Origin of the sequence: [Clostridium] fimetarium, assembly GCF_900111235.1 — a bacterium.
Taxonomy (GTDB): Bacteria; Bacillota; Clostridia; order Lachnospirales; family Lachnospiraceae; genus Clostridium_N; species Clostridium_N fimetarium.
This window is the reverse complement of the sequence record NZ_FOJI01000011.1, coordinates 1-115,343: the sequence shown is the minus strand read 5'-3', so window position 1 is coordinate 115,343 and position 115,343 is coordinate 1. Positions and strand designations below refer to the sequence as shown.

Sequence of the window (115,343 nt, the reverse complement as noted above, 5' to 3'; positions counted from 1 at the left end):
CATTTTCACTCTCAAATTCAATATATATAATGTCATGTCGGTTGACTTCTTTTAATGCATTTATATTTCCTGAAATTGCAAGTTTTCCATCATTAATCATACCGATATTTTCGCAAACCCGCTCAACATCTGAAAGAATGTGTGTTGAAAATATTACGGTTGTCTTATCTTTTATAGAAAGGAGAATATCAAGGATATCTTTTCTTCCAACAGGATCAAGTGCGGAGGTTGGCTCGTCACAGATTAAAATTCTAGGCTCATTTAATAATGCCTGCGCAATTCCAAGTCGTTGCTTCATCCCTCTCGAAAATCCACCAATTTTTCGTTTCACATCAATAAGTCCAACTAATGTCAAGAGTTCTTCACTCTTTTCTTTGATTGCTTGCTTTGATAATCCAGTTATCTCTCCGCAAAGTTTAAGATATTCCATGGGTCTCATATAGCCATAAAACTCTGGTACATCAGGCAAAAATCCAATATATTTGTTGGTTTTTGTCTCCCCATAGGTTACCTTTTCGCCACATATTGTTATCGTTCCACTATCTAATTTTAACAAACCTAGTATCATCTTCATTGTGGTTGTCTTACCCGATCCGTTTTGGCCTAGAAATCCATAGATTGTATGCTCATCCACACTAAAGCTCAAACCATCAATTACCTTATGAGTTCCAAAGCTTTTGCACAAATTCTCTACTTTAAGTATTTCCACTATTCATCACCTCTGCCTAATGTAAAGTAAATGACTGGTCCAATAAACTGTACAATCAATACGATCACTACCCACATTATTTTATTTCCAAACTTGTAGTTCGGATGTCTCAAAACATGCACCAAAGCTATTATAGCCAAGGATAACTCTACTACAACTAATGGTATTAAAAATGGTAAAAGTTCTATTATCTGTGCTGTATTCATAATCCCTCACCTCTGCACTGCTTTCTTTGCATATCAAGTTTGTGAAACGCAATGCAGACACAAACTTGGGTATGAATCATAGAATCATTCATACTTTTTGACTTAGAGTTCCATAACATTTATAATTGCTGATACACTTTTAAATATACCAAATTATAATTCTTTGATAATTTCTTTATCTTTTAATCTCAAACATCAGTACTTTATATACTCTCTAGCATTTTAACTACACTTTTAAATCTTACATCATTGCTATATTGCTGAAATACTGGAGTTAGTGTTACTCCTTGTAGCATGCTTTGTTTTACAGTCTCTTCACTTCTTACCATCTCAGTTCCCAAATCAAGATTTGCCAATGCTCCATCAACCATATCAAAGAATTCATCTCCATGTAGCTTAAATGGAAATATGCCGCTAGCTGAAACTTTTGCATATTCTTCTAGTAATTCGAGCGTTTTTTCTTTGTTATTGATTGTTGCATAAGTTCCTGCTGCCGATAACAGCATTGTAATTACTATAGCTGGATGAAATCGCTTTACAGCAAATATTTTTTCTAATGCCAAAGCTCTTTCAACACATTCATCTAGCTTAACTGGATCATCTGTATTTAAGGTAAATAGCATTGGAAACGCACCAAACATCTCTACTATATTTTCATAAATCTGCATTTGTATCTTTTCTTTTGCCTTTGGTATATTTCCCATCATATAAAATGCTTGTGCAAATAATCCTCGGTTAGACATCGAAAGCGTATCCGTTCCTTCTAATAAAACAAGCACTTCAGCTGGATTATTCTGCATCAGACAACAGTATGCTTCCAAATACAACGCCTGTTTTGCTACATGTACATCATCTGTCTCTGATTTTACCCGTTCAAATAACTGCTTATCTTGTTCAATCACTTTTTGCGTCTTTTCCGTTGATCCAGCTAACATCGAATGATTTAATAGTAAAATTCCAATCTGTAGCAGTAGTGGAAAACACGAATAATATTTTTTTATGATTACATTGCACCTTTCATGTACAATATCAAAGGGTTCTTTTGCAAACTGATGACTGAGCTTATGATATAATTTCTTAATTTCTGTACTTTCCATCTGAGGCTCATATCCAATCAGTTCATCAATCGTTATGTCAAAATAAGTTGCTATATGAGGTAACATCGTAATATCTGGGTAGCTCTGTGCTGTCTCCCACTTTGAAATAGCCGCTTTTGACACTCCCAGATAATTAGCAAGCCCATCTTGCGTTATCTTCTTTTCTTTCCGTTTTACTGAAACTACTGAAGCAAGATTAATCTCTTTCATTTACAAAACTCCTATCTTGCCGCTTTAGCGGCACTTATATCAGGATGTGAATGTGGTTTTCATTCTCAATAGCTCCTATCTTGCCGCTTTAGCGGCACTTTAAATCAGGATGTGAATATGGTTTTCATTCACAATGGGCTCCTATCTTATCTATGAATTTATTATATTTCATGTGGTATTATTTTACAATCGAATCGAGGTTGATTTTGGTTGATTTTTTCAACTTGCAGTTGATTTGTACCAAAAAAGCTCCCAATCGTTTCTTCAACGATTGAGAGCTTCTTTAATAACTTTTTTATAATTATTTTTTTATTTTTAGAAATGAAGAATATGAGGTATTTTTAGATCGTATTTTTTCTGGAAAGCTAAAAAAATCATTTGTTAATTTTACAATGCTCGAACTTAACGCAATCAAAGCAAGTAAATTGGGAATCGCCATTAATCCATTAAATAAATCTGCAAGTTCCCATACAATCTCAATGGTTGCGGTGCATCCTACAAAAACTAATATGACATACACGATGCGATAGACAATAATTGCCTTCTGTCCAGCGATATACTCAATTGCTTTTTCGGCATAATAGTACCATGCAATGATTGTAGCAAATGCAAATAGTACTAATCCCAGCGATACTATGTATTGCCCGCCATGAAAGGCATTTTCAAAAGCTGCTAGAGACATATGTGCACCATCCATATTTCCAGATGTCCATAATCCACTTGTCAGAATTACTAGTGCTGTAATTGTACACATTACGATTGTATCAAAAAACACTTCAAATGCACCCCAACAGCCTTGTCGGCAAGGATGGTCCGTATTTGCACTTGCATGTGCAATCGGGGCACTTCCTAAACCTGCTTCATTTGTAAAAACGCCTCTTGAAACTCCGATTCGGGCAGCGTAAAGCATCGTTGAACCGGCAAACCCACCAACTGCCGCCGAACTACTAAATGCTGCTGAAATTATCATTTCAAATGCTGCAGGAATTCTTTCTATATTGATGAACAAAACAATTATCGCTGACAATATATACATGACAGCCATAAATGGCACAAGTTTTTCTGCGATTAATGAGATCCGCTTAATCCCTCCAAGAATAACCAATGCCACCGTAATCGCCAAGATAATTCCTGTAATATAGGTGGGGATATCAAGTGCAGCTTTCAATCCGCCCGATAAGGAATTTGCCTGCACCATATTTCCAACGCCAAATGATGCCAGTACTGCAAACATACAAAATAAGTAAGCTGTTTTTTTCCAACCAAGCCCCTTGCTGATATAATACATCGGGCCTCCGACGTAATCTCCGTTTTTATTTTTCTCACGATATGCCACTGCAAGCGTTGTCTCGCAGTACTTCGTAACCATTCCTAAAATCGCAGCTACCCACATCCAAAATATAGCTCCAGGCCCTCCCACGCTAATTGCGACTGCAATTCCGACGATATTTCCTGTTCCAACCGTTGCCGCTAACGCTGTACATACCGCTTGAAATGGTGTAATTGTACCCGCTTGTGTATTTTGTTGCTTCTCAAATATTGTTTTTAGTGTATTTGTCATTACCGTACCAAATCGTGTAAATATAACCCCTTTGATTCGAATCGTTAGGAATATCCCCGTTCCTAGCATCAGCACTAGCATCGGCAATCCCCATACAATATTATTATTTAGCCAAATCACAAAATCCATCGTTAATAACACCCCTTCGAAATATTTATTTACATATCTTCATTTTTAGCCTTCCCTTTTCGAATAATAATATTATTATTTGTATATTACATTATCTTGGTATTCAATAATTTTTGTCGAAGTATCTCTAAGCTGTCTATCTCAAATGTTACATCTGCCTCTGCGTTTTGTGGAAGTTTCTGTGGATTATACCAGCAAGTATCGACCCCAGCGTTATTTCCGCCTTTGATGTCGGAAGTAAGGGAGTCCCCAATTATGATTGCTCTTGTCTTTTCAAAATTACGGATTCTACTAAAAACAATATCAAAATATTCCTTTGATGGCTTTTGATATCCAATTTCATCCGATATGAATATGTTTTTTACATATTTGGCTATTCCCGTTGACACTAATCTTTTCATTTGCGTATCCTTGACGCCATTCGTCACTATATATACACTATATTTTATAGAAAGATTTTTGATTAGTTCTAGTGCACCCTCTATTAGATACGCTTGCTCCGATAGTAAAAACTGATATCTGTCCTCAAATTCAACCGAATCAATCTTTATTTTTTCCTGCACAAATAAATCATCAAACCTTTTATAAATCAACTTCTCTCTGCTAATTAGTCCTAATTCATGCTGATCCCACAAATAATGATTGATTTTGGTATATGTACAATGCAGTTTCTCATTAAATTCTATTCCGTACTCTTCAAATACCTGCTGCAATGCAACTAGTTCACTTTTATCGAAATCTAACAGTGTTCTATCCGCATCGAACAACAAGAAATCATAATCCCAACTTTTATCTGTTTTATTCTTACTTGAATTTTGGTTATTCATAAACGTTGCTCCCATCAATTTGTCACCTCGTACACAAAACTATTCCCATTTTTCCCCACTCTTTTTACTACGCCGACATAGTACAAAATATTTAGTACCAATCTTGCTGTATCAACGCTTATTTTTGCTGCCTTTGCAAATTCTTTTGATGTAAACTGTTCTTCTATGTCATATGGAATAAACTGCATATAATCTTCTGGCTGTTCAATCATAACTTCTTGCTTGATTTCCAAAGGAATTCGATCAAACCTTGTGGAGCCTCTTTTTTTTGTAACATTCCAACCATTGAGCAGACGATATTCTTCCATATCCATAAGTACTAAATGCATTCTAAGATTTGGATTCTTTAAGAATTCCTTTATCTTATACAACTCAAAAAAAGCATCATAGGCACTCCATTTCTTCGGTGCTTTTCTTTTTTTTGTAGTCTCGCCTGTTTCATTGTCTATCCACAGTACCCATTTGTTATATGGCATTGGATACACAATTGTCACTGGATACAGATTTAGAAATGTAGAAAGTTTTGCACGCATTTTATTAAATTGGCGTGTCTGTATTTCAATAATCCCCTGCTCATTATATATATCTGCAACATATCCTTCAATTCTGACCTCATGATTATCTTCATTCGGTTCATAATAATTCTTCATGATCGCATGAACCGTTTTTTCAGATAATGTCCCAATTCCCTTATTATTGTGAAGTTTTCCAACAATCTTTTCCTTCGCAGTTTCAAATGCTTCTTTATCTATATATTCGTGAATGTACGGTGAATATTCACTATTTAATTTATCTGGTTTATTTTTCATTGTATTTGCCACCTGGTCCAAGTCAACTTTGTTAAATCGGGTATTTACAATCCGCTTAACTACTTGCTCATAATTTTATCATAATTCTATGCTTGTGGCTACAATTGGTATTATAATTGTATTTCGATTTTCGTTGTGTTAAAATAATCATAAATATATTCTAAAATTCCGAATGAGAACGAGGTACCTATGATATCTATTAGTTTGTGCATGATTATTAAAAATGAAGGAAAAGTTTTATCTCGATGTCTTGATTCGATAAAGGACCTTATGGATGAGATTATCATTATTGATACAGGTTCTACCGATAACACCAAGGCAATTGCTTCAAACTATACTGATAAGATATATGATTTTGAATGGATTGATGATTTTTCTGCTGCAAGAAATTATTCATTTTCAAAAGCCACAAAAGATTATATTTATGTAGCTGATGCAGATGAAGTAATAGATGCTATTAACCATAGACGTTTTCAACAACTAAAAGAACTAATACTTCCCGAAATAGACATTGTTCAAATGAAATATGTCACAAGTGCTGATTTCAACACTGTTTATAACTTCCAAAAAGAATATCGTCCAAAACTATTTAAAAGAGTTCGCTCATTTAAATGGATATCTCCTATCCACGAAACGGTTCAAATTGATCCAATTGTATATGATAGCGATATTGAAATACTCCATCTTCCACAAACGACGAACACAAAGCGAGATTTTTCCACATTTATAAAAGCCCTTAATAATGGTTATAAGCTTGAGAAATACGTATTAATCATGTTTTGCAAAGAATTATTCATTTCTGGTGAAAATGAAGATTTTATTGCAGTAAAGGATTTCTTTACTACTATTCTTCTAAATGAAAATCGTACAGAAGATGAGCGAAAAAATATTGCTTGTGTACTTGCTCGAGTATATAGACTCTATGGAAATTATAATGAATTTTTCAAGCTATGTTTAAAGGATATGGCAAATAACCCTTGCGCTGAAATATGCATGGAACTTGGAGAATATTTCTATTCACTTGGCGATTTTGAAGAAGCTGTTATTTGGTATATTAATGCTGCTAATGAAACTCCTAGCATTATAGATATTCATAGTTCTGGCGACCTGCCTCTCAGGCGTTTATCTGACTGTTTCAAAGAACTTGCAAAATTGGTATCAACACATAAAGATAATGAACTTTACGATATTTATACAAGCAATGGAAAAAAATACGAGAAAGCTGCTCGTGAATGGGAATTGCCAGTTGAATAAATAGACGCATTATAATAGATAAATAAAATAGAACAAGAAATAGGTGAGGATATATTATCCTCACCTATTTCTTATTTTAAAGCCAACTCAATTATAGATATTCAAACCATGCAAGATATTATCTACAGGAACAATTTTCCAACCTGATAGATTAATGTAGAAACAAAGTAAGCTACACCTAACTGAAAGCATACTGCAAATATTGTCCATTTCCATGAGTGGGTTTCTCTCTTAATTGTGGCAATTGTTGCTGCACATGGAACATACAATAAACAAAATACCATAAGTGAATATGCATTTAGCGCTCCAAATCCAGTTGCTGCAAGCCCTGCAGACATACCCGCCATTCCTGCTACTGAATTGATATTACCGATTCCATATAGGATTCCCATACTAGATACTACAATTTCCTTAGCTGCAATACCAGCAATTAATGCAACTACGATCTTCCATTGATTTAAGCCTGTTGGAGCAAATATCGGTGACAATGCTTTACCAATGGAAGCACCAAAACTCTGCGACATATCTGTAACCATTCCATGCGTTCCAAAATTCAAGATTACCCAAATTATGATGGAAGCAAAAAATATCGTTGTTCCTGCTTTCGATAAATAATCCTTCACTTTTCCCCATACATAAATTGCAATACTTCTAGCATTCGGCGCCTTATATTCAGGTAATTCGATTAATAATGAATGCAAGCTTTTTTTCTTATCAAATGTATTTAATATCAGAGCTACCATAACCGCTACCATAAGGCCAATCAAATACATTGAATAGGTTACAAGTAACGCATGTTTTGGGAAGAACATTTGTGAAAATATTACGTAAATTGGTAATTTCGCACTACAAGACATAAACGGAGTCACAAGTATCGTTTTCATTCTGTCTTTTGGATCTTCTAACGACCTAGATGCCATTATTGCAGGAACCGAGCATCCAAATCCAAGCATCATTGGAATAAATGCTCTTCCAGAGAGGCCTAATTTCCCCATAATCGAATCCATTACATATGCAACTCTCGACATATATCCACTGTCTTCTAGAAATGCAAGTGCCAAAAACAATATAAAAATATTCGGTAAAAATGTAAGTATTCCGCCTACTCCGGCAATAATTCCATCAACTACTAGTGAAATCAATACTTCGTTTGTACCAACGCTACCTAAAAAACCTCTCGTAGAACCACTAAACCATTTAAGAAAAATTTCGAAAACACCTTTTAAGCTATCTCCAATTGTAAATGTCAAGAAAAACACGAGTGCCATTATTGCTAGAAATATTGGTAATCCTAATATTCTGTTTGTAAATATAGCATCAATTATATCTGTCACATGCGCCTTTTTATCCTTGTTGACAAGGCACTCCTGTATCACTTCTTCAATAAAATCATATTTCTGATTAATTATATCAAGTTCATAGCTTCTTGATACAATGTCAGCTAATCCAATTGGGTATCTTTCTGTTATTTCATCATCCATTTCAAGCATCTTAATTGCATGCCAACGGAAATTTATCATATCTGGATACTTTACCTGCAGTCTTTCTGTAACAACATCAATCATATCTTCAATATCATCACTATATACCATAACACACTCATAGTGGTGATTATGCTTATGCTTGGTACTACTGCTTTCATCATGATGATGTTCAAGTTTTTCTAGTGAACTCTTATTTTTATGATGAGCAACTGCATGCATTAATACTTCCAGCCCAGTTTTCTTCCTCGCTGATACCGGAATCACTGGAATTCCAAGCATCTCTGGAAGTCTGTGAATGTCTATTTCCATTCCACGCTCTTCAACAATATCCATCATATTAAGTGCCAAAACCACTGGCTTTCCAAGTTCAATAAGCTGTAATGTAAGATAGAGATTACGTTCCAATGAAGAGGCATCAGCGACATCAATAATAACATCTACCTCATCTTCCAATATGTACTGTCTTGATAGTTTTTCCTCCATTGTATACGAAGTCAGACTATATATTCCTGGCAAATCCACTAGTTTGTATTCTTTATCTCTAAACTTATATGATCCTTCTTTTTTTTCTACGGTAACGCCTGGCCAGTTAGCAACCTTTAACTTAGCGCCTGTATAATCATTAAACAATGATGTTTTACCACAATTCGGATTACCAATAAATGCTACATTTATTATCTCATTACTACTGCTCATCTGTGCCACCTCCAATCAAAATTCCTTCGGCAACATTCTTCCCAATTGCAAAACGAGTACCTCTTACCTTAAATATCAAAGCACCATTTCGCTTTTTATTAAGTAATTCTACGGATGTACCCTGTGTAAGTCCAAGCATCTGTAGACGCCTCATAATACTAGATTCAAGCTGTATATCTTCAACAATATATGTATGCCCAATCAGTCCATTTGATAAATTCATTCGTACCTCCACAAGCTACAACGTGTTAGCCATTGCTAACTCTCTTCTTTTGATTATACTCGAATTTTGATGATTGTCAACTACTATTAGTATTTTAATCCTATAACTACTATTAATAATTTAATCCTATAACAATGTTAACAGCAGATTTGCCTTTTATTATTTCAATACTTGCTAAGACATTTTAAATATAGGATTGTCTTAGCAAAACAAAAATGCTCTATATCAGTACATTAATTTGTACTGACATAGGGCATCCTCTTTTAACTATTTGTCTTTTAACTATTTGTCTTCTAACTATTTGTCTTCTAAATCTTCAATATCAAGGAATTCAAAATCATCGTCATCATCATTCTTGGTAATGTCAATATCATCATCATCCTCCAATATATCCTTCATATCCGAAATATCATTATTTTGATCATTATCATCAAATAATTCTTCTGTATCAACCCTAAAGTCATCGTTTTCAAATACATTTTCCGTATCAAGGTCATCATCTTCAAATTCAATATTCATCGTAGCTGCAGCCTCCGCATCAGCGCCTATCTCCGAAGCAATCTCCGAATTATGATCCTCTTTATTTTCAGATTTATTAGCATTCGATTCATTAGAATTTGATTTATTTACATCTAAATCCTCGTCACTTGAATTATCGTTAATTGAGTCATCATGATGATCATCATCATCATCATCATTATTATGTAACTCGTTATATGTAATTGCGCTAAATATATCTTGACCATCTTCATCAGCGTCGTCATAATCATGATCTGAACGGTTTGATCTTAACTTAAATACTAGTACAATCATTATTATCAAAAATAGAATTGCTGCCAATGCTGATGAAGCTGCTATTATCTTCCAGAGATTTACATTGCCACCTTGTGCAGCGACATTTGAAGATGCTACAACAGCAGATGATAAATCCTCCCCATAATATTTTTGAACTGTTTGCTCTGTATAATCAAAGCGATACCATCCTGATGTTCCGGCTGAATCTACACCATAGAACAAACAATATTTAACATCTGAGCCATTAGGGATTAATATATCAACACTATTTCCATTAATTGTGAGTGTTGATTTCGTATAATTATTCGGTATTTCCATACTTGAAGTAATTGGAAGAATTGTATATGTTAGTGCTGGTTGTGTAATCGTGCTTAACAACGAAAATGTCTTAGATGCTGTGTCATACACATAGAAATTACCAGTACCACTTCCATCCGCTTTTTCAAGATACATGATTGTAAGGTTGTTAGCACCTTTTCCAGCTGTAACTGACTGACCATTAAAATCAAAGGCTGTTGCAGTGTATCCTGTTGGCAACGGATGATTTGTAAAATCACTGATAACGTTATAGCTTGCTCCATTTATTGTGGTAGTTATTGCTGCCACTACTGCTGGGGTTGTCTGTGCTTGGGTAGCTACTACGGCATTATCAACTGCTTGGGTTGGTGTCGCTCCAGCTACTTTATTTGTAGTAATTACATATGTTTTAGTTGAACCATTTTGCGCCTTAACAATAATTTTAGTTGTATTTGTACCAGGGTCCATTGTTTTTCCTGTGACGCTTACTTTTGCAGTTGAGTCTTCTGTTGGTGCACTGACAGTAAGTGCTGTGCAATCAGATCCTACAGTCGCTGTATAGGACGTTACATTAGGTGAAAACGCAGGTGATATAGTACCTGGACTGATCTGAAGTGAAGACAGGTTATTGTTAGATGAATAAGTGGTTCCTCCTGGTGCAGGTGCAGGTGTATCTGCTGAAGGGACGTTCACTGTTACTTTGCCTGTACTTGCGTTTATTGTCACGCGATCCTCCATCATAGATGTAATAATACTACTTGAAGTAATCGATATATTTGATGAACCTTTAGTCAACGCTTTAAATTTTAATGTAAACGAAGCAGTCTTTGCGTTCATATCTTCAAGTATTCGAATATTTCCATCTGCGTTAGAAGTATAGCCTGGTAATGCTTCCAAAATTTTAGAATCATATGAAATCCATAGATCACACATTATAATATTACTACCACCGCCTGATACATTTATTGTAACTGATACTTCCTCTCCAACCAGTGCTGTCCCAGAACCAACAATAACACTTGCAGATTCTGCCGCTTTTACGGGTATCGATATCATTCCAGTTGTTATAATCATTACCATTAATATAACGTAACTTGTTTTAAGTAATTTTTTCATCATATAGTCCTCTTTCTTATGTTACTGTACAATGCTTCTTCCACCCAATACAGCTCTTTTTATGTATGCTAAATCCATTGATGTTATAGAATCTCCCGCCCTATTCGCATCTCCTGCCAAAGCATAGGCACCTTCAAGCGCTCTACCACCTAATATGTGTCTCTTAACATATGCAAGATCCATACTCGTGACTTCACCATCTCCATTTACATCTCCATAGATTACAAATGTATAGTCATTAACCGTATTACCGCTTCCATTCGTAACAACCAGACGGTCACCCGTACAGATTTTTCCATTGTTATCACTGCCATCTGTTTTTACAATTTTACCAACATACGAGCCTGTGAAGCTGATTCCACTTAATATATCTGCCGCACTACTTCCAACTGTAACACCTGATATTGCATTCCCAGATTCATTTACTACATAGGAATTGGTATCTATTGATCCACTATCACCACCCGTATTTTGTGCGGCATCTCTTGCTACATTAATTGTATATGTTCTGATTTCGCCATTTTCTGCAGTTACAGTAACATTAATTGTATTTGTTCCAACATTCAAGGTATATGACTGAGCCCCACTAACCGAAGCCGATGGATCCTGTTGTTGTGCCGATAAAACAATTGAAGATACACCATTGCCCACACTAACATCATAACTAGTTCTGCTTGAATCAAACCCTGGTGTAAGCGTTCCATTATTTACACTTAATGAACTGAGGTAATTATTAGAATTCCCCCGCCTTACTACAGTAATTGTATATGTTTTGGTTGCTCCATTCTCAGCCGTAACGATAACATTAATCGTATTCGTTCCAACATCCAATGAATATGACTGAATTCCACTCACTGAAGCTGATGAAACTTTTGGCTCGGCTGACACGCTTATTTCTGATACACTATTATCAACGATAACATCATACTTTGTCGTTGTATAATCAAATGTTGGTGTAAGACTTGTATTACTTACACTAAGTGAATCCAGATCATTATTAGAACTTTTCGTACCTGTTGGTATCTCGCATATACCAATTGGCATATTCTGATATACCGGGATTGCAAATACAATCGGCGTAGAAGACTTCATGCTATCACTATAAGCTTTAGCCTCTATACTTGATTCACTTTTTGGAGCAAGTATATTTGTCATATACTGATGGGAGAATGATGTTACTAAGTCAAACTTCTGATAATACAAAGAATTCTGTCCTTTATTAATATATCCTGTACCAAGTTTAATCGCTCCACCAATAATAGATCTCATTCTTGAATTCCAAGGTCTTAAAGTTGCTTCATAATCTTCCCCGGTCGCATATCTTAAACCATTAATAATTGCTTCTAAATCACCAGATGCATAGGCATTCCAATTATAATAATTGTAGTATCCAGGATACTCAATTGTTTTACCAGATATACTATTACTTTGTCCATTACTTCCAATCTCTTGGATAATCCTTGTTGCAAGATGATATGGGCTAACGCCAGACATTTGGGCAGCCTTCATTAATCCAGTCGCATATGAATAATAATTAACTCCATTGAACTCTAACCCTGTGCCATCCCCAATACTTCCAACAGATTGCATAAACGTACCCGAAACAATTGAATTAATACCTGCTTCTGTCTGTAGAGAAGAATTATATCCGAGATTTTCAAACATGAATACATTCGTACTGTTTAGAAAATTCCTTGGATCTAGTGCATAGGAAACTAAAGCTTGAGACGCAGTAACCCAATAACCACTGTCAAATGAAATCCATGTCCCTGAATCATAATCATACGCTCCAGGAGCCATTGATTTCCAAGAATCAATTGATCCGCCAGATATTAGACTTTTACCTATTTTGCACTCTGCCGTAAGAACTGTATTCCAATCATAACTTACATGATCAGCCGTAAATACCCATTTAGGGTACTGCGCATGCATCTGTCGCAATCCAGCCTTATACGATTCAGGAAATCCTTGCCCATTCATATATGTTTCAAAATCAGTATCTTCCGTGTAAGTAACATTTATAGTTACAAATTCTGCTGCTATATAACCCTCTGTATATACTCCATTATTATCAAAGCCAATTCTATACCATGCATAAGTATCAGTTGGATTAACTGTATCGAGAATTGTAACCTGTTTCGGACTATTCAGTTGAGTTATTTTATTTGTCGAAGTACTAGTATCTGGAGCAGATCTAACGTTAACACCTGTTCCATTCACAGTCCCCGTCGTTGCCGCGTATGCCGTCATTGGCTTTATGTATGAAATATATGTGAATAAATATGTAATGCAGAAAATTGTCACGAGCAATACTGCTTTCGTTCTTCTATTATTAATGTACCTCATCTTCAATCACCTTTCATTAAATTTTGATATTCACCGTCTCTATCGTTCTGTTTATTATAGCCAAGAATTCGAGCTTCGTCAACAAAATATGCCCCTTTTTTTATCTATGGGAAAACTTAACAATACATAAAACCCTAAATTATCCCTTTTCCATTTAACCTATCACAAAGCAAAAGGAGGACCTCACCACATCCTCCTTTTGCTTATTATATTATATAATTTTTATCCCTTTACGCCACACACATAAGTTTTCTAATTTCAAAACTGAAAGTGCTTACAAGAATCAGCCCTCACAACCTACCCAGAACCTAAGATGATTCATTTGCTTTTGCCGCAAATCTTGACGAATATGATAAGTTACTTATGGATTCATTTTATGCGTTAAAGATACAAAGTTCTACTGTCTGACGAACGAAGTGAGGAGTTTAGAACTTTGTATCTTTGCTTTTAGCATAAAATGAATCCATTAGTAACTTACATATTCATCAATTGTAGGCAAAATCAAATGAATCCTCTTAGGTTCTTCATACCGTATATCTGATTTCACAAAGGTCTTTTAGTTTTTCCCAAACTCCGATAACTTCAATCCCTTATTACGATCAAGTACCATTCCAACGCTCCAACTATTAGAGAATATAAGGAGTGGATTTCCTTTTAGATCTTTTACTTTTTTCATATCTGAAGTTCCAACAATTTTACTAACATCGATTTCTTCTTTGTTATCAATCCAGCGAATGTGCTCATATGGCAATGTATCGAGACGGACATCAACGTTGTATTCATTTTCAAGTCTGTATTTTAATACTTCAAATTGTAGGACGCCAACTACACCAACAATGATTTCTTCCATTCCCGTATTAAATTCCTGGAATATCTGAATTGCACCTTCTTGGGCAATCTGACTGATTCCCTTCATAAACTGTTTCCGTTTCATTGTATCTAACTGCGTAACTCTTGCAAAATGCTCAGGTGCAAATGTAGGAATACCGTCAAATTCAAATTTATCACTAGAGGTACAGATTGTATCACCAATCGAGAAAATACCTGGATCAAATACACCAATAATATCGCCCGCATATGCTTCCTCTACTATGTGACGTTCCTCTGCCATCATCTGCTGTGGCTGAGAAAGTTTAAGTTTTCTACCGCCCTGAACATGATACACTTCCATTCCAGCTTCAAACTTACCTGAGCAGATACGCATAAATGCGATTCTATCTCGGTGCATTTTATTCATGTTGGCTTGGATTTTAAATACAAATGCAGTAAAATCCTCAGAAAATGGATCAATGACTCCCTTGCTTGAGTTTCTTGACAACGGTGATGATGTCATTTTGAGGAAATGCTTTAAAAAGGTTTCAATACCAAAGTTCGTAAGTGCCGATCCAAAAAATACTGGTGAAAGATTGCCCGCCTGTACTTCATTAATATCAAACTTATCACTTGCGCCATCTAATAGTTCAAGATCTTCCTTTAATTTATTATAGAAAGACTGTCCGATTTCAGTCTTAAGGCCTTCATTATCAATTGAAGTATTCTTAGTTGCAACTTCTTTCTGACCATTCATTGCTGCCGTAAATGAAAGCACACATTTGTCATTTCTATCATATACACCCTTAAATTCTCTTCCAGAGCCTATTGGCCAGTTAACTGGACATGTTCTAATTCCAAGTACTGTTTCAATTTCATCTAGAAGTTCGAATGGATCATTTGCCTCGCGGTCCATTTTATTTATAAATGTAAATATAGGAATATGTCTCATTACACATACTTTAAATAGCTTGATTGTCTGCTTTTCAACACCTTTGGATGCATCAATAACCATTACTGCTGAATCTGCTGCCATAAGCGTACGGTATGTATCTTCAGAGAAATCCTGATGTCCAGGTGTATCCAAGATATTGATGCAATATCCATCATAGTTAAATTGCAACACTGATGAAGTTACAGAAATACCTCTTTCTTTTTCAATTTCCATCCAGTCAGAAACTGCATGCTTAGCAGTCCTCTTACCCTTTACAGAACCTGCAAGATTAATTGCACCTCCATAGAGCAAAAACTTCTCAGTCAATGTTGTTTTACCAGCATCGGGATGAGATATGATTGCAAATGTTCTTCTTTTCTTAATTTCATTTATGTTATCAGACATATATTTCCTCCACTTTGTTGTATCTATATTTATTTTTAATATTTGTTTTTGCCTTCAAAGCTAATATGAACATACATAATTTCACTTGGACTTCCTATTCTAATTGGTACTGCCCAAGCTCCAACACCCGAACTTACGAGAGTCTGCAAATCTCCCGTCTTATATTTTCCATACCAAGGCACAGTCTCAAAGAAATCAAAAAGATACATTGGGAATATCTGACCAGCATGCGTGTGACCGGACAATTGCAAATCTGCACCCTCTGCCGCAACTCTTTTCATATCCTTATAAATTGGCTCATGATCAAGTAAAATCACTGGAAGCGTTTCCGTTTCTACGCCCTGCATTAACTTGGTTATGTCCACTCTTCCATTTGTTCTATCTTTTCTTCCTACAAGAATAAATTTATTATCAATCATAACGACTTTATCATCTATTACTTGAATGCCAGCATTTGCAAAATAACTTTCCTGCTTTGCATCATCATCCAAATAACATTCGTGATTACCAAGTACAAAATATACTCCATATTTTGCTGTAAGGCCTTTTAATATTTCACTAGCCTGTTCTTTTAATTGTTCTGTAGTACCATCATCAAAGAAATCACCGCCTAAGAATACCACATCTGGATTCACTGCATTAATTTTATCAACAATTATCTGTAGCTCTGCTGCTCCAACAGCACAACCCATATGGGCATCTGAAACAAACACAGCATTAAGACCATCTATTGTTGATTCCTTCTTATCAAGCGTTACATTATAATCAATGACTTTATAATTTTTTGCATTCACAAATCCGTAAACTGTAATGATTGAAGCTGTAATTACTGCAATCATACCACACCGGTACACAAAATTACCAATCAATCTTGAAGCATTGTGAAACGGAATTACTTTGGCTAATTGTCTAAAGATATCTCTTATTATAAACATAATGATTGAATATAAGCTAAAGCTTGCCGTAAATCCTGCAATATACTCAATTATGATTGAAGCTCTTCCATTGTGCCTACCCGTAAAAAATAATAGGAAATTCAAAATTAGTACAAATGTAAAAAAGCACTGAAATACCCAGAAAACTATAATTAATAGTTTGCTATTTTCTTCCTTAATAAGCTTGTTGTAATTAAGTCCAACATAAAAATTAGCAAGCATTAGTGACGTTACAATTAATATTATTACAAATGCTGACATATGCATACGTTATATTTTCTTCCTTTCGTAAAACTATCGCTTGTGGACAGTTAATCAATATAATTACTCTCAATGAGAATAACCTATTTATTATACTTATTTTTGGCAGAAAATGCAATAATAAAGGAGCAGAATTTTCTGCCCCCCTAATGAATTACCTAATATACTTTACTTATTTATAGTTATTACTCTTTTACTGCGCTTATTTGTGTGTTTTCACTCGCTTGTCCGTCTGCATTTGTTTGTTCATTTTCGCCTGTTTGTTCGTTTACGATAGTTTGTTCTGCTGCCTTTTTTGTTCTGTCTGCTAATTCTGTATTCATTTCTGCTTGCGTAATCGTTCCAGCCGTTACCATCTTTGTTAATTCAGCTGCCGTGTATTGGGAAAGATTTTGTGTTTCACTCGAATCACCCGATACCACTGAAGCAGCAGCTTGTTGTACAGCTGATTTTGATTGTGTAACTCCTTTTTTGCTTAACTCCAAAATATCACCTTGTGATGACTCTGATACTGTCTGATCTATCGTACTTGTTCCACCTATTGTAGGTGGCGCTACCACTGCTTGGGCATTTTTTTGTTGTGCACTTTTTTGAACTGCATTTGCTGTAGATGTCGATACATTTAATGTTGAACTATTATTCATACTTATTGATTCAATCATAATGTTCCTTCTTCCTCTTTGCGTAAAATTTGTTTTAATATAAATATATCTTAACACTTTTACCTCAAAAAAGAATACAGTTCACCTTATATACACATAAAGTTCATGATTTACATTTATTTTGTTTTTCTCTTTTTCGCCTTGAAATCAAACCACCTATTTTTCCGGTTTCCTTAGCTGACAACGTCTTCCATCCATTTTCCAAAGCTTTGTCCAATACACCTAATTCTTCTGCGACTTCATATTTAAGAATGTCTTTTTCCTCAATTTCAACTTCTATTCCATTATGATTATATAACACCTTTGGAACACTATTTTTCTTAGTCATAAAAATATCACCTCTAAAATCTTCTGCAATTTCGCATATTTATTTAGTAAGTATTTCCATACTAGGAAGTTTTATTCCAAATTCATTAAAGTATCCAAATCTCTTCATTTCTTTCAAAAGAATATATGATTTTTTGACTAACCATCTTTCCAGTAAGCTGTTCTAGTGCATCGCTGTAATAGTCTAATTGCACTTTATATCTATCAATAAGCATCTGTTTACCTGTTTCACCACTTGGAACATGATCCGTCTTATAATCTAATATTACTATTTTTCCATCTTCCTCGAAATACAAATCAATCACTCCTTGAATGAGGATTAATTCATCTTTTTCAGGTTCAATTCCATATACAAACTGTTGCTCGCGTCTAAGTGTATTTCCATATTCAGATTGAATTCTTTTTCCTATGGCACTATTACAAAATGCAAATATTTTAAGAGGATCTATTACATCAAACTGCTCTTGCGTAATCTTTTGTGAGTCCTTTAATAATTTTAGACACTGAGTTACTTTTTCAGCAGAATCACTATAATCATAATCGAAACACTCCATCACTCTATGATATGCCGTACCTCTTTGCGCCCCTTGCAGTTTTTGTTCACCCGCAATGAACTTCGGTATAATTGCTGCTTCCTCATTTAATTCATTAAAATCAGACTCCTGCGCAATCTCTTCCGTCTCCTCCGTTTGATACTGCATTTTCTTTAATTCCGAGACTGTCATCTTACCTTTCATATTCGTTGCATTTTTATAAGGGTAAATGTATTCTTTTTTCAAGTCTGGATGTTCAAGGTCTTCACTAGAGGCTGGTTTTTTATTGTCTATAATGGAATTGTCTAAGTTCGTGCTATCTGAGTGTTCGTAATTAGGTTCATCAGTATTATACTCCTTCTCCTGTCGTAAAACTTCTTCCGCACTTATCAATTTTACATCAAACTCCCCTAGATTTCCGACTTTTTTCATTGCAGTTGGCACTACTAATTCAAAGTAGTTATTGCTCTTCTCCAAATCAGAAAATGAATATGTCATATTATCTTCATCTAGTGCTGCTGCTTTATTCGCCCATACATCATATGTTTTTTCGGGATTTTTGACTGTACCAATCATAATTAGTTTTTCTTTTGCACGTGTTAAAGCTACGTATAGGACTCTTAATTCTTCATACATATTATCGAGTCTAACCTTAAGTCCTATGGCATTTTTAATTACGGTTGGAGACTTTGTTCTCTTTTCGAGATTAACCGCAGATGCGCCAACGCCCAATTCTGAGTCAATCACAACACTTGCAGATGCATCTCTATTATTAAAAGATTTACTCATTCCTGCAAGAATAACGATTGGAAATTCAAGACCTTTGCTCTTATGAATACTCAGTATTCTCACAAGGTTTTCATTTTCGCCAAGCAATGTCGCCTCACCATAATCCACATCATATTTTTTTAGCTTATCAATATATCTTAAGAAATTGAATAACCCACGATAACTAGTACTTTCATATGATTTTGCCTTCTGTATAAGCATATCAAGATTAGCCTGCCTCTTAATTCCTGCCGGCATTGTTCCAATATAATCGTAATACCCTGTATCGTATACAAGCTGCCATATTAGGTCATGAATATCAGTATAAATGCATATTGTGCGGTATTTATCAAGGTTATTTAAAAATTGTTCAATTTTTCCTATGATTATCAAATCCGCACCTTGATATCCAATAACGGATTGATATAATTTTACATCTTTACTTTCTTTTCTGATTTCAGCCAATTCCTGTGATGTGAAATTGCCAAAATATGAGGTCAACACGGCTGCTAAAGGTATATCTTGAATCGGATTGTCGATTACTGCTAGAAAACAGAGTAATAACTTGATTTCCCTCGTGTTAAAGTAACCACTTGCGGTATCCGAATATGCTGGAATTCCGCTGTTCATCAACACATTAACAAATGTATCTGCCCATCCCCTAACGGTTCTTGTTAAAATTATAATATCCTTGTACTGCGCTTGTCTGTAAGCGTTTATCTTGGAATCATATACTTTTTGCCCACTATCGGGATTGATAAGTTGTTTGATTCTAACTGCAATCTCTTTTGCTTCAAGTTCACGATCAATTATTTCCTGCTCATCTTCGTCTGTATCGTTTAATTTTTGTACCTTGTCTTCTGTCTGAACTTGATTTTCACTAGGTTTTGTATTCACGATAATCACTTCTGTAGCACCACCAATACGCTCTATATCTGCATTATCTGGCGCTCGATATTCCATTCCCGTATTGAGCATTACATTTTCGTCGTACTCAATACCTCCAAAATATTCTTTCATGACATGAAAAAACACATCATTTATACTCATCAATACATTATTACGGCTTCTGAAATTTTTCCTTAGCTCGATTTTTTGATTGAGGCTGTCCTCTTCTGAGTACTTGTTATACTTTTCAATGAAAAGTTCTGGCCTTGCAAGCCTGAATTTGTATATGCTTTGTTTCACATCTCCAACCATGAACATATTATTATTTTTTGCATCTGTTCTACCTTTGGAAATGCTATATAAAATCTGCTCTTGCAGTAAGTTGCTATCTTGGTATTCATCAATTAAAATTTCTTCATAAAATGCACTGAGGCGGTTCGCTACATCTGAATATATAAGTTTATCATTTTCACTTTTCACTAGTATATCAAGTGCAAGATGTTCCATATCGTTAAAATCGATGATATTCTTATCCTTTTTTGCAGCTTTCATATCTTCATAGAATCTAATTGCAAGTTCAATAAGGACATTAATTGAAGATATATTTATCTGTACATCCTCGAAATTCTGCTCCATTGACTGCTTAAAAATCTTCTTTTGCAAATCTCCAATAATCTTTTTGTATTGGTCTCTGTAAAACTTCACATATTCTTTCTTCTCGGGATCGACTTCGGTACCTTTTTTGCCAGACATCCTTTCAAATGTTACATTTTTAATCAATGTGCCTAGTTCTTCAAATGTCTGTGCTTCTAGTATGTTTTTAATATTTGCTTGATCTGAGGCAATCATCGGTTCATACATGTCCGGGCCGCCGGCTTCTTTGCAAATAACTGCTAATTTTGAATATTTTTTATCATAATCCACAATTATTTTCTTCACATAGTCAGTCATATATGCAACTGCTATATTGTCATTGAGCATTGTTTCATTACTGATTTCATATGATTTTCTACAGTTTTCAAGCCACATAAGTGGCCATGGATAACTTCTAGAAAAGTTATATACTTTATAGATTAGCTCTTCTATCGCCACATCACTTTTTCCTACACCGTATGAATCCACAAAGTCAAAGAAATCTCTTCTGTCACTTACATAGTATTCTTCGATTATTTTTTCCATCACATCTGCTTCTAGGAGTTTCAGTTCCCCTTCGTCTGCCGTTCGAAATCCTGGATCTATATCTGCGCTCGAAAAATTATTTCTAACGATATTAAGGCAAAAGCTGTCTATCGTAGTTATCTGAGCATTATGTATTAACGTCAATTGTTTTTGAAGCTTTTCATTCTCAGGATTTAATTCCAGCCGTTCCTCAATTGCTTCGCTAATACGTTGGCGCATTTCACCCGCGGCTGCCTTAGTAAATGTAACAACTACCAGCTTATCAATGTCTATATTCTTATCTGGATCAGTCACCATTTTAATAATACGCTCCACTAAAACTGCGGTTTTACCAGAACCGGCGGCTGCTGAGACCAGAATGTTTCTATTATGTAATTCTATTACTTTCTTCTGCTCGTCTGTCCAATTTCTAGCCATTCTAGTCTTTTCCTTTCAGCGTATTGCTATTTTTTCCATTGCCATTTATATCATTGCTATTAACATCATTACTATTTACACCATTACTATTTACACCATTACTATTAACACCATTACTATTAACACCATTACTATTTTTATCTTTATCATATATCCTTGTCCACAATGTCTCATCATCAAATTGCTTCAATTTTCTATACTCCATACCTGGCAGATCTTCATAAAAGCCACATACGGCATTATACCCACAATAGGTACATGAACAAGACTTCTTATCCTTGTATGGATTAATTGAAATATCTCCTTTTACAATATCTGTAGACATCTCTTTCATCTTCTCATAAACAAATCCATCAAGCACCCTAAACTGCTGGCTTGAAATAGTATTTCTAGTACTTGCAATTTCTCCGTCTTTGCTGTATTTTACAGGAATAACCTTGGACTTTCCTGTCTCGAGTATATTATCAAACTTCTTTACCACATTTTTATCACTATTAATCAGACCTTTTGTACATAATTGTTCAAGAATTCTTGTTTGAGTTGATTCCTGATCTTCATTTTCTTTTTCTACAATTGGATCATCAATATTATAGTATAAAACACCTGCTGGAATAATGTTCTTGCCTATATGACTTTTTGCTTCAAGTTCAACTGCTGCCTTCATATATGCCATAAGCTGAAGTTTCAAGCCATGATATGTCTTTAATAGTTCAAAATCGGAATGTCCTGATTTGTAATCCACAACTTTCACATAGACATTATCTTCATCTTCACAGATATCAATCCGATCAATTTTTCCATGAAGAATCATTCTTGCATTGTTTGGAAGATCTTCGGCCTCGAGTTCAAAGGGCACTTCAAAAGCCTCAGGTTCAAATTCCCCGTGCTCTAGCTGTTTTCCCAATGCCCATACTGTCCTGTCTGCAATATCAGTAAGTCTATTCACTATATATTCATTTCGCTTACTGTCTTGCATAATTGTGTTTCCATAATCATTTGTGACCTCAGCCACACAATCTGTAACCAACTTCTTACGTTCATTTTCAGTTAACTTAGCAAAGTTGCTATGATTTACCTTTAATGTTGTAGATATTTTTTCAAGCACACTATGCAAAATTGTTCCCACGTCGCGTACAGCCAATTGATATTCTTCACGCTCCACTAGCGACAAACCATAATTCAGGAAATGTGCATACTGGCAAGCCGCAAAATTTTCTATTCTCGTGACACTTCCATATATATCTTTTCCATAAAGTGAAAGGGCGGTTGCCTCACTCAACGATTGGATGCAATTTTCCTCACTCCATACCAGCTCTGACTTTGGTATCGAAACATATCTAAAAGATGCATTCGCACCTTTAGAATCAATCATCCTCACAAATGGGAACATTTTTTTAATGGTATGAACCAAATAGGATGGTCTAATCCCCTTTCCATTCATATCATTCTTTGAATATGAAATATATAATTTTTGGCTCGGCTTCGTCATATTAAGATACAGATAGAACTTCTGAATAAAAGCTTTTTCTCTGGCAGAAGGTGCTAGTTTAACCTTTTGCTCTTCTAAACTCTCTCTGTCAAATTCTGATAATATTCCGTGGTTTTCACTTTTTTTTGGAACAACCCCGTCATTTACACCTACAAAAAACAGGACTTTTATATTCTCAAGTCTTGTTCTTTCAATATCTCCAACTACAACGCTGTCAGCTGATGGTGGAATAAGTCCAATTTTAATATCTTCAAAGCCTGCATCTAATATCTGAGCAAATTCCTTAATAGGCATATTTTCTTCACCAAGAAGTTCAACCATCTTATCTAATAGATCCATAACTTTCTTGTATATCTGCTTAAACTCACCACTTCTACTCTTATCTCCAGATTTTTCAAATATATCACAATACACGTTCAACTTACTTTGTATATTCATTGATACCACGAATTCATAAAGCGCCAAAACATATGCACTTACATGGGCTTCTTTATCCTTGAGCTTTTCATTTAATGCTTGAAGTGAAGCTACTACTCTTTTTCTGATTAAATTAATCTTTTCTAAATCAGCTTTCTCACCTCTTGAATTTCTGAAATTTCGAACCCACTTTTCTCTCCATTTTTTGGCACCTCGAATTCCCATTGCAAGGCAATAATTTTCAAGCTCATCTATTTCTTCTGTGTCAATATCGGTAAATCCTGTTTTAAGATATCTAAATACACCATCATAAGAATAACCTTTTTCTATTGTTTCAAGTGCACTCCTTAGGAATTCAACAAATGGGTTTCCCATGATTGAACGCTTATTATCTATAAAACTTGAAATATTATTTTGGCTGAAAATATTTGCTGCTATATCACCATAAGTTTCCATATCCGCTGTAACTACCGCTATATCTCTATATCGATAGCCATTTTCAGCTGTAATACGCATGATTTCTCCTGCTATAAAACTGATTTCCTCTTTCGGATTAGTCCCCTCAAAAATCAGTAAGGATTCAGGAACTTTATCATATCTTTTACTATTAAATCGAAATAGGTTCTTTTCAAGGAAGGATAGATCAGGTGAATTTTTTAATCGATAGCAGTCACTATCGTTTAATATGATATGATTTTCTATTTTAACTTGTTGGTTTTCGGATATTTCTATCAACTTTGCAATGGTTTCTTTGCTTAGGAAGAAAATATTTTGCATACCGTTATGAACATTTATTTTTTCATTTCCATCGATAGTGACCGTAATACATACTTTCTTGGCATTCTTAAGTAATATTCCAAGTAACTTATATTGGATTGGCGTAAAGCCGGTAAAACCATCAATTGCAATCACACTATTCTTTATCATTTGAGAATCTTCAATAACACCACAAAGTAAATCCAGAATTTCCTCAGCTGTTATGTATTTTTCATCAATATACTTTTTAAATGCTGAGTATATCAACTGAACATCAGATAATTTACCATTCAAGAGCGGATTATCTGATATTCCTTTTGTTAGCTCTTTTACTTGCTCTGGTGTTATTGCATATTGCAATAGTTCCGAAATGATTGACTTCATCTCGGAAACGAACCCTATTTTATTTATGTTATTTGCAAATATTTTCAAATCCTTTTTATTTGACTCCAACACCTTTCGAACGATAAGGTTTTTGCCAGTATCATCAAGAACTTTCGCATCCCCACCACCTATTTCTGAAAATACCCGAAAAGCAAGTCTTTGGAAACTTACAATATCAATATTCATAATTCCACGGCGTGGGTGCATGGAAACTAATTTTTTTTGTGTCTCCATCGTATATTGTTCTGGCACAATAACCAAAAAATTATCCTGTGGATTTTCTATTGAATCTTGAATCATTCGACTATATAAATTATACGACTTCCCTGAACCGGAGCCCCCTAAAATCAGCTGTAATGACATAAATTTAACTCCTATCTGTCTAATTAAAATTATTATATCATTTTTTCTTTTATATACCTATCATATTTTGGGATTTTTATAATATTATATAATAATCGAATTAAGAGGTTTTGCTTATGAATTCACAGACGCGAATCATTGTAATAAAGCTAAAAGATCTAGTATATAAGGTGCTTCTCGTAATACTTGCCATCGTACTCATACTATTTCTAATAATTTCCTTTTCAAACAAATCCACCGAGACGAGCGCACCCGTTTCTAACTCAAAATACACTGCTGGAGTCTATTCTTCTCACGTGACACTTAACGGGAATCCAATAGACATTCAAATTACTGTTGATAAAGATAATATTAATAATATCAAAATGGTCAATGTATCTGAATCCGTATCAACCATGTACCCACTCATTCAATCATCCTTTGATGAAATTGCTGCGAAAGTTTGCGAAACTGGCTCAACTAAAAACATTACATATTCTGCTGAAAACAAATATACATCGACTATATTGTTAAAAGCAATTGAATCAGCATTAGCGAAATGCACAATTAATTAATTAAAAATCCCATTCATATAACATTTAGGAATTGTTATATGAATGGGGTTTTTAAATTTGAAGGAATATTGAAAAATTTTATCATATAATCCTTTTTTATTTTTATACAGTGATATACGTGTTATATCTGAATTTTCGAAGTCTATCTTCCATCTTGATTGCATTTGCAAGGAATCTAAATGCTCCTACTTGAACTTTATAGATTCCATCGTCATAGACTATAAATGCAGGAAATCCTTCAATTAATAACGCATTTAACATTCTATCAGCTGATTCTTTATTTCTATATGCACCAACTTGAACACGATATAATTTTTCCCCAAGGTCACCATCATTACGATCATCGAATTTCCAAGGCTTATTCTCGCGGTCATTCATGTCGCGGCTATCCATATCACGGTCATTCATATCTCGACCATTCATATCTCGATCATTCATATCTCGATCATTCATATCATCTTGTCTATCTTGATTACCGTTTTCGCCATAACTAATCGTTGTTTGGCTCTTAGGATTAATTGTCTTCAAAACTCCATCTGCAATTGCCTTTGCAATTGCATCAAAGTTATTGTCGAAAAGTTCATTGTCGTTTTTATTATTAATAAATCCAACTTCTGCAAGAACTGATGGCATCTTTGTACGCTTGAGGACAACCAAATTAGGTCGCTCATCAACACCAAGGTCCTTGAATCCAACTTTTTCAAGCTCTGAATTAATGTTTCTTGCCATCTTTGCTTTTATTCCACTATCATCATAGACTAATGATTGAGCACCAGTATATTGATCTGGTATATCTGAAGAATTTCTATGAATTGATAGAAAATAATCTGCTCCTGAGTTGTTTGCATCTGTGGCTTTTTTAAATGGTGTTTCATATTCATCGGTTGTTCTAATATAGTATACATCTACCCCACTTTTCTCAAGTTCTTTACCAACAGCATTTGCTAACTTTAGTGTATCATCTTTTTCTTTTCTACCGCCGAATACAGCACCACTATCACTTCCACCGTGCCCCGCGTCAATCGCTACTTTATATTGTGCCAATTTAACTCCTATCTATCTGACTTTGCAGATTTATTTCCGTATTCATACATTAATTTATGCACAAAATTTCTATCTGATACTTTAAAAGTAAGCACTTTTTGAAATTTGCAAAATATATTAGTATAGATTAATCAAATGAGGTTATCTATGAATGTTAACTATATCCATACATTAGAAACACCCCCAAATTCTGTAGATAAAGGAAATCTTCAGGTAAATGTAATTTCAAAAACAACGAATGAGCCCATTAAGGATGCTGTAGTAACAATCTCATACACAGGTGATCCAAATGGCGTTATCGAAAAGCTGATTTCGGATTCACAAGGACAAACGGAAATCATTGTACTTCCTGCTCCACCTCTTGAATATAGTATGGCTCCCGGTAATAACCAACCATATTCTGAGTATAACATTACAGTAAATGCACCTGGATTTGAGCCATGCACCGTTTCCGGTTCAAATTTACTTCCAACAGAGACTTCCTTACAAGATGTCAACTTAGTTCCATTAGCACCTGTTGCAAGTCCCGTCGCCATAGTAATTCCAGCACATACCTTATATGGATATTACCCACCAAAAATTGCTGAAAGTGAAATAAAACCAGTTGGCCAACCTGGGGAAATTGTTCTTAGTCGTGTTGTTATCCCGGAATTTGTAGTAGTTCATGACGGTGTACCTACTGATTCGACCGCTGAAAATCATTATGTACGTTATCGAGATTATATTAAAAATGTGGCCAGTAGTGAAATCTACTCCACTTGGCCAGAATCAACTCTAAGAGCCAATATTCTTGCCATCATGTCATTTACTCTCAATCGAGTATATACAGAATGGTATAGAAACAGCGGATATAACTTTACGATCACTTCTTCAACCGCATTTGATCACAAATGGATGAACGGCAGAAATATATTTCAAAATATATCGATTGCTGTTGATGAAATATTTGCAAGCTATCTGTCAAGGCCTAACGTGAAACAACCTATTTTAACTCAGTATTGCGATGGAAAGAGAGTATCTTGTCCAAACTGGTTAAGTCAATGGGGCAGTAAATACTTAGGTGATCAAAATTATAAACCTATTGAAATTATTCATTACTATTATGGAGATACCATGTATATTAATACTGCTGAAGAAATTGCAGGAGTTCCTTCCTCATGGCCTGGTGCAAACCTAGATATTGGTACCTCCGGTCCAAAGGTACAGCAAATGCAGGAACAATTGAATCGTATCAGTCAAAATTACAATGCAATTCCGCTTCTATCAGCGGATGGCAAATTTGGTGAAAAAACAGCTGAGGCTGTGAAAGCTTTTCAGAAAATATTCAAATTACCAGAAACAGGTGTTGTCGATTATCCTACTTGGTATAAAATCTCAGATATGTTTGTCAAACTCAGCCGTATTGCAGAGCTTGAATAAACGATATCTATTAACGTAAAAAGGTTCGAAAAATGAGTAATATCATTTTTCGAACCTTTTTAATAGCTTTTATATATGTTTGTATCTTTTGTCTTAATTAACTTCTACTGTCCAACCAAATTCATCTTTTATTTTACCTAATTGAATTCCAGTAATTGTGTCATATAACTTTTGACTTATTTCTCCAATTCCACCATCACTAATCTTCATGATATCATCTTCAAATCTCAATTCACCTACTGGTGAAATAACCGCTGCTGTTCCTGTTCCAAAAACTTCTTCAAGTGCTCCGGTTTTCGCAGCATCAATCAATTCTTCCACTGAAACCTGTCTTTCTTCTACTGGCAGTCCCCAGTGTTTGCAAAGTTGGATAGCTGAATTTCTAGTGACACCTGGTAAGATGCTTCCATTTAACATAGGAGTTATAATTGTTCCGTTGATTTTAAAGAATATATTCATTGCTCCAACTTCTTCAATATATTTTCTATGAACGCCATCTAACCATAATACTTGTGAATATCCTTCTTTATGCGCTTTTACCTGTGATGCTAAGCTCGCAACGTAATTAGCGCCTGTTTTTGCTTCTCCTAAACCGCCTTTTACAGCACGAACATATTCGTCTTCGATCCATATTTTAACTGGATCAAGGCCTTCTTTGTAATAAGCGCCTACTGGTGAAAGAATAATAATAAGCTGATATGTATCAGATGGTCTAACACCAAGGTATGGATCTGTTGCAATAATAAATGGTCTAATATATAAAGATGTACCTGGTTTTGTTGGAATCCAAGCTTCCTCTTCTTTTACAATCGCTTTTATTGCATCTAAGAAATCTGATTCTGAAATTTCGGGAATACAAATTCTCTTATTTGTGTTATTTGCTCTCTCAATATTCTTGTCAGGGCGGAATAACAAAGTTTTTCCATCTTCCGTCTTATATGCTTTCAAACCTTCGAACATTTCCTGTCCGTAATGGAATACCATAGCTGATGGATCTAATGAAATTGGTGCATAAGGTACAATACGTGCATCATGCCAACCCTTTCCTGTTGCATAATCCATTACAAACATATGGTCTGTAAAGATTGTTCCAAAAGTCAAAGGGTTTTCTGCCCCTGGAATTGGCTTTGGAGTAGTTGTTTTTTCAAATCTGATGTTTAACATTTTGTGTCCTCCATTGTATCTATTAAATTATTTTAATGTTGCCAACTCGGAATTTACATATGTAGTCATTTGGCTTACTAAGCTATCTGGAAGTTTACCTTTCAATTTAGGAATATTAGTTGCCATTTCTGTAAGAATTGCTTTTTCCTGGGTTGTTGTTATATATTCAACATCAATTGCTTTAGAAAAGCTTGAGCTCTTTGATGGTACTGATGAAATAGCTTTTGTCGAAGTGTTACCTGAAAGAGCAATATCAAAATCTTCTCCCTCTATGCTTCCAGTCGCAAACATTTTATCAATTGTTATATTAACGTCACTTCCTGATTTTTGAGTCTTACCCTGAATTCCAAAGGTTAAAAACTGGTCTTTGTATGTTGTTTGATCTGGGCGAACATCTGCTCCATAATAAAACTCATTGGCTTCATTCTTTGCAATTAATTTAGCGGTAGTTCCCTCGATTGACATGTTGGTTACTACATAATCATAAATACTATCTTTACCAATAAATTCTACTGAAAATGCAGCATCATCACCGGTTATTTTATTTAAATCAAAAATAGTCTTAACGATTTCTTTTTTATTATTGATATATACTGTAAATTGAATTTTATCAATACCTAACTCAGCGCTTGCTACTTCAGTAATCAATGACTGTTTTGTTTGGCCAGTACCTAATGTGAGTAAGCTAACGTATGAACTTAATTCCTTATCATTGAAAATATTATTTATAATTGCTAAAATACCTTTTTTGATTGTCGCTTCACTAATAACAATATCATAAACAGATACCTTCATATTTCCATTTTCAGATTCATATGTTTTACTATCAGTTCTTTTATAATCTGCATTATCAATTATAGTGTCTAGTCCTTTAATCGTATCTTGTACAACTGCTTTGATTAGAGGTGAATACTGATCCATATATTCTTGAATATCAGAAGCAGTTAAAGAACCCAACATACCAGAAATTTCACTGTAAGAATAGTCTGAATTATCTGAAAATGATGATATATCCATCGAAAATGTCTGACTTGAAAGTTCTGGTATCTTAAACGTAATCGTTGAAGCGTCTATGTAAAATTGAACTGATAATGCTGATACGCCACTAGTTCCTAGCGTAATCGTCCCTGTTTCAACTTGGTCACTTGGTGAAACTTGAATTGTCATTGTAACATTTTTTCCGCTGAAATCAGAAAGAACGGTACCACTTTGAATATCAAGTTTGTCAAGTTGTAAGGTCATTGAAACCTCTTGAGGTGTTGTCGCCGCTGAAAAATCAGTATTTGTTATTACAGTATCTACATTATTTGCAAGCTTTGAAGTTGTATTTTTAAGTGCTGACACGGCATATGCCTTAGGACTAATAATTGGCAGAATCATTGGATAAACAAAATAACCTGCGACTCCTAGTACAATTAAAACTGCTGCCATGATTCCTACAACTTTAGGCCATTTTTTCTTTTTCTTAATTGGTTTTTCTATTCCAAATGAGAATGCATTCTCAACTGGTGTCCCTACTGGTGTATCTTGAGTCATTGGCATCTGTGGTGTTCCTACTGTTGCCTCTGGTGTCACTGGCATCTCTGTTGGTGTTCCTATTGTCACCTCTGGTGCTGCTGTTATGATTCTATTTCCACATTTTGGGCAAAAAATACCCTCACTTACATTTGTTCCACATTTTGTACAAAACATTACTCTACCCCTTTCATAGATACTACTCTTTGAATAACTGTTTTAATCATTTTTTACTTTCTGGCGTACTTTAAAAATTCATATTCCAAATCAAAATAGGTACGTTCATCACTTCTTTCCACAATTGACCATTCAGGCATTTCGTCTAAATTAGGGAATCGTGTATCGGCATCATATTCGTAATCTATTTTAGTTATGTGTGCCATATCACAATATGGAAGTAATTGTCTGTAGATGGTTTCTCCACCAATTACATATACGTCTTCACTTGCATATTTTTTTATTTCTTCCAATGCTTCTTCTATGCTATGGCATATGATTGCATCTTTGACATTATAACTCTTATCACTTGTTATTACAATATTAGTTCTATTTTTTAGTGGAAGTCCATTGGAAAAGCTTTCTAATGTCTTTCTTCCCATGACCACTACCTTATTTGTCGTCTCTTTTCTAAAAAGCTGCATATCTTCTGGAATGCTAATCAAAAGCTTTCCCTTACATCCTATAGACCAATTTTTATCTACTGCCACAATTATATTCATATAAGTATTATCCTCCAATTTATTCGTAATTTAAATAACATAAGCCTAAAATCAAACAGCAACTGGAATCCCTTTAACTTGTGGACCAAACTGATAATTTTCAAGTGAAAAATCATCAGTTTTAAATTCATAAAAATCCTTAATTTCAGGATTTATATGAAAGATAGGTGCGTCAAATGTTGGTCGTTCAATCAGTTCCTTAATGATTGGAATATGTCTATCATATATATGTGCATCTGCAATCACATGAACGAGTTCGCCCACTTCAAGTCCGCTTACTTGCGCTATCATATGAAGTAGCACTGCATATTGAACAACATTCCAATTATTTGCTGCGAGAATATCTTGTGAACGCTGATTCAAAATAGCATTCAACTTATTATCGGTTACATTAAATGTCATACTATATGCACAAGGATATAGATTCATCTCATGTAAATCCTGATGCACATATAGATTAGTCATAATCCTTCTGCTATATGGATTATTTTTTAGATCAAAAAGGACTCTGTCAACTTGGTCCATTTCGCCCTCTTTATACTTATGCTTTACGCCTAACTGATATCCATATGCTTTACCAATCGAACCATCTTCGTCTGCCCAACTATCCCAAATGTGACTATTTAAATCCTTCACATTATTCGATTTTTTCTGCCATATCCAAAGAACTTCATCTATACAGCTCTTAAATGCCGTTCTTCTGAGCGTAATGGCCGGAAATTCTTTTGATAAATCATATCGATTCACTACACAAAATTTTTTAATTGTATATGCAGATGAGCCGTCGTCCCACTTTGGTCTTACCTTCTCACCTTCCGTACTAACTCCATTTTCAAGAATATCCTTACACATATTAATAAATAAACCATCTGCAAAACTCATATGTCCTTAATCCCTCCTTAAACTTGACTATATACTTCCTTAGGTACAAACGCCTTAACTTCAATACCGTTCTCCGTATATTCTTCGCTTATCAACTGACCGTACTTTCTAATAATCTGTATCTTTGCAGCTTCACTAAATGGATAACAACGTTCCACATAGATCTTTTTTTCCCTAAGCAAATCGTCTATAATCTCTTTTAATTTGTCTAATCCTTCTCCAGTCATTGCTGAACCTTGAAGTGTAACATCGGCCATAAAATCCTTAAATATAGGCTTATCTTCTAATTTGTCACTTTTATTAAATAAAGTAATTATAGGTTTATTGCTAACTCCTAAATCACTTAAAGTTTCATACACGATTGCCATCTGTTTTTCCATATCTGGATTAGAACTATCCACAACATGAATAATGATATCAGCGTACTTTGCTTCCTCTAATGTTCCTCTAAATGCATCAATCAAATTATGAGGAAGCTTTCTTATAAAACCAACTGTATCCGTGATAAGTACCTGCTCTTTACTAGGAAGTAGTAGGTTTCTAGTTGTTGGATCAAGCGTTGCAAACAGCTTGTTCTCAGAAAGGACTCCGGCATCTGTTAACTTATTTAACAATGTCGATTTACCAGAATTCGTATATCCTACAATTGAAATTACAGTAGAACAGATTTTGCTTCTTTGTTGTCTAGTCACCTCTCTATGAGACTTAACATCATCTAGTTCTTTGTTCAGCTGTACAATCCTATCTTTGATTAAACGTCTATCCATTTCAATTTTCTTTTCACCAGGGCCTCTTGTTCCAATACCTCCACCAAGTCTTGATAATGAACTTCTTAGACCCACTAGTCTTGAAGAACGATATTTTAGCTGCGCCAATTCAACTTGAATCTTACCTTCTTTTGTTAATGCTCTATTTGCAAATATATCAAGGATTACAAGCGTTCTATCCATGACTTTTGTATCAAGTTCAGCCTCAAGATTTCTCATCTGTGCTGGTGATAATTCATCATCACACACAACACCACTTGCTCCAAGTTGCCATAACAATTCTTTTACTTCTTCGATTTTTCCTTTTCCAATATAAGTTCCTGGATGGACTTTTTCTCTATTTTGAACTACTTTACCAACAGTTTCACCTCCTGCTGTTCTAACCAGTTCCGCAAGTTCATCTAAGGATTCTTCTGTGTCGTCATCTTCTTGAAGTTTTACACTTAGAAGTATTAACTTTTCAACCTCTTCTGCCATTTCAAATGTTTCTGCCATAAGACTTTTTCTCCCATCTATTTTACTTAACGCGAATCAGATTCGCTTTATTTCTCAATTACTAAATACATATTTTATCATATTTATGAGGGTTTCACTAGTATTTCTTGAATATATGACTTCCTTTGCAGCAATCGGAACATCTGTAATAATATTATCTACACCTTTATTTGCAAGATTTTTTATTGAAACTGTATTGTCTACCGTCCACGCATGGACTTGTTTCCCTGCATTATGAATCGCATCCACAGTGATTTTTGATAAGAAAGATGCATTTACACTAAAGAAATCAACATCATCCATATTGTAGAAATTTCCATAAGCAACCGAAAGAATATATCCAACTTCAATATCCTTATTAATTTCTTTCACTTTCTTTAATGTTCCATAATCAAATGATGTTACAATACAATCCTGACTAAAATTATTGTCCTCTATTATTTTTACAACACTCTCTGCCAAATCTGAATCATGCCCACTTGGTTTGATTTCTATATTTAGCTTTGCCTTTCCTTTTACCAGCTTAATCACTTCATTTAGGGTAGGAACTTTCTCGCCTGTATATTCTTGTGAGAAAAATGAACCCGCATCTAGTTCTTTCACCTGCTGTAACGTCATTTCCCATACAAAATTATTTACGCCTGTTGTTCGATATACATTAGGATCATGCATCACAATAATAGCTCCATCTTTTGTCTGCTGAACATCCAATTCAATATAGTCAGCCATATCCTCTATTGCCTTTTCAAACGCTGCAAGGGTGTTTTCTGGGGCCTTTAGAGAGCTTCCTCTATGCGCCGTAATCTTAATATCACTAAGGATAGCTACCTTATCAAATGGATTCTTATTAAATGCCATAACTACATAGGTAATATTTAAAGTTATTGCCATAACCACCAAAATTACAAGTACGATTCTATTTCTCTTTGGCTTCTTTTCCACTAATACGTTTGGTAAACGATTATGTTTATTTTCTTTACATATTTTATAATACAACCTGCAGATCACTGTATAAGAAGCTGGAACTGATATAAATACCAAAAACATTTTAACACCGTTTCTGAAAATTCTAAGCGCAGACAAATATACAGCACTTCCAATGTATGCCATATCAAGGATTCTAACTCCCGCTATAAGTATCACCGATAAAATCGCGTACAATAATATAATCACAAATACAATAGCAATATTATATATTACTATTGTACCAAATATTCTAAATATATTTTTTTTGACTATTTGAAAGCTCTTTTTATAGCACACCTTAAAGTTCTCATCTTCAAGCATAAAAATATTTACTGCAAAACATCCTAAAATAGACGGAATATAGATTAATAAGGATACAAAAATAATTATAACCCAACTCTTCCAAGAACATTTCATAACATACGAAGCCCACAAATTATTTGTTGTTCCTGAAACAATCAAATTCAAAATAGCCACTATATTAATTGCTAATAAAGATATTAAAGTAAAAGGTATTAAAATCCAATTCTTAAATTTAAAAACCTTGGAAAAGATTTTCCATGACATATGTGCAGTCTGAACTAACGATACTCTATGACGCTTTTTCTTAAATTCATAGCATGAGGAGATGAATATCATTTCATATAAAGAATAGACCGCAATAGTCAAAAACGAGCACACTAAAGCAAATATCACAATTGGATTTGTAATAACTTTAATAATGTACTCATTTGTTAAATATCGTACCCCGACCATTTTAATTGCAAAATTCATCAATAAAATCACCAAAGGATATACAACGGCCACCGCAATCATCTTGTATGAAATTTCAAAAAGGAACATATTCCTTCCACCCTTTTTAAGCAGCTTCCAGTCTTCTCTAAAAAATCTACCCATAACAACTCCTATATTCTATACCTAACTAACAAAAAAGGGATGTCCCTAAATAAGTGACATCCTTATTTTAATTTAATTAAACAAAATCATTTAAACTATTATTTACAACATCTTCCTGATCCCTTTTTGCAAAAACAGACCTTGTAAAATGATATGTAAAATCAACCAAATATGATATTACTATAACGGAGCTTATAACTACTACAAACTCATGATTCAATGATTTAACAAAAAATTCAACACGCTTATTGAAAAATCCAAATATAAACAATGATAAAAGTCCCCATCCCAAAGAACTTTCCAAACAAATCACACCTTTATAGTTAAACTTTTTATATTCGTAATTCCACCATACTTCCCCAAAAAGCTTCATCATAATGTTGGCTGTTAAGTATTCAAATATTGTTGCCCCAATCGCACCTGCAATATATAGAGCAAAATAGTTATTCTGAATTGGTGCAAACAAGTGATATGCAATAAATGTTCCAACGCCATATATCACACAAAATGGCATTTTTGCAAATCCTCTATTCTCCCAGTGCCCTAAATCACGCCTAATCACTACGCACTCCATACACCATCCACAGAAACTGTAAAGAAAAAACCAAAATGCGAATTGGTTAATATCCATGTTGTGAAAATAATAATGAATCATCTTTTTGGCTCCCCCCGTACTTATTAATAATAAATCACAATTTCTTTATTCCCTTGCTTCGTATCTTTTAACATTTTTATATAAATTCTAATGTACATAACAAATGCCAAAGTTAGCGCAGATACACATACAATAATCAAATACTTTTGGATATAACTGTTCAGCCCTGGAAATGCGATTAATGTTAGCATAACAGCATATAGAACCGCTGTACACACCTTTCCGTACCATTTCGCTCCATTCAAACGTCTATTGTACTTCTTATATATAACTATGGCTGCTATGAACATAGAAACTTCCTTAACAATAAGATAAATCACCAATAAATACATAAACTTAATTTTAATTGTGAGACATATAATCATTGCCAACTGCATTAATTTATCTGCAAACGGATCCAAAAGCTTTCCTACATCTGTAATCATATTACATCTTCTAGCGATTTGACCATCTAAAAAATCTGTAAATCCAGAAATGAGTACGATTCCTGCCGCCATATAATAATCCCCTGCTGTATCTGCTCCAAAAAACATAATGCAAAATACTGGTACCAAAATAATTCTTAGATAACACAATAAGTTTGGTATTTTAAATAAATGGTTTACTTCGAAATTCATTTATGCACCCTCCTAAATTATATACCCGATACCCATAATTTTTAAAGCATTTCTTCTAATGTAGCTCTGATTGCTTTGATGAAATCATAACTATTAAGGACTGCCACATCTGGAATCGATGTGATTAACGCAAGATCCTTCGTCATTTTTCCAGCTTCAATCGTCTTAATACAAGCAGCATCAAGCTTATCTGCAAACACTCCAAGTTCTTTATTTCCATCTAACTCACCACGTTTCCTAAGTGCACCTGTCCACGCGAAAATTGTTGCCACTGAGTTAGTTGATGTTTCTTCACCTTTAAGGTGCTTGTAGTAATGTCTTTGAACTGTTCCATGTGCAGCTTCATATTCATAATAGCCCTGTGGAGACACAAGTACTGATGTCATCATTGCAAGTGATCCAAATGCAGTTGCTACCATATCACTCATAACATCGCCATCATAGTTCTTACAAGCCCAAATATATCCGCCTTCTGAACGCATTACACGAGCAACAGCATCGTCAATCAATGTATAGAAGTATTCTATGCCCGCTGCTTTGAACTTATCATCGTATTCTGCATCATACATATCTTGAAATATATCTTTAAATGTATGATCATATTTTTTTGAAATCGTATCCTTAGTTGCGAACCATAAATCCTGCTTAATATCAAGTGCAAAATTGAAACAACTTCTTGCAAAGCTTTCAATTGAATCCGTAAGATTGTGCATACCTTGGACAATTCCTGGTCCTTTGAAATCATGAATTAATTCTTTTGTTACTGAACCATCTTCTGCTGTAAATACGATTTCGGCTTTACCTGCACCAGGGATTCTCATTTCTGATGCTCGGTAAACATCTCCGTACGCATGTCTAGCAATTGTAATTGGTTTCTTCCAGTTTTTTACGAGAGGCTCGATACCTTTCACTATGATTGGTGCTCTAAAGACTGTACCATCAAGAATTGCTCTGATTGTTCCGTTCGGACTCTTGTACATTTCTTTTAAATTGTATTCTGGCATTCTAGCAGCATTCGGTGTAATTGTTGCACATTTTACTGCAACACCGTACTTTTTGGTAGCTTCTGCTGAATCAATTGTAACCTGATCATTTGTTTCGTTTCTATATTTAAGTCCAAGATCATAATAATCTATATTAAGTTCGATAAATGGATTTAAGAGTTCATCCTTAATCATCTTCCATAAAATTCTAGTCATCTCGTCTCCGTCCATCTCAACGAGTGGTGTTATCATCTTAATCTTTTCCATTTTTATCTACCTCTTTCATTCATCATATAAAATAATATTATAAGGCATTTATAAGGGTTTGTAAACCCTACATATCGTCGTATCCGCCTAAATATGTTTTAAATATTTTGAATTTAAAGCATCTTAATATTTCTTTAATCTTAAATTTTAATATTTATCTTTTAAAATTCCTTGTTTTTTCTATAAATATTTCTCTTTTATTTAATTTTATGATGTATATTATAGTATGTACTTTAGTATGTATTATTTTTTGAAAAAATGTGCTGTAAATTTGACGATTTTTCATATTTTTGCTATAATCTTCATAATTGTTGTTAAAACTATAGATAATTTAACTCAAATACAAGAGTGATTCACGAGATTTTCTTTTGAAAACCTCGCAACGTAATGTAACAAAGTTACATTGCGATATATAAGGAGGCACATTATGTGTGGATTTGTTGGATTTACTGGATATCTTGAGGACGGTGAAAACGTTCTTACTAATATGATGAATAAAATTATTCATCGAGGCCCCGATAGTGCTGGACAACACATGGATGGCAAAGCATATTTGGGTTTTAGACGACTTAGTATTATTGATTTGGATAATGGAAGCCAGCCTATGTATAATGAAACTAACGATGTGGTAATCGTATTTAATGGTGAAATATATAATCACATGGATTTAAGAGAAGACCTTTTAAGTAAAGGCCATATATTCAAAAATAACTCCGATACAGAAGTTCTTATTCACGCATATGAAGAGTATGGAGAAGCTATGCTGCAAAAGTTACGTGGAATGTTTTCATTTGTTATCTGGGATAGCAAGAATGATACTATATTTGGAGCACGTGATTTCTTTGGTATCAAACCTTTTTACTACGCTGTTGTAGATGGTAATCTTGTATTTGCTTCCGAAATTAAGAGCATTCTTTCTTACCCAAAATATGAGAAGGCTGTTAACGATGTTGCACTTGAAAATTACCTCACATTTCAATACTCAGTTCTAGAAGAGACTTTCTTTAAAGGAATCTACAAGCTTATGCCTTCACACTTCCTAACCTTTAAAGGTGGCGAACTTAACGTAAAACGTTACTGGGAACCAAAATTCGAAGCTGATGACAATGCTTCACTTGATGTTATTATTGAAAACATTGACAAAGCTATGCATGACTCAATTGAGCACCACAAAATCAGTGATGTAGAAGTTGGATCGTTTCTTTCAAGTGGTGTAGATTCAAGCTATGTTGCAGCCACGTTTAACGGTGACAAGACATTTACAGTTGGCTTTGATTATGATAAATATAACGAAATCGATTACGCAAAAGCACTATCGAAAGAAATCAAAATTGATAACTACAGCAAATTAATTACAACCGAAGAATACTGGGGTGCTATTTCTAAAATCCAATATCATATGGACGAGCCTTTGGCCGATCCATCTGCGATTGCACTTTACTTTGTAAGTCAAACCGCTGCACAACACGTTAAAGTAGCACTTTCTGGCGAAGGTGCTGATGAATTCTTTGGTGGGTATAACATTTATAGAGAGCCTTTCGCACTTAAACCAATGCAAAAGATTCCAAAGCCAATCCGCGTTCTAATTGGAAAAGTTGCTTCCCTCATTCCTTTTAAAATCAAGGGCAAGAATTATCTTATCCGTGCAAGCAAAAAACTTGAGGAAAGATTCATTGGCAATGCATTTATGTTCAATGAAAAAGAACGTAGTAAGATTTTAAAGAATCCTACTGGAAAATTCAACCATATGGACCTTACGAAACCTTTTTATGACAAAGTAAAAGGACTTGATGACGTTACAAGAATGCAGTACATCGACATTAACTTCTGGCTAATTGGAGATATTCTTCTTAAAGCAGATAAAATGAGTATGGCACATTCTCTTGAAGTTCGTGTTCCATTCCTCGACAAAGAAGTATTTGAAGTAGCAAGACACATTCCTACAAAATACAAAGTGAACAAAGAAAATACAAAGTACGCAATGCGTATGGCCGCTCACAGATATTTACCAGACATGGTAGCCGAAAAGAAAAAACTAGGCTTCCCAGTCCCAATCAGAATCTGGCTTCGCGATGACAAATATTATAATATAGTCAAAACCTCCTTCACAAGCGAAGCAGCACAAAAATACTTCAACACAGATGTAATCGTAAAATTCCTTGATGACCATAAGAATGGTAAAGAAGATAATTCAAGAAAGATATGGACCGTATATATGTTTTTGGTGTGGTATGAAGAATTCTTTGGCAACGCATTAAGCAATGCATAAATAACAATCAATAAACGGCCGGAAGAGAGCTTGCTCTCTTCCGGCCGTTTATTGATTGTTATTTATATATGGCGCAAGCCATCCATCGAGGAAAGCCGCAGGCTTTTCGAGATGGTCATTGCTTACCTCTCGAGTGGCCCCCCTTACTTTTCCCTAAATCCCCATTTCCCCATTCCACCAAGGAAAGCCGCAAGGCCTTTCCTGTACCCCCAACTTATTCTCCCACTTTCCCATCATCTTTCGTATAATACCTTGCCCCAAATGGCATTACCAATATCACAAATACAACCCAAATCAAATAGCACACAAGTGCATCAGACCTATTAGCAAAATTCAAAGCATTAAATAAATGATTCATCAAAAGAGGCGGAAGTGCAATCAAACATGCATAAATTATTCTTGTAGAAAATCTCACATAATACGTACAACCACAACTTTCACATATAATAGGTGCATAACCAAATAATAATGTCCAAAATATATTTTTATACCCTAATTTATCATTACATTTCTTGCATTTTTGCATTATAATCCCCCTATAATTACATAAATTAACCCCAATATAATATCAACAATCATTTATTCTACATATTTTTTTAATCTAGCAATATATTTTATCAAATAGTTAATCCCAAAAAATGTTATTGACATAGGAACGAAAAAAAATCGAAGGTCAAATTTATCCCATACATAAATAATTATAGTTAACACAACAGCATTTACACAACTTAAATATAATTGTATTTTAAAGAAGTTATGATTGATTATTACTAAGTTGACTTTCCTAATGGAATAAATAACGTTTTCCTTAAAATAGCAAATAATATTATAAATTATATATAAAGCTGATAAAACACTCATAGTCATAACTGCCATATAAATCCCCCCCAATTATTATAATATGCCTTTACTCCTCAACAATCTCCCTCAACGCCTCAACCAACTTCCCCATCTCTTCATCCGTCCCAACCGTAATCCGAAGATAGTTATCAATCCTAGGCAAATTAAAATACCTCACATAAATATGCTCGTCTTTCAACTTTTCAAATATATCCTTCGCCTTAACACTCTTATGCGTAGCAAATATAAAATTCGCCTTAGAATCCGTAAACGTAAACCCCAACTCCGTAAGCCTTTTCTTCGCAACTTCTCTTGTTTTTACTATCTTATCTATACAAGTTTTAAAATATTCATCATCCTTAACCGCCTCAACCCCATACACAAGAGATGTTGCATTCATTGTATAGGAATTAAATGAAAATTTCACATCATTGAGCGCTTTAATCAACGCTTTGTTCCCCATAGCATAACCAATTCTCATTCCTGCCATTGAACGTGACTTTGAAAATGTCTGAACGACTAATAAGTTATCATATTTTTCAATCAGCTCAAGTGCAGATTTACCACCAAAATCAATATATGCCTCATCCACAATCACGACTACATCTTGATTGTGCTTTATAATATCTTCAACAATATCCAATGTTGTATATACTGCTGTTGGTGCATTTGGATTCGGAAATATCACCCCACCGTTTTCTTTGTAGTAATCTGATGCGATTATATTGAAATTGTCATCGAGCGATGGTCTTTCATAAGGTATCTTATAAAGGTCTGCCCATACACTATAAAACGAATATGATATGTCAGGAAATAGAATTGGTTTATCCGAATTAAAATATGTCATAAATGCCATTGCAATAACATCATCCGATCCAACACCAACATATACTTGATCACTATTTAATCCATAATAATCTGCCAATACATTTACAAGGGCAAATGCATCTGGATCTGGATATAACTTTAATGTATCCATATCAAATTCAGCTGCCACCTGCGTTGCTTTTGGCGTTGGAGGATATGGATTTTCGTTCGTATTTAATTTTATTATTCCATCTTCCTTTGGCTGTTCTCCCGGAACATATGGAACAACTTTTCTAATATTTTTTTCCCAAGCATTCATAATAGCTCCCATCTGACGGCTTTATCCGGTCATTTAATTAAGATTGTGAAATCCAAATCTACTAAAAACAACTATATTATTTCGTTACGCCAAGTTCCTTTGCAATTTCAGCAAATTTGGGAAGTGAATTCTTAATTGTGTCATATGATACACAATAAACAATTCTTACATATCCAGTGCAACCAAATGCACTTCCTGGTACAATCAATACGTTATATTTCTTAGCAATATCACAGAATACTTTTTCATCTTCTGTTGGAGATTTTACGAATAAATAAAAAGCGCCCTGTGGCTTTACACATTCAAATCCTAGATCAATTAATCCATTATATAATAATTCTCTGTTTCTGTTATATGCTTCTACGTCACATTTTGCATCTACACACTTCGCTACAACTCTTTGCATAAGCGATGGTGCATTTACAAATCCAAGTATTCTAGTTGCAACACTTGCACCTGCCTTGATATCTTCACTATCAGCAGCTTCATCAGGAATCACAAGATATCCAATTCTCTCCCCTGGAAGTGAAAGGGATTTGCTGTAAGAATAGCCCACGATTGTGTTTTTGTAATACTTTGTAAGATATGGAACATCAACGCCATCATATACCAATTCTCTATATGGTTCATCTGAAACGATATATATATCCGTACCGAATTCTTTTTGTTTTTCCTCTAAAATAGCAGCCATTTTTTTGACAGTTTCTTTAGAATATACAACGCCTGTTGGATTGTTTGGATTATTTACAATAACTGCCTTCGTCTTTTTCGTAATCTTTAATGCAAACTCCGTAAGATTTGGTTGGAAATCTACAGTATTAGGCGCTACTACTACAAGTATCCCCTGATAGTTTGCTGTATAGCCTCTATATTCACCAAAGAATGGTGCAAATGTAATAACTTCATCGCCAGGGTTAAGAAGCGTCTTTAAAATGACGTTCAAACCGCCTGCAGCACCTACTGTCATCACAATGTTCGTTGCATCAAACGTTGTATCAAACTTCTGATTGATTGACTGCGCAATGGTTTTTCTAACATCTTCATAACCTGCGTTGCTCATATATCCATGAACATATGTAGACTTTTCTTCGTCTAAAATCTCTTGAATTGCAGTCCCAACTTCTGCTGGTGCTGGCACATTCGGATTTCCCAAACTAAAGTCGTATACATTCTCAGCTCCATGAATCTTTGCCAATCTATTTCCTTCTTCAAACATAGCTCTAATAACTGAACTATTTTTTACTAAACCTAACATATTATCTGCTATCATTGCACATTCCTCCGTGTTTCTTTCAATTTAATCTAAAAAATACTTAACTTATAATATATCAAATAAATGAAATTTACAACTGTAAAACCAGAAAAAGCCCTAGAAGTAAAGTTGAAACGAAGTCAACTGCAATCCTAACGCTTTTAATAATCTAAAATAAATGAAATAAACTTATCCTTTAGAAATTCATGCCATTCCAACCCCAATTGGTTACGGCTTCATACTTAACATATATCTTATCTGGTGCAATTCCTAGCACTTCTTCATATATCTGACAGATTGCAGCCGTCATCAGTGTAAATGCTTCCTTGTTTTCTGATCCAAATACCTTAACTTCCACATATGCTATCTTACAGCTGTTCTCACCTTTAAAGTACAAGGTACATTCATCTTCAAAGGAAAGCATGAGCCAGCTTTCGTTTTTCCCTGGTATCAGCTCAATTGCCTTTCCAAGTTTCATTTTAAGCTCTGTCTCTTGCTCCGGTAATATCTTTACATTAACTTTTGAATTAATAAATGGCATATCTCATTCTCCTTATGATTCGTATTCTATTTTACATTATGGTTTCCTATTCTATGAAACCCCTAAAACAATTCTAATATTTGCCGTTTTCAAAATATTTATCAAACGCCACCTGCTGCATTATACAGTCTACTGTATGCGCCCTCAAAATTCATAAGTTCATCGTGCGTACCCTGTTCTTCTATTCCATTTTCAGTAAGAACAAGTATCTTTTTCGCATTTCTAATTGTTGAAAGCCTATGGGCAATTACAAATGTCGTTCTGTGATTTGCCAACTTCTCAAGGGACTCCTGAACTACTTTTTCACTCTCGTTATCAAGAGCAGATGTTGCTTCATCAAATATCAAGATTGGAGGGTTCTTTAAAAATACTCTAGCAATTGAAAGTCTTTGCTTTTGTCCACCAGAAAGCTTAATTCCACGTTGCCCAATATAAGTATCATATCCATCTGGTAATTGCATAATAAATTCATGTGCATTCGCATTTTTTGCTGCCTCAATCACTTCTTCATCTGTTGCATCTGGTCGGCCATACTTAATGTTTTCGAATACACTTCCAGCAAACAAATACACATCCTGTTGAACTATCCCAATATTATTTCGAAGATTTCGGAGCTTAATATTCCTAACATCCATTCCATCAATTGTAATTTCACCTTCTGTAACATCATAAAATCTGGGAATAAGACTGCAAAGCGTAGATTTTCCTGCACCTGATGATCCAACAAGCGCCATGTAATCTCCTGCGTTCACTTTGAGATTAACTTTTGCAAGTACATCTGCACTATTTTCATCATATTTAAAAGACACATTTTTAAATTCAATGTCGCCTTTATATGATTTTGGTGTAAATGGATTTTTATTATCCACAATATCAGGTTCTTCCGACAATATTTCGAGAAAACGCTCATATCCACTATAGCCATTTTGGAATTGTTCCGTAAAGTTAATAAGCTTCTTCACAGGTTCAATCAAGTTGCTTATATACAACAAAAACGTAATCAAGTCTGTAATATTTAGCATGCCCTTTGTAATAAATATTGCGCCAACAACAATTACAATAATTGTTATAAGGCTTGTAAATACTCCAAGGCCCGCATGATAAGTACCCATATATTTGTAACTATTCTTTTTGCTATTCAGGAATCCGGTATTGCCACGTTCAAACTTCTTCATCTCAATGTTCTCATTGGCAAACGATTTCACTACTCGTATTCCAGAAAGATTATCTTCAATCTGTGCATTTATTTCGGCGATTTTAACACGATTCTGCTTGAATGCGTGCTTCATTTTTTTATTATATACAAATGCAAACCCAAACATGATAGGCATAATTGCAAATGCTACTAATGCTAACTTAAAGTTAACAAATGCTAATATAACAAAGGCTCCCACAAATTTGATTAGTGAAATGACAATATCCTCTGGTCCATGATGAAACAATTCTGTAATATCAAATAAATCATTTGTAATTCGCGACATTAACTGACCTGTCTTTTGATTATCATAAAACTTGAAAGACAGTTTCTGAAAATGTTCAAATATCTCATTACGCATATCATATTCCATCTTAGCACCCATAACATGCCCATAATACGCAATGAAATAATTGCTGTAACATTCCACCAAGACTAATGAAACCATAATAAGTGAAATTATCAAAATAATCTTGAGTGCTTGGTCTCCACGATAGATTACATCACTTGTAATATATCGAATTAAAAGTGGATTTACCAGGGTAACTGCTGCTCCTAAAAACGCAAAAAACATATCTGCGCAAAACACCTTTTTATAAGGTATATAATAGGAAAAAAATTTCTTCCATTTATGTTCAATCAACTTATCTTCCTCTAATCTTTATTTAATATACCTAGATGGCGCGAAATTGATCCCACCCGTAATGCCATACGGATACTCTTTCGCTCCTAGCAAGAAATAATCGTATCTTGTACTGTCATCTTGTCCATCCCATGTACAATCGACACAATACCATGCCCCGTTTAATTTCACAATATTCCATGCGTGAGATCCTTTTGCAAGTTTTGTGTCTATATCACCTTTTACAATTTGGGCTTCGATTCCCATGGCATCCATGAACTTCTGAAATGACAAAGCATATCCTTGACATACCGCTAGTTTTTTGTACAAAGCATCATATGCCGAGAAATCATCTGCAGCGCCAGTAAGTGTAGCAGTGCTATAGTTTGCTATATTACAAATGTAATCATGTACATTTTTAATTTTGTCATATGTAGTTCCTTGATTCAAAGATGGAAGCATTTGCGCTACTAAAGAATTGACTGCTGCCTCTTCAGAAGATGAAGTCCACCATGTGAATTTCGCTGCAAAATAGTAATCATTATATATGTACTCACACTCCGAAACATTCACGTCAATATAACCTGACACAGTAGTATCTTTAGGCAAAACATTCACAAGTGAAGCAATATCTACATCACCTGAAAAACATAAATTCATTCCACTCTGTGCATTCTTACAAATATTATTGATTACAGTAATAGCTTCTGCTGTTGAAGAAACATATGTAGCTCCGTTACTTTTTAGATATTGCACATAAGCATCCCATGACCTAAATGATCCTGATGCTTGAATAAAACTAAAGTTGTTTTCACTACTCGTTTGTGTAACCGAGCTACTATTACCATTTCCAACAATCGGAGCTTGTGTAGCCACTTCTTGTGTCGTATCTATTACAACATTATCAATTACTGCTTTTCTTTGGATTAAATCATTATTCGTTGTAGTATTATTCTGCGCTTGTGTAACTTGTTTGTTATTATCACTTTCGTTTGCAGCTTGTAAATCACTACTATCTTGTAAATCATTACTATTTTGTATATTATTGTTTACTTCAGTAGCATTTGCGGCGTTTTTGTTAGCTTGTGTACTTTTTGCATCTAACTGTGTAGAAGCGTTATCCTCAGTTGTATTTTGATCACTGTTTAAAGCTAGCGCTGATATAGTTGAGTCATTAGACTGTGCTGACGACAACCCTTTATTCGAATTAGGAGTTGTGCATGCAGCCAAACTTAAAACTAATATTGCAGATAAAAACAGATTCAATCCTTTTATCTTCATAGTCGTCTCCATTTCTAATTAACAGATGCGATTTTCCTCATTACAGCAATCGCTTTTTTACTAATAAACAATTCACAATGCTCTCTAATAAATACCATGCTTAATGATTGATGTGATATCAAATCCGAGAATTCAGTTGCCATGATACATACCATATTAAATGTTTTTATAGTAAATCTACCTTGTTCAATAACAAGATAATAGCAATTTTGCATATTATCCTTGTACAAATGGCTTAGCACATATTTCGGACGTTGCATTGTCATACAGAATGCTTCCACTTCATTTAACGATGCAAATCTAAATATCTTAATCCCATTTTTAGGATTTGTCCCATCAATTGCTCTTTCATTTTTTTGAGCTGCCTTTTTAATTAATTTTTCTGTATCAATTAATCCTAGATCATTAAGCGACTCCGTATCCCGTGAAATCCCATCATTGTCCTCATCACTATCTTGATCACTATCTTTATCACTATCTTCTAAATCATCTCCTGTTATACTTGCAAGTTCATTCACTTTACCCATAATATCAATAACATCATTGTCATTTTTTCCTGATATTGTTATTGCTAATCCATTCCTAGGAAGTGGCATTATCTGCATAGATAAAACATCTTCATTCAATTCATATCCTACTTCATTCTTAGCTTTGTCCATAATAACTTCCAATAAATTATGTACTTTTTCTCTATTATGGAAAAAATCTTCTAATTCAATATCATTCTCTATCATATCATCTTCCGTAAGAACACATCTAACTGTGTATTCATCAATCATTTTAAATTTCATATGTACTTCCTTTTACCCTTCCTAACTATATTATAATACAATTATTATCTTATAATTTATGTATCGACTAAATTGGATATTCAAAATCCTCTTTCGTTTTTGCTATTATATAATTATATCATACTTACTATGCAAAATAATAGACTCTTTATAAAGACTTTATATAAAAACAGCATAGGTCATTATGATTTTTTCCTTAGGAATCCTTCATAAATATCTATGCCATTTTTGTTTCGTATTAATTTCATGATTGTAATTGATCTCATATTACCTTCTTATTCCTAGAATGCACTGACACACATAGATATTAAATAAAATACCTATCAGCAAAAAAATTATAGTTAAAACGTAGCTCATATCAATATTAGGAATGCTACTTTTCCTTGCATACTCAAGTTTTTTCATGGTTGGCCTCCTATTCTAATCCAATCCACTTCCAGTTACACATATTATATATTTATAATATTATCACTTTTTTCAATAATAACCACTAAAATCTGAAATTTTATATTTATTTTATATTTATAAAGTTTTTTTTACCAAAACCTTTTCGATAAGCGCTTGAAATGACTCTTCAAATCTTTTGTTGTCATCCTCCGTTCTCTTTGCTGGCCCCTTCAAATGACTCTTGCTTTTCATTCTTGCCATTTTTGATAAATGTCTAACCATCATAAGTTCATCTATATTTTCATTTGTGTACCATTTTCCACTTTGGTGAATTGGAAATGCTTTTTTGCTTAAGGCCATACATGCAACGCCATAATCTTGCGTCACTACAATATCGTCTTTTTTGCAACGATTAATTAATGCAAAATCAACTGAATCCGCACCTGCATCAACAACAATCACTTCACTATATTCTGAATTTAAAACATGACTGGTATCACATAATAATACAACTGGAATATTGGAACTTTTTGCAATTTTTTCAACCTGCTTTACTACAGGGCAAGCATCAGCATCTACATAAATCATTGTCATTTCATACCTCATTCTTGATTACTTATCAACCCTTTTTTATGTGAATTATTTATCACTCACACTTATAATATCACATATTAAAAAAATATGTTTAGTTAAATCTGTTATTTTCTATACCTATTCTTATGAATGAACATTTAATATAGCACTACATACCATAATAATAAATGAATCCTTGGAGATACCTTTTTATGTTAAAACGATCAAAACGTTACATTGCAATTTTTCTAGTAACACTGATGGTTGCCTCAATATTTTCCGGTTGTGGCAAAAAAGAAAATGGACTCACCCAAATCACTTTAAGCGAAGTAGCTCATTCGATTTTTTATGCACCTCAGTATGTAGCAATTGAAAACGGTTATTTCAAAGATGAAGGAATCGACCTTACCTTAGTTAATTCTAGCGGCGCCGATAAAGTTATGACTGCACTCGTTTCTAACGAAGCACAAATTGGATTTATGGGATCAGAATCCTCTATTTATATTTACAATGAGGGATCTGAAGACTATGTAGTCAATTTTGCTCAACTTACGCAACGTGCAGGTAACTTTCTTGTTGGCAGAACAAACTTAACTAATTTTAAATGGACCGATTTAAAAGGTAAAACGATTATTGGCGGCAGAGCCGGTGGCATGCCTGAAATGATCCTAGAATACATTCTTAAAAATAATGGAGTTGATATCAAAAATGATGTGACTATCGTTCAAAATATCGCTTTTGGAATTACCGCTGAAGCATTTTCAAGTGGTCAAGGTGACTTCACTGTAGAATTTGAACCTTTTGCAAGTTCACTTGAAAAAGCAAATAAAGGCTATGTTGTTACCTCGCTTGGCATTGATAGCGGATATGTTCCATATACTGCTTACTCAGCGAAAACTAGTTATATCCAGAAAAACCCTGCAATAATCCAATCATTTACAAATGCGATTCAAAAAGGTCTGGATTATGTAAATTCACACTCATCCGAAGATATTGCCAAAATAATTGCTCCACAGTTTCCTGGTACTGATGTAGCAAGCATTGCCACGATTGTAGAACGATATAAAACACAAAATACTTGGAAAGCCAATACTATTTTTGAACAATCTAGTTTTGATTTACTTCAAGATATTCTTGACAAAGCAGGTGTATTAACCAAGAAAGCTCCTTATGCTGATTTGGTTAATACTAAATATGCAGAAGAAGCTGTAAAATAATCATTCATTTTATCAAAATTTTTAAAAATACCAGTGGAGCATATCTCTTGCCTATCTCCGCTGGTATTTTATTTATAATAAGCCTTATCTATTATTTTGCAAAATACTTATAGAACGGTTTCTCCGAATACTTTAAAGTTGTAAAATTATCAAATTTCCCATATCTATTAAAAGTTTTTATATCATCACTCACCAAGTCTATTTTCTTATAATAGATTACATTATGGATACCACGTCCAAATTCTATCATAGGAGTCACACTTCCAATTAGATAAATGCTTAATAATACGATATATGTATATTTCTTCAATTTTTTTGTGGTTTTTAAGTCATTAAAATTATTAACCAGATAGTCGATAACCATAAAGCCTAAAACAGTTATTGCAGGTATTGAAACTCTCATAGCAAAATCTGCTGAATCGCACATTCTAAATAAAGGAATAATCATCAAAGAAATAACTGTAATGTAAAACAAGATATTTTTCTTGTTCTTCTTATAAATAACAACAGCGTACACTCCTACTTCAAGAATTAAAAACATAGAATAACGCAACAATTCCGTAGTCAGATTGCAGTTTATTTGGTCCCAGTAAAAACCAAAACCTCCATTGGAATTATTTCCACTGCTATTCATTGCTGAATTACTTGAATAATATAGTAGATATATCGGAACGATCACCAAACAGGAAAAAATGTTTTGTATTGTAAATATATCTTTTATAAATCCTTTTATTTCTTTTTGCTTCATTGCTTTCAGTCCATGTTTCATTGCAATACATATGCAGTAAATGAATATGCCAAGAAACGGAAACGGTCCGGACGGGAGTGCCATAACACCTATATATGCAAAATTTTTAACGCTTTTTTCATTTATTAAACACAAAATTATTATCCATGAAATAACAGTCTGATTAAACACCCAAAAAAGGCAGGTCGTTATAGAACTAAATTGATAAAAACTAGCCCACCATTCAATATGCCAAGCAAACCCATTTTTAAATAAGAGATAACCCAAAGCATCACATCCACTAAAAAATATGAACAATAAGCTTGTTGCAATCATCTTTTTTCTTGTATTTGCCTTCACTGTGGTTATCAGCAGTAAAAATACCAGCAAAACTCCACAGGTACTCCAAATAAGCAGTGCGAAATTTCCGACCGCCCATGCAACTGAAGCTGAATTACTTACCAAGAAAGCAAACTTTCCGACAAGTGCAGCTGGCATCCAATATCCAATATAGTATACGAGTGCAGTATTATTATATTTATATATTACAGGCCATTTGAAATTAATCATGTCTCTAAATATCGCATTTCGGCAGTCGTAATCAGCACTTTGGTAATAATATCCACCCTGTCCTGCAAAGAAGCACCAGACGAGCGCTATCAAGCATAAAACGGCAAGCATTTTAAAAGATAGTGCTAAGTTTTTTTCAGGATTCTTCTTTTGTTTAAAAATAGTATAAACAGCAAACAGTAGCATTACACTTGCTACAATAGAATACTGAAGTCTGATCCATCCGAGTAGAAAAATAATAACCGGCAAGGTGATATAAATCAGACAATATTTTCTTATTTTCTCATAACTTAAATTAATCATTTTATTTTCTCATTTCAATTTTTTAATGCGTTTTTAAAATTTATTATAAATGCAATTTTTAATTCTATTTTAACTGCAATTTTTAATCCTATTTTTAACTGCAATTCTAAATTCTATTTTTAATTGTGCTACTAACTATCTTCCTAGATTTCTTCTAAAATGTATATTATGTTTTGCTGCACAATCAGTACACCTATCCACAAGATAACTGATAAAAAACAGTAACGGTATCAATACGACAATATATATTGCAAGTACCATAAACTGCTTTACCGACAGCATATATAATGCAAATAATTTATTTAAAAATATAATACTAAACCCGATACCGACAAACATTGCAATGCAAATACATGCACGGAGCTTATCAAATGGTCTGCATACTCTTATAAGCGTAACCATTCCAACTACTAATAAAATAACAACCGCTATAGTGGAAAGCTGCTTTTCTGGTATTTCAAAATATTGTCCACCCATTGAAAGTGCAGCCACTGCAATAAAATCTGTTAGTCCTGCTGGCAATGCTTTTAATAATACATTTGTCAGGAAATGTCCCTTAATTATACTCTTATTATGCTGTAGCGCTAAGAAAAATGCAGGTATACCTATGGTAAATAATCCAAGCATTGATAACTGAGATGGCACCAACGGATATTTCAATCTAAATATTAATGAAAAAATCGAAAGTAACATTGAAAAAATATTTTTTATCAAAAAAAGTGAGGCTGAGCGTTGTATATTGTTAACAACTCTACGACCTTCAAACACTACCGATGGCATACATGCAAAGTTTGAATCTAAAAGAACAATTTGTGCTGCATTCGCTGCTGCTTCACTGCCAGATGCCATCGCTATACTGCAATCAGCATCTCTAAGTGCTAATACATCATTAACGCCGTCACCTGTCATTGCAACAATTTTTCCATTTGCCTTCAACGCACTAACAAACTGGCGTTTTTGGTTCGGTGTAACTCGCCCGAATACAGTATATTTTTCGATAGCCAGTCTTATTTCTTCTTCTGTTTGCAAAGTAGATGCATCCACATATTTCTCTGAATTTTTAATACCTGCCTTACCTGCGACATTCGACACGGTAATCGGATTGTCTCCAGATATTACTTTAATTTCAACGCCTTGTGATTCAAAATATTGAAATGTTGATTTTGCATCTTTTCTGATTGGATTGGAAATCAGCACCATCGCAAGTGGAATAACTGGTGATATAAGCGCCTTTCCATCAATTTCACCTTCATAAAATGCGTATATAAGCACTCGGTATCCTATTAACGAATGGCTTTCAACTAAATCCTTATATTCTTCATATTGGTCTCTTAAAATATATTCTGGGGCCCCAAGTACATACGCACCATCGTCGAACGTTGCACTACTATACTTAGTCGTAGATGAAAAAGATGTTGTACTTTTTGCTTTACGCATTGATTCAACATTAAAATATTTTTTTAACGCTTCCATTGTTGCATTGTCATTTGTCATGCTTTGAACAAATTCTCCAAGCATCTGATGAAGCGATGTATAATCTGCTTTCGCATAGTTTTCTAAGGGAATAATTTCATTTACTTCCATCGTATTTTCGGTAATGGTTCCAGTTTTATCTACACACAGTACATTTACACGAGCAAGTGTTTCTATACAAGACATCTCATGTATCACAACTTTTTTTCTTGCCAAACTCATAACACTTACAACTAGTGCAACACTTGCCAGCAGATAGAGGCCTTCTGGAATCATTCCCACCAATGCTGCTATACTTGACACTACACTGTCCTTGATTGATAGACCAAGCATCCAATGATGCTCTGCAAATAATGTAATCCCGATTGGAATAAGCAAGATTCCAATCGTTTGAACTAATTTATTAAGAGAATGCATCATCTCTGATTGATGTTTCTGTTTTGTTTTCTTTGCTTCCAGCGTTAATTTTGCAACGTATGAATCATGGCCCACCTTTTCAAGAACAGCCTTGCATGCTCCAGATATAACAAAGCTTCCAGATAATAACTTGTCACCAATATGCTTTGTTATCTCATCTGACTCACCAGTAATTAGTGATTCATTCACTTGGACTTCACCTTCGGCTACAACTGCATCGGCGCATATCTGGTTCCCAGCTTTAAAAGCAGTAAGGTCACCCACTACAAGTGAAATCACTTCTACTATGATCTCATTTCCATCTCGAACAACCACAGCCTTAGGTGTGTTGAAAACAGTGAGCTTATCCAGTACACGCTTTGACCGGATTTCTTGGATAATACCAATTAATGTATTTGCAATAATAACTGGCATAAATGATAAATCTCTATATGATTTTACTAAAATAAGCAATACCGAAAAAATCACAAATATTAAGTTAAAATAAGTAAATGTGTTACTGGCAATTATCTGTTTTATTGTCTTTGACTGATTTTCTACAGGTTTATTATATAAACCCCTAGCTGTTAAATCAGCAACTTGTTGTGATGTTAGCCCCCTATTCATCATTTTCCTCCGTTAATGCAGCCTGATTGTCACTGTCTTCTTCGCTATCATATTCTTTTCTATTATATTCTCTATTGTTATCGTCCCTATTGTCATCGTCCCTATCTTCTTCTATATCTTCTTCTATATCTTCTTCTATATCTTCTCTTATATAATAATTATCTTCCTTATTGACGATTACACTCACCTGCTGTGTGTGGCTAACCTTCTCATATATCGTTTGAAAACGATGAAGTATAACACAGATAAACACATTTACTATAACACACAAAAATATTATTCCGAAAGCTGACATTCCAATACCGGAAGCTACTTCAATCCATACATTTTCGGTTTCATTAAATAATTTAAGTAATTTTATAACATAAAATGGAGTTGGCACCACTAACAAATATACAATTCCATACCTCAAAATGTATTGATATAGTTTTGCTTTTTGACCATTTTCGCCATTCACTTTAAGGCTCATAATATATTTTCCTATTGTTCTTCCAGCCATAATCCACGACGAAATTACATAATACAAAAGAAACGAAGCAATTATTATAAAAAGTGTACTAAGTTTATAATAGGACAATATGTCATTTAATTGAACTGTATCCCAGTAATATTTTTTTAAGATAAATAATATGATACTAATCAGTGACCAATCTATAACATTTGCTAGACCTCTTCGAATAATAGAAACTCTTTTTCCTTTATGATATGACATCTCATCTAATCGATCTCTGCTTGGAAGAAAGAAACTGCATAACGGAGTTATTAAAAATCCGAGCATACCACCTAACGTATTACAAATCAAATCATCCACTTCGAACCATCTATAAGCGTGTGGATATATACCATATAAACCACTTAACTGCGTCAATTCAAAAAACATACTATATGCAAATGACATAAGAAGGACCTGATACCATTTTCTTTCAAAATAATATCTTAAATATACGCCAAGCGGCAATAATAGTAAAATGTTAAATGCCATCTGTAAGAAATTATAATTCATAAACGAGGATAAATACGTGGAAGTATCATCTAATTTAAATCCACAATTATTCCACCATAGCATTAAAGCATTAAATGGTACTAAAAGCATATGTGTTCCATCAGCTTGTACAGAATCAATTGGTGGAAGTGGTAGAATCGTCATAAAGTATGATGTCATTAAATAAAATATAAATGAATATACCAAAATAATACGTAGCACTAACAGTGCGCCATATTTATGATATTGATTAATAACATATGGTAATGTAAATATCGCCGAAAGCAGTGGAAATATTGTCACTGCGGTAGCAATAGGGTATATATATGCATCCATTTATTTTTTTCCTCATCTGAGATTTCATAAACATCAACTACTCAATTTTTAATGTATGCAGGACTTCTTCAAAGCATACGCCATCTGGTTCCGGAATCTGTCTTTCAAGTGATACTTTTATGCATTTTTGCACAAATGCTGCTGCTTTTTTAACAGAGCGCTGAAATTCCACACCATTTATTGCATCTGCACTTATTATTGCAGAGAATATATCACCAGTTCCGCATCTAGCTGTTCCAATTATTTTTGACTTAAGTAGTATTGGTTCCATTCCTTTTTCATAAATAAAATTGCCTATATATGAGTTCATATTAATACCAGTTATTACAATCTTTTCTGGTCCCATTGCCGCAAGCTTCTCAGCCATCTTTGTCAGTTCCTGTTTTGTCCATTTTGAGGTCTTATAATCTGTTTTTGTGAGAATACAGCATTCAGTTACGTTAGGAGTAATGATATCTGCCATTGAAACTAACTGTTCCATGTCCTTGCACATATCCGTTGTATATGTCGCATATTTCTCACCATTATCGCCCATAACAGGATCGACAATCACAGTTGTTCTATCTGTTTTAAAATCATTTACGAATTTCTTAACAATCTCTATTTGTTTTATTGAACCTAAAAATCCAGTATAGATTCCTTCGAATTCTAAATCCAGTTTTTTCCACTGTGCGATATAGGCTTCCATCTTGTCCGTATAATCATCAAAGAAATACTCTTTATATCCTGTGTGATTTGAAAATATAGAAGTTAATATTGGACAGTACTGAATCTTCATATACGAAATAATAGGCATGGACACTGTTGTAGAACAGCGTCCAAAGCCCGATATATCATTTATTCCAGCAATTTTTTTCTGATTGTTATGTGGCATTTTCCACCTCTTGCTTTGTATTAAAATTATTTGTTACTAAGTTTCCCAAACTTTGGCATTCCTGAAGAACGCTTTATTTCCTTTTTGCCTGTGAAACGTATTATTCCACCAATGTCATTCGTATCTACCCTATAGATAACAACAACTGCAACTATAAAAACTACAATTTTAATTACGAATGGTATGATTACTCCCATTGAAGAGGAACCTTCATACAATTGGAATGGTAAAATTACAAGAAAATTAATGGCTGCACTAGCAGCATACCACCATGTAGGGATTTTTTTGCTAACGACTCCAAAGACAAGAATTGCCAATATACAATTAAGCAAAACATCTATTATTGAACTAATACATAAAAGGATCCATAAAATAGAAGGCGCTGTAAATAATAATGCAAAAGAATTATAATTACTAATCATATCTTCCTGAGAAAAATCTTTGAACAATTCTGTTAAACCAGAATTATTAATTGCTCCTGCCCAAACAGTCAATGTTATCGAGGACCATACATAAAGCAACGCATCACACATACCAATTCCCAGTCCAAAAATCAGCACATCACCGGGCCTATCATATTTAGGATACATAATCTTCATACTAATAACTCTGGCGAGTGTAAATAATGAAACAAAAATGACCAAAAATATCACTGTAAAAACAGCTTTATTATTCGTATACGCAACTTCAAATCCAGGAAGCCTAATCATAAGTGCAATAATAAAATTGTATCCTATAAACCCGAATAAAAAATATGATAGTATCCCAAGAAGTAATGGCATAACTCTGGCTTTATAGCGTTTAAAAAAAATAAATATCAGTATAATAATTGTTGAAATAATAAGCATTCCCACTGCCCCTAAATAAGTTATAGTTTGTGTTGGAACGGTTTGCGTCAAATCGATATTTTCCATTTTTTCTCCTATTTAAAATATAAGTTTAAAGTAATATCTATATCTTTACATAATAACATACTTTTGTAAAGAATAAGAGCAGTCGACATGCGACTGCTCCTCCATAATCTTGGGGTGTAACAATATATCTTTTCTTCATAAAATTTGATTTATATAGGGAAAAGGCACACTGTAAAACTTCTTTGATTATAATTTTGTTACGTTAGTAGCTTGTGGGCCCTTAGCTCCATTAACTACCTCAAACTCAACTCCAGCGCCTTCTTCTAAAGACTTAAATCCATCCATATTAAGACCTGAGTAATGAACGAAAACATCGTTTCCTTCTTCGTCTGAAATAAAGCCGTAACCTTTTTGGTTGTTGAACCATTTTACTGTACCTTTCATATCAAGTACCTCCAAAAAATAAATTATCGGTGCGATATACACCTATAAAATCATATCATATTTGATAATTAGTGTCAACAAATTTACCACAAATTTTGGATTTTATCTGCCTAAAATTCTAAGCATAATTCATATAATTTTCACTGATTTTATCTGTGCTTCATAGCTCTCATAGAATTAATAATAGCGATAAATGAAACTCCAACATCTGCAAAAACAGCAAGCCACATTGAAGCAATTCCTAATGCTCCAAGTATCAACACAATCAGCTTAACGCCAAGTGCAAAAACTATATTTTGCTTTGCGATATTCAATGTTTTTTTAGAAATCTTAATTACTGTAGCTATCTTAGATATTTCATCTGTCATAATCACAATATCTGCAGCCTCAATAGCTGCATCTGAGCCCATGCCTCCCATTGCGATTCCTACATCTGCTCTTGCAAGTACTGGGGCATCGTTCACTCCATCTCCAACAAATACAGTACCCGTTTGTGATTCACTCATGATTAATTCTAATTTTTGAACCTTATCTTGTGGTAAAAGTTCGGAATATACTTTTGTGATTCCAATTTCGCTTGCTATTTTTTCAGCAATTTCTTTGTTGTCTCCCGTAAGCATGACAACATTCTTAATTCCTGCCTTCCTAAGTAACGCGATTGCATTCACGGTATCTGCCTTTATCTCATCAGCAATCACAATGTATCCAGCAAATTTACCATCAATTGCAATATATACGACAGTTCCAATTTGATTTGCTTCTGCAAATTCTATTTTATATTTTTTCATAAGTTTTGCATTACCTGCTAAAACCTGCTTGCTTTCTACATTGGCTAAAATACCATGACCTTGTATTTCTTCAACGCTAGAAATCTGACTATCCACAATGGCTTTACCGTACGCTTTTCTCAATGATATAGCTATGGGATGATTGGAATAAAATTCTGCACACGCGGCATATTTCAGCAATTCTTCTTGATCAAAATTTACCACATTCTTCGCTACGTCTATTTGGGTAACGTTAAATGTACCTTTCGTCAAAGTACCTGTCTTATCAAAAACAACTGTATCTATCTTAGAAACCACTTCCAAATAATTACTTCCTTTTACAAGCACGCCTTGCTTAGATGAAGCACCTAGTCCTCCAAAAAAGCTAAGAGGGACTGATATTACAAGTGCGCATGGACATGATACAACAAGAAATACCATTGCTCTATATACCCAAGTTGAAAAATGATCAAAGCCTAGTATAAATGATGGCACAAGTGCTAATGCAACTGCGCACATTACTACGACAGGGGTATAATACCTTGCAAATCTTGTGATAAAGTTTTCTGTTTTGGCCTTTTTGCTTCCTGCGTTTTCAACCAAATCTAGTATTTTAGATACGGTTGATTCTCCAAATATTTTCGTCACCTTGATCGATAAATTTCCTGTTAAATTAATACATCCAGACAGTATTTCATCACCACTTTTTATATCTTTTGGTATAGACTCTCCAGTAAGTGCTTTTGTATCGAGTGCTGAATTTCCTTCCGTAACGATACCATCAAGTGGGATTTTTTCACCTGGTTTTACCACTATAATGTCGTCTATATGAACATCATCTGGCGACACTTTTTCTATTTCACCATTTCTGATTACATTCGCATAATCCGGCCTAATATCCATTAGCTCAGATATCGATTTTCTCGAATTGTATACAGCATAGGATTGAAATAGTTCACCAATTTGATAAAATAGCATAACTGCAGCACCTTCTGGATATGCGCCCACTAAAAATGCACAAACAGTAGCAAGCGTCATAAGAAATTGTTCATCAAACACTTGGCCTCTTAAAATATTATGAATTGCACTTTTAATTACATCACTTCCGACAATCATATATACCACCAAAAACATAATCAATGTTACATCATTGCTTAGTGTAAATATTTTGTCTACCACCATGGCTATTGCAAATGCTATTAGCCCTACTAAAACCACATTTAATCTTTTCTTTATTTTTTTCATAGGACTCCTCTATTTATAATTCCAAGACTTCGACGTCTGGTTCGTATTTTTTCACTATTTTTTTAATGGCTTTTGTGATTTCTGCAACTTTACTTTCATCACATTCAATTACCATCTTCTGAGATAAAAGGTTTACAGCTGCGCTTTCAACCCCGGCTATCTTAACTACATCATTCTCAATCTTAGCTGTACAGTTTGGACAATCCAAATCTTCTAATTTATAATTCTTTTTCATAATGTCAATCTCCTTAAAAGTTCGTTTTTTATTACTTTATATTTCATTTAGATATTTTCACCATTGCACATATTTCTGCGCATCTCTTTGCATATTACTCTTTAATATGTTCTAATCCTGTACTTAATATTGTAGAAATGTGCCCATCTGATAACGAATAGAATATTGTCTTTCCGTCTCTTCTATTCTTTACGAGCTGCATCTGTTTTAGCACTCTAAGTTGATGTGATATGGCCGATTGACTTGCACTCAGTAATTGCGCAATATCGCAGACGCACATCTCTGACTGCATTAGCACATACAAAATCTTAAGTCTTGTAGAATCACCAAATATCTTAAACAAATCTGCTAAGTCATATAAAAGTTCTTCGCTTGGCATAATGTTGTTCACTGCTTCAACTACTTCTATGTGAACACAATCAGTTTCACATTTTTCTATGCTATCGTCCACTAAATTTTCTTCTAATTTTGACATACTTGACCTCCATTTAATCTTCCTTTCCTATATTTTATTGTTCTTGAATATTTCAGAAATGCCCTACGTTTTAAATCTTTAAATGTAAATTATATAATTACTCTTATTTTATGAAAATATATTTTGTTCTATGAACATATGAATAACTGTTCATATGTTCATTTATAATATAACCACTTGAGCACTAAATGTCAAGTGGTTATTTTTCATATATTATTTCGTTATGCATATATTATTTTAGTTCTTTCATTTATTATTTCGGAAGCAACTTATTAACCAGTTCCATACCACACTGATAACTTTTAGACTCCAGTATCGTATGACCTTTTTTATCTTTTAACAGAATCTCAACTTTTCCAGACAGACCTTCCTTAATTGTTTTATCCATTGCGCCCATTTTAGGAGCCAACAGCTTTTTAAAAAGTACTACCTCACCCTTTATTTCCAAACAATATCGATTGTTTCGTAATTCCAAATGAACATTCGTATCTGTACGTTCCTTTACAATTAATTTTGATCCATTATAAGTTGCGAAGCGATATTCTTTTCCTTGATGAATCAAATTGCAAATAAAGCCTGTAAAGGAAAACGACAAAAATGGTATTTTCGCTACTGAGCAAAACAGACCAGTTGTTCTATCCTCAAAATGATTGGATTGTATCCAAACATAACTATTTGGAAAAGACCTTCCCCAGTCCTTCTCTATATAGCCTTTGCCGCCAGTAAAATCTATCTCTTCTCCATTTATATTTAAAGATCCAGTCAGTCCATGACTCATACTAATAAGACCATGCTTACATTCCATAAAAGGAATATAACTAAAAAAGCCCATAATATTGGGGTTAAATGCAGATGTTTGAATTGGCGTTAGATTCATCAATTTAACATTCCCATTAACCTTTAATTTTTCTGAGTCGATGTCTAGTTTAATGCAATCCATTGAAAACTCGCTATTATTTATAGACACAGAAAAAGGATTATCATTCGTTGAAAAAGCTTCTATAGGGTAATTAACCATATACGCATTTAACCCATTGTTTTGGTTCAAATGAAGACATTGAATAAAACTCTTTGCACCGGATTTATCAAAATTCACTCCAGGAATAAAACTAACGGTATTTTTCCCATCTGCCGTTACTTGCTTATAATACCAGCCTTCAAAATAAGCCTTATTATAACTTTTTTTCTGAAATATTTCTGGATGTTTATGTTTATTCATTAGTATACACCTGCTTTCATACAATTACTTGTTCTTGGGCTAAAACATTTATACTATGATACTACATTTCTACTGCATTTAATATAAACTTCAATATTCTGAAACTATTCAAACATTGGTTCAATATACTCTTTAATAAGTTTTATTCTATCCTTAGCACGTGGCATAAAACGAGAAGCAATAGAAACGACCATTTTTTTCTTTGTATTAACATAAATCACATTTCCACCATCTCCCAAAGCTGCATAGATATGTTCCTTATCATCAATAATCCACCACAGATAGCCATACGACAGATTTCCCCATCGACTATGTTCCTTCGTACTTTCATCTATCCACCATGCCGGGATAATTTGTTTACCCTGCCATCTTCCTCTATCTAAGTACAATTGACCTATTTTTGCCATATCCATAGAAGTCAAGGTAAGACCCCAGCCTGCTGTATTTAAACCTTGCGGATCAGTAACCCAACCGCTGACATTTTTATCTTGGAAAAAGGCAAGTTGTTCTTCTTTATTGTGTAACACCACATTGTGTCCAACCTCAATTTCCAATGGCAAGAATAAATTTTTAGTTGCAAAATCAAACACTGATTGTCTTGTTGCTTTTACAAGAATACCCGACAGAATATGTGTTCCTATGATGGCAGAATACATAAATTGTCCCTCCTGCCATTTACCTCCTAACAAATCGAGTGCCGCTTTTATCCAGTTATCGCTTACGAAAAAATTTTCGTATGGTTCCATCTTATATTTATACGGGGCTGTCATAGTGAGCATATTCTTAATCGTGACGTTTTGTATTGTACTTTCACCTCTCCCAATAATATAATCCGGGAAAAAATCCAATACTTTCTGATCTATACTTTTAATATATCCATTCTCTATAGCAATACCAATCAATGCAGAAAAAATACTTTTTGTTACTGAGGCTACATGAACGGTGCTAGCAGCTGTATATTCATTAAAGTAGTTTTCATATAATGTTTTACCGTTTTTTAATACTATTATACCTGCAGTGTTGTTATAGCTACTGTTTATTATTTTTTCTAACCATATCTTTTTTCTTTGATTCATACCTTTTTTATCAGGGTTTCTATATTCATACAAGATACCTCCCTGTCTTGGAATTCGGATTGACTCTTAGCATCTGTGGTGTTCCTTTGGCAATGATCTCACCACCCTTGTCCCCACCTTCTGGGCCAAGTTCAATGATATAATCACAATTCTTTAAAACTTCTACATTGTGTTCAATGACAATCACTGAATTGCCGCTGTCCACCAACTGATCTAAGAGCTTTAATAACAATGCTGTATCATACATACTAAGTCCAGTTGTTGGTTCATCTAAAACATAGAGCATATTACCCTTTCGCTTCCGTCCCAGTTCTTTGGCAATCTTCACTCTCTGTGCCTCACCACCACTTAAAGAAGAGGATGGCTGACCAAGCGTTAAATACCCCATTCCCATCTGTTCTAAAACACACAGTGGTTTCGCAATACTACTTATATCTGCAAAAAAGAAAGAAGCTTCGGTAATGCTCATCGCTAGCACATCGGTAATTGTTTTTCCTTTATAATCTACGGAAATACTTTCTTCATTAAATCGCTTACCATGACACATCTGACAACGCTTATCTACGGAAAAATTCGAGGTCAGAAATATCCTTTCATAACCACTCCCGCCACAGTCTTTGCATGCCCCTTTTGAATTAAAGGAAAAATTTGCAGCACTCATATCCTTCATTTTAGCTTCCGGCTGTTCTGCAAAAAGTTCCCGAATCTTATCCCAGATACCAATATAAGATACAGGCGTGGAATTGGCACTTCTTCCAATTGGCTCCTGGGATATCTTTGCAAAACCACTAATCCGTTCTATCCCTGCTATACCGATAGCATAACCATATTTTCTAGAACTGGCAAGACGTTTTAGAAGTGTCTCCTCAATTAAAGAACTCTTACCACTTCCGGATAATCCAGCAATACCAACCATGGCATGAAGCGGAAATGCTACTGTTAAGTCTTTTAAATAATGGGTATTTACATGCTCCAAGATCAGACAGTCTGCCCTATCAAATGTATCCATTCTGGCCTTTTGTTCTGACATTGTACATTTGCCGAAAAGATACTGACTAAGTGGAGTATCTGCTTTCTCATATCCTTTATAATCACCCTGGTAGACCACCGTTCCGCCTTCTACGCCTGCCTTAGGTCCAATCTCGATAATATGGTCGCCATGTTGAATCATCTCCTTGTCATGCTCCACCACAATCACCGTATTTCCAATGTCTCTTAATTCCTTTACCGCTTTGATCATGCTTTTCTTCTCCGATGGATGTAATCCTGCCATCGGTTCATCAAAGATATAGATCAGGGAATCTAGTCTGGACGCCAGATGGAGATGGAGAAAAATGCGTTGTACCTCCCCACCGCTTAAAGAAGCCATCTCCCGGTAAAGCGTTAGATGCCCTAATCGAAACTCGATCAGATGATTTAATTTTTTCTTCATATTTTTTACTATATTCTTTCCAAACTGAGATAGTTCTTCCTCCGCTATTTCACCTAAAAAATAAAAAAGGCCAGACAGTGTCATCTGCCCCAGCTCGCCAATCTGCTTTTCACCAAAGAATACTTCTCTCGCTTCTTCGCCAATCCTCTCCCCCTGACAAACTGAACAGATCGTCTTTGTATAGACCTCCTCCACATCCTCACCCTTTTCATAAGCATTTCTAAGTATCCGCTCTATACAGTAGCTTTGCTTACCATTATCATACGTTCCATAGATTACTTCGCCGGAAATCTCTTCTGGAAGTTCCCCAAATGGGGTCTTAAAATACATACCGTATTTTTTCTTTAGAAGCTTTAAGAAACCCGCTGTTACCCGCAAGCTCTCATAGACCTCCAATAAAGTTGTTGTTTTATCTGGAATCAACTGCTCAAGATTGATATCATAATAGGAGCCTCTGCCCTGGCAGCTAATACACATCCCCTCTACCGTAGTATAGAGAAAAACGCCTGGGGAGTGATGTTTATTTTGCTCACCCAGCGATTTCCCATCACTAGCATAAATAAGAGCCAGCTGGTTTAGAATTCCAGTCTTTGTGCCAACTGTAGAACGGGGGTTGCTCTGCCGAATTGTATTCTGGCGTACCGCCACCGTTGGACCGATGCCTTCGATCCTATCGAACCGGTCCTCGTTATCTAGTCCAGCCAGAATACCAATTGATCTTAGATACTGGTTCTTACCTTCTTCAAACAGGATATCAAATGCAAGACTGGATTTACCCGAACCACTGATACCGGTAATTACCACTAGTTTACGCTTGGGAATCGTTAGATTGATATTTTTCAGATTATGAATTCTTGCTCCTTGAATCTTAATTTCTTCCATATGCTCACCTCTGAATCGTTTTGCAGCATGTCAGAAAAGAATGGGTTCAATGGGAACGTAGATGTCCACCTCATGGATATGGCTCTCATTGGCATACGGATTGTTACAATACACTTCAAACGGATAGGAGTTTCTTGGAACATAACCACTTCCTGCGATCCACTCCTGATACATGTAATTCCATGCATCGCTGTACTGTTCCATTTGAATTTGAAAATGTCCGACTGCATACAGGCCACCTTCTAACTTCATCATTCCAAAGATTCCGTCTTCCTGAATGCGAATATTCTCTGGCACCGTCAGACACAAACTGGTACGAAATTGGCTTGCCTCAACAAATTCCGGATTGTCATGATACATAGCAAGTGGCAAGTTCTGACCATCCACAAGAAGATGCTGATTCTTTGCATAATCAAGTAATGACTGCATCAAGCCCCCATATGCTATCGCTAATGACTCATAAGTACCAATATGTCTCACATAAGCGACTTGTTTCTCCTCCATGTTTGCTATTGTAATCTGCCCGATCACGGGAAACAGATTTCCTTCCAATTCTTTCTTTGCTGTATCCTTATTGTACTCAGACAACAAAAAAGAATCTTTGCAATTCTTGCTATATTCTTTCCTGTATTCTCTTGGACTAACACCATAGAAATTTTTAAATGCTCGGGAAAATACAGCTGAATCTGAAAGTCCAAGTTCATAGGCAATGTCTGTCATATTTTTATCTGCCCGGTGTGCCAGCAAAAACAGTGCATTCTCCATTCGAATCCGATTCACATAATGGGCTAAAGGCTCTTGCAGCATGCCTTGAAAAATACGGCTGAAATGGAATTTAGAAAACCCGGCAGCATTGGAAAGCTCCTCAATGGACAAGGATTTCCCTAAATGATGCTCAATATAGTCCTGCACTTTATGAATTCTTCGTATGTACTCCTCGTGACACTTCTGATCTGACATATGACAGCCTCCCATTCTTATTATTTTCAGCATACCGGTCTTTATTAATTCTTCTTATATAGAACTTTTTATAAACAAAATAAGATAGAATACATATAGTTATTTAACGTTAAGCCTAATGATATCCCTTTCAAATAGATTGATTTTATTACTAAATAATAAAAAATAGGTACACAAAGTGTACCCAAAATCAGACCTAACAATATAGATATCACTGCAATAATACAATTCTCGATGATTACTCTTTCTCAAACAGTTCCGTTCGGTCCCTACCGCCTGAATTCCAACAATAAATTACCGTACATAAAATCACCACTTTGTCTTTGCCACCTCATTTGACGGTATGAAAAAGTTTCTTATGTATTCATTTCGTGCGTTAAGATAAAAAGTTCTACTGTCTGACGAACGAAGTGAGGAGTTTAGGACTTTTTATCTTGCCCTTAGCACAAAATGAATACATTAGAAACTTTCATACAAGGAAATGAGATGGCAAAGTCAAAGTGGTAATTTTATGTCACCAATCTATAAAATTCCCCAACTTTCTCGCCCATCTTAACCACCGTTTCAACCTCATTTTTGGTATTATCAAGAAGGTCTTGATCTACGATTACTTTATTCTTCTCAAGTAACAAAATCACAGTAGACCCACCAAATTCAAACCTACCCTTTTCTTGTCCTTTTTTTACTTTTCTACTTTTATGGTAATTGACAATTTTACCAACCAGGAGTGCACCGACTTCCATCATAAGAACATTTCCAAAATTTTCGGATTTCAAGATGCAATACTGTCTTGAGTTCTCTTTGTATATTGGTAAAATGTCGTTTGCAACGGGATTAACTGTATGAAGTACTCCTTGAATAAATCTATTATCCGTCTTCATACCATTATCAACATAACAGTATCTATGATAATCATCCACTGTCAATCGAAAAATCATCGCATAACCGCCAAGATACTTCTTCGCAAGCTTTGCATCCCTTAATAATGAATTTGTTGAATATAATGTATTCTTAATAGAAAAATGACTGGTTTCATCGATTTTATACACACTCAGTTTTGAATCACAAGGACTTATCAACACTTTACGGTCCTGATTAATCATTCGTTCATTTTTCTTGATCTTCCTAATAAAAAAATCATTGTATGAATCAAATTCCTGTTTCTCATATTTTGATAAATCAATGTTATTAGACTTCACAAAGGGCTTGATTAATATTTTTGAAGCAGTTGTACTAAGCAGCCTTCCACCTATTTTAGAAACTACTGGATTAACCAACAATTTAACCAAAGCCCTTCCCACTATATTAGTGTAAAGAGCTTTTAGAAATTTATCTTGAGATGAATCCATTTCATTTATATTACCAAAACGATCACTGTATCTCATATTAACTCCTATCAATTCCTATTAAATCCAAGTAACTCGCATTACAGGCTTTCGTATCTACTCAATGAATCCAATGGAACCAAAATGTATTTGCCAATGCAATACTAACAATTACAACTATAGCTGCTAATGTTATGTTATGTGGTTTTTTAAATTTAAAATTAGTTATGAATAAAACTCCGATTGCAATTATTACGATATGTAATAATATTATAAAATCACCTTTTAGAAATGACCTTGTAACATATAAAATTGGTAACGCTACTGCAATTGAAGTAATTGGCAGTCCTTGATAATACTTTCTGTTTGAATCCGTTTCTTCTTGTCTTTGCTCTTCCATTACATTAAAAAATCCTAGGCGAATAACCGATGCAACTCCATATATCATAAGAAATATTATGCCAATTGGGTTACTCATTCCTAGCTTGTAACATAGAATTATTGGAAACGCTCCAAAACATATAACATCACAAAGAGAATCAATTTGAATACCGAATTTCTTTTCATCCTCAGTTCTATTCTTCATTGCTCTTGCGATTTTCCCATCAAACATGTCACATAGCCCGGAAATTGCTAAAAATAATACTGCTAATTTGTAATGATTGTTCACTGTTAGCATCATTCCAAATAAAGATGATACCAGGCTTATATATGTCAGTATAACCGAATAATTGTAAAACCCTATCATAATTAATCTCCTCCATTCATATCTTCTGTAAACTAGTATTTATTTTATATTATGCTGATTATTCTACTGTTAGTATAATAATCAATGCTTACATTCTATTGTTCTAATATTATCTTTTAAAGGATCTATAACTGGTCTATTATTACTAATAATAGTAATATGCGCATAACAAGTCAGTGCAGCACTCAGAAGTAGCTGTGTATAATAGCCTAATCCTCTGCTAAGGATCATACCTGGTATAAGCAAATCAGAACCAAATATAGGGATGAATATTGTCAAAAACAGTCCTTCACTTATTCCCATTCCACCTGGAAGCGGTAGCATTTCAACTGATATTGAAATAACAGCTTGAAGCATTACAATATCATAAATACTCGCACCATGAAGTCCAAATGCTTTATATGTAAAATATGTAGCAAAAAACAAAATAATTCGCTGAACTAATGTAACAAAAAGCACTCTGAAAATCACAAGCTTATTGGCTCTTAGATACTGAGCAGCGTCATTATATGAATCCATAGATTTTGAAAGTTTCTCTGCCCTTTTTGGCTTTTTCTTCATTAATTTTAATTTTACTAAAAGCTTAAGTCCAGTCATCATTATATTCTTTGCCAAATTTTGATCAAATGTAAGTATCATCATTGCTGCTACAACAACAAAATTCAATACAATTCCCAAATAAAATATTGGCAAAATGCCATTTAGATATTTATCAATAAATCCTTGTTGGAAAAACACAAGGAATAATCCAATAACAACTAATACAAATTTAAAAGTAATTGTTACAATCATTAAAACAACTGTTGCAACAGGAACCGGTATCTTACTTTTCTTCATATAATAAATCTGAGCTGGCTGTCCACCAGTTGATGCTGGAGTAATACAGCTAAAAAAGAATCCTACACCGGAATACAAAAAGCATGTGAATCTCTTTGATTTGATTCCAAGATTATGAAGCATATAGTGAATAATGTCGGACTCTATATATATGTATAATATGACACATATTACACCAAGTATTAAATATCCGGGTGATGCCTTAATCACTTTTGAAAAAATATCGCCCAAATCTTTTCCACGAAATACACTAAACATTGTAAATCCAAATACCGCAATGATAAACATTGCATTAATTATATTTTTCTTGCTCTTTAACACTAATACGCTCACTTTCTTATAAGCCAATATTATTTTTACCAAATACTAAGGCAGAAATTTTATTAAATATTTTCTCCACTCCCCTATACCATTCAGAATGGTGAGCAATGTAATAAGTTAATTCAGCTATCAATATTCCGCCAAACACATCAATTATATAGTGCTGCTTTGTAAGTTGTGTTGATAGGCATACCGCTAATGCAAATACGCAGGAAAAAGCTCTGTACCAACGAGGCACTTGTTTCTGGCCTCTTATACCAATATAGCAAAACCAACTGACCAGACAATGAATTGATGGAAATAAATTTTCAGGATGATCAATTGAATATAAATGTCTAAGTAGCTGTTCGCCTATTCCATTTCCCAGAATTTCTGGCCGAATATTCGTTGTTGGAATTAGTATGAAAAATATTAAGCATATACATCTTGAGCTAATATCCGCGAATACAAATCTCATACAATGTTCTCTACCAATTCTGCCTATAATAATATAGTTAATCGCCCAAAAACCATAGCATATAAAATATATAATTACAAATATGGGAATTATAGGCACACTTCTATCAAAATTCGTCGTAAAATCATAATGATATCGATTACTATTTATTGACATAGCGCCATAATAAACCAAAGTATTAAACGCAAAACAAGTTATCAATGGGATAACAGAATATAGAGGAATCATTGGGTCCAAATTTTTCTTTAGAAATTCACGCATAATAAACCCCGCATTTTTAATAGGTACGTATCTGTTTAATACATTTACACACATCTTTATATTATAACCAATTATGAATAAATCACAAGTAAAATATTCTATAGCCTATTTAGATTAATATTTATTGAAATTCACTAATGTAATCTCAAATTTAAATATGCATTCAATGAACATTGAATAAGTTTATTGAATATTTCTTACTGAGTCATATAAATAATTACTTATCTCTACTTTACCAACTTCAGATTCCTTCAAGAGCTTTCCAAGCACTAGACTAAAGCGCTGTGCTGCATCTCCATACATATGACCATCATAATCCCAATAATCATCAAGGCTTCTAGAAAATACACTTTCCTTAACAAGGCTAAAATTATAATAATCTATATTATTTGCCTCCGCCAAATTCGAAAGATATGTGTATGACTTATCAAACTCATTTAATGAATGCTTTATTGTATCCACAGATATAGGCGTTGTAATCATTATTATTTTTGTATTATTTGAATCACACAAATCAATTATCTTTTTTAAATATTTTATTGATTCTTGGTCCACTTTAGACACATTCCATATCATATTTGACATTTTATCAGTCTTTGAACTATCCAAATGATTTCTATATACAAATCCCCTTCCATGGTATACGTCCTGTTTATACATATTTACAGCCTTTGCACTATAATTATTGTAATCAGAACCTAGTTTTGTTTTAGCGATATTGATTACATTAGAATAATTATCACGATAATCCATCCAAGGAAATAATGTTGCGCGATATTCCATTTTTAATATTTTATTCTTAAAATAGGATACTTTGTCTATTGTATTTGGGTAAGCATTGTAGATGAAATTTGCTGAAACACTATTTTTCGGAACATTAATTAAGTACTGGAAATCCACATCAAGCACAATTAATTCCGGAGTATTTGTTTCATATGTTCGTTTTAACAAATAATAGGAATCTTTTAAATATTCGCCCCCAATACACAAATTTATTGTCTTTTTTCCTAATTGCTGGCTCACAATATCTGGATCAATTCCATAGGAACCATGTGATGTTCCTAAAATTACGCATTTATAATCGTTATTAGATTCTAGTTCATGCAAAATAATCCTTGTAAGTCCTGGTGGAACCAACGTGAAATTTAATATGCTGTTTGCAATTATAAATACTGTTAAAAATACGATTGTCACTAACAATTTCTTACTTTTTCGCAAATTCTCATCCTCATTACTACAGTTTTTACTGTTTATTGTAAATCTTTTATAGAATCATAAAAATAATCACTTAATGTCACTTGTCCATCTTGAACATCCTTTAAAAACCTTCCAAGGATTTCGCTAAAACGTTCTGCCGTATCCCCATACATATGACCATCGTAGTCATTATAATCCCCGATATTTCTTTGAAATACACTCTCTTTTAGAAGATTGAAATTATAGAATTCAATATTATTAGCCTTTGCCAATTTTGAAACATATGCGTATGCCTGTTCATATTCATCTATCGAATAAGTTATTTCTTCAACTGGAACAGGAGTCGTCATCATTATAATTTTAGTATTATTTGATTTACATAAATCAACTATTTTATTAAAATATTGTACCGCTTTTTGATCAACATTTGACTCATCCCATATTAAGTGATTCTGTATCTTTGGATGTGTACTGCGCTCCCTATATAGAAATCCATTATGTTTATATTCATTGTTAGCATTCATCTTCACTGCATTCACGCTATAGTTTATATAGTCAGCACTCATTTTAGTTTTAACTACACTCAGTGCACTCGAAAAATTATCACGATAGTCCATCCATGGAAAAAATGCCGCACGATAATCCAACCCTAATACTTTATCCTTAAAATAGGACAATTTATTTATTGAAAATGGATATAAATTATAAATAGAACTACCAGATAAAGAACTATTGGGTCCCTTTAATAAATATTCAAAATCCATATCAAGAATAATTGTATCAGGTTTATTCGTTTCGAATGCCCTTTTCAATAAATAATATGAATCTTGTAAATATTCTCCACCTATACATAAATTCATTGTTTTGCTTCCTAACACTTCAGTGACTTTGTTAGAATCAATTCCATATGAACCATGTGACGTCCCAAGAAAAATGTACTTATAATCATGCTCCGATTCTATTTCATGCATGATTACTCTTGTGATAGTGGATGGGACAAGAATAAAGTTCAATATACTATTTATAATAACTAATAAAGCTAAAAACAGTATAATAACTAATTTTTTTTTATATTTTCGCATACGCTTGTCCTCGATAAAGTAAATTTATACATTTAAAGTTATGCAATACACATTTTAAATTGCTCCTAAAACTGTGCATAGATAAATCCAGATGATGCTCCTATATAGCCCAAAATAGGGGTTGAAAATATCAATGCAAAATAAATTGCCCAACGAACTACTAATGGTTTTTTTGATAAAGCTTCTCGTATATTGATTTTACGTTCTTGAAGTACACTAATTATAAACCACACGAAACATCCAAATGCTAATATTTGAATGTCCTTTTTTAAGAGGCCTAATTTAAACAATGAATTATCTGTCAATGTTGACAAGGATAATCCTACAAAGGTATTCTTCATCATTACAATAGCCGCATTCAAGTTAACACCCATATCAAAATACCAACCAATATTAATTAAAATACCTGTTCGAATTATCTGGAATACTTTCCATGGTTTTCTTTCACTATTAATGTGTAGTTTCTTAAGTCCCAATTTGTATAGTGGTTCCAATAAGATACTGAGTGCAATAATAATACCATTGTACATTCCATATGCAATATACTTCCATGCTGCGCCATGCCAAATACCTACCAAAAAGAAAATAAGTAGATCTGCTAGACATATTGGAAGCACGCGCCCAATTGTATTACCAAACTTCTTTTTAGAGAACTTACCAAATTTGTTCATCGGTTTTGATAGAGTAAATGGATAAAATATGTAATCCTTCATCCATGTACCAAGCGTAATGTGCCATCTTCTCCAGAACTCTGAAATCGAGCGTGAAAAAAATGGTCGAGCAAAGTTCTGATCAAGCTTAATTCCAAATATTTGAGCAATACCAATTACGACGTCCATTCCTCCCGAAAAATCGGCGTAGAGTTCTACTGAATACAGTAATACAGCAAATATAATATAAAATCCTGAATAGTTCGTATAGTCGTTAAATACTTTATTAACAACAACTGCTGCTCTATCTGCAAGCACAATTTTTTTAAAGTAACCCCAAAGTATAAGCTGAAGTCCAAATTGTATATTCTGTAATTCAAATTTGTGCGCTTCAAAAAATTGACATGCTAATTTATCAAACCTTCCAATCGGACCTTGAAGTATCTGTGGGAAAAAGGATACAAACAAAGCGAATTTAAAAGGATTCTTTTCAGAGGAGTATTTCCCCTGATATACATCTATAATGTATCCCATTGATTGGAATGTATAAAACGAAATCCCAAGTGGCAACAGTAAACTCATCATACCCAACCGTTGTGTTGTTCCAACTCCAGTTAAAATTGAATTTATATTTTCTACAGCAAAATTAAAGTATTTCAGAAATGCCAAGATTCCAAAATTACATACTAAAATCAATGCACAGATCAACTTTTTATTCCGCTTTGTCTGCGCTTTTATTGCCTTTTTCCCGTCAGCGGTCAATGTCTCTTTATTTGCAGATATCTTATCTTTTCCAGCTTGAGCTATTTTTTCAATGAAAATACCACCTAAAAAGGTGGTTATTGTTGTGAATGCTATGAATCCAACATATTTTAGTCCATAAGATGCATAAAACATATAGCTTACAGCTAAAAGTAATATCCACTGATATTTTTTGGGTATTATATAATAAACAACTGCTGTTACAAAAACTAACAACAGTAATTCTGTAGACATAAAAGACATTCTATTTTCCTCAAATTAAAATTATTTTTAGTTATCTTGTAAACGTTCAATCATAGCCCACATTGCTTTAGCTGAATTAAAGTTTTTAGGAATAATATCAACAGGTGATATCTCTACATCGAAAGCATCATTTAATTCTCCCACTATTGATACTATATCAAATGAATCTAAAATTCCATCATCAATTAAACTTTCACAACTTGCAAAATCCACATCTGCATTCACTTCATTTAAAATCTCTAATAATTCTTCCATTTTTAATACCTAACCTTTCATTATTTTGCCTATAGTTATTCTAGTAATATTTACCTTAAACGTCAAGTGAAATTATTATAATTTTCTAGAATTAATTTCATCAGTTGATAAATCATCCCTGATTAATTTTATATTGTTTTTGCTATCATATGTTAATATTTTAGGGAGTTTTCTGCTTAAAAATAAATAAATCCCTTCTGTTACTGAATATGCACCAACATTATAAAATATAATCATATCACCAATCTGCGCATTATCAAGTGGCAAATTCTTTACTATAACATCTGCCACTGTACATAATGAACCACAAATATTCCATGGTACGATACCATCTTTTTTTTCGGTTAAGTGCATATTCGTTGAATCCATATGAATAAAATCGGTTTTTGGCAACTTCATAGCCATTGTTTGTCCATAATAGTTTAAATGATTAATTCCTCCGTCGATGATACAGTAATTCTGGAAATTATTGGTCTTAAGGTCTGCAATCCTTGATAAATAAATACCACAGGTTGCTGCCATAAAACGGCCCATCTCCAAAGTTATCTCATATTTATCACGAATTCCATCCAACTTATCTGAAAACTGCTGCAACATATCGAAATTATCATTATCTGTATTAGGCTCAAAATATGATATCGGAAGCCCTGGACCATACTCCAACTCTCTAACTTCATATCCATATTTTTCTCGAAGATTACTGCAAATCCCATCAAGCCAATCAATTTCTTTCTCGATTTGTAATATTTTTTTCTTCTGCGTACCTGAATAACATTGTATTCCTTTAAAATCTATATACTTATATTGTGCTCTATCTGAAATTAGCTGTTCGATCACTTCTTCATCCAGACCAAATTGATTGCCACTTGTCACTCTTAAAAGAACTGATATTGTTATTTTTCTTCTACTTGCACATTCATTAAGAATTGCAAATTGATTTAGCGATTCAATTGTATATATTCCAACGCCACCACAATCATCCATAACATGTTCAATATCTGATTTCTCTTTGTTGACACCTGATAATACAATTCTATTCATCTCTATGTGTTCGCGTTCGCAAATTGCAAATTCCCCCGGTGAACACACTTCAAACTTCCCCACTAAAGGTTTCATTGAATCTACCAAAAACGGGTTTGCCTTCATCGCATAACAAAGGTTGATATCATCGCCTAAAATGTCACTGATTTTTATAATTCTTTTTGTTAACTCATCAATATCAAATACATATGACGGAGTCCCATATTCAATTGCAATATCTTCTAAAATATTTTGATTAATCATATTTTCAACCTTGTTCGCTCTCTTTTTTATGATCTTCCATTAATTGTTTTCTATCAATCTTTCCATTCTTTGTGATTGGCATGCAATGCACCTGTGCAAATATATTTGGTACCATAAACTTTGGCAACTTCTTACTAAGTTCATGTGTGATAACCTTTTTATCTGTAGCACCTTCAATAAATGCAACTATTTTATTCTCACCTTGATCGTATGTGCAACAAACTCTTGAAACGCCTTCTACTGCATTAATGGCAGTCTCAATTTCACCTAACTCGATTCTATGCCCCATATGTTTGATTTGGAAATCTTTTCTTGAGGAAAAATACATCTCCCCTTTTTCATTGTACGCCCCCAAATCACCCGTCCGATAGATTAATTCAATATATTTAGTATTCAGTGGATTTTGTACAAATGCCTGCTCCGTTTTCTCTTTGTTGTTGAAGTAACCAAGTGAAAGTGCAGTACCAGACACACAAATCTCTCCTAATTTTCGAACTGATTCTGGCGTTATGGGTGTATTATCTTCATCTAGTAAAAATACTTTTTCATTCGGAAATGCTTGTCCCATCGGAATTGTTTCATCTAGTGCAAACTCTCTGTCTATTATATAATAAGTACAATTGCATGTGATTTCAGTTGGTCCATATACATTTACAAACATTGCATCTGGATACTGTTTTCTCCAACTGTTCAAATGCTTAATCGGCATTACTTCACCGCTAAAAATTACTTTATTGATGGCCGAAGGTACTTTATATTCAAATCCGTTTAAAGTTGTTACAATACAAAGTGCGGATACTGCCCATACCAATGTTGTAACTTTCCTATCCTCAAGATAATCAAGTAAGTTGATTGGAAAACTAAACATCTTCTTCGGAATTATCTGAAGTGTAGCTCCTGTCTTTAACGAAGAGTATATATCTTTTACAGATACATCAAAATCAAAAGGTGCTTGATTACCAATTACATCCTTATCCGTAATATTAAAAATTTCTGTGAAATAATCGATAAAATCTATGACTGAACGATGACTTACAATTACGCCCTTAGGCACACCGGTTGAACCTGATGTGAATATTGAATAAAGTGGATCGATATCTAGCGTCTGTTTTCTTATTTTAGAAAGTACGTCTTCATTAATTTCATGTTTCATAAGTTCTTCTAAAACAAGAACTTCTCCTTTAAATCCAAGTTTTTCAGCCTTAGTCGCTGTAGTTTCACTTACTACAATAAACTTTGCCTCAAGTGTATCTAATATCATATTAACTCTCGCTGGGGGCTGTGTTACATCAAGCATTACATAAAAGCAACCTGCGTATGCAGTTCCCATAAATGCTGCTAATGTGCTACAACTTTTGTCCATATAGATAGGCACTGGATTACGAGGATCGGTTTTTTCGATCAACGCACTACCGACCCTTTTTGCTTTATCACTTAATTCATTATATGTGTAAGAACTATTTTCATCCGAACAGGCTGCCTTAATTCCAAATTTTTCTGTTGATTCTTCCAAATAACCTAAAATATTTTTTACCATTATAGCCTCCTATGATCATTTGATAAAAACTTGCTTTGCAACTTTTCATAATCTATAATATAATAATACAATAACTTACTAATTTTTGAAAGGATTTATATTATGAATATATTAAATCTCAAACGCATTGGTGCAATTACTCTTGTAGTGCTTCTTCTTGGTCTTTATATTACTACCTTTATTCTTGCATTTATGAAAAGCCCTACAGCCCAGAAACTATTTCAGGCAAGCGCTATTGCTACAATTGCACTACCAGTTATGCTATATGCATATATGTTAATATACAAATATTTAAAAAATCGAAATAATCCAAATCAATAATTATATTAAAACTAGCTAGATTAAAACTATTTGTATTAAAACTAACTAGATTAAAACGATAACTATATTATAAGCTTGTTGCCTTCTCATTTATTAGAGCAGCAAGCTCTTTTTCTGCTTGCTCTTTACTACTAAATTGAATCGCATTGATTCCATGTGTTCTGGCCGCTATAACATTTTCCTTCATATCATCAAAAAACACTGCATTTTCTGGAATTATTGCATACTTGCTAAGAAGTGTATTAAATATCTGTGGTTGTGGCTTTATTGACTTTACTTCATATGATATCACTTTACCATCAACTAATTCAAGGAATGAATAGTTTTTTCTTTCAAAAGCTTTTTTCCCATAATTCGATAACAAATATATTTTAAATCCCTTGGCTTTCAATTCTTCTATCCAGGATTTTGCATAATCATATTCAAATGCTACTTTCTCAATGGTATCAAATACCATTTTTATCTCTTTTTCATACTCTGGTATTAACAAAATACATTGCTGAATAATTTCTTCATCTGACTTCTTGCCACAATCGAATTCCTTCCATACATCACCACGAAATATTTTGTCTGCAATCTGCTGTCTCGCATCTTCACATATTCCCAACTCCAGTAAATATTCTTTCCAACAAAACCCCGCCAACACATTCCCAATATCAAATATCACCGTATCAATCATACCGTACCCCTTTTGGATAATTATTTAGTTAATTATTGCAACAACCCGTAATTATTAGTTTCCTAGTCTTCCGCACTTGTTACCGCACTTGTTACTGCACTTGTTCTTAACGCACTTGTTACTGCACTTGTTACTGCACTTGTTCTTAACGCACTTGTTACTGTACTTGTTCTTAACGCCCTTCAAAACGTATACGATGAATATTAATTTCTAATTATGTGTTTCCCGCAGACCGGCTGAAAGCAGTGCCCATGTTTTGTCGAGACTCAGATGAAAAAATGAGCGAAGCGAGTCTTTTTTATCATCCCTGAGGCTCGTAAAAAACATACTGCTTGAAGGAAAGGCAAGGAAAACACATAATTAGAAATTAATATTCCTTCATACCCCACCCACAATCTTTTTCGTCGCGCTGGTTCCAAGCCTATCTGCACCAGCCTCAATCATTGCTTTCGCTATTTCAACGTCTCTAATTCCGCCTGCTGCCTTCACTTTTGCTTTGCCATTTACTGTCTTTTTCATAAGTGCAACTGCCTCAACCGTTGCTCCAGCATTACTAAATCCAGTTGATGTCTTAACAAAATCAGCACCCGCTGCTACTGATAACTCACATACTTTTACAATTTCTTCATCCGTTAAAAGGCATGCTTCTATAATAACTTTCAATATTTTGCCTTGGCAAGCCAACTTCACTTGTTGAATATCGTCTTGTACAGATTCGTACTGCTGATCCTTAAGTTCACCAATATTAATCACCATATCGATCTCGTCTGCTCCATTATGAATCGCTGACTGGGTTTCAAACACTTTTACAGCTGTACTTGACGCACCTAATGGAAAGCCAATAACAACACAGGTAGCAATTCCGGTTCCTTTTAGAACTCCCGCAACATATGAAGTGTAACACTCATTAACGCAAACAGAGGCAAATCCATATTGAATTGCCTCTATGCATATTTGATTCACTTCATTCTTCGTTGCTTCGGGTTTTAAAATAGTATGATCAAAATACTTCTCAAACTTCATTAATAATACCAACCTTTCACAAATCCAAATAATAAAATCTATTTTTTAAAAGAACTTACTCTATAAATAATTTCATGTCTTCCTGGACCATTTGAAACCATAGTGATTTGGCATTGAAGTTCTTCCTCAATTGCCTCAATATATTTTCTGCAATTCTCGGGAAGTTCATTATAATTAGTTATGCCTCTAATTTCCGACTTCCAACCTGGGAATACCTTGAGAATTGGTTTTGCTTTTTCAAGCTTATTCGTAGTAGGGAAATTCTTAGTTATTACTCCATCAATTTCGTATCCAACACACATTGGAATCTCATCAAGATATCCAAGTACATCTAATACCGTAAGTGCAACCTCTGAAGTCCCTTGCATTCTAACGCCATAACGTGAAGCAACTGCATCAAACCATCCCATACGTCTAGGACGTCCTGTTGTAGCACCGAATTCTCCGCCATCTCCGCCACGTCTTCTAAGTTCATCTCCTTCTTCACCAAAGATTTCACTTACAAATGCGCCTCCACCAACTGCAGAAGAATAAGCTTTTACTACAGTAACTACGTCCTTGATTTCACTAGCTGGTATACCTGCACCGATTGCTCCGTAAGCCGCAAGGGTCGATGAAGATGTAACCATTGGATAGATTCCATGATCAGGATCTTTTAATGCGCCTAACTGGCCTTCTAGTAAGATGTTCTTACCCTGCGCAATTGCATCATGCAAAAATGAAGATGTATCAGTTACAAATGGTTCAATCATATCTCTATAGGAAAGCATTAATTTAAAAACCTCTTCTGCATCAAGAAGTGGTTTGTGATATAGATGCTCCAGAAGAACATTCTTGTATTCTACAACTCTTTGCACTTTTTCCTTAAGTGAAACTTCATCAAAAAGTTCGCTTACCTGGAAACCGATTTTTGCATATTTATCTGAATAGAAAGGAGCAATGCCTGACTTCGTTGAACCGAAGGAGTTTCCAGCAAGTCTTGCTTCTTCATAAGTATCAAAATCCACATGATAAGGCATAAGAATCTGAGCTCTGTCTGAAACCAAAACTTTAGGAGTTGGAACTCCTCTGTCTGTGATTCCCTTTATTTCATTTATTAAATAAGGAATATTAAGAGCAACGCCATTACCAATTACGCTTGTTGTGTGATTATAAAAAACTCCTGATGGCAAAAGATGAAGTGCAAATTTGCCATATCCATTAATGATTGTATGACCTGCGTTACTTCCCCCTTGAAATCTCACAATAATATCAGATTTTTCAGCTAACATATCTGTGATTTTGCCTTTTCCTTCATCACCCCAATTAGCTCCGACAATCGCTTTTACCATAATAATGTTCCTCCAATATATTAATTTTTTTCAATTCTATTTTCTTTATTACTGCTATATGTTAACACAGCAGCCAACATAAGTACAATCAATGCTTGTTATGTCTTACATAACTCATGCTTATGCCTTTATTTCCCATAAACCCATCTATCTAGAGTTATTATAATCATTTCCTTTTATAATTACTCAACCTTCTCCACCAAAATGTTTCCATTATTTTAAACGCCGAATACGAAAAATTATATTCAAACTAAAATTATTAGTTTGACTTTAATATATCTTTGACGGTATGAGAAGTTACTTATGTATTCATTCTGTGCGTTAAAGAGTAAAAGTTCGCTGTATGACGAGCGAAGTGAGGAGTTCGAACTTTTACGCTTTGCCTTTAGCGCATAATGAATACATTAGAAACTTCCATACAAGGATAGATAAATCGAAGACAAACTAATAATTTTTAGTTTCAACAATTCAAGTATTCCCTCAATAGCCTCTCTGCCGCATTCGTAACAGGAATCTTCTTACTTGTTGCAATACAAAATCTTCGTTTTGGTATTTTTTCTTTAAATTCAAGTTCAAATAATTCGCCTGTTTGTATATATTTTTCTGCAAAGTTCCTAACAACTGAACCTACGCCCATATTTCGGATTGAGAACTGTACTATTATATCACTAGTTGCTAATTCAAATTCAGGTCTTAAAATCACATTTTTATTTAAAAGAAAATCATCAACATAAGTTCTCGTACTTGTATTGTTTTCAAGGCAAATAATTGGCATATGCTCCAAATCGGAAAAATCAAGTTTTTTTCCTCTATACTGCTCAAATTGACTTCCAACAACAAATACATCTTCTATTTCCTTAACTGGTTTTACTACCATATCTTTACTGATTTGAAATGGCTCACTTATAATTCCAAAGTCTATTTTTCCAGTTTCTAAGTATTGTATTGTCTCCGGTGTTGGCGCATTTGTAACTGATACTTTAATATTCGGATATTCTTTATGAAATTTTTCAAGGAACGGTAACAAGTAATATTTTAATGTCATATCGCTCGCACCAATACGTATCTCCCCGGATTCCAGATCAAGCATTTCTTTAAACTTTTTCTCGCCAAGCAAAATATACTCGTATCCTTGCTTGATATAGGAAAACAGAACTTCTCCTTCGGTCGTGAGTCGAACTCCCTTGGGTGTTCTTATAAATAGTTTGGTCCCCAATTGAGTTTCCAAATGTTTTACTGCCTGACTGACTGCCGGCTGAGAGATACATAGCTTTTGTGCGGCCAATGATATTTTACCCAAGCTTCCAACATAGTAAAAAATCTTGTAATATTCCAAATCTATATTCATAGAAAGCATCCTTTCATCCAGTATTTTCAAAGTTTAAATTTACATTTGATTTTTAAGACATTGAATTTTGGTAGGTTTTATTATATAATTATATATACTATTTACGAAGGAATTTAAACCAAATGAAAAAGAAAAAGAAAAAGAAAAAACATAATTCTATATTAATTCTTTCGCTACTAATATTAGTATCGGTTTATATATGTTACGCATATAACCCCATCATTGCACATATTAAAAATAATATAGATTCTGTTTCTGTCACAATTACAGATACCAATTTACCAGTAGTTACAAGTTTGGACAATACGATTCAAGACCCTATTGTGCCAGATTCTTCTATCCAGATTGCAAGCAATGTGGATACACAATCGATATTACTCCCAGTATCCAATATATTACAACTTCCCGAACTGCCTACAGGTTGCGAGATCACTTCACTTACAATTGTTCTCAATTTTCTTGGATATTATGTTGATAAAGAAGATATGGCAATCGATTATCTTGAAAAATCAGCACCATTTGAAGGTAGCTTTAATGACTATTTTATTGGTTCTCCATGGGATGAATACGCTTGGGGTTGTTATGCTCCTGTAATCACAAAATCCGCGAATAATTTTTTAAATGATCATAACTCAAAATTAACGGCATATAACATAACCGGTTATTCAATGGAAGAGCTATGTATTTTGCTAGCCTCTGGGAGCCCAGTAATTGTATGGACAAGCCAAGCACTAGACGTAGAAACTATTGTAACCCCCATTATATTAGAAAATGGAACCACTGATTACTGGTATTCTAACGAACACTGTGTGGTTATCATTGGGTACGATTTACAAAAAGGTACCCTAACTGTTTGTGATCCGCTTGAAGGTATTGTAGAACGAGACTTCAATACTTTCAATTCCAGATACGAAGAGTTTCAACAAATGGGGGTTGTCATAAAATAAAATTCAAATTTTGTTTTTGTTATACATTAATTGTAGCAATCATTCCAAGGTCTGTTTTATTAGCCTCTAATAATGGATTAACGACTTCTGTAAGGAATTCATCCACTTGTTCTTTTGAACGTCCTACATATTTTGTTGGATCCATTGTTTTTTGGAGTTCTTCAAGTGTCATATTAAATGATGGGTCAGCTGCAATTAGTTCAAGAAGATTATTATCAAGACCTTCCTCTTTCACACGTTTTCCAGCTTCCATTGATAGTTCTCTGATTTTTTCATGTAATTCTTGTCTGTCTCCGCCGGCTTTCACGGCATCCATCATAATATTTTCAGTTGCCATAAATGGAAGTTCAGACATAAGTCTCTTTGTAATTACTTTGTCATATACAACAAGACCGTCTACTACATTTAAGTAAAGGTCAAGAATTCCATCCACTGCAAGGTATGCTTCCGGCACTGAAATCCTCTTATTTGCTGAATCATCTAGTGTTCTTTCGAACCACTGAGTAGATGATGTAATTGCTGGGTTAAGTGCGTCTATAATTACATAGTTAGCAAGGCTAGCGATTCTTTCACTTCTCATTGGATTTCTCTTATATGCCATTGCAGAAGAGCCAATTTGCGATTTTTCAAATGGTTCTTCAATTTCTTTTAAATGCTGTAAGAGTCTGATATCATTTGAAAACTTGTGTGCGCTTGCAGCAATTCCTGCAAGTACATTTAAAACTTTTGTATCAACTTTTCTAGAATATGTCTGTCCTGACACCGCATAACAATCCTCAAATCCCATTTTATTCGCAATCATCTTATCAATTTTTCTGATTTTGTCATGATCGCCGTCAAATAATTCAAGAAAGCTTGCCTGTGTACCTGTTGTACCCTTAGAACCTAACAGTTTAATTGTATCAATTACATGGTCGAGATCTTCAAGATCAAGTAATAACTCATTTAACCAAAGTGTTGCACGTTTTCCTACAGTAGTCGGTTGTGCTGGCTGGAAATGTGTAAATGCCAATGTTGGAAGTGCTTTATATTGATCAGAAAACTTTGCAAGTTCATTTACAACATTGAGCAGTTTCTTTCGAACTAATATAAGTCCTTCTTTCATAATAATAATATCGGTATTGTCACCCACGTAACATGACGTCGCGCCGAGGTGAATAATTCCTTTTGCCTTAGGGCACTGCAATCCATAAGCATATACATGTGACATTACATCATGACGGACTTCTTTTTCTCTAGCCTTGGCAGCTTCATAATTAATATCATCTTTATGAGCCTCTAGTTCGGCAATTTGCTCATCTGTGATACCCAGCCCTAGTTCCTTTTCTGATTGCGCAAGCGCTATCCAAAGTTTTCTCCATGTTCTGAATTTTTTATCCGGTGAAAAAATATATTGCATTTCTTTACTTGCGTATCTTTCTGCAAGAGGTGATTGATATTTATCTGTCATTTCATCCGCCTTTCTTACCCTTGATCAAAAGTTATATTTAGATTTAGATTTCTATAACTATCTTCGTTATGTGTTTATCTCTTCTAATTTCCAAAAGACATTATCCTTGCGTCCCACGAATATCAATTACCGGTGGTTCAATAGGATAATTTCCAGTAAAACATGCATCACAGAAATCTAGATTGCCGTGAACCATTTCACTTAATCTATTCGCATCGATATAACCAAGTGAATCGGCACCAATCATATCACCAATCTCTTCCACTGTGTGATTGTAAGCAATAAGCTGCTCTCCTGATGGAATGTCTGTTCCATAGTAGCATGGATTTAAAAATGGTGGAGAACTAATTCTTACATGTACTTCGGTTGCTCCAGCACTTTTTAGCATTTTAACGATACGCTCACTGGTTGTCCCACGAACGATTGAATCATCAATCATAATAATTCGTTTACCTCTTACAACCTCTGCAAGCACATTCAACTTAATCCTAACACTTGTCTCTCTCTGCTCTTGTTTTGGCTTAATAAATGTTCTTCCAACATAACCATTCTTAACAAATGCCATTCCATAAGGTATGCCAGATTCCATTGAATATCCAAGTGCTGCTGCATTTCCGGATTCTGGAACACCTACAACTAAATCAGCTTCAACAGGATAACTTTTCGCTAATATTCTACCAGCCATAATTCTAGATTCATAAACGCTAATACCATCCATATTACTATCTGGTCGAGCAAAATAAATATATTCAAATATACATTTTGCTTTCTTTTCCTGACACATGCTCAAATCAGACATAATTCCATCAGGAGTGATTGTGACAATCTCCCCTGGTAAAACATCACGTACGAATTCTGCATCAACAGCATCAAGTGCACATGTTTCAGAAGATAAGAAATATGCATTATCTCTCTTTCCAATACAAAGTGGATGAAAACCAAATGGGTCTCTGGCTCCTATTAACTTTCTAGGACTCATTATAATAAGGGAATATGCACCTTTAATCTTCTTCATTGCATTTTTAACAGCTAATTCAACAGAAGAAACATTCAAACGCTCCCTCGCAATGTGGTAAGCGATAACTTCAGAATCAATCGTTGTCTGAAAAATAGCACCTGTATATGATAATTCTTCTCTAAGTTCAAGCGCATTTAACAAATTTCCGTTATGTGCAAGCGCCAATGTTCCCTTTACATAATTTATAACAAGTGGTTGCGCATTTTCTCTAGTACTACTACCTGCTGTAGAATATCTAACATGGCCTATACCAATATTGCCATGAAGTCTCTCTAACTTCTCAGGAGTAAATACTTCATTTACAAGACCCATATCTTTATATAATTCAACTTTACCCTTTGGTCCTTTTGTATCGCTAACTGCAATACCGCAGCTTTCTTGACCTCTATGCTGTAAAGCAAATAATCCATAATAAATTGTTGATGTTACATCATTATAATCAAAATCATAAACACCAAATACACCACATTCTTCATGGAGTCCTTCAGAAATTTCGATTTCATTATCCATAGGATATTTTTTCATTTTTACTCCCATCCGCCCACTTCAAAGGCCTTTATGCTAAAGAAAGTACACAAGTTTGCGCAGCAAATATTGCACGCCTCAGTTTGTAGACAATACACAAGTTTGCGCAGCATATCTTGCACGCCTCAGTTTGTAGACAACACACAAGTTTGCGCAGCAAATATTGCACGCCTCGCTTGCGAGGCGTTGGTGACACATTTAAAACTTCACAAGCGGATGTTGTATAATCCAACACCCGCTGTGGCATAAAGAGAATACGATAATTTACATATCCCCCCTTATATTATTATATATACTACTCAATTCCAAGTCTCTTGAAAACTTCAATATAAGCATCTTCAACATTGCCCAAATCTCTTCTAAAACGATCTTTGTCAAGTTTTTCTCTTGTATTAATATCCCAAAGTCTACATGTATCAGGAGAAATCTCATCAGCCAAAATAATCTGACCTTTGTATCTTCCAAATTCGATTTTAAAATCAATCAGTTCAATTTGAATACCTTTAAAATACTCAATCAAAACATCATTTACTTTAAATGCATATTCTGTAATTTTGTCGATTTCTTCTTGTGTTGCAAGTCCTAGACCAAGTGCATAATATGAATTTATAAATGGATCACCAAGTGCGTCATCTTTAAAGCTAAACTCTAATGTAGGGCATTTTAACTTCGTGCCTTCTTCAATTGCAAGTTTCTTTGAAAAACTACCAGCTGCTACATTTCTAATAATAACCTCAAGTGGAACAATTTCAACTTTTTTAACTGCTGTCTCACGATCGCTTAATTCTTCAATAAAATGTGTAGGAATACCTTGTTTTTCTAGTCTTTTAAAGAGGAAATTAGTCATACGATTATTAATAGCACCTTTACCTACAATAGTACCTTTTTTAATTCCGTTAAATGCTGTTGCATCATCTTTGTAATCTACAATCAAAACATCTTCCTGTTCAGTTGTGTAAACTTTCTTAGCTTTTCCTTCATAGAGTAAATCCAACTTCTTCATTCTGAGCACCTGTCCTTTTATTTACTTTTCTTCATGTAAGCATCTATATAATATAATTTATATATGATCTTAAGTCAAACCAGATATTTACAATCCACTTTACCACTTGCTCATAACCTCATATAGCTACATAACTGTCATGAAATAACCAAAAAAATTATATAACAGATAGTTTATAAAAGCAACTGTATTTTCTATATATATCGAATATTTTTTTTAAGCAAATATAATTAAGTATATTTGATGTTTTCTTTGAAAAAATCGTTTCGTTAGAGTTGTAATCGCAATTAATTTATGGTACGATTATTTAGAAAAGACTTATGATTATAATCTATATAAAGGATAGAATACTATATGAGAAAAGTAGATTTATCGATGATTTTACCAGACATGCGCCTTGGCAAATCCATCTACCACTATAACCAGTTGCTCTTGACTGCTGGAATTAATAATATCAGCAGATTTTCTGACTCTCTGCTTAAATTAGGAATTACATCTATATACGTTGAGGATGAAATTTCTACAGATATAGAAATAACCGATGCTATTTCTGATGTCACTCGTCTTAAATGCAAGGATGCATTACAAAATGCGATTAATCGTTTTCGAGTACAAGGTAGTTTTGATATGTGCTCTATTTCTGAAGCGACCAGTTCACTTATTGATGAAATACTCTTACGCCCTGACGTTCTTATTTGTTTGAATGATATAGCAACTACAGATGACAGTACACTGGTTCATTCAATTAACACTACCGTTTTTTCACTCTTAATTGGCCAACAATTAAAGCTTTCCCCGATTGAGCTAAAGGCCCTTGCGGAAGGTACAATTTTACATGATATTGGAAAAACTCTTGTCGACCCAAAAATACTATACAAAAACGGTATACTTAATACTGATGAATTTGAAATAGTAAAGCAGCATACGATTGCTGGATACGAACTATTAAAGACAAACCCATTATTAACAGAATTATCTAGAATAATATCGTTACAACATCATGAACGTTTAGATGGTTCTGGTTATCCATATGGCTTGACTGCTAATGAAATCCACCCATTTGCTAAGATTGTTGCAATTGCGGACATGTTCGATGCATTAACAGCAGAGCGATGTTATCGTAAAAGCCTTACAAATTATCAGGCTTATCAAATCCTTGCACACGAATCTACCATCAAATTAGATGCCCCTTTATTAGGGCAATTCTTAAAGAATATCGCGATTTATCCAAATGGTACATTAGTCAATCTATCTGATGGAAGTCGAGGTATCATAAAAATCCAGAATCCTGGCCTCCCATTTAACCCTATTGTTATGGTACTTAATACTATTGATGATAAAGATGTGAGATTATACGACTTAGATTTATCAAGTACTTTTAATATCACAATTCAAGATAGTAATACATAAAACATATTCGATATTCGCATGTGAGCATTAATTTTATTATGAAAAGTCGCTTACACTATTCTTGCATATTTTAACTTTTTCGTGTATTATCAAAGTAATCTAAGCATCACTTTGATGGCAACGGACATCGCCTCAAAGTGAACAACTATGTAGAATGAAATTTCAATTATTTTAGTTTAATTACCAGATTGGAGCTTTATGATAGAAAAAAGAAAAGCAAAACGTTTGAAAGTTGATTTAAAACTTAATGTTTCATCATTATTTAAGCAAAACAATATTGAGATTGCGAATGTTGACTCACCCATTGAGGTTTTCGATGTATCGAAGTCGGGAATCGGATTCATCTCAAAGAGTGTGCTTCCTTTGGATTTCTATTTTAATGCTGCACTTCATTTAGGTAGTGATAATGGTGTTCTTTATTGTGTAGTCAAAATTATTCGCTGTGAACCATTATCAAAAGATGATTATAATTATGGCTGCGAATTCGTTGGGATGGCACCAATTCTTGATTACATTTTTGAGGGAATTTTTGATTAATTTTGATGTATCAATGACTTTTATGTAAGTTACTAATGTGTTCATTTTATACTAAGGGCAAGATCCAAAGTTCTAAACTCCTCACTTCGTTCGTCAGGCAGTAGAACTTTGGCTCTTAACGTATAAAATGAACGCATAAGTAACTTATCATAACGTCAAAATGATACAACAAAATTAATCAAAAATTCCCGTTTACACATAAAAGGAAAAATAAAGCAAGGGCTATTGCGTAGATGACTTAAAGATGTCATCTACAATAGCCCTTGCTTTGTTTTTAATAGATTTAAGATTAATGATTCATAATATCATGCTTTCTTTATTTCTTTATTTCTTTATTTCATAATGTCTTAACTTGATGTTTTTAGTACCTAGTTTTTATAATAATTCTTTTAGGAGTTGGTTAACCATTCCCGGGTTGGCTTTGCCTTTCATGGCTTTCATGGTCTGGCCTACGAGGAATCCTATTGCTTTTTCCTTGCCATTGTTATAATCCTCTACTGATTGTGGGTTTTCGGCGATTATTTGTTCAATGGTTGCTCTTAGCTCACCTTCGTCGTTGACTTGATTAAGGCCTTTTTCTTTGACGTACTTTTCTGGGTCAATATTATTTGTAAATATCTGTTCAAATACTTCTTTGGCTACACCACCATTGATTGTTCCAGCTTCTACAAGTTGAATTAACTTAGCCAGGTTTTCTGGTGAAAATGATATATCTTCTGGTTCTATCTCTTTTTCTTTAATAAGTCGCATTGTTTCTACCATTAACCAGTTTGAAACTTTCTTAGGTTGTTTACACATTGCAACTGTTGCCTCAAATATATCAGCCATTTTCTTAGATGATGTAATAATATCAGCATCATATTCTGGAATTTCATACTCTGTTTTGTAACGAAAACGTTTTTCATCACGAAGTTCTGGTTGCTCAGCTTTCACTTTTGCCATCCATTCATCACTGATGACGATTGGAACAAGATCTGGCTCTGGGAAATATCTGTAATCCTGCGCATCTTCTTTTGAGCGCATCGCATATGAATATTCCTTGTTATCATCCCATCTTCTTGTCTCCTGCGTTACTGTTTTACCATCTTCTATCAGTTCAATCTGACGAGCTCTTTCGCCTTGAATTGCTCTTGCAATCGCCTTAAATGAGTTCAGATTCTTCATTTCTGTTCTTGTACCAAATTCAGACGCACCAACTTCATTAACGGAAAGATTGACATCGGCTCTCATTGAACCTTCCTGCAATTTACAATCGGAAGCTCCAAGATACTGAATAATTAGTCTTAGTTTTTCAAGATACGTAATCACTTCATCTGATGAACGCATATCTGGTTCTGAAACGATTTCTATCAGTGGAACACCACTACGGTTAAAATCAACTAACGAGCAATCTTCCCACTCATCATGCATCAATTTTCCAGCATCCTCTTCCATATGGATTTCATGAATACGGACTGTTTTCTTTGTGCCATTTACATCTATTTCAATACCACCATCTCTACAGATTGGGAAATATAGTTGTGAAATTTGGTAGTTCTGTGGATTATCTGGGTAGAAATAATTCTTACGGTCAAATTTACAGTTCTGTGTGATTGTACAATTCGTTGCAAGGCCTACTGCCATCGCATATTCTACAACTTGTTTATTTAATACTGGAAGTGATCCTGGCATGCCTGTACATACTGGACAAGTATGTGTATTAGGTGAACCACCAAACGCGGTTGAACAGGAGCAAAAGATTTTTGTTTTTGTCGCAAGTTCAACATGTACTTCAAGTCCAATTACTGTTTCGTATTGTTTCATATCTTCCTCTTTCTTGCACACGGTTTTTGTGCATCAATATGGCTTGCTTGCAAGACATTAGTTTCCCCTTCCTAATCTCTTGATTTGGCAATATTGCATCTATCGTACTTTTTTGTTTGTTCAAATGCATATGCTGCTCTAATAATTTTCTTTTCTTCAAAACAATCGCCAATTAATTGTAGTCCAATAGGAAGTCCTTTTGAATCATTGCCACATGGCACTGAAATTCCTGGAAGTCCTGCGAGATTAACTGATATTGTATAGATATCTCCAAGGTACATTTTGATTGGATCACTTAAGCTGTCTCCAAGCTTAGGTGCTGTTGTTGGTGCTGTTGGTCCAAGTATCACATCGTATTTTTCAAATGCTTTATCAAATGCTTTTTTTATAAGTGCTTTTGTCTTCAACGCCTTGATATAATAGGCATCATAGTATCCTGAACTTAGAACAAAAGAGCCAAGCATAATTCTTCTCTTTACTTCAGCGCCAAAGCCTTGTGAGCGAGTCTTTTTATACATACTATGAAGGCCATCAAAATCTTTTGCTCTAAAGCCAAACTTAACGCCATCGAATCTAGCAAGGTTTGAGCTCGCTTCTGCGGATGCAATAATATAATATGCTGGAATTGCATATTGTACTAGACTAAGATCAAATTCTTCAACAATTGCTCCTTTCGCTTCAAGCGCTTTTGCTGCATTTAAAATCGCGATTTTAACTTCTGGGTCTAACCCTTCCGTCAAGTAATCTCTTGGAATTCCTATTTTCAATCCTTTTACATCATCCACTAAAGCTGATGTGAAGTTATATTCTTCTCTTTTCACTGATGTGCTGTCCTTTGTATCATAAGAGGCAATCGTTTCAAGGATTGTGGCACAGTCAGTAACATCTTTTGCGATTGGTCCAATCTGATCAAGAGATGATCCATAAGCAATGAGGCCATACCTTGAAATAGTCCCATACGTTGGTTTCATACCTGTTACGCCACAAAATGAACTAGGCTGACGAATTGATCCACCAGTATCTGAACCAAGTGCATAACTACATTCTTCTGCTGCAACTGCTGCAGCTGATCCACCTGATGACCCACCGGGAACATGTGCAGTATTCCATGGATTCTTAGTCGCACCAAAGAATGAAGTTTCCGTTGTACTTCCCATCGCGAATTCATCCATATTTGTTTTTCCTATAATAACCGCTCCAGCTTGTTCAAGATTGATTACTGCTTGGGCTGAATAAATCGGTTTGAAATCACCAAGGATTTTAGAACTACAAGTTGTAAGAATCCCCTTGGTACACATATTATCTTTAATTGCTACTGGCACACCTGCAAGTGGTCCTGTCAAAATTCCATCATCAATTAACTTCTGAACTTCTTCTGCTCTAATTAGGGCAGCTTCTTCGTTAATAGTAACAAAGCAATTAAGTTCTTTGTCATTTGCCTTAATCTGAGCGATTGCAGCCTTTGTTGCCTCTACTACTGTTACTTGTTTTGCTTTTATTTCCTTGCCTAATTCTACGGCAGTTAAACTCATTAAGCTCACGGTCATTTCCTCCTACTCTTCTTATTGCACAGTCTTTGGAACCATAAAACTTCCATCTTTTACTTTTGGTGCATTTAAAATAATATTGTCTCTATCATCTGCGTTCGTAACTACATCTTCACGAAATACGTTATTTACGGGAAATACGTGTGACATAGGTTCCACGCCTTCTGTATCTAGTTCACTTAATGTACCAATATAGTCCAGCATATTTGCCATATCTTTTTTTGCTTGCTCTTTTTCTTCTGCTGAAAGATCTAGTTTTGCTAAAATACCAACGTATTCAATTGTTTCATCTGTAATTATATTTGCCATGTTTTCGGCCCTCCTAAATTATTTCAATTTTCAATTTACGTTTCGTCTTATTATGGCTCCAGGCGGTTCAATGTCTCAAAGAGACCTGAACCACATTACTCTTTCGTTCTATTAAGGCTCCAGACGGTTCAATGTCTCAAAGAGACCTGAACCACATTACTCTTTCGTTCTATTAAGGCTCCAGACGGTTCAGGTCTCTTGGGAAGAGGGTTGTTTCTCGTACATTGTCTTCACCGATCAACTTCATCGTGAGTCGTTCAAGCCCAATTCCAAGTCCGCCGTGTGGTGGCATTCCATATTTAAATATCATCATGTAATGCTCCATACCTTCTGTTGTCATTCCTCGATCTTCTATTTTCTTAAGAAGTTCCCCGTAGTCATGAATTCTTTGTCCACCTGTTGTAATCTCAATTCCTCTAAATAGTAAATCAAAACTGAGTGTAAATGTTCTATCAGTTGGATCCTCCATTGCATAGAATGGACGTTTTTTCGTTGGGTAATGAGTTACGAAAACAAAATCACTGTTATATTCTTCTTTGAAGTATTTTCCAATCAAAACTTCTTCTTCTGGCTCTAAATCATATGGATTTTTAATTTCTCTTTTATATTTTTCTGAAACCAAACGTTTTGCTTCATCAAATCTAACTTGTGGAATTTTATCTACTTTAGGTAGTTCAACTTTCAAAGTAGCAATTTCTTTTGCATAATCCTTTTTAAGAAGCTCAACTATATATTGGAGTGCGCCAGTTTCCATTGCCATAATATCTTCAAATCCATCAATAAATCCCATTTCAAAATCCATACTTGTATATTCATTCAAATGTCTTGAAGTATTGTGTTTTTCAGCTCTAAATACTGGTGCGACTTCAAAAACTCTGTCATATACGCCTACCATTGTTTGTTTGTAGAACTGTGGACTTTGCGCAAGAACTGCATGTTTACCAAAATATTCAAGTTTAAAAATATTAGCACCGCCTTCAGCGCCTCTAGCTCCGATTTTAGGTGTTCTTATTTCAACAAATTTTTCTGCGTGTAGGAAATCTCTGAAGCCTCTTACAACGCCCTCCTGAATTTTAAATTTTGCTCTTTCACGAAGGTTTCTAAGTGTAACTGGTCTATTGTTTAATATCGTTTCTAATGATGTATTCAATTTCCATTTATTAATTGCAATTGGTAACTGTGCATCTGTTGGTGCTGACAATATTTTAATCGCTTTGAGTCGTATTTCGAATCCATTAGGAGCCCTGTCCTCTTTTGCAACGATTCCTCGAACCTCAATGGCCATGCCTTCTCTCAAATCTTTGAGCGTTAAGTTCGTGCCCTCTTCGAAAACGCATTGTATAACTCCGTCTCCTTGTCTTAATACCAAAAATGACACTTCACCCATATCTCGGAGATTGTGAATTGCACCATTTGCTTTCACTTCTGTTCCAATTAAATCTTTTGTCAAAATGTCTTGTACACTTACAGTTTCTTTTTGTTTCACTCCACTAATATATTCCATTTCTCATATTCCTTTCTTTTTAAACTGCTCACACAGATAATAGAAACACAGTTGCTTCCTTCATTGCTTCGCGCCGGCCTTAGAAACTCGCTGCGCTCATTTCTAAGGCTGTCGCGGCATTCGTCAGATAATCTGAAATCAAACCATTCAAATTCAAGCAAGCTTGATTTGAATAGTCTGCTTTCATCTTATCTTCCTCATTGCTTCGCGCAAAAAAAGTCCCGGCATATATCTTTCGATATATGCCGGGACGGATAATTTAATATAATCCGCGGTACCACCCGCATTGAAAATCATAACTAAATATGGTTTCCCTCTCAAACACTTAACGCGTGTAACGTAAATACTTAGGCATCATTATTATGTAAACCTATCAATAATAAATGCTTCAGCAAATCAGCTCCAGAGCGTTCCCTTCTTCCTGTTCCATTTGATAGTGTTCTCAGTCGATGACACCAATCTTCCTGTTATGTTATATGGATAAGAGTCTCTTTCATAGCCTTTTAATATTAATTTTTCTGAATGTCCTAATGCTATCACATATATTTTTAAATTTCAAGAAGTTTTTTTATATTATTCTGTTCTTAGTGCAACAACTGGATCTTTTTTTGCTGCCATTCTTGAAGGAAAAAGTCCGGCTATCAATGTTAGTGTCATACTTCCAAGAATAAGTATAACTGCGTGAAGCGGTTTTAGTTGCGCAATATTATTTATGTCAACCAGATTAGAAATTAATATATTAATTGGAATGATAAGAAGATAAGAGATACATATTCCAAGTGTACCTGCCGAAAATCCTATAATCAATGTTTCTGCATTAAACAGTCTTGAAATATCCTTCTTTCTTGCACCTACAGCTCTTAATATACCAATTTCTTTTGTACGCTCAAGAACAGACACATAAGTGATAATTCCAATCATAATCGTTGAAACCAAAAGTGATATTGCTGCAAATCCAATCAACACATATGATACCGTATTTATCATTGTACCCACAGTTGAACCTATCGTCTCTGCTAAATCGCTGTAAACCACTTGGTTATCTTGTGTCTTATCTGCATTATAATCATCCAAATATTGCTTGATGGCATCCTTACCACTAAAGTCCTTTGGATAGATACTAATTGATGTTGGTTTTGTATCGATACCTAAACTTATTAATTTTTGTTCCTTAACTGCTGCATTTGCAAATGCGGCATTTAATATAACATCTTTATCCGAGCTCGCCTGTGCTATCGAAATTTGAGACTTCTGTGTATTTTCCAAAACATAATTTGTTAAGGCAGTTGTATACACTAACCCACTAGATAAATATCCAGTTGCCTGTGAAGACGCTTCCTTAATACGCAAAATTCCAGTGATTGTCAATTCTACGCCATCTGCATTCTTATATAAATCTCCATACTCTGACGCAGATGCTGCACTAAATATTCCATTTGCATCTTTTGTATAAAATCCATCATTGGGAATAACTTTTAGCATAGTCTTTCCAATGAAATCAGTTAATTTGAAATCGCTATTAGTTGCAGAGATTCCTAGTTTTTCAAAAAATGATGCATCTATATTATTGTATTCGTCAACCACGATAGCGACTTCATTTTTAGATGATGGCAAGCGACTTCCATCACCAATTAAATCATACATAGAAAGAATCGTATCTTCGTTATTTGGCATCTCTTGCCAATATGTTTTGCTACCTCTTAGGGCCTCTGTCGCTGTTGCTGCTGTTGTAGCATATTTAACGACTGAATCTTCCCCTTTAGCCAACAAATTTATACCAACGCCTCGAGAAAACGAAACGGCATTTACAGCATTCGGTAAAACTGATTGAATTTTAGATACATAATCTGTATATTCTTGAGTTAAAACATTTGTATGCTGTAGTGTGTTTTGAGTATTGTCTACACTATAAATGATATTATCATTTGTAAACTTTCCTTCTTCACTTGAACTACCAAGCAACGAGTTAGCGTTATTACCGCCACCCATCTGTAGCGTCGAAACACCTTTAGAAATCGTAATTGGATAACCCGATAATGTATCCGATTGCAATTTATCCATGTAGCTTGTTAGTCCCGTTGATAAGGCAAGAACCAATGCCACCCCCACAATACCTATGCTTCCGGCAATTGATGTAATAATGGTTCTCCCTCTTTTGGTCAGGAGGTTTTTAAATGACAAAGATGTTGCTGTAACTAAGGACATTGAGGTCTTTTTAAGTTTGGTTTTTTTCGTAACCGTCTGATTTGCATCTTTTGTATCATTTGGATTCTTTATTGCACTATCTTTAAATATAGGATTACTATCAGACTGTACCTCTCCATCTAACAAATGAATTACCCTACTACTATATTTATCTGCCAATTCAGCATTATGTGTAACCATAATAACTAATTTTGTTTTGGCTATATCTTTTAAAATTTCCATGACTTGCACACTCGTATGGCTGTCAAGCGCTCCTGTTGGTTCATCTGCAAGTATGATATCTGGATTATTTACAATCGCTCTAGCAATTGCAACACGTTGCATTTGGCCGCCAGAAAGCTGATTTGGTCTCTTCTTCATTTGGCTTTCCAAACCAACTGATTTTAATGCATCTTTTGCTCTTTGTTTTGCTTGTGATGATGATACTCCTGATAATGTCATTGCAATTTCAACATTTTGTAATACTGTTTGATGAGCGATCAAATTATAATTTTGAAACACAAAGCCAATCGAACAATTTCGAAAAGCATCCCAATCTGAATCCTTAAAATTCTTTGTTGACAAATCTCCTAACAATAAATCTCCTGAGTCATATCGATCAAGTCCTCCAACTATGTTAAGAAGTGTTGTCTTTCCACATCCCGATGGGCCCAAAATTGATACAAATTCATTCTCTCTGAATTCTAGTGATATACCCTTTAATACCTGAACAACTTCACCACCATTATAGCTCTTTCTAATATCAGTCAGCCTAAGTCTTGACATAATTCTCCTCATTTCTGCGCATATTTTCTGCGTATATTTCTGCATATATTTCTGCATATATTAAGTTTGTGCCACACGCACAAACTTGGCGTAAATAAGAATGCATAGCATCCTTGCAAGCGAATCTTTTATTCGCTTTATTCATACTTCTCGCCACCTGCTTTTAAGGCTAAATGTATAATAACAGTAGCATGTAAACTCCAAACCATTAATTGGTTAAATATTGTTAAACTGTTTATGAAACATTAGATTTTAAAACGGTACCCAGCGCCCCATACCGTTTGAATGTAGATAGGATTTTGCGCATCTTTTTCGATTTTTTCTCGAATTCTATTAATATGAACGGCAACTGTCTTCAAATCACCAAATGCATCCATACCCCAGATCTTCTCATAAAGTTGCTCTTTACTAAATACAACATCCGGATTTGATACAAAGAACACAAGCAATTCATATTCCTTATTTTTAAATTCAAACTCACAATTATTAACATAAACACGATGCGTTAATATGTTAATTCGTACATGACCAGCTTGTACCTCTTCTGCTTTCGCATTACCTATACTTGTCAAACGTTCATATTGTGCCAAATTAGATTTTACTCTTGCAACTAGTTCAGTTGGTGAAAACGGTTTTGAAATATAATCATCGGCTCCTATACCCAAGCCTCTTATTTTATCAATATCTTCTATTTTTGCTGTTACCATAAGAATTGGAATATCCAATTTTGCTCTTATTTTACGGCAAATTTCATATCCATCTATTCCGGGAAGCATTAAATCAAGTAAAATCAAGCTAAAATTATTCGTTAAGGCCAGTTTTAGTCCTTCTATTCCATCTGCTGCTATCGCAATCTCAAATCCATCAATCTCCAAAAAATCACGTTCGATTTCTGCAATTGCAGTATCATCTTCGATAATTAGTATCTTTTTCATTCTTTTTCTCCACTCTTTTCAATTGGTAACGTAATTACGATAGCAAGTCCACCATTCACAACATTTTTCGCTCTAATTTCACCATTCATCATATTTATGATTTTTTTTGCAGTTGCAAGACCTATACCACTTCCATTACTTGGATTTTTTCTAGACGCATCACTACGATAAAACAATTCGAATAGTTTCTCTATTGCTTCATTCGGAACGCCCGGCCCATTATCCGTCAACGTTATTATTACATTTGTTATATCTTCAATACATACAATTTCTGTTACTACAATTTCTTCTTTTTTATATTTTGCACTGTTTTCTAAAATATTTTGAATTACGTTATGAAATTGCATGACATCTATTTTTACGAAAACATTTTTAAGATTTCTATTTAAATTGATGATAAGTCCCTTTTGTGCATATTCATTTCTAAGATTATTGACAAGATTATCGATCTCCTCACCAATATCAATCCCCTCCATATATAGTGGAAATTCACCTACATCTAATTTTGAAAATAAAAACAATTGATTTATAATATACTCTAAGTCACTCGTCTTACTCTTTATCGTCTCAAAATAGCGTTTTTGTACTTGTGGTGTAGATGCTACGCCCTTTTCAAGACCCTCAACATACGCCTTAATTGATGTAAGCGGAGTGCGCAAGTCATGTGAAATTCCAGCAATTAATTCACGTCTGCTTATCTCATCTTTTTGTCTTGCTTCTACCATATCTGATAATCGATGTGCCATATCATTAAAATCATAACAAATTTGTGCAAATTCATCCTTCTTATCATATTCGATTCGGTAAGCTAAATTCCCATCACATATTTGATTCACACCATACACCAATATATCTATCGGTGTTATAATACTTTTAAATACAAAATGCGTTAATGCCCTATTTAGAAAATAAATTAATATAATAAGAGATATTGGTAAAAAAATACCTATATAATAATAATTTCCAAATGCTCTATGGTTATTAATCGTATAATTATTACACTCTAAAATAACTGTATATTTATCTACTGTCACTTTATATGTTGCCGTAGTATCCACTATCAAAATATATTTCTCCTCATGCAGCAATACCTTATCAAGAGAAGGCGTATATGGACTTGCTGATGGATATAACAAATCATTTCCTTCATATATAAAAAGGAATACTTGATCATTGTTATATTTTTTATTAAAGCTGTCTATGTCCGAGCGAATTTTTGAAAACTCACTGCTACCTGACCATTTTTGAGATAATACTGTAACTTCATCCGTTGCATTGTCAAAAGCACGTCCATCTTTCAATGAGTGGAAGTCGTTAACTCCTGTGATTCCCATCACTACCAATACTACACAAAAACTAATGACTATGGTCATAATAATTGGCATAACAAGCATCAAAAAATTAGAAATAAGTAAACGGCGTTTTATTGTCATAGGATTCTCCTCCTCACTGTTATTATATATTGAATCAGAACGATTGAATTTTAATTATATTATATCATTAACCGTTAAACTACAATATAAACAAAAGTAAACTGTTTATAAAATGTGGAAATTAATGTGGAAATTATTAAGACTTATTTTTATTTTTTGTCACACTTATGACATTTCATTTGTTATGAGTTATAGAACGTTCGAAACAAACATCAAAGGGGAGGTCAAATGAAAAAGATAAGGGAAAACAATCTTGCTAAAATGGAAAAGCTATACGAATTATATGAGTCCAAAATGAATTTTATTGCTTATGGAATTCTAAATAATGCTGCGCAGTCAGAAGACATTGTGCAAGATTCATTTATTAAGCTTTCCAATTATCTTGACAAGATCAAAGATGTTGAAGATGTAAATACAAAACGGCTGGCACTGAAAATAGTGAAAACAACAGCCATAAACGCGTATCGCAGAAATAAAAAAGAGACCGAATTGTTTGAATATGCGCAGGAAGAAGAAATTGAAGATCCCGAAAATGTGATTGATGCGAAAATACTTCACATGCATAATCATACAATGCTTGACCCAATCATTTCTGATATGCCTGAAATATACAAAGAAGTAATTGAGCTCCTGTATTATTATGAACTGTCAACATCCGAAATCTCTGCGATAACAGGCCTTGATAAACGCACAATCAGGAAACGTAATGAACGCGCAAAAAAATATATAATAGATAGAATTGGAGGATCCGAATATGAAAAAGAACCAGCAAAATTTGCTACAACGCTTAGGGGGAAAAATATCTGAAGAGAGATTTCAAAATCATAATTCAAAATATATATTTTCCGAGAAATATGAAGTTGATAAAAAAGAATTTTTAAAAAAGCTTGCTATAAATGAGACTATAAAAAAGTCAAAAAGAAGAAAGATGCTAGTTGCTGCTGCGTGTGCAGTTATAATATTAGTACCTTGTTCTGCATTAGCAGCAAATAAAGTTATGAGCACATTTAAGGTAAATAAAGAGCAAACCGATCCATATGCATATCAAATTATTTTTGAAGAGGAAACTGCAGCTACTGAAACTACGGTAACTGAAGTTGCTACGAAATCAGAATTATATCATTCCTTTGTGAAACTTCAATATGGCTATATGCCTGAAGGTTTCACTCATCCAGGCATCGATCAAAATAAATTTGCAGCTAATGGAGACATATATTCATATCAAAATATCACTGTACGTATTGATACCATTGTTGCAGAAGAGCCGCTCTCATTTTTAGATGTTGTAGAAACGAAAGATCTGATTATTGGCGATAATAAAGCCACATTATTATACAAAAATCACACTGACCAAACATCATACAGCAAGATACTTTTGGTCTACTATAATGAGTATGGATATTATGTTGAAATGTTCGCTCAGACAGCTGTCCCTGACAATGAACTGTTAAAAATTGCTGAAAATATCACATTAGCTTCTTGTAGCAAGGAAGATACAGATGTCCCCAACTATCGATTTGATCCGGCATTGAATAAAGCAATACAGGATCACAAAGCGGAGATGGCGAAACAACCTCAGACCTCTGCTAGCCCAGTAATCTCCACTACTGTAGATACAAGCCAATTTTTAAGTGTTGGCAAATCATTTCTAGGGCTTACCTATTCTAATCCTTACAAAAGTAATTCACCTAACTTGACCTATACCGTAGAAAATGTTGAAATCAAGGATTCTATTGCAGGTTTGAATACTTCTGGATTCTCATATAATTATAAAGACATCAAACAGCTTGTTGATGCCGATGGAAATCTGAAAACATACGTTCAAAATGAAGTTGCAAAAGGGGACGGAAAAACAAGTATAGATACTGTTGCCGGCCAAACCTCAAGCAATTTAAAACTCGTATATGTTACAATGAAATTAAAAAATACAACCGATAATCTGGTAAGTGCTGCAAATATCATTCCTGAAATGTGTTGCCTTACTAATACTGATGGGAGTTTAGAATTACCAACTGTATACACCACCAACGCGATCAATTCTGCGGGAGGTTCTGTATACTGTGATCATCCATCTAGATTTGATGAGAATCCGCTAGATACTTCAGCTCCACCAATATATCTTCAGCAGACTTATAATATTTTGCCAAATGAAGAATTTGAATATCATATCGCCTATATTGTTGATGCATCTAAAATGAACAATATGGTATTATTCTTTAATCCACAACAAAATACAATATCGACTACAAGTAATCTGCAGACGATTATAAAATTATATTAGAATTATAAATGGGATGTCGTACTAAACAATTAGTGCGACATCCCATTTTATCCTTTATTTGAAATATTTAAAATATTCTGCAACAGCATATCCGCATTTTAAATTATCTGAATCATCTAAATTATGGCAACTAAACATTCCGTTTTTTACCCCTACCCAGCGGCCTTCTTCTGACTGAAAGGAAGCAACTGTAATATATTCCTTACCATCTAAACTATATGCAAATGATATTTCCTCTGATGGTGCTGTAGGTGTATCGGTTGCTTTCTTACGTCCTGTTCCTTTAATTGTGTACTTCAAATACACAGTAGTTGTGTCTAAGTCAGCTATTTTTTTTCTTTCTTGCACAGTTTGCAAACCATCACTTTTGAAATTTTGTGTTCCAATGATAGTCTCTAATTGAAATTTATCATTACTCTTTGTAACTACGAGCGCTCCAAATGTTATTCCCATAGAAACAATTCCAGCGGTATCACCATTTTCTAAGTTTGAAAAATCCATCTTTGCTACGCATGAAAACTCCGGTGCTGGCCATTTTTGAAGGAAAAGATTACTAACATCAGAAAGTGCTTTACTAGATTCTTGTTTCACTGCAAATAATTTCAAGTGCTTGTTTGTTTTGTCTAATTCATACCAAGCGTTATTAAAGTTCGCATTCCACTGCCACTGAAGTCCAAGTGAATCTCCATCAAATTCATCACCTGTGTCAGGTGATGTAGCAGGAAATATTCCTCCTACATCTGGTTTTTTGTATTCCATAACTGGCTCTCCGTAATCGTTTCCATTCTTTGCTATGCCAATGATTGGCCAGTCGTTTTCCCATGACATTGGCTGAAGGTGAGTGATTCTACCCGCTGCATACACATCCTGGAAATGGATGAACCAGTCCTCGCCTGTTTGAGTACCCACCCAAGCACCTTGATGAGGACCATTTACTGATGAATCTCCTTGTCTTAAAACGACTTTATATTCATAGGGTCCCCATATATTTTTTGAGCGTAGGACAGTCTGCCATCCTTGTTTCACCCCACCTGCTGGTGCAAATATATAATACCAACCATTTCGTTTGTTCATTTTAGGGCCTTCAATGGTAATCTGATCATTTGTATTTCCGTCAAAGATTCTGACCGCTTCGCCAAATACACTTTTGCCATCTGGTGTCATTTCAATTAGATGAATTACACTTTTGTATCCAATTCTACTCTTTGCAACTCCTGCAGCCAAATATGCTTTGCCATCTTCATCCCAGAATGGACATGGATCAATCCAGCCAGCTCCTGGTCTTATGTTAATTGGCTCAGACCACTTACCCCATGGATCCTTGGTCGTACACATAAAGATTCCCTCATCTGGCATTGGAAAGCATACATAAAACAGCCCATCGTGAAAACGAATCGCTGGTGCCCATACTCCACAGCCATGAATTGGATCAACGTAACGTTCTCCTGGTATATTATCTATTACATAATTAATAACTTTCCAATTTACCAAATCTTTTGAATGTAAAACTGGAATTCCTGGTGCATTGCAAAAACTAGATGCTATCATAAAATAGTCATCGCCAACTCTGATTGCATCTGGATCCGAATAATCCGTATATAATATTGGGTTTCTGTAGTTCCCATTACCAAGGTCCGCTACCCACATTTCTTTACTCATAATGATCCTCCATTTGCTTACTAATTTACTTGTTTACTCATTTACTTGTTTACTTGTTTACTTGTTTACTGATTTATTTATTTGTTTACTCATTTACTTGTTTACTCATTTATTTATCTTATCTTATTTCATATTTTATTTCTAGTCATAAAGGATTTATTTTGTGTCATATATTGCTATTTAAAAATACCTGTTTTATAATAAAATATGTCACTACCAATCCAATTTCACACCAAAAGGAGTTAATATGTATGGTTTTTATCAATCACATCAAGATGATTTTTCTTGCCGTGAAACTATCAATAATTGCTATCCTGCGCATTTACATAAACAAGTTGAAATTATTTATATAAGATCAGGTACACTAAAATCGACTATAAATGGGAACGAAACACTCCTTCTTCCTGGTGACCTGTCCATATGCTTTCCAAACACCGTACATAGCACCGAATCAATTGGAGAAAGTTCCGCAATACTCATCATTTTTGATGCAAAATTGGTTGGCGCTTTTTCCAATGAGCTGTTAAATCATTACCCAGAAGTTCCATTTATTAAAAATCCCTGTATTTCAGAAAATATTAAATCTTGTTTTGATATGATATTGCATAACTGTACCCACATGCAAGATTTACGTATTTCTATTGGATATCTATATATTCTTCTTGGAAATCTATCGAGTACGCTTAAACTAATCAAGAATAAAAATGTGGATTTGCAAGATACCTGCCGAGTTATTTTGGAATTTATCAACAATCATTTTATCGAGGATATTAGTCTTGACTCACTATCAAACTCCTTAAACATTAGCAAATATTATATTTCTCACATTTTTTCCGAGAAAATCAGAACGTCATTCCCTACTTATCTTAACCGCTGTCGCATTGATTACGCTAAGAGTTTGCTGCGAAACACAAGAGATTCTGTTACTCAAATCGGCTTTGATTGTGGATTTAACAGTAGTAGAACATTTTATAGAGCATTTAAGGAATGTTATCAAATCACTCCCCTAGAATACAGAAAAAATCAAATTAATAAATCTACGTAAATGTAACCATATGGTAAATATTTCAAGATAGCTTGCCGATAATATAAGTAGTTTCAAGTTGGAATCCATAAGTCAAATATGTTCATCGCTGAAAGAAAAGACTTATGAAGGGCGGGAATTATATGATTATTTCCTCAAGCAATGTGAATATGTCTTCAACCCGTAACTATTCGAAGAATATTCAAGCAAACAGCACCGTCTTTAAATGGACCTTAGACGGCAATCAACGACAGGTCAGCTCCAATTCAACAAGCCTTAATTATCAGGAAAGCACGAAATATGATTTTCTTTCTAGTGCATTTTCCACCTATAACAGGCTTGGCGAAGAAACTGCAGAATATGATGCATCAAGTACACAAAACAAATTGTCATCCACCGATTCTGAGGTTAAAATTGGCACATCTACTTTGAGAAGGGCTTTTCTTAGTCTTCTTGAAATGCTTGAGAAATCTCGTTTTAAGAGCAAATTTAAAGATAATGATTTGTTCAATGAGTTGACAAACAACTCGGATACATCTGTACTTAGCTTAACATCATCTGCAAATCCTCAAACCTGGAACAGGTTAGAGATCAATTCTTATTTCATGGAGGAAAAAGAATCCACCGCATTTAGCACAACAGGTACTGCTGTTACTGCAGACGGAAAGAGCATTTCATTTGACGTTACAATGGAAATGTCCAAAAGTTTTACCGAATCCTATGAATTCTGCCAATTTTCTCAATATCAACAAATTCTAACGGATCCTTTGGTAATTAACTTAGACTCAAATCCTACTTCAGTCAAGGCCAAAACTTTTCTATTTGACATTGATTCGGACGGCGACAAAGATGAAATTTCCGAACTGAGCAGTGACAACGGCTATCTCGCACTAGATAAAAACGGTGATGGCATAATTAATGATGGCAAAGAATTATTTGGGCCATCCACAAACAATGGTTTCAATGAACTTGCAGCGTATGATTCAGACGGTAGCGGCTGGATTGACGAAGCCGATTCTATCTACCAGAAGCTCAAAGTTTGGACAAAAGATGAGAATGGCAAGGATATACTGCTCTCTCTAAAAGATGCTGACGTAGGCGCTATTTACCTAGGAAGTACAAAAACAAAATTCTCGCTTACCGATGACCACAACAACCTTAATGGCCAGGTCAGACGCACCGGTATGTATTTGAAAGAGAGTGGAGGTAGCGGAACTGTTCAGCAAGTAGATTTCTAGCTTAAAGATGCGCATTCTGTAATTTAGGATGCGCATTTTTAAACTTTTAAAATACAAGGTTTAAAATGTAGAAAATATTTAGCATAAAATCGCTTGATTTTATATGAAAAGTAATTTAATATACTAAATAATATATATACAAACTAACTCAAACAAACATAATTCAAAAGGAGTATATTACAATGGAATTTAAAAATGTAAATGTAGTAAAGAAAGCAAACGTATATTTTGATGGAAAAGTTACAAGCAGAACCGTTCTTTTTGAAAACGGCGAAAAAAAGACTTTAGGATTCATGCTTACAGGTGAATATGAATTTAATACAGGCGCTGAAGAATTAATGGAAGTTTTAAATGGAGAAATGGATATTTGTGTAGCAGGTGCAAGTGATTATACGCTCTACAAAGAAGGCCAAAGCTTTGTTGTTCCGGCGAATTCAAGTTTCAAGATAATCATCAAGACATTTGCTGATTACTGCTGTTCTTATAAGGAAAATGGGTGATTTATTGGTTTTAGATTGCTGGTAGACGGACGTAAAAAAGTATACACTCTCCTCTTGTTCGCTATTGCCTCTACAGCCATACGATATTGTCTGCACTTGGTTCGACGCGTAAAAATGCGTCAACCACTTGCAGACAATATCGTGTGGCTGTAACGGCAAATGCGGACAGTTGAGGAGAATGTATACTTTTTTACTGCGCGTTGGTGAGCGATATAAAATGGCAAAACAAATAAATCGTGGGGGGAATTTTCGGCGCTAGGAAAGAAGTTCTTTGGAATGATTTTTGAGGGGGAATTGGTGTTTGTTATGAATACGATTTGGGTTCATAATATATTTGAATCGCATTAAGTTAAGCTTCTTACGTTAATTTTGGTGCGGCGGTGCGGTGCGGTGTTGTGTTATATTCTGTGATTGGTGAGGAGCCAATTTGCGACGGCATCGGCATCGTTGCTGGGGATTATTTGTGTGGCTAGGGCTTTTAGCTCTGGGACGGCGTTGGATACGGCGTAGCATTCATTGGAGATTGTGAACATAGGAATATCGTTGATTGCATCACCGAAAGAAATTACTTTATCACACTTCCATATTGTTTTCAGCTTGTTTATAGCATTTGCTTTCGTGGCTGCTCTTGGCATTATCTCGCACCAATATTCTTCTCGGTATAATTCTTGTTGAAGCGTACAATTGTAATGTTCGTTTTGGCTTAGCAAATTATAAATCGGAAGTAATTCTTCTTTCTCTCCGATACACGTAAAATAGAAAATATTTCCTTTATATAAGTCATCCAAATTCCTTAATATATTCATTCTTTTATCCCATTGACGCCCACTTAAATATCTTCTAATGCCCTCATTTTCTTTGTTTTGCATCCACGATACTTTTTCTATTTCATCAATAAATGCATATACCAAAGGAAATATATCAAACTTTTCCAAAACGTCTATGATGTATTGCTTTTCTTCATTATCAAAGAAATTGGATGATAGAATTGTTCCTGACGAAGGATCAATTATAAATGCGCCATTATATGCAATGACCGGGATTTTTGTGGATAGTCCCTTTGTTACCACAGATGCGGATACCAATGACCTTGCTGTGGCATATGTGAATAATAAGCCTTTCTCCACCAAATCATTAATTACTTTAAGACTATACTCACTAATTTTGTCCTGTGTGTTTAATAATGTTCCGTCTAAATCTGTAACGTAAAGTGTTTTCATCATTTCCTCCATTCCTATGGCTTTTTTTTAACACATATCCTTTCTCTCATAGCAAACTATTTGCCCTTGTTTTTCATCAATTCAAGCAATAATTTGAATATAAAAACTCCGGCTGAAAACAACGAAGCTGTTTGAAGGAAAGGCAAGGCAAATGCATAATTATAAATGGTTATTCACTCAATACCTATAAATATGAGTTTCAACATTCAAATCATTGCAACTTCTTTTCATACAAATAGAATAACCCTTTTCTCCAATTTACCTCACCAACTTCTATATAACCAAGGTTCTCATACAATTTTAGTGCGTATGGGTTTAACGAAAAAGCATCTAATCTAATCGTTTCAATCTTATCTTCTTTTAACATTTCTTCAATGATATTCATTATTTTTTTCCCTATTCCCATATGTTGAAAATTGGTATTTACACAAAATCTATGAATAACAGCAAATGAACTTCGCTTATAATTCCAGTTTCCATTTTTATATTCTTCATCACATTCTTGATTTAATGTAAATATAGAAACTATCTTACCATCTATCTCTCCTAGGAACATTTGTTTTTTTTGAATATCTTCATATAAGATTTTTTCATCCGGATAAATATCATCCCATTGAAAAATACCATTTGCGACCATTACATTTATGGCGCTCCTGAATATCTCTAAAACAAGATTAATATCCTTCCTATTTGCTTTTCTTACTGTAATTTCATTATTCATCTTATTCCACCTGAGCTATCTTCGATATACCACTTGGGCACAGCATTTGTCATATCCTCATAATATTCCAATATCTGGTTAGCTTGCCTTGTCATCGTATCTATTTCAACTTGTCCAAATGATATTGCCCAAGGAATGGATCCCAATGTATTACTTGAAATATATAACGCGAGCAGTTTCCAAAATTCAGCTGGGGGATTGCCATCAAAATAACCGTTCACTCGCCCTGTTGCAAAATATTTGCTGCAATCAGCACACCATACAATACGGTTAAATTCTTCCCAAGGGTCGCCGTAATCAACTCGATTAAAATCAATTACCGATAACGCCCCTATATCAGACACAATCATGTTCCCGATATGATAATCACCATGTTGAAGTGATTGCGGGCGGTTTTTAAGCAAATGTCTATTTTGCTCTATGTAGGTACGCATTTTTTCGACACCTATCATCTTATGGTCACATTTATTATAGCTTTCTATATTGCGATCTATTTTTCTATTAAATCGAATTTCCCATTCTTCCTGCTTAGATGGAGCGGGTACGCTATGAATCATTTTTAAAATATGCCCAGCTTTTATTCCAAGTTCATATTGTTCTTCGTCCGAAAATGTCGGTAAAACCTCCCCAGCATCGTTTCCATCAACCCACGTTAGAAGCATATACACACTTTTTCCATTGTCGCAAGTACCGAAACCAATAGGCTCTGACATAGGAATGCCTTGCTTTACAACGGTACAAATCGTATCATACTCTGCCTTTTTTTTATCGTATTCGTTGATACTTGAAATGCGAAGCAATAACCTTTTACCCTCTATTGTTTCTATATAATATTTTTTATCACGGGACCAACCTTTATGTACAGGCTCGATTTTTGTGAATGTTTTATATTGAGGAATATCATTAATATATATACTCATTTTGCTCCCCCCATTTTGCAGTTTTTAATTCAAAATATCCATTGCACGTTTCAAATCATCTTCAGTAATACCAACTTTACCGTCTATTCGTACCAAATTTGCATTGATTTGTTCATTTTTTAAGTCCAAGTCATCTAGTATAACATATTTAACAACATCACAATGTTTTTCAAGCCACGCAGTAATTTCCTTTGCCTTTACCTCTTTAAACGTTCTTTTTGTGCGTATTTCATCTGTACTAAAATCTGGCGTTTTACCATAAATTTCAATCCCATATTGAGATAAAATATTATATAAATATTGTGCTTCAACATCCTCAGTAACCATGTTATCATCAAACCAAAGTCTGCGCCCTGATGACAAAACGATAACTGCTCCAGATATATCAATTAATTTTTTTAATAACTTAACTGCATTGACATCAATCTTTTCATCTCGATTTTTTTCTATTAACATCTGCGAATTAAGGACACCATCAATATCCAAAAAAATAACCTTCATAAATCCCTTTCTTTTTCCCATAATAGATATTTTTCAGTAATATTTTCACTGCTATTACTTGTGAATCTAAATTCCAATAAAATTATTGCTCAGATTTCCATCAAATTTCGATCAGGCTTCGATCAGATAACACTAATTTCATCTTCTACATATTCAAATAATTCTGATGGTTGGCAATGAAGTGCTTTACATATAGAATTCATAGTCTCGAAACGTACACCTTTCATTTTTCCTGTTTTCAAGTTTGAAAGATTTACATTTGTCATCTCTACTTTTGCTGCTAATTCGTTTAAAGACATTTTTCGGTCTGCCATAACTCTGTCTAGTCTTACTATTATAGCCATAAATATTCTCCATTCATCCCTGTATAAATTTGTCCTTTATCCATTTACAGTTGCTCTCCAATCTATGCAATCTGATTCATATCTTCTTGAAGCTCACATCCATACTTGAAAATCTCTGAAATGATACCAAATACAACACCAATTGCGATAATATAAAAGTTTAAAGGCGAATAATAAATGGTTGCATATTGAAACGCAATCATAGAACCGACCATATTAACACCGACCGGTAATAATGCTAAAAAGAAGCTTAAGAATGCAATAATTCTTAAAATCGAGACATTATCTACCGAGAACGGTGTCAATCCTTTTTTTACTCGTGAAAGCATAATATATAAAAAGATAAAAATAATCTCTATTATAATACTTTTAAGAACCTCATTAACATTATCCATAATAAGATTGGCCTTTGCATTCGTTTTACCTGTATCATCCAATCTACTGTAATTATTATAATCAACCGTCCAGTATTTTTCGCCTTCAATATACAAGTAGTAATTATTTGTATTATTGACCGTATCTGTAGGTCCTAGCTTCACTTCAAAAGATGACTTGTTCATCCGGGAATACTCATTGATCTGCCCAATATTACTCATAATAGATATAGCAAATAGTATGCAAATAATACATAAAACAATAGTATCAACCTTAATTTTTTTTTGTAATAATTTCATATTAGTATTCATTCCTTACCCTCCATAGAAAACAATTGATTTGAGTTAATTTATCAGTAGTCCTCTGTAGTTTAAAACATATTTTAAACTTTGTCAACAATAATTTAAACCTTTACTTTAATTATTTAATCTCCCACCCAAACTCGCCCTTTCACACTTTTGCACTTTTGCTCTTTCGCCATTTCGCCCTTTCTCAGCCTCACCAACCCCACTTCCCGCCCCTCACATGATTCAGCAACCTCGAATGTATCGTATGCGGATATATGGGGTCCTTCCGCCTCTGAGACTTTTTGTGTACAGCTTAGAAGGGCAATTCAAGAGCTCCCGCAAATATTTTTAACTGTTTGAGCCCCTCAGGGGCGAGTTTTAAAAATATTTGCAAATAAGGAATCTTGAATTGCACTTCTTAGCTGTACTAAAAAAGCCTCATGAAGGAAGGACCCCATATATCCACATACGATACATGAGTTCCCTCGATTCATAAAGCCCTTATTTTTTTGTGTGTGAAATCAGAGTTTCTTAATACGTTCAATTGCTTCCAATGTCTTCTCGTAAGATCCAAATGCAGTCAGTCTAAAGTATCCTTCACCACTTGGTCCAAATCCAGAACCAGGAGTACCTACAACATTAGCCCTATCCAAAAGATAATCAAAGAATTCCCATGATGTCATCTTATCTGGTGTCTTCATCCAGATGTATGGTGCATTAATACCACCTGATACTGTATAACCCGCAGCAGAAAGTCCTTCGCGGATAACCTTAGCATTATTCATATAGTAAGCAATCTGCTCATTAATCTGCTTTTGGCCCGCTTGCGTATATACAGCAGCTCCAGCTCTTTGAATAATATAAGGAGCACCATTAAACTTTGTTCCATGACGTCTTGCCCATAAGCTGTGAAGTGTAACATCACCGCTCTTTAAATCTTTAGGAATCACGGTGAATCCAAGTCTAACACCAGTAAACCCTGCATTTTTTGAAAAGCTCCTAAGTTCGATTGCACAAGTTCTTGCGCCTTCGCACTCATATATTGTATGAGGAACATTATCTTCTGAAATATATGCTTCATATGCAGCATCATAAATAATAACTGCGCCGACTTTATTCGCATAATCAACCCATTTTTGAAGTTCATCCTTCGTAATTGTTGATCCAGTTGGATTATTTGGGAAACATAGATAGATAATATCTGGTATTTCAGTAGGAAGTTCAGGAGCGAAGTTCGTTTCTGCAGTACAAGGCATGTAGATAACGTTGCTCCATTTTTGAGTAGATTCTATATAATGACCAGTTCTGCCAGACATTGCATTTACATCTACATATACTGGGTAAACTGGGTCGCAGACCGCAATCCTGTTATCAACAGCAAATATATCTCCAATGTTACCGGAATCACTCTTAGCTCCATCACTGACAAAAATTTCGTCAGCATGAATATCCGCGCCACGTCTCTTGTAATCAAAATCTACGATTGCTTCTCTTAGAAATTCATATCCCAAATCAGGTGCATATCCTTTAAAGGTATCAGCACTAGCCATTTCATCAACAGCCTCGTGTAATGTACTAATAATTGCTGGCGCAATTGGAAGCGTAACGTCACCAATACCAAGTCTTATAATTGATTTATCTGGGTTCGCTTCTGTAAATGCTTTTACTTTCTTACCAATTGTTGAAAATAAATAGCTTCCAGGTAATTTTAAATAATTATCATTAATTTTAAACATCTTAAATCTCCTCTTGTATAATAATATTCATAGTATACACATTTACAATATGAAATCCTAGTACAAATTGAATTTATTAATATTGTAATCTATTTCATATATTATTTTATATAAATTGTATTTAGATTATTTTATTTATTATAAAATGGTATCAATATCGATATCACCGGTAAATACAGTCGTTGCTGGACCTTCCATGTACACAATATCAGCAGATCTGTCCCAAGTAATCTTCAAATCTCCACCAAGTAAATGTAACATCGCAGTATCGTCGCATAATCCGTTTAGAACGGTTGCCACGAGACTTGCACATGCTCCTGTTCCACAGGCAAGAGTCTCCCCTGAGCCTCTTTCCCAGACTCTCATCTTAAGATTTTGTCTGTCAATTACTTGAATAAATTCTGTGTTAACTTGCTCTGGAAATCGTTCGTTCATCTCAAAATATGGACCAATTTCTTGAATTTTTAAATCATCAGTTGAATCCACATACACGATTGCATGCGGATTTCCCATTGATACACATGTCATACTATACGTTTTACCCTTCACTTCTATATCTTCAGCTATAACCTTTTCATTTTCAGAAATCACTGGAATATCTTTCGCTATCAGAATTGGGCTACCCATATTTACTTTCGCTCTTGTAACTTTACCGTCTTCAACGATAAGTTCAAGAATTTTAATACCTGAAAGTGTATCTACTTTAACTGTTGTCTTATCTGTAAGCCCATTATCAAACACATATTTTCCAACGCATCTAATTCCGTTACCACACATTTTCCCCTGTGATCCATCTGCATTATACATATCCATAAAGAAATCTGCCTTATTTGATGATTTTATTAAAATCAATCCATCTGAACCAATTCCAAAATGCCTATCACTTATGTATTTTGATACCAATGAAGGATTCTGCAATTCTTCCTTTGTACAATCTATATATACGTAGTCGTTTCCTGCTCCATGCATTTTAGTGAATTTCATATCTGTTCCTCCTGATTTTCATGATTCTCTTTTAATAAAGTATAACATACATTATTCTATCTAAATATGATTATTATGCTATATTTATTGCAAATAGTGCTATGTAATCAATTTGAGGCGACAGATTACGGGTATCTATTATAATAATGTAGATAACTACATATATATTGCAATTACCATACTTGCTGATTCTACAAAGCTATTTCCGCTATCCATACTACATTTTTGAATATATCTATGGGCCTCTGGTTCTGACATATTATTCAATTCCATAAGAATCCGTTTCGCTTCATCAACTATCTTTTGCTCTTCTTCATCACGCTTACGCGGCTGAGAACGCATTTTTCTTCGTTTTCTAATCTGTGCCTGCTGCATCATTTCAATCGTACTTAATAAATCATGTACCTTTATGGGCATAGCTAGACACATCACGTCATTATTTACGCAATTATCCCAAAGACTTTTTGTTGCTACAAGAAGCATTTCAAAACTTTTTGGTTTGTACTCATAAAGTTCCGAATAGACCATGTCTGCTAGCTTGTATCCGCATACGATAATTCCATCTGACAGACTATCTGCAAGATTGATTACTTGAGCACCCGTTATGCATGGTGCAGCCACATCATAGCCATTCCGGACCAGAAGGTTTTTGATTGCTTTTGCATCTTCAATCTTTGGAAATGCTACAATTATGCTTGACATATATTTACCTCCGTTTTCTAGTCCAAACTCTTACCATGTTTTTCGTTTAAAACTTAGACAAATATTCATCAATTTCCCACTGTGTTATTTGTGTGCTGTATGCATTCCACTCTTGTAATTTAACTTCTACATATTTGTTTTTAATATATTTTCCAAGTATATCTTCAATAAATTTATCTTCTTTCATATAACTAATTGCATCAAATAGATTTTCTGGTATTCTTTCAATTCCCAATTCTTTTTTTTGCATTTCAGTCATACTGAATATATTACAGTCTACGCTCTCAGGCGCTTTTAATTTTCTTTTAATTCCATCAAGTCCTGCTGCTAAACAAACTGCAAGTACAAGATATGGATTTGCTGATGGATCCGGACAGCGAAGTTCCACTTTCGTATCATTTCCTCTTGAAGCAGGTATTCTAATGAGCGGACTTTTGTTGGTTGATGACCATGCAATGTACATTGGTGCCTCATATCCAGGAACAAATCTCTTATACGAATTAACAAGTGGATTTGTAATAGCAGTCATACCCTTCATATGATCAATAATACCAGCAATAAAGTGATATGCATCTTCACTAAGACCAAATTTACCATTCTCATCAGCAAATATATTTTTTCCATCTTTTGTAGCAAGTGACATATTAATATGCATTCCTGAGCCATTTGTTGCAAACTTTGGTTTTGGCATAAATGTCGCATGGAGGCCATGTCTTTTAGCAATTGTCTTCACTGCAAGTCTAAATGTAATAATATTATCAGCAGTTGATAAAGCTTCATCATATTTAAAATCAATTTCATGTTGCGCTGGAGCAACTTCGTGATGAGAAGCTTCTATTTCAAATCCCATTTCTTCTAATGCAAGGACCATATCGCGTCTAACATTTTCAGCCAAATCCGCAGGTCCAATATCAAAGTAACCCGCTTTTTCGTGAGAAATTGTAGTTGGAAGTCCATTATCATCCGTATGAAATAAGAAAAATTCACATTCAGGACCTACATTAAATATATAGCCCATATCCTCTGCTTCTTTGACTACTTTCTTAAGGATATTTCTAGTGTCACCTTCAAAATGCGTTCCATCAAGTTTATGCACATCACATATAAGTCTTGCCACTCTGCCTTGCTGTGGTCTCCAAGGGAATATCTCAAATGTATTATAATCTGGATACAAATACATATCAGCTTCTTCAATTCTAGCAAAGCCCTCTACACATGAGCCGTCAAACATACATTTATTATCAAGCGCTTTTTCTAGCTGACTGGATGTAATCGCAACATTTTTAATTACCCCAAAAATATCTGTAAATTGTAGTCTTATAAACTCTACGTCTTCCTCTTCCACGATTCTAAAGATGTCTTCCTTTGAATAATTATGCATTTATATTCCTCCATTCTTATTATCAATAACAAATAACTAATTTATTACATATACTATTTGATTATATTAGCCTCACATTTACTTGTCAATATATTGTCAAGTTTATTCAATATTTACTTTATGGTCGAATGAAAAGTTAAATTCCATATTGTAAGGTTAAATTCCACCGGTTAAGGATAGAAATAAAATAATTTATAAAATTATTGTTTTATACTA

Annotated in this window: 97 protein-coding genes (1 of these 97 running past the window's edge); 14 read left to right on the top strand and 83 right to left on the bottom strand. The window is 34.3% G+C overall.

The genetic code is table 11. From position 1 onward, the window contains the following. The 6 genes from BMY18_RS14105 to BMY18_RS14080 form a co-directional block, all read right to left on the bottom strand. Positions 1-709 carry the 5' portion of an ABC transporter ATP-binding protein gene (locus BMY18_RS14105; RefSeq protein ID WP_092455150.1) on the bottom strand. 209 nt of this gene lie to the left of the window's left edge, so only the first 709 of its 918 coding nucleotides appear in the window; the start codon lies at positions 707-709; its stop codon lies beyond the left edge, outside the window. Continuing rightward, complete coding sequence (locus tag BMY18_RS14100) at positions 709-915, bottom strand: PLDc N-terminal domain-containing protein (RefSeq protein ID WP_092455148.1); 207 nt, start codon at positions 913-915, stop codon at positions 709-711. Before BMY18_RS14100 ends, BMY18_RS14105 begins: the two co-directional genes overlap by 1 nt. 203 nt (positions 916-1,118) lie before the next feature. Continuing rightward, a complete protein-coding gene (locus BMY18_RS14095) occupies positions 1,119-2,222 on the bottom strand; it encodes a helix-turn-helix domain-containing protein (RefSeq protein ID WP_092455146.1) in 1,104 nt (367 codons plus the stop codon). Positions 2,223-2,523: 301 nt separating this feature from the next. Next, complete coding sequence (locus BMY18_RS14090) at positions 2,524-3,912, bottom strand: alanine/glycine:cation symporter family protein (RefSeq protein ID WP_092455144.1); 1,389 nt, start codon at positions 3,910-3,912, stop codon at positions 2,524-2,526. Between the two features lie 86 nt (positions 3,913-3,998). After that, positions 3,999-4,739, bottom strand: coding sequence for a YjjG family noncanonical pyrimidine nucleotidase (locus BMY18_RS14085; protein ID WP_170841416.1), 741 nt, complete (start codon positions 4,737-4,739; stop codon positions 3,999-4,001). 14 nt (positions 4,740-4,753) lie between these two features. After that, a complete protein-coding gene (locus tag BMY18_RS14080) occupies positions 4,754-5,548 on the bottom strand; it encodes a DUF8091 domain-containing protein (RefSeq protein ID WP_092455140.1) in 795 nt (264 codons plus the stop codon). Between the two features lie 189 nt (positions 5,549-5,737). Between BMY18_RS14080 and BMY18_RS14075 the strand changes: the two genes are divergently transcribed. Further along, a complete protein-coding gene (locus BMY18_RS14075; protein ID WP_092455138.1) occupies positions 5,738-6,802 on the top strand; it encodes a tetratricopeptide repeat-containing glycosyltransferase family 2 protein in 1,065 nt (354 codons plus the stop codon). Between the two features lie 122 nt (positions 6,803-6,924). On the opposite strand, the gene feoB is transcribed toward BMY18_RS14075, so the two are convergent. From feoB to BMY18_RS14025, 10 genes are all read right to left on the bottom strand, one after another. Further along, a complete protein-coding gene (gene feoB, locus BMY18_RS14070) occupies positions 6,925-8,982 on the bottom strand; it encodes a ferrous iron transport protein B (protein WP_092455136.1) in 2,058 nt (685 codons plus the stop codon). After that, positions 8,972-9,205 carry a FeoA family protein gene (locus BMY18_RS14065; protein ID WP_092455134.1) on the bottom strand — a complete coding sequence of 78 codons (234 nt, stop codon included), beginning with the start codon at positions 9,203-9,205 and terminating at the stop codon, positions 8,972-8,974. Before BMY18_RS14065 ends, feoB begins: the two co-directional genes overlap by 11 nt. Before the next feature lie 297 nt (positions 9,206-9,502). After that, entirely contained in the window at positions 9,503-11,416 is a 1,914-nt protein-coding gene (locus tag BMY18_RS14060; RefSeq protein WP_092455132.1) for a cadherin-like beta sandwich domain-containing protein, read from the bottom strand. Positions 11,417-11,434: 18 nt separating this feature from the next. Next, the gene (locus BMY18_RS14055) at positions 11,435-13,759 is read right to left on the bottom strand and encodes a cadherin-like beta sandwich domain-containing protein (RefSeq protein WP_092455130.1); all 2,325 of its coding nucleotides are present in this window, start codon (positions 13,757-13,759) and stop codon (positions 11,435-11,437) included. Between the two features lie 556 nt (positions 13,760-14,315). Continuing rightward, the gene (locus BMY18_RS14050) at positions 14,316-15,908 is read right to left on the bottom strand and encodes a peptide chain release factor 3 (protein WP_092455128.1); all 1,593 of its coding nucleotides are present in this window, start codon (positions 15,906-15,908) and stop codon (positions 14,316-14,318) included. Positions 15,909-15,943: 35 nt separating this feature from the next. Next, on the bottom strand, positions 15,944-17,110 hold the full coding sequence (locus BMY18_RS14045; protein WP_092455126.1) for a metallophosphoesterase: 1,167 nt from the start codon (positions 17,108-17,110) through the stop codon (positions 15,944-15,946). A gap of 179 nt (positions 17,111-17,289) precedes the next feature. Beyond that, positions 17,290-17,766: a hypothetical protein gene (locus tag BMY18_RS14040; protein WP_092455124.1), complete on the bottom strand. Its 477-nt coding sequence runs from the start codon at positions 17,764-17,766 to the stop codon at positions 17,290-17,292. 103 nt (positions 17,767-17,869) lie between these two features. Next, complete coding sequence (locus BMY18_RS14035) at positions 17,870-18,094, bottom strand: alpha/beta-type small acid-soluble spore protein (protein WP_092455122.1); 225 nt, start codon at positions 18,092-18,094, stop codon at positions 17,870-17,872. A gap of 85 nt (positions 18,095-18,179) precedes the next feature. Continuing rightward, positions 18,180-21,878: a helicase-exonuclease AddAB subunit AddA gene (gene addA, locus BMY18_RS14030; RefSeq protein WP_092455120.1), complete on the bottom strand. Its 3,699-nt coding sequence runs from the start codon at positions 21,876-21,878 to the stop codon at positions 18,180-18,182. 1 nt (position 21,879) lies between these two features. Next, positions 21,880-25,287: a PD-(D/E)XK nuclease family protein gene (locus BMY18_RS14025; RefSeq protein WP_092455118.1), complete on the bottom strand. Its 3,408-nt coding sequence runs from the start codon at positions 25,285-25,287 to the stop codon at positions 21,880-21,882. Between the two features lie 116 nt (positions 25,288-25,403). Between BMY18_RS14025 and BMY18_RS14020 the strand changes: the two genes are divergently transcribed. After that, a complete protein-coding gene (locus tag BMY18_RS14020; protein WP_092455116.1) occupies positions 25,404-25,841 on the top strand; it encodes a hypothetical protein in 438 nt (145 codons plus the stop codon). A gap of 102 nt (positions 25,842-25,943) precedes the next feature. Here the strand turns inward: BMY18_RS14020 and BMY18_RS14015 are convergent, their stop codons facing one another. Next, positions 25,944-26,885 (bottom strand): N-acetylmuramoyl-L-alanine amidase, encoded by a 942-nt coding sequence (locus BMY18_RS14015; protein WP_242941047.1) that lies wholly within the window; start codon positions 26,883-26,885, stop codon positions 25,944-25,946. Positions 26,886-27,032: 147 nt separating this feature from the next. On the opposite strand from BMY18_RS14015, the gene BMY18_RS14010 reads away from it, so the two are divergent. Beyond that, positions 27,033-28,304, top strand: a complete 1,272-nt coding sequence (locus BMY18_RS14010) for a peptidoglycan-binding protein (protein ID WP_092455112.1) — start codon at positions 27,033-27,035, stop codon at positions 28,302-28,304. A gap of 93 nt (positions 28,305-28,397) precedes the next feature. On the opposite strand, the gene BMY18_RS14005 is transcribed toward BMY18_RS14010, so the two are convergent. The 9 genes from BMY18_RS14005 to BMY18_RS13965 form a co-directional block, all read right to left on the bottom strand. After that, positions 28,398-29,468, bottom strand: coding sequence for a branched-chain amino acid aminotransferase (locus BMY18_RS14005; RefSeq protein ID WP_092455110.1), 1,071 nt, complete (start codon positions 29,466-29,468; stop codon positions 28,398-28,400). A 27-nt stretch (positions 29,469-29,495) separates the two neighbouring features. Beyond that, positions 29,496-31,160: a zinc ribbon domain-containing protein gene (locus tag BMY18_RS14000; RefSeq protein ID WP_092455108.1), complete on the bottom strand. Its 1,665-nt coding sequence runs from the start codon at positions 31,158-31,160 to the stop codon at positions 29,496-29,498. Between the two features lie 53 nt (positions 31,161-31,213). Next, complete coding sequence (locus tag BMY18_RS13995; protein ID WP_092455105.1) at positions 31,214-31,702, bottom strand: dihydrofolate reductase; 489 nt, start codon at positions 31,700-31,702, stop codon at positions 31,214-31,216. A 51-nt stretch (positions 31,703-31,753) separates the two neighbouring features. Next, complete coding sequence (gene thyA / locus BMY18_RS13990) at positions 31,754-32,584, bottom strand: thymidylate synthase (RefSeq protein ID WP_092455102.1); 831 nt, start codon at positions 32,582-32,584, stop codon at positions 31,754-31,756. 17 nt (positions 32,585-32,601) lie between these two features. Beyond that, positions 32,602-33,846 carry a GTPase HflX gene (gene hflX, locus BMY18_RS13985; protein ID WP_092455099.1) on the bottom strand — a complete coding sequence of 415 codons (1,245 nt, stop codon included), beginning with the start codon at positions 33,844-33,846 and terminating at the stop codon, positions 32,602-32,604. 54 nt (positions 33,847-33,900) lie between these two features. Continuing rightward, positions 33,901-35,709, bottom strand: a complete 1,809-nt coding sequence (locus BMY18_RS13980; protein WP_092455098.1) for a glycerophosphodiester phosphodiesterase — start codon at positions 35,707-35,709, stop codon at positions 33,901-33,903. 76 nt (positions 35,710-35,785) lie between these two features. Beyond that, complete coding sequence (locus BMY18_RS13975; RefSeq protein WP_092455096.1) at positions 35,786-36,364, bottom strand: putative ABC transporter permease; 579 nt, start codon at positions 36,362-36,364, stop codon at positions 35,786-35,788. A 23-nt stretch (positions 36,365-36,387) separates the two neighbouring features. Beyond that, positions 36,388-36,981 carry a CDP-alcohol phosphatidyltransferase family protein gene (locus tag BMY18_RS13970; protein ID WP_092455095.1) on the bottom strand — a complete coding sequence of 198 codons (594 nt, stop codon included), beginning with the start codon at positions 36,979-36,981 and terminating at the stop codon, positions 36,388-36,390. A 41-nt stretch (positions 36,982-37,022) separates the two neighbouring features. After that, positions 37,023-38,231 carry an NADP-dependent isocitrate dehydrogenase gene (locus BMY18_RS13965; protein WP_092455093.1) on the bottom strand — a complete coding sequence of 403 codons (1,209 nt, stop codon included), beginning with the start codon at positions 38,229-38,231 and terminating at the stop codon, positions 37,023-37,025. A 427-nt stretch (positions 38,232-38,658) separates the two neighbouring features. Here BMY18_RS13965 and asnB point away from each other — a divergent pair, with 427 nt between their 5' ends. After that, positions 38,659-40,500 (top strand): asparagine synthase (glutamine-hydrolyzing), encoded by a 1,842-nt coding sequence (asnB, locus tag BMY18_RS13960; RefSeq protein WP_092455091.1) that lies wholly within the window; start codon positions 38,659-38,661, stop codon positions 40,498-40,500. Between the two features lie 214 nt (positions 40,501-40,714). On the opposite strand, the gene BMY18_RS13955 is transcribed toward asnB, so the two are convergent. The 8 genes from BMY18_RS13955 to BMY18_RS13915 all read right to left on the bottom strand — a co-directional run bounded on the left by BMY18_RS13955 (position 40,715) and on the right by BMY18_RS13915 (position 49,129). Continuing rightward, positions 40,715-41,026 carry a TIGR04104 family putative zinc finger protein gene (locus BMY18_RS13955; RefSeq protein WP_092455089.1) on the bottom strand — a complete coding sequence of 104 codons (312 nt, stop codon included), beginning with the start codon at positions 41,024-41,026 and terminating at the stop codon, positions 40,715-40,717. A 381-nt stretch (positions 41,027-41,407) separates the two neighbouring features. After that, complete coding sequence (gene hisC, locus BMY18_RS13945; RefSeq protein ID WP_092455085.1) at positions 41,408-42,466, bottom strand: histidinol-phosphate transaminase; 1,059 nt, start codon at positions 42,464-42,466, stop codon at positions 41,408-41,410. Positions 42,467-42,542: 76 nt separating this feature from the next. Beyond that, positions 42,543-43,736: a pyridoxal phosphate-dependent aminotransferase gene (locus BMY18_RS13940; RefSeq protein WP_092455083.1), complete on the bottom strand. Its 1,194-nt coding sequence runs from the start codon at positions 43,734-43,736 to the stop codon at positions 42,543-42,545. 178 nt (positions 43,737-43,914) lie between these two features. Then, on the bottom strand, positions 43,915-44,259 hold the full coding sequence (locus tag BMY18_RS13935; RefSeq protein ID WP_092455082.1) for a tautomerase family protein: 345 nt from the start codon (positions 44,257-44,259) through the stop codon (positions 43,915-43,917). A gap of 101 nt (positions 44,260-44,360) precedes the next feature. After that, positions 44,361-46,094 (bottom strand): ABC transporter ATP-binding protein, encoded by a 1,734-nt coding sequence (locus BMY18_RS13930; RefSeq protein ID WP_242941049.1) that lies wholly within the window; start codon positions 46,092-46,094, stop codon positions 44,361-44,363. Between the two features lie 21 nt (positions 46,095-46,115). Continuing rightward, complete coding sequence (locus BMY18_RS13925; protein WP_170841415.1) at positions 46,116-47,357, bottom strand: transglutaminase domain-containing protein; 1,242 nt, start codon at positions 47,355-47,357, stop codon at positions 46,116-46,118. Positions 47,358-47,371: 14 nt separating this feature from the next. Then, the gene (locus BMY18_RS13920) at positions 47,372-48,148 is read right to left on the bottom strand and encodes an adaptor protein MecA (RefSeq protein ID WP_092455079.1); all 777 of its coding nucleotides are present in this window, start codon (positions 48,146-48,148) and stop codon (positions 47,372-47,374) included. 522 nt (positions 48,149-48,670) lie between these two features. After that, on the bottom strand, positions 48,671-49,129 hold the full coding sequence (locus BMY18_RS13915) for a YaiI/YqxD family protein (RefSeq protein WP_242941046.1): 459 nt from the start codon (positions 49,127-49,129) through the stop codon (positions 48,671-48,673). Between the two features lie 191 nt (positions 49,130-49,320). Between BMY18_RS13915 and BMY18_RS13910 the strand changes: the two genes are divergently transcribed. Beyond that, positions 49,321-50,325, top strand: coding sequence for an ABC transporter substrate-binding protein (locus BMY18_RS13910; protein WP_092455077.1), 1,005 nt, complete (start codon positions 49,321-49,323; stop codon positions 50,323-50,325). Between the two features lie 91 nt (positions 50,326-50,416). Here BMY18_RS13910 and BMY18_RS13905 read toward each other — a convergent pair whose 3' ends face one another. The 23 genes from BMY18_RS13905 to BMY18_RS13795 form a co-directional block, all read right to left on the bottom strand. Next, positions 50,417-51,925, bottom strand: a complete 1,509-nt coding sequence (locus tag BMY18_RS13905; RefSeq protein ID WP_092455074.1) for a hypothetical protein — start codon at positions 51,923-51,925, stop codon at positions 50,417-50,419. Between the two features lie 135 nt (positions 51,926-52,060). After that, positions 52,061-54,421, bottom strand: a complete 2,361-nt coding sequence (locus BMY18_RS13900; protein WP_242941045.1) for an HAD-IC family P-type ATPase — start codon at positions 54,419-54,421, stop codon at positions 52,061-52,063. Next, complete coding sequence (locus tag BMY18_RS13895; protein ID WP_092455070.1) at positions 54,414-55,739, bottom strand: VanZ family protein; 1,326 nt, start codon at positions 55,737-55,739, stop codon at positions 54,414-54,416. The genes BMY18_RS13900 and BMY18_RS13895 overlap by 8 nt, the downstream gene beginning before the upstream one ends. Positions 55,740-55,776: 37 nt before the next feature. Next, complete coding sequence (locus BMY18_RS13890; RefSeq protein ID WP_092455068.1) at positions 55,777-56,613, bottom strand: pyridoxamine kinase; 837 nt, start codon at positions 56,611-56,613, stop codon at positions 55,777-55,779. A gap of 26 nt (positions 56,614-56,639) precedes the next feature. Continuing rightward, complete coding sequence (locus BMY18_RS13885) at positions 56,640-57,527, bottom strand: YhfC family glutamic-type intramembrane protease (RefSeq protein WP_092455066.1); 888 nt, start codon at positions 57,525-57,527, stop codon at positions 56,640-56,642. Positions 57,528-57,713: 186 nt separating this feature from the next. Further along, positions 57,714-57,911 (bottom strand): cold shock domain-containing protein, encoded by a 198-nt coding sequence (locus BMY18_RS13880; protein ID WP_092455065.1) that lies wholly within the window; start codon positions 57,909-57,911, stop codon positions 57,714-57,716. 149 nt (positions 57,912-58,060) lie between these two features. Next, the gene (locus BMY18_RS13875) at positions 58,061-59,923 is read right to left on the bottom strand and encodes a heavy metal translocating P-type ATPase (RefSeq protein ID WP_092455062.1); all 1,863 of its coding nucleotides are present in this window, start codon (positions 59,921-59,923) and stop codon (positions 58,061-58,063) included. A gap of 13 nt (positions 59,924-59,936) precedes the next feature. Then, the gene (locus BMY18_RS21420) at positions 59,937-60,158 is read right to left on the bottom strand and encodes a cation transporter (RefSeq protein WP_092455060.1); all 222 of its coding nucleotides are present in this window, start codon (positions 60,156-60,158) and stop codon (positions 59,937-59,939) included. Positions 60,159-60,252: 94 nt separating this feature from the next. Then, the gene (locus tag BMY18_RS13865; RefSeq protein WP_092455057.1) at positions 60,253-60,633 is read right to left on the bottom strand and encodes an ArsR/SmtB family transcription factor; all 381 of its coding nucleotides are present in this window, start codon (positions 60,631-60,633) and stop codon (positions 60,253-60,255) included. A gap of 253 nt (positions 60,634-60,886) precedes the next feature. Beyond that, complete coding sequence (locus tag BMY18_RS13860) at positions 60,887-61,852, bottom strand: tocopherol cyclase family protein (RefSeq protein ID WP_092455054.1); 966 nt, start codon at positions 61,850-61,852, stop codon at positions 60,887-60,889. A gap of 104 nt (positions 61,853-61,956) precedes the next feature. Next, complete coding sequence (locus tag BMY18_RS13855) at positions 61,957-62,961, bottom strand: serine hydrolase domain-containing protein (protein ID WP_330385994.1); 1,005 nt, start codon at positions 62,959-62,961, stop codon at positions 61,957-61,959. Continuing rightward, positions 62,954-64,837, bottom strand: coding sequence for an excinuclease ABC subunit UvrA (locus BMY18_RS13850; RefSeq protein ID WP_242941044.1), 1,884 nt, complete (start codon positions 64,835-64,837; stop codon positions 62,954-62,956). Before BMY18_RS13850 ends, BMY18_RS13855 begins: the two co-directional genes overlap by 8 nt. Before the next feature lie 435 nt (positions 64,838-65,272). Beyond that, positions 65,273-66,235 (bottom strand): AraC family transcriptional regulator, encoded by a 963-nt coding sequence (locus BMY18_RS13845; protein WP_242941043.1) that lies wholly within the window; start codon positions 66,233-66,235, stop codon positions 65,273-65,275. A gap of 476 nt (positions 66,236-66,711) precedes the next feature. Next, entirely contained in the window at positions 66,712-67,587 is an 876-nt protein-coding gene (locus BMY18_RS13840; protein ID WP_092455048.1) for a phosphatidylserine decarboxylase, read from the bottom strand. A gap of 61 nt (positions 67,588-67,648) precedes the next feature. Further along, positions 67,649-68,275 carry a CDP-alcohol phosphatidyltransferase family protein gene (locus BMY18_RS13835; RefSeq protein WP_092455046.1) on the bottom strand — a complete coding sequence of 209 codons (627 nt, stop codon included), beginning with the start codon at positions 68,273-68,275 and terminating at the stop codon, positions 67,649-67,651. A gap of 81 nt (positions 68,276-68,356) precedes the next feature. Continuing rightward, complete coding sequence (locus BMY18_RS13830; RefSeq protein WP_092455296.1) at positions 68,357-69,433, bottom strand: lysylphosphatidylglycerol synthase transmembrane domain-containing protein; 1,077 nt, start codon at positions 69,431-69,433, stop codon at positions 68,357-68,359. Between the two features lie 16 nt (positions 69,434-69,449). Continuing rightward, complete coding sequence (locus BMY18_RS13825) at positions 69,450-70,151, bottom strand: phosphatase PAP2 family protein (RefSeq protein ID WP_092455044.1); 702 nt, start codon at positions 70,149-70,151, stop codon at positions 69,450-69,452. 183 nt (positions 70,152-70,334) lie between these two features. Next, positions 70,335-71,369 (bottom strand): hypothetical protein, encoded by a 1,035-nt coding sequence (locus BMY18_RS13820; protein WP_092455042.1) that lies wholly within the window; start codon positions 71,367-71,369, stop codon positions 70,335-70,337. A 32-nt stretch (positions 71,370-71,401) separates the two neighbouring features. Beyond that, entirely contained in the window at positions 71,402-72,430 is a 1,029-nt protein-coding gene (locus BMY18_RS13815; RefSeq protein ID WP_139197293.1) for a hypothetical protein, read from the bottom strand. A 65-nt stretch (positions 72,431-72,495) separates the two neighbouring features. Further along, positions 72,496-74,085: an MBOAT family O-acyltransferase gene (locus BMY18_RS13810; RefSeq protein WP_092455038.1), complete on the bottom strand. Its 1,590-nt coding sequence runs from the start codon at positions 74,083-74,085 to the stop codon at positions 72,496-72,498. Positions 74,086-74,112: 27 nt separating this feature from the next. After that, positions 74,113-74,340, bottom strand: a complete 228-nt coding sequence (locus BMY18_RS13805) for a phosphopantetheine-binding protein (RefSeq protein WP_092455037.1) — start codon at positions 74,338-74,340, stop codon at positions 74,113-74,115. A gap of 75 nt (positions 74,341-74,415) precedes the next feature. After that, positions 74,416-75,624, bottom strand: coding sequence for a diaminopimelate decarboxylase family protein (locus tag BMY18_RS13800; RefSeq protein ID WP_330385992.1), 1,209 nt, complete (start codon positions 75,622-75,624; stop codon positions 74,416-74,418). 4 nt (positions 75,625-75,628) lie between these two features. After that, a complete protein-coding gene (locus BMY18_RS13795) occupies positions 75,629-77,161 on the bottom strand; it encodes an amino acid adenylation domain-containing protein (protein ID WP_092455035.1) in 1,533 nt (510 codons plus the stop codon). A 102-nt stretch (positions 77,162-77,263) separates the two neighbouring features. On the opposite strand from BMY18_RS13795, the gene BMY18_RS13790 reads away from it, so the two are divergent. Continuing rightward, entirely contained in the window at positions 77,264-77,482 is a 219-nt protein-coding gene (locus tag BMY18_RS13790) for a hypothetical protein (RefSeq protein WP_242941042.1), read from the top strand. A 67-nt stretch (positions 77,483-77,549) separates the two neighbouring features. Here the strand turns inward: BMY18_RS13790 and BMY18_RS13785 are convergent, their stop codons facing one another. From BMY18_RS13785 to BMY18_RS13770, 4 genes are all read right to left on the bottom strand, one after another. Beyond that, a complete protein-coding gene (locus BMY18_RS13785; RefSeq protein ID WP_092455033.1) occupies positions 77,550-78,161 on the bottom strand; it encodes an HAD family hydrolase in 612 nt (203 codons plus the stop codon). A 378-nt stretch (positions 78,162-78,539) separates the two neighbouring features. Beyond that, positions 78,540-79,184, bottom strand: a complete 645-nt coding sequence (gene deoC / locus BMY18_RS13780; protein ID WP_092455031.1) for a deoxyribose-phosphate aldolase — start codon at positions 79,182-79,184, stop codon at positions 78,540-78,542. A gap of 38 nt (positions 79,185-79,222) precedes the next feature. After that, positions 79,223-80,515, bottom strand: coding sequence for an adenylosuccinate synthase (locus BMY18_RS13775; RefSeq protein WP_092455029.1), 1,293 nt, complete (start codon positions 80,513-80,515; stop codon positions 79,223-79,225). Between the two features lie 460 nt (positions 80,516-80,975). Beyond that, positions 80,976-81,863, bottom strand: a complete 888-nt coding sequence (locus BMY18_RS13770; RefSeq protein WP_092455027.1) for a LysR family transcriptional regulator — start codon at positions 81,861-81,863, stop codon at positions 80,976-80,978. 122 nt (positions 81,864-81,985) lie between these two features. Here BMY18_RS13770 and BMY18_RS13765 point away from each other — a divergent pair, with 122 nt between their 5' ends. Continuing rightward, on the top strand, positions 81,986-82,810 hold the full coding sequence (locus BMY18_RS13765) for a C39 family peptidase (protein WP_092455025.1): 825 nt from the start codon (positions 81,986-81,988) through the stop codon (positions 82,808-82,810). A 19-nt stretch (positions 82,811-82,829) separates the two neighbouring features. On the opposite strand, the gene purB is transcribed toward BMY18_RS13765, so the two are convergent. The 3 genes from purB to purC all read right to left on the bottom strand — a co-directional run bounded on the left by purB (position 82,830) and on the right by purC (position 86,806). Continuing rightward, on the bottom strand, positions 82,830-84,260 hold the full coding sequence (purB, locus tag BMY18_RS13760) for an adenylosuccinate lyase (RefSeq protein WP_092455023.1): 1,431 nt from the start codon (positions 84,258-84,260) through the stop codon (positions 82,830-82,832). A gap of 100 nt (positions 84,261-84,360) precedes the next feature. Next, positions 84,361-85,803, bottom strand: a complete 1,443-nt coding sequence (gene purF, locus BMY18_RS13755; protein ID WP_092455021.1) for an amidophosphoribosyltransferase — start codon at positions 85,801-85,803, stop codon at positions 84,361-84,363. Between the two features lie 295 nt (positions 85,804-86,098). Continuing rightward, a complete protein-coding gene (gene purC / locus BMY18_RS13750; RefSeq protein WP_092455019.1) occupies positions 86,099-86,806 on the bottom strand; it encodes a phosphoribosylaminoimidazolesuccinocarboxamide synthase in 708 nt (235 codons plus the stop codon). A 354-nt stretch (positions 86,807-87,160) separates the two neighbouring features. Between purC and BMY18_RS13745 the strand changes: the two genes are divergently transcribed. Both BMY18_RS13745 and BMY18_RS13740 read left to right on the top strand, forming a co-directional pair. Further along, complete coding sequence (locus BMY18_RS13745) at positions 87,161-88,216, top strand: HD-GYP domain-containing protein (RefSeq protein ID WP_092455017.1); 1,056 nt, start codon at positions 87,161-87,163, stop codon at positions 88,214-88,216. Between the two features lie 198 nt (positions 88,217-88,414). Further along, positions 88,415-88,753 carry a PilZ domain-containing protein gene (locus tag BMY18_RS13740; protein ID WP_092455015.1) on the top strand — a complete coding sequence of 113 codons (339 nt, stop codon included), beginning with the start codon at positions 88,415-88,417 and terminating at the stop codon, positions 88,751-88,753. Positions 88,754-89,128: 375 nt separating this feature from the next. On the opposite strand, the gene gatB is transcribed toward BMY18_RS13740, so the two are convergent. The 8 genes from gatB to BMY18_RS13705 form a co-directional block, all read right to left on the bottom strand. Continuing rightward, on the bottom strand, positions 89,129-90,556 hold the full coding sequence (gatB, locus tag BMY18_RS13735) for an Asp-tRNA(Asn)/Glu-tRNA(Gln) amidotransferase subunit GatB (protein WP_092455013.1): 1,428 nt from the start codon (positions 90,554-90,556) through the stop codon (positions 89,129-89,131). 71 nt (positions 90,557-90,627) lie between these two features. Beyond that, positions 90,628-92,097: an Asp-tRNA(Asn)/Glu-tRNA(Gln) amidotransferase subunit GatA gene (gene gatA / locus BMY18_RS13730; RefSeq protein WP_092455010.1), complete on the bottom strand. Its 1,470-nt coding sequence runs from the start codon at positions 92,095-92,097 to the stop codon at positions 90,628-90,630. Between the two features lie 21 nt (positions 92,098-92,118). Beyond that, positions 92,119-92,412, bottom strand: coding sequence for an Asp-tRNA(Asn)/Glu-tRNA(Gln) amidotransferase subunit GatC (gene gatC, locus BMY18_RS13725; RefSeq protein WP_092455009.1), 294 nt, complete (start codon positions 92,410-92,412; stop codon positions 92,119-92,121). Between the two features lie 172 nt (positions 92,413-92,584). Then, complete coding sequence (aspS, locus tag BMY18_RS13720) at positions 92,585-93,916, bottom strand: aspartate--tRNA(Asn) ligase (RefSeq protein WP_092455007.1); 1,332 nt, start codon at positions 93,914-93,916, stop codon at positions 92,585-92,587. Positions 93,917-94,489: 573 nt separating this feature from the next. Continuing rightward, a complete protein-coding gene (locus tag BMY18_RS13715; RefSeq protein ID WP_092455006.1) occupies positions 94,490-96,886 on the bottom strand; it encodes an ABC transporter ATP-binding protein/permease in 2,397 nt (798 codons plus the stop codon). Further along, complete coding sequence (locus BMY18_RS21115; RefSeq protein WP_170841414.1) at positions 96,873-97,031, bottom strand: hypothetical protein; 159 nt, start codon at positions 97,029-97,031, stop codon at positions 96,873-96,875. The genes BMY18_RS13715 and BMY18_RS21115 overlap by 14 nt, the downstream gene beginning before the upstream one ends. A 100-nt stretch (positions 97,032-97,131) precedes the next feature. Beyond that, complete coding sequence (locus BMY18_RS13710; protein ID WP_092455004.1) at positions 97,132-97,821, bottom strand: response regulator transcription factor; 690 nt, start codon at positions 97,819-97,821, stop codon at positions 97,132-97,134. After that, positions 97,818-99,254, bottom strand: coding sequence for a HAMP domain-containing sensor histidine kinase (locus tag BMY18_RS13705; RefSeq protein ID WP_092455002.1), 1,437 nt, complete (start codon positions 99,252-99,254; stop codon positions 97,818-97,820). The genes BMY18_RS13710 and BMY18_RS13705 overlap by 4 nt, the downstream gene beginning before the upstream one ends. Before the next feature lie 228 nt (positions 99,255-99,482). On the opposite strand from BMY18_RS13705, the gene BMY18_RS13700 reads away from it, so the two are divergent. Beyond that, positions 99,483-100,061, top strand: a complete 579-nt coding sequence (locus tag BMY18_RS13700) for an RNA polymerase sigma factor (protein WP_092455000.1) — start codon at positions 99,483-99,485, stop codon at positions 100,059-100,061. Continuing rightward, complete coding sequence (locus tag BMY18_RS13695) at positions 100,009-101,535, top strand: hypothetical protein (RefSeq protein WP_092454998.1); 1,527 nt, start codon at positions 100,009-100,011, stop codon at positions 101,533-101,535. Before BMY18_RS13700 ends, BMY18_RS13695 begins: the two co-directional genes overlap by 53 nt. Before the next feature lie 54 nt (positions 101,536-101,589). On the opposite strand, the gene BMY18_RS13690 is transcribed toward BMY18_RS13695, so the two are convergent. Beyond that, positions 101,590-103,194 (bottom strand): glycoside hydrolase family 43 protein, encoded by a 1,605-nt coding sequence (locus tag BMY18_RS13690; RefSeq protein ID WP_242941041.1) that lies wholly within the window; start codon positions 103,192-103,194, stop codon positions 101,590-101,592. Positions 103,195-103,441: 247 nt separating this feature from the next. On the opposite strand from BMY18_RS13690, the gene BMY18_RS13685 reads away from it, so the two are divergent. The 3 genes from BMY18_RS13685 (at position 103,442) to ppnP (ending at position 105,956) form a co-directional block, all read left to right on the top strand. Beyond that, entirely contained in the window at positions 103,442-104,239 is a 798-nt protein-coding gene (locus BMY18_RS13685) for an AraC family transcriptional regulator (protein ID WP_092454996.1), read from the top strand. Positions 104,240-104,361: 122 nt separating this feature from the next. Beyond that, a complete protein-coding gene (locus BMY18_RS13680; protein ID WP_092454995.1) occupies positions 104,362-105,456 on the top strand; it encodes a hypothetical protein in 1,095 nt (364 codons plus the stop codon). A gap of 182 nt (positions 105,457-105,638) precedes the next feature. Further along, a complete protein-coding gene (ppnP, locus tag BMY18_RS13675) occupies positions 105,639-105,956 on the top strand; it encodes a pyrimidine/purine nucleoside phosphorylase (protein ID WP_092454993.1) in 318 nt (105 codons plus the stop codon). 398 nt (positions 105,957-106,354) lie between these two features. Here the strand turns inward: ppnP and BMY18_RS13670 are convergent, their stop codons facing one another. From BMY18_RS13670 to BMY18_RS13625, 10 genes are all read right to left on the bottom strand, one after another. Further along, a complete protein-coding gene (locus BMY18_RS13670) occupies positions 106,355-107,176 on the bottom strand; it encodes an HAD family hydrolase (RefSeq protein WP_092454991.1) in 822 nt (273 codons plus the stop codon). 211 nt (positions 107,177-107,387) lie between these two features. After that, a complete protein-coding gene (locus BMY18_RS13665; protein WP_092454989.1) occupies positions 107,388-107,897 on the bottom strand; it encodes a GNAT family N-acetyltransferase in 510 nt (169 codons plus the stop codon). Beyond that, positions 107,894-108,817, bottom strand: a complete 924-nt coding sequence (locus BMY18_RS13660) for an aminoglycoside phosphotransferase family protein (protein WP_092454987.1) — start codon at positions 108,815-108,817, stop codon at positions 107,894-107,896. Before BMY18_RS13660 ends, BMY18_RS13665 begins: the two co-directional genes overlap by 4 nt. Positions 108,818-108,841: 24 nt before the next feature. Beyond that, positions 108,842-109,339, bottom strand: coding sequence for an HAD domain-containing protein (locus tag BMY18_RS13655; protein WP_092454985.1), 498 nt, complete (start codon positions 109,337-109,339; stop codon positions 108,842-108,844). A 101-nt stretch (positions 109,340-109,440) separates the two neighbouring features. Further along, positions 109,441-109,662, bottom strand: coding sequence for a helix-turn-helix domain-containing protein (locus BMY18_RS13650; protein ID WP_092454983.1), 222 nt, complete (start codon positions 109,660-109,662; stop codon positions 109,441-109,443). A gap of 62 nt (positions 109,663-109,724) precedes the next feature. After that, the gene (locus BMY18_RS13645) at positions 109,725-110,348 is read right to left on the bottom strand and encodes a DUF2975 domain-containing protein (RefSeq protein ID WP_092454981.1); all 624 of its coding nucleotides are present in this window, start codon (positions 110,346-110,348) and stop codon (positions 109,725-109,727) included. A 497-nt stretch (positions 110,349-110,845) separates the two neighbouring features. Continuing rightward, positions 110,846-112,060 (bottom strand): LL-diaminopimelate aminotransferase, encoded by a 1,215-nt coding sequence (locus tag BMY18_RS13640; RefSeq protein ID WP_092454979.1) that lies wholly within the window; start codon positions 112,058-112,060, stop codon positions 110,846-110,848. Between the two features lie 138 nt (positions 112,061-112,198). Continuing rightward, complete coding sequence (gene dapF / locus BMY18_RS13635) at positions 112,199-113,044, bottom strand: diaminopimelate epimerase (RefSeq protein WP_092454977.1); 846 nt, start codon at positions 113,042-113,044, stop codon at positions 112,199-112,201. Between the two features lie 156 nt (positions 113,045-113,200). Then, positions 113,201-113,746: an ANTAR domain-containing response regulator gene (locus tag BMY18_RS13630; RefSeq protein ID WP_092454975.1), complete on the bottom strand. Its 546-nt coding sequence runs from the start codon at positions 113,744-113,746 to the stop codon at positions 113,201-113,203. Between the two features lie 46 nt (positions 113,747-113,792). Further along, the gene (locus tag BMY18_RS13625; protein WP_092454973.1) at positions 113,793-115,127 is read right to left on the bottom strand and encodes a glutamine synthetase family protein; all 1,335 of its coding nucleotides are present in this window, start codon (positions 115,125-115,127) and stop codon (positions 113,793-113,795) included. Positions 115,128-115,343 lie beyond the last annotated feature (216 nt).

Coding starts and splice junctions, on each gene's coding strand:
- BMY18_RS14040 (WP_092455124.1), bottom strand. CDS start 17,766: ATGATTGAATCAATAAGTATGAATAATAGTTCAACATTAAATGTATCG.
- BMY18_RS13625 (WP_092454973.1), bottom strand. CDS start 115,127: ATGCATAATTATTCAAAGGAAGACATCTTTAGAATCGTGGAAGAGGAA.
- BMY18_RS13905 (WP_092455074.1), bottom strand. CDS start 51,925: ATGATTAATTTAAGTTATGAGAAAATAAGAAAATATTGTCTGATTTAT.
- BMY18_RS13995 (WP_092455105.1), bottom strand. CDS start 31,702: ATGAATATAATTGTGGCAGTAGATAAAAATTGGTCTATAGGATGTAAG.
- BMY18_RS14055 (WP_092455130.1), bottom strand. CDS start 13,759: ATGAGGTACATTAATAATAGAAGAACGAAAGCAGTATTGCTCGTGACA.
- BMY18_RS13705 (WP_092455002.1), bottom strand. CDS start 99,254: ATGACAATAAAACGCCGTTTACTTATTTCTAATTTTTTGATGCTTGTT.
- BMY18_RS13980 (WP_092455098.1), bottom strand. CDS start 35,709: ATGGGTAGATTTTTTAGAGAAGACTGGAAGCTGCTTAAAAAGGGTGGA.
- BMY18_RS13925 (WP_170841415.1), bottom strand. CDS start 47,357: ATGAAGATAAAAGGATTGAATCTGTTTTTATCTGCAATATTAGTTTTA.
- BMY18_RS13850 (WP_242941044.1), bottom strand. CDS start 64,837: ATGTGTATTAGCTGCCAGGGCAGAGGCTCCTATTATGATATCAATCTT.
- BMY18_RS14065 (WP_092455134.1), bottom strand. CDS start 9,205: ATGAATTTATCAAATGGACTGATTGGGCATACATATATTGTTGAAGAT.
- purC (WP_092455019.1), bottom strand. CDS start 86,806: ATGAAGAAGTTGGATTTACTCTATGAAGGAAAAGCTAAGAAAGTTTAC.
- aspS (WP_092455007.1), bottom strand. CDS start 93,916: ATGGAATATATTAGTGGAGTGAAACAAAAAGAAACTGTAAGTGTACAA.
- addA (WP_092455120.1), bottom strand. CDS start 21,878: ATGGCTAGAAATTGGACAGACGAGCAGAAGAAAGTAATAGAATTACAT.
- BMY18_RS13655 (WP_092454985.1), bottom strand. CDS start 109,339: ATGGGAAAAAGAAAGGGATTTATGAAGGTTATTTTTTTGGATATTGAT.
- asnB (WP_092455091.1), top strand. CDS start 38,659: ATGTGTGGATTTGTTGGATTTACTGGATATCTTGAGGACGGTGAAAAC.
- BMY18_RS13825 (WP_092455044.1), bottom strand. CDS start 70,151: ATGCGTGAATTTCTAAAGAAAAATTTGGACCCAATGATTCCTCTATAT.
- BMY18_RS13790 (WP_242941042.1), top strand. CDS start 77,264: ATGAATATATTAAATCTCAAACGCATTGGTGCAATTACTCTTGTAGTG.
- gatC (WP_092455009.1), bottom strand. CDS start 92,412: ATGGCAAATATAATTACAGATGAAACAATTGAATACGTTGGTATTTTA.
- BMY18_RS13630 (WP_092454975.1), bottom strand. CDS start 113,746: ATGTCAAGCATAATTGTAGCATTTCCAAAGATTGAAGATGCAAAAGCA.
- BMY18_RS13700 (WP_092455000.1), top strand. CDS start 99,483: ATGAAAAAGATAAGGGAAAACAATCTTGCTAAAATGGAAAAGCTATAC.
- BMY18_RS13710 (WP_092455004.1), bottom strand. CDS start 97,821: ATGAAAAAGATACTAATTATCGAAGATGATACTGCAATTGCAGAAATC.
- BMY18_RS13695 (WP_092454998.1), top strand. CDS start 100,009: ATGAAAAAGAACCAGCAAAATTTGCTACAACGCTTAGGGGGAAAAATA.
- BMY18_RS13965 (WP_092455093.1), bottom strand. CDS start 38,231: ATGGAAAAGATTAAGATGATAACACCACTCGTTGAGATGGACGGAGAC.
- BMY18_RS13875 (WP_092455062.1), bottom strand. CDS start 59,923: ATGAAAAAAATAAAGAAAAGATTAAATGTGGTTTTAGTAGGGCTAATA.
- hisC (WP_092455085.1), bottom strand. CDS start 42,466: ATGAATGCTTGGGAAAAAAATATTAGAAAAGTTGTTCCATATGTTCCG.
- purF (WP_092455021.1), bottom strand. CDS start 85,803: ATGAAAAAATATCCTATGGATAATGAAATCGAAATTTCTGAAGGACTC.
- BMY18_RS13770 (WP_092455027.1), bottom strand. CDS start 81,863: ATGAATATAGATTTGGAATATTACAAGATTTTTTACTATGTTGGAAGC.
- BMY18_RS13795 (WP_092455035.1), bottom strand. CDS start 77,161: ATGGTAAAAAATATTTTAGGTTATTTGGAAGAATCAACAGAAAAATTT.
- thyA (WP_092455102.1), bottom strand. CDS start 32,584: ATGAGTTTTGCAGATGGTTTATTTATTAATATGTGTAAGGATATTCTT.
- BMY18_RS13835 (WP_092455046.1), bottom strand. CDS start 68,275: ATGATAGGGTTTTACAATTATTCGGTTATACTGACATATATAAGCCTG.
- BMY18_RS14050 (WP_092455128.1), bottom strand. CDS start 15,908: ATGTCTGATAACATAAATGAAATTAAGAAAAGAAGAACATTTGCAATC.
- BMY18_RS13975 (WP_092455096.1), bottom strand. CDS start 36,364: ATGATTCATTATTATTTTCACAACATGGATATTAACCAATTCGCATTT.
- BMY18_RS14005 (WP_092455110.1), bottom strand. CDS start 29,468: ATGTTAAACATCAGATTTGAAAAAACAACTACTCCAAAGCCAATTCCA.
- BMY18_RS13915 (WP_242941046.1), bottom strand. CDS start 49,129: ATGACAATGATTTATGTAGATGCTGATGCTTGCCCTGTAGTAAAGCAG.
- BMY18_RS13895 (WP_092455070.1), bottom strand. CDS start 55,739: ATGGATGCATATATATACCCTATTGCTACCGCAGTGACAATATTTCCA.
- BMY18_RS13840 (WP_092455048.1), bottom strand. CDS start 67,587: ATGAGATACAGTGATCGTTTTGGTAATATAAATGAAATGGATTCATCT.
- BMY18_RS14045 (WP_092455126.1), bottom strand. CDS start 17,110: ATGCATATGTCAGCATTTGTAATAATATTAATTGTAACGTCACTAATG.
- BMY18_RS13685 (WP_092454996.1), top strand. CDS start 103,442: ATGTATGGTTTTTATCAATCACATCAAGATGATTTTTCTTGCCGTGAA.
- BMY18_RS13745 (WP_092455017.1), top strand. CDS start 87,161: ATGAGAAAAGTAGATTTATCGATGATTTTACCAGACATGCGCCTTGGC.
- BMY18_RS13900 (WP_242941045.1), bottom strand. CDS start 54,421: ATGAATAGGGGGCTAACATCACAACAAGTTGCTGATTTAACAGCTAGG.
- BMY18_RS13880 (WP_092455065.1), bottom strand. CDS start 57,911: ATGAAAGGTACAGTAAAATGGTTCAACAACCAAAAAGGTTACGGCTTT.
- BMY18_RS13670 (WP_092454991.1), bottom strand. CDS start 107,176: ATGAAAACACTTTACGTTACAGATTTAGACGGAACATTATTAAACACA.
- BMY18_RS13935 (WP_092455082.1), bottom strand. CDS start 44,259: ATGCCATTTATTAATTCAAAAGTTAATGTAAAGATATTACCGGAGCAA.
- feoB (WP_092455136.1), bottom strand. CDS start 8,982: ATGAGCAGTAGTAATGAGATAATAAATGTAGCATTTATTGGTAATCCG.
- BMY18_RS14025 (WP_092455118.1), bottom strand. CDS start 25,287: ATGTCATTACAGCTGATTTTAGGGGGCTCCGGTTCAGGGAAGTCGTAT.
- BMY18_RS21420 (WP_092455060.1), bottom strand. CDS start 60,158: ATGAAAAAGAATTATAAATTAGAAGATTTGGATTGTCCAAACTGTACA.
- BMY18_RS14010 (WP_092455112.1), top strand. CDS start 27,033: ATGAATGTTAACTATATCCATACATTAGAAACACCCCCAAATTCTGTA.
- BMY18_RS13890 (WP_092455068.1), bottom strand. CDS start 56,613: ATGCCACATAACAATCAGAAAAAAATTGCTGGAATAAATGATATATCG.
- BMY18_RS14075 (WP_092455138.1), top strand. CDS start 5,738: ATGATATCTATTAGTTTGTGCATGATTATTAAAAATGAAGGAAAAGTT.
- BMY18_RS14080 (WP_092455140.1), bottom strand. CDS start 5,548: ATGAAAAATAAACCAGATAAATTAAATAGTGAATATTCACCGTACATT.
- BMY18_RS13885 (WP_092455066.1), bottom strand. CDS start 57,527: ATGGAAAATATCGATTTGACGCAAACCGTTCCAACACAAACTATAACT.
- purB (WP_092455023.1), bottom strand. CDS start 84,260: ATGACAGATAAATATCAATCACCTCTTGCAGAAAGATACGCAAGTAAA.
- ppnP (WP_092454993.1), top strand. CDS start 105,639: ATGGAATTTAAAAATGTAAATGTAGTAAAGAAAGCAAACGTATATTTT.
- BMY18_RS13970 (WP_092455095.1), bottom strand. CDS start 36,981: ATGAATTTCGAAGTAAACCATTTATTTAAAATACCAAACTTATTGTGT.
- BMY18_RS14090 (WP_092455144.1), bottom strand. CDS start 3,912: ATGGATTTTGTGATTTGGCTAAATAATAATATTGTATGGGGATTGCCG.
- dapF (WP_092454977.1), bottom strand. CDS start 113,044: ATGAAATTCACTAAAATGCATGGAGCAGGAAACGACTACGTATATATA.
- BMY18_RS13955 (WP_092455089.1), bottom strand. CDS start 41,026: ATGCAAAAATGCAAGAAATGTAATGATAAATTAGGGTATAAAAATATA.
- BMY18_RS21115 (WP_170841414.1), bottom strand. CDS start 97,031: ATGAATAAAGCGAATAAAAGATTCGCTTGCAAGGATGCTATGCATTCT.
- BMY18_RS14000 (WP_092455108.1), bottom strand. CDS start 31,160: ATGTTTTGTACAAAATGTGGAACAAATGTAAGTGAGGGTATTTTTTGC.
- BMY18_RS13920 (WP_092455079.1), bottom strand. CDS start 48,148: ATGAAATTTAAAATGATTGATGAATACACAGTTAGATGTGTTCTTACG.
- BMY18_RS14085 (WP_170841416.1), bottom strand. CDS start 4,739: ATGAATAACCAAAATTCAAGTAAGAATAAAACAGATAAAAGTTGGGAT.
- BMY18_RS13640 (WP_092454979.1), bottom strand. CDS start 112,060: ATGTTTAAAATTAATGATAATTATTTAAAATTACCTGGAAGCTATTTA.
- gatB (WP_092455013.1), bottom strand. CDS start 90,556: ATGAAACAATACGAAACAGTAATTGGACTTGAAGTACATGTTGAACTT.
- deoC (WP_092455031.1), bottom strand. CDS start 79,184: ATGAAGTTTGAGAAGTATTTTGATCATACTATTTTAAAACCCGAAGCA.
- BMY18_RS13865 (WP_092455057.1), bottom strand. CDS start 60,633: ATGTCAAAATTAGAAGAAAATTTAGTGGACGATAGCATAGAAAAATGT.
- BMY18_RS13785 (WP_092455033.1), bottom strand. CDS start 78,161: ATGATTGATACGGTGATATTTGATATTGGGAATGTGTTGGCGGGGTTT.
- BMY18_RS13845 (WP_242941043.1), bottom strand. CDS start 66,235: ATGCTGAAAATAATAAGAATGGGAGGCTGTCATATGTCAGATCAGAAG.
- BMY18_RS14060 (WP_092455132.1), bottom strand. CDS start 11,416: ATGATGAAAAAATTACTTAAAACAAGTTACGTTATATTAATGGTAATG.
- BMY18_RS13765 (WP_092455025.1), top strand. CDS start 81,986: ATGAAAAAGAAAAAGAAAAAGAAAAAACATAATTCTATATTAATTCTT.
- BMY18_RS13650 (WP_092454983.1), bottom strand. CDS start 109,662: ATGGCTATAATAGTAAGACTAGACAGAGTTATGGCAGACCGAAAAATG.
- BMY18_RS14100 (WP_092455148.1), bottom strand. CDS start 915: ATGAATACAGCACAGATAATAGAACTTTTACCATTTTTAATACCATTA.
- BMY18_RS13805 (WP_092455037.1), bottom strand. CDS start 74,340: ATGGAAGAATTATTAGAGATTTTAAATGAAGTGAATGCAGATGTGGAT.
- BMY18_RS13740 (WP_092455015.1), top strand. CDS start 88,415: ATGATAGAAAAAAGAAAAGCAAAACGTTTGAAAGTTGATTTAAAACTT.
- hflX (WP_092455099.1), bottom strand. CDS start 33,846: ATGGCAGAAACATTTGAAATGGCAGAAGAGGTTGAAAAGTTAATACTT.
- BMY18_RS13815 (WP_139197293.1), bottom strand. CDS start 72,430: ATGCGAAAATATAAAAAAAAATTAGTTATTATACTGTTTTTAGCTTTA.
- BMY18_RS13800 (WP_330385992.1), bottom strand. CDS start 75,624: ATGATTAATCAAAATATTTTAGAAGATATTGCAATTGAATATGGGACT.
- BMY18_RS13715 (WP_092455006.1), bottom strand. CDS start 96,886: ATGTCAAGACTTAGGCTGACTGATATTAGAAAGAGCTATAATGGTGGT.
- BMY18_RS13660 (WP_092454987.1), bottom strand. CDS start 108,817: ATGAGTATATATATTAATGATATTCCTCAATATAAAACATTCACAAAA.
- BMY18_RS14035 (WP_092455122.1), bottom strand. CDS start 18,094: ATGACTAAGAAAAATAGTGTTCCAAAGGTGTTATATAATCATAATGGA.
- BMY18_RS13940 (WP_092455083.1), bottom strand. CDS start 43,736: ATGATAGCAGATAATATGTTAGGTTTAGTAAAAAATAGTTCAGTTATT.
- BMY18_RS13860 (WP_092455054.1), bottom strand. CDS start 61,852: ATGAATAAACATAAACATCCAGAAATATTTCAGAAAAAAAGTTATAAT.
- BMY18_RS13910 (WP_092455077.1), top strand. CDS start 49,321: ATGTTAAAACGATCAAAACGTTACATTGCAATTTTTCTAGTAACACTG.
- BMY18_RS13690 (WP_242941041.1), bottom strand. CDS start 103,194: ATGAGTAAAGAAATGTGGGTAGCGGACCTTGGTAATGGGAACTACAGA.
- BMY18_RS13645 (WP_092454981.1), bottom strand. CDS start 110,348: ATGAATACTAATATGAAATTATTACAAAAAAAAATTAAGGTTGATACT.
- BMY18_RS13810 (WP_092455038.1), bottom strand. CDS start 74,085: ATGTCTTTTATGTCTACAGAATTACTGTTGTTAGTTTTTGTAACAGCA.
- BMY18_RS13665 (WP_092454989.1), bottom strand. CDS start 107,897: ATGAATAATGAAATTACAGTAAGAAAAGCAAATAGGAAGGATATTAAT.
- BMY18_RS14020 (WP_092455116.1), top strand. CDS start 25,404: ATGAATTCACAGACGCGAATCATTGTAATAAAGCTAAAAGATCTAGTA.
- BMY18_RS14095 (WP_092455146.1), bottom strand. CDS start 2,222: ATGAAAGAGATTAATCTTGCTTCAGTAGTTTCAGTAAAACGGAAAGAA.
- BMY18_RS13775 (WP_092455029.1), bottom strand. CDS start 80,515: ATGGTAAAAGCGATTGTCGGAGCTAATTGGGGTGATGAAGGAAAAGGC.
- BMY18_RS13680 (WP_092454995.1), top strand. CDS start 104,362: ATGATTATTTCCTCAAGCAATGTGAATATGTCTTCAACCCGTAACTAT.